We start from the raw sequence: 115,343 nt of genomic DNA, 5'->3' as shown, positions 1-115,343 counted from the left end.
CCCCTCCGTGCCGGTGCGCACCCTCTCCGGCGGCAACCAGCAGAAGGCCGTCCTGGCCCGCTGGCTGCTGCGGGGCTGCCGCGTCCTGCTGCTGGACGAACCCACCCGCGGAGTCGACGTGGGCGCCCGCGCCGAGCTCTACGCGGTGGTCCGCCGGCTCGCCGACGAGGGGCTCGCCGTCCTGCTGGTCTCCAGTGAAGTACCCGAGGTGCTGGGCCTGGCCGACCGCGTCCTGGTGCTCCGCGAGGGCCGCGTCGTCCACACCGCCCCCGCCCGTGAACTCGACGAACACCGCGTACTCGACCTCGTGATGGAAGGAAGCCCGGCGTCATGACGCAGCCCGTCTCCCCGCCGCGGGGCAGCACCGACAAGGTGCCGCCGGTCGGTCAACTCCCCGCCTGGCGCGGCCTCATGGCCCGCGCCGATGTCCGCACCCTGTCCCTTCTCGGCGTGCTCGCCGCGCTGGTCGTCATCGGCGGCATCACCAAGCCGGACGAGTTCCTCGACACCCGCAACCTCCAACTCGTCCTCACCCAGGCCTCGGTGATCGGCGTCGTCACCGTCGGCATGACCTTCGTCATCACCTCCGGCGGCATCGACCTGTCGGTCGGCGCGATCGTCGCCCTCGCCTCGGTGTGGGCGACCACCGTCGCCACCCAGGAGTACGGTTTCGGCGGCATCCTCTTCACCTCGGTGCTCGTCGGCCTCGGCTGCGGCCTGGTCAACGGACTGCTCATCGCGTACGGCGGGATGGTCCCGTTCATCGCCACCCTCGCCATGCTGGCCTCGGCGCGCGGCCTGGCGTTGCAGATCACCGACGGCAAGACGCAGATCGTCACCGTCGACGGCATCCTCGACCTCGGCGAACGCGACGCGTACATACTCGGCATCCCGCCGCTCGTCCTGGTCTTCGCCGTGGTCACGATCATCGGCTGGCTGATCCTGAACCGCACCACCTTCGGCCGCCGCACCGTCGCCGTCGGCGGCAACGCGGAGGCGGCCCGGCTGGCCGGCATCGACGTCCGCCGCCAGCGGCTCTACCTCTACCTGCTGTCCGGACTGTGCTGCGGTATCGCCGCCTTCCTGCTGATCATCCTGTCCGGCTCCGGTCAGAACACCAACGGCAACCTCTACGAACTCGACGCCATCGCCGCCGCGATCATCGGCGGCACCCTGCTCAGCGGCGGCCGCGGCACCATCGTCGGCTCCGTGCTCGGCGTCCTGATCTTCACCACGATCACCAACATCTTCGCCCTGAACAACCTGCAGAGCGACGTCCAGCAGATCGCCAAGGGCGCGATCATCGTCGCCGCCGTGCTGGTCCAGCGCCGTACCGCGAGCACGACCTGAGGAAAGGGTTCACCGCCATGTCACAGCTCCCCACACGCAGAGGACTGCTCTTCGGGACCGCCGCCGTCTCGGCCGGTGCCCTCCTCGCCGGTTGCACGAGTAACGAGCCCAAGGAGAAGGGTGAGGCTGCCGACAGCAACCAGCCGGCCGCCGACGACCAGCCGGGCAAGCAGGTCACCATCGGCTTCGCCGGTCCGCAGGCCGACCACGGCTGGCTCAACGCCATCAACGACAACGCCAAGAGCCGTGCCGAGAAGTACGAGGACGTGACCCTGGAGATCACCGAGGGCTCCAACGACACGGCCGCGCAGATCGGTCAGATCGAAACGCTGATCAACAAGAAGGTCGACGTCCTGGTCGTGCTGCCCGCCGACGGCAAGGCGCTCACCCAGGTCGGGCTCAAGGCGATGCGCGCGGGCATCCCGGTCGTCAACCTCGACCGGATCTTCAACACCCCGCAGGCGTACCGCTGCTGGATCGGCGGCGACAACTACGGTATGGGCCTCAACGCCGGCCACTACATCGGCGAGAAGCTCAAGGACAAGTCCAACGCCCGGGTCATCGAACTGGCAGGGCTGGACAACCTGGAACTGACCCAGCAGCGCACCAAGGGCTTCGACGACGCGCTGAAGAACTACCCCAACATCCGGAAGGTGGCCCGCCAGGCCGCCGAGTTCACCGTGGAGTCCGGCCAGGCCAAGATGGCCCAGCTCCTCCAGGCGCAGTCGAAGTTCGACGCCCTGTGGAACCACGACGACGACCAGGGCGTGGGCGCGCTGCGCGCCATCGAGCAGGCCGGCCGTGACGACTTCCTGATGGTGGGCGGCGCGGGCGCGCTCTCCGCCTTCCAGGCCATCGAGCAGGACAACGGCGTCCTGAAGGCGACCGTCCTCTACCCGCCCACCATGGCCGCCTCCGCGATCGACCTGGCCCGCGCCCTCGGCCAGGGCAAGGGCGTCGGCGGCCTCGCCGAGTACGAGATCCCGGCGTCGATCACCCTCTACTCGGCCGTGGTCGACAAGACCAACGTCGACCAGTACATGTCCACCGGCTTCCAGTGAGGCGCCCTGCTCGACGGCCCGACCGGACATCGAGGGCATGTCTTCCGGCCCAGCCCCCGCGACCCCGGGCCGGCCCGGAAGACAGGCCCTGAGGTCGGGCCCCCACCCCCCACCGCGCCACGACGACGAGGAGGACATCCGTATGGCACAGCCGCAAACGTCCGAAGGGGCCGAGTCCGAGAAGCCTCCGCTGCGCATCGGCATGGTCGGCTACGCCTTCATGGGCGCCGCCCACTCCCAGGGCTGGCGCACCGTGGGCCGCGTCTTCGACCTGCCCCGGCGCCCGGTGCTGGCCGCGATCTGCGGGCGGGACGCGACCGCCGTGCGGGCGGCGGCCGACCGGCACGGCTGGGCGGCGGCCGAGACCGAGTGGCGTGCCCTGATCGCCCGCGACGACGTCGACCTGGTCGACATCTGCACCCCCGGCGACAGCCATGCCGAGATCGCCCTGGCCGCGCTCGCCGCCGGCAAGCACGTCCTGTGCGAGAAGCCCCTCGCGAACACCGTCGAGGAGGCCGAGACGATGGCGGCCGCCGCCGAAACCGCGTACGAGCGCGGCCAGTTGGCGATGGTCGGCTTCAACTACCGCCGCCTGCCCGCCACCGCGCTGGCCCGCCGGATGGTCGCCGAGGGCCGGATCGGCACCCTGCGGCACGTCCGTGTGACGTACCTCCAGGACTGGCTGGTCGACCCGCAGGCCCCGCTGACCTGGCGGCTGCGCAAGGAACTGGCCGGCTCCGGCTCGCTCGGCGACCTCGGGGCGCACATCGTCGACCTGGCGCAGTACCTGGCGGGCGAGCAGCTGGCCGGGGTCTCCGCGCTCACCGAGACGTTCGTGCGGGAGCGCCCACTGCCGGGCGGCTCCGCGCGAGGCCTGTCCGCGGTCACGGCCGCCGGCACCGGACAGGTGACCGTCGACGACGCCGCCGTGTTCACCGCCCGCTTCGCCTCCGGTGCGCTCGCCTCCTTCGAGGCCACCCGGTACGCCACCGGCCGCAAGAACGCCCTGCGCATCGAACTCAACGGCGAACGAGGCTCGTTGGCCTTCGACCTGGAGCGGCTCAACGAGCTCTGGTACCACGACGGCACCGAACCCGACGTACACGCCGGCTTCCGCCGCATCCTCGTCACCGAGCCCGACCACCCCTACCTGGAGGCCTGGTGGCCGCCGGGCCACGGCCTCGGCTACGAGCACAGCTTCGTCCACCAGGCCCGCGACCTGGTCCACGCCGTCGCCGAGGGCCGCCGGCCCGAACCCTCCTTCGCCGACGGGCTCCAGGTGCAGCGCGTCCTCGCGGCGGTGGAGGAGAGCGCCCAGAAGAACTCCGTCTACACACCGATAGCGGTCTGATATCGAGGAGCCCCTGACATGCCCCGCACCTTCACGCTCTTCACCGGCCAGTGGGCCGACCTGCCGCTCGAGGAGGTCTGCCGCCTCGCCCGTGACTTCGGCTACGACGGACTGGAACTCGCCTGCTGGGGCGACCACTTCGAGGTCGACAAGGCGCTGGCCGACCCCGCGTACCTCGATTCCCGGCATGCACTGCTGGACAAGTACGGCCTGAAATGCTGGGCCATCTCCAACCACCTGGTCGGCCAGGCCGTCTGCGACGCCATCATCGACGAACGCCACCAGGCCATCCTGCCCGCCCGCATCTGGGGCGACGGCGACGCCGAGGGCGTACGGCAGCGGGCCGCCGCCGAGATCGCCGACACCGCGCGCGCCGCGGCCGCGTTCGGCGTCGACACCGTCATCGGCTTCACCGGCTCCGCCATCTGGCACCTGGTCGCGATGTTCCCGCCCGCCCCCGAGTCGATGATCGAACGCGGCTACGAGGACTTCGCCGAGCGCTGGAACCCGATCCTGGACGTCTTCGACGCCGAGGGCGTGCGGTTCGCCCACGAGGTGCACCCCAGCGAGATCGCGTACGACTACTGGACGACGCAGCGGGCGCTGGAGGCGGTAGACCACCGTCCCGCCTTCGGGCTGAACTTCGACCCCTCGCACTTCGTCTGGCAGGACCTCGACCCGGTCGGCTTCCTGTGGGACTTCCGCGACCGGATCTACCACGTCGACTGCAAGGAGGCCCGCAAGCGCCTCGACGGGCGCAACGGCAGGCTCGGCTCCCACCTGCCGTGGGGCGACCCGCGCCGCGGCTGGGACTTCGTCTCCGCCGGACACGGGGACGTCCCCTGGGAGGACGTCTTCCGGATGCTGCGCTCCATCGACTACCAGGGCCCCATCTCGGTCGAGTGGGAGGACGCCGGCATGGACCGGCTCCAGGGCGCCCCCGAGGCGCTGACCCGCCTCAAGGCGTTCGACTTCGAACCGCCGAGCGCGTCCTTCGACGCGGCGTTCAACAGCTGAACCACACACACGACGGCAGGTCGGGGACGGAGGCCGGAACAACCGCCGGCCCCCCCCTCCGACCTGCTCGGATCCCGCTTTGTCCTGCGATGGGAGAAAGTTCGACCAACCCTGACGCAAGGGGTTTTCGCCCCGGACGGACACGGTTACCGTCCCTGAAGTGTTCAGGACACACACACCTCCGGGGTGACGGCGCACCCCGGCGCCCGCACCGCACGTCTTCGCACCCATCCCGTACGGCCCACCCCGTTCCCGGAGGGACTTCGTGCACAGAACCAGACTCAGAAGCACCCGCACCCCGAGGCGTCCCAGGCTTCGCACCAGCCTCGCCCTGCTCACCGGCCTGCTCCTGGCCGTGGGCGCCCCGGCGACCGTCGCCGGCGCCCACCCCGGCCACCCGGAACACGACGAACCGGCCGCCGCCGAGGGGCAGTTCCAGCAGGTACCGCTGGCCAAGGGCGAACCCGAGATGGGCGAGCCCATGTCGCTCGCCGTACTGCCGGACCGCAGCGTCCTGCACACCTCGCGCGACGGCACGCTGCGCCTCACCGACCAGGGCGGCGTCACCAAGGTCGCCGGCAAGATCCCCGTCTACACCCATGACGAGGAGGGCCTGCAGGGCGTCGGCGTCGACCCGGACTTCAAGAACAACCGGGCGATCTACCTCTACTACGCCCCGCCGCTCGACACCCCCACCGGGGACGCCCCGGAGACCGGCACCGCCGAGGACTTCAAGAAGTTCGACGGCGTCAACCGCCTCTCCCGCTTCGTCCTGAACCCCAACGGCACGCTGGACATGGCCAGCGAGAAGAAGGTCCTGGACGTCGCGGCGTCCCGCGGCCTGTGCTGCCACGTCGGCGGCGACATCGACTTCGACGCGCAGGGCAACCTCTACCTGTCGACCGGTGACGACACCAACCCCTTCGCCTCCGACGGCTACACGCCGATCGACGACCGCGAGGGCCGCAACCCCGCCTTCGACGCCCGCCGCAGCTCCGGCAACACCAACGACCTGCGCGGCAAGATCCTCCGTATCAAGGTCGCCGAGGACGGCTCGTACACCGTCCCTGAGGGCAACCTCTTCGCCCCGGGCACGGAGAAGACCCGTCCCGAGATCTACGCGATGGGCTTCCGCAACCCGTTCCGGATGAGCGTCGACAAGCCCACCGGCACCGTGTACGTGGGCGACTACGGGCCCGACGCCGGCGCAGCCGACCCGAAGCGGGGGCCGGCCGGACAGGTCGAGTTCGCCAAGGTCACCAAGGCCGCCAACTTCGGCTGGCCGTTCTGCACGGGCAACAACGACGCATACCTCGACTACGACTTCGCCACCAAGGAGTCCGGCGAGAAGTTCGACTGCAACGCGCCGAAGAACACCTCGCCGTACAACACCGGCCTCACCGACCTGCCGCCTGCCCAGGCCGCCTGGATTCCGTACGACGGCGGTTCCGTGCCCGAGTTCGGCTCCGGCTCCGAGTCCCCGATGGCCGGCCCGGTCTACCGCTACGACGCCGGCCTCGACTCCAAGGTGAAGTTCCCTGAGGCGTACGACGGCGACTTCTTCGCGGGTGAGTTCGGCCGCCGCTGGATCAAGCGGATCGAGCAGAACGAGGACGGCTCCGTCGCGAAGATCAACGACTTCCCGTGGACCGGCACCCAGATCATGGACATGGAGTTCGGCCCCGACGGCGCGCTCTACGTCCTCGACTACGGTGTCTCGTGGTTCCAGGGCGACGAGCACTCCGCGCTGTACCGGATCGAGAACGCCGAGGACGGCTTCTCTCCGATCGCCGAGGTGAGCGCGGACAAGACATCCGGCGCGGCCGGCCTGAAGGTCGCCTTCACCGGCTCCGCCAAGGACGCCGACTCGCCCGACCTCACCTACAGCTGGGACTTCGGCGACGGCACCAAGGGCGAGGGCCTCAACCCCACCCACAGGTACAAGAAGGCCGGCACCTACACCGCGACCTTCACCGCGAAGGACCCCGAGGGCAACACCGGCAACGCCAGCGCCCGGATCGTGGTCGGCAACACCGAGCCCAAGGTGAGGATCGACGTCCCGGGCAACGGCACCCTGGCCGAATTCGGCAAGCCCGTGCCGTTCAAGGTGACCGTCACCGACCCCGAGGAGACGATCGACTGCTCCAAGGTCAAGGTCGTCTACAGCCTCGGCCACGACTCCCACGCCCACGAGCTGACCAGCGAGATGGGCTGCGAGGGCACCCTGAAGCCGCCCGCCGGTGACGGCGGTCACGACCCCAACGCCAACATCTACGGCGTCGTCGGCGCCAGCTACACCGACGGCGGGGCGAACGGCCAGGAGGCCCTGACCGGCACCGCCCGCACCGTGCTCCAGCCGCTGCACCGACAGGGCGAGCACTTCACCAAGCAGCAGGGCATATCGGTCATCGACAAGACCGGCGCCAACGGAGGCAAGACCGTCGGCGACATCCACGACGGCGACTGGATCTCCTTCAGCCCCTACCGGTTCGACGGGCAGAAGAAGATGACCGTGCGGGCCTCCTCCGGCGGCGCGGGCGGCTTCATCGAGCTGCGCACCGGCTCGCCCGACGGGCCGCTGCACGGCTCGGCCTACATCCCGCCGACCGGCGGCTGGGAGACGTTCCAGAACGTCGACGTGCCGCTGCGGTCGCTGCCGGGGCGCACCACGGAGATCTACCTGGTCTTCAAGGGTGGCGAGGGCGCGCTGTACGACGTGGACGACTTCGAGTTCTCCACCGAGCCGTTCAAGGGCGGCAAGAAGGTCCTGGTCTTCTCCAAGACCGCCGGCTTCCGGCACGACTCCATCCCGGCCGGCATCGCAGCCCTGAAGGAGCTCGGCGCTCCGGCCGGCATCACGGTCGACGCGACCGAGGAGGCCGGACAGTTCACCACGGCCAACCTCGCCAAGTACGACGCGGTGGCCTTCCTGTCCACCACCGGTGACGTCCTCAACGCCGACCAGCAGACGGCGTTCGAGAACTACGTCAAGAACGGCGGCGGCTACATGGGCATCCACGCCGCCGCCGACACCGAGTACGACTGGGAGTTCTACGGCGGCCTCGTCGGCGCCTACTTCGCGTCGCACCCGGCCATCCAGAAGGCCACCGTCCGCGTCGAGGACCACGACCACCCCTCCACCGCGCACCTGGGCGACGCCTGGGAGCGCACCGACGAGTGGTACAACTACCGCACCAACCCGCGTGAGCAGGCCAAGGTCCTCGCCACCCTGGACGAGACGACCTACCAGGGCGGCACCATGAAGGGCGACCACCCGATCGCCTGGTGCCAGAGCTACGGCGGCGGCCGCTCCTTCTACACCGGCGGCGGCCACACCAAGGAGTCCTACGCCGAGGAGGCCTTCCGCGCCCATCTGCTCGGCGGCCTGCAGTACGCCACCGGCCAGGTCAAGGCCGACTGCAAGCCGAGCAAGGACTACCGGAAGATCTTCAACGGCCAGACCCTGGACGGCTGGAAGCAGGCCGGCCCCGGCACGTTCGACGTCAAGGACGGCACGCTGGAGTCCAACGGCGGCATGGGTCTGCTCTGGTACCAGGCCAAGGAGCTGAAGTCGTACTCCCTCAAGCTCGACTGGAAGATGCAGGGCGACGACAACTCCGGGATCTTCGTGGGCTTCCCGGCCTCCGACGACCCCTGGTCCGCGGTGAACAAGGGCTACGAGATCCAGATCGACGCCACGGACGCGCCGGACCGCACCACGGGCTCCGTCTACTCGTTCAAGTCGGCGAACATCAAGGCCCGTGACCAGGTCCTGCGGCCGCCCGGCCAGTGGAACTCCTACGAGATCAAGGTCCAGGGGGAACGCCTCCAGGTGTTCCTCAACGGAGTCAAGATCAACGACTTCGCCAACAAGGACCCTCAGCGGAGCCTGACCGACGGTTACATCGGCCTGCAGAACCACGGCGCCGACGACCAGGTCGCCTTCCGCAACATCCAGTTGAAGGAACTGCCCGTCACGGGCGACTGAACGGCGGCGGGCGGGGGACGCCGGACCCCCGCCCGCCGTCTCCGTCCCTCCCACCGGGGTTCGCGCACGATCAGGAGGCTGCCCATGTCCGCGTCCCTCTCCCGACCGCGTGTGGGGGTGTGGCTGATCGGAGCCCGAGGCTCCGTCGCCACCACCGTCGTCACGGGGTGCGCCGCCGTCAGCGCGGGACTGCACCCGCCCACCGGCATGGTGACCGAGACCCCAGCGTTCACCGACAGCGGCCTGCCCGCGCTGTCCGACCTCGTCTTCGGCGGCCATGACACCGTCGACTGCCCGCTGCCCAAACGTGCCGAGACCCTGACCGCCGGCGGCGTCCTCCCACCGGGCGTCGCCACCGCCGTCGCCGCCGAACTCGCCGCTGTCGACCGGGAGATCAGGCCCGGCGGCCCCACGCCGGGGGATGCCAGGAGCGAGGCCGAACTGATCACGGCCTTCGCCGACGACATACGCGACTTCGTGCACCGCCATGAACTGGAGCGGGCCGTGGTGGTGAACGTCGCCTCCACCGAACCTGCCTCCCAGGGGCCCGACGCCCCGCTGCCGGCCAGCACCCTGTACGCGCTGGCGGCCCTGCGCGCGGGCTGCCCCTACGTCAACTTCACCCCGTCCGAGGGCATGCATCACCCCGTCGCCGCCCGTGCGGCCGAGCGGAGCGGCCTGCCGTACGCCGGCCGGGACGGCAAGACCGGACAGACGCTGCTGCGGGCCGTGCTGGGCCCGATGTTCGCGCAGCGGGCGCTGAACGTACGGGCCTGGTCCGGCACCAACCTGCTCGGCGGCGGCGACGGCGCGGCCCTCGCCGACCCCGCCGCCGCAGCGGCGAAGAACGCCGGCAAGGAACGCGTCCTCGCCGACACCCTCGGCACCGTTCCCGAGGGTGAGGTCCACATCGACGACGTCCCCGCGCTCGGCGACTGGAAGACCGCCTGGGACCACATCGCCTTCGACGGTTTCCTCGGCACCCGCATGATCCTCCAGACCATCTGGCAGGGCTGCGATTCCGCCCTCGCGGCCCCCCTCGTCCTGGACCTGGCCCGCCTGACCGCCCGCGCCCACGAGACCGGCCTCTCCGGCCCACTGACCGACCTGGGCTTCTTCTTCAAGGACCGGTGGGGCCGGGCCCGCCGCATTGGGGGAGCAGCACACGGCGCTGGTTGCATTCGGAGAGCGGCTGCGGGGGCCGGGGCGGGGGAGCACATCGGTGACGCGGCGTCGGGAGAGCGGTCGTGAGCCGCCGGCGTGTGGGGGCAGAGGACGTCGACGGGAGAGAGGCGGCTCGGCGAGCGACGCGTCGACGCGCCTGGGCAGAACTGCTCCGCCTTCCCGCCCTGTTCACCGTCCCCGGCGACGCGCTCACCGGTGCGGCCGCGACCGGCGTGCGCCCCAACTCCCGCACTCTGCTCGCCATCGGCTCCTCCGTCTGTCTCTACGAGGCGGGAATGGCTCTCAACGACTGGGCGGACCGTGAGGAGGACGCCGCCGAACGCCCGCACCGTCCCCTTCCCTCCGGTCGCATCCGCCCGGCCTCCGCCCTCACGGCGGCCTGCGCCCTCACCGCCGCCGGACTGGCCCTCGCGGCCCGCGCCGGCCGGCCCGCCCTCACCGTCGCCACGCCCCTCGCGGCCACCGTCTGGGCCTACGACCTCGCCCTGAAGCACACTCCGGCCGGCCCGGTCGCCATGGCCGCCGCCCGCGGTCTCGACCTCCTCCTCGGAGCCGCAGCCACGACCGGGCGTACCCGCGAGGCGCTCTCGTCCGCCGCACTCCTCGGCACCCACACCCTCGCGGTCACCACCGTGTCCCGCCGGGAGACGCAGGGCGGCTCGACCCTGCCACCCCTGGCGGCGCTCGCCACGACGGCCCTCCTCACTCGCCTGGTGACACGCTCCTCCCCACTCCCGACAGGCCAACCGGACGCGACCGGCCGCGCTGCCGCCGCCGTGCGGCCCTCGGGCGACGGCGCCCTGCGTACCGCCCTCGCCGTCGCCTACGCCGCGACCGCCGCCCGCCCCTACACCCACGCCGCCCTCAACCCCTCACCCCCGCTCACCCAACGAGCCGTCGGCGGCGGCGTCCGCGCCACCATCCCTCTCCAGGCCGCCCTCTCCGCCCGCGCCGGAGCCGGTCTCACCGCCGTCGTCATTGCCGCACTGGCCCCGATCGGCCGGAAGTACGCGAGGAAGGTGAGCGTCACATGAGTCTCAATCCTTTCCCGTCGGCACCGGACCGCAGGAAACCCATCCCCTCGCATCACCCCCTCCGCTTCGGCTACGGCACCAACGGCCTGGCCGACCTCCGTCTCGACGACGCCCTCACCCTGCTGGCCGACCTGGGCTACGACGGCGTCGGGCTGACCCTCGACCACATGCACCTCGACCCGCTCGCCCCCGACGTGGCCTCCCGCACCCGCCGAGTCGCGCAGCGCCTCGGCACGCTCGGGCTGACCGCCACCGTGGAAACGGGCGCCCGCTATGTGCTCGACCCGCGCCGCAAACACGGCCCCTCCTTGCTGGACCCCGACCCCGACGACCGGGCCCGCCGGGTCGACCTGCTGCTCCGCGCCGTCCGGGTCGCCGCCGACCTCGACGCCCACGCCGTGCACTGCTTCAGCGGGACCGTCCCGGTCGGCACGGACGAGGACACGGCGTGGAAACGCCTCGCCGAGAGCCTCGCCCCCGTACTGGACGCCGCAACCGCCGCCGGTATCCCGCTCGCCGTCGAGCCCGAACCGGGCCACCTCCTCGCCACCCTCGCCGACTTCCACCACCTCCGTCGGCTGCTGGGCGAGCCTGCCGCTCTCGGTCTCACCCTCGACATCGGCCACTGCCAGTGCCTCGAACCCCTTTCTCCGGCCGACTGCGTCCGCACGGCGGCCCCCTGGCTGCGGCACGTCCAGATCGAGGACATGCGCCGCGGTATCCATGAACACCTTCCTTTCGGGGACGGGGACATCGACTTCCCGCCCGTCCTCGAAGCCCTCGCCGCAACCGGCTATCAGGGCCTGACGGTCGTCGAACTGCCCCGCCACTCCCACGCGGGCCCCCACTTCGCCGAACGCTCCCTCCCGTTCCTCCGCAACGCAGCGCCGACCCGGCCCGGCACGGCTGCCCCGCAGGCCATGTCGTCCTCCACCGCACACCCCGACGCCACACCGCCGAACACCACGCCACCAACGGGCCAGTCCCCCCCCACTGCGCCCGTCGCACCACCTGGCGAGCCCTTCGCCACCCCAGAAGGAGCACCCCATGACACGCCACCACGCCACCCCGGCCACCCGGCGGCGAGAACCAAGGACACCACCCCGCCCGCACCCTCCCGAAACCCTCCACACCCAGCTCAGCACCCACCTCTCCGCATCCGCTCGTGCCTGGCTCGAGCGAGCCCTCACCGAGGCCGCCGCACACCCCGGCACGCACGGCCCGATCTCCGTCTGGGAACTACGCCTTGCCGAGGCGGGCCGTCGCTGCGGCGACGAGCACGCCGACGCCGCCCGCGTCCTGATCCTGCACGCCGCCCGAGCCGACCCGGCCGCACTCACCCGCGTCTACCGTCAGGGAACCGCCGCGGAACGCCGCGCCGTCCTGCACGCACTGCCCCACCTCGTGCCCGGCCCGGACGCTCTCCCGCTGATCGAGGACGCCCTGCGGACCAATGACACCCGCCTCCTCGCCGCCGCCGTCGGCCCCTACGCGGCCCGGCACCTCGCCCCGCACAACTGGCGTCACGCCGTGCTGAAGTGCCTCTTCACCGGCGTGCCCATCGACGAGCTGGCCGACCTGGAACGCCGCGCAGGCGCCGACGCCGAACTCGCCCGCATGCTCGGCGACTACGCCGCCGAACGCACCGCAGCGGGCCGTCCCGTACCGGAGGACCTGCACCGCGTCCTGGCCCTGACCGAGTCCGCGCCGCCGGCGCACGGCTCGGACACCCCCCACGGCAAGGAGTCCTGATGCGCATCTTCGACCCCCACATCCACATGACGTCCAGGACCACCGACGACTACCAGGCCATGCACGCCGCGGGTGTCCGCGCGCTCGTCGAGCCCTCCTTCTGGCTCGGCCAGCCCCGCACCTCGCCCGCCACCTTCCTCGACTACTTCGACTCCCTCCTGGGCTGGGAACCCTTCCGCGCCGCCCAGTACGGCATCGCCCACCACTGCACTCTCGCCCTGAACCCCAAGGAGGCGAACGACCCGCGCTGTGTCCCCGTCCTCGACGAACTGCCCCGGTATCTCGTCAAGGACCAGGTCGTGGCCGTCGGCGAGATCGGCTACGACTCGATGACCCCCGCCGAGGACACCGCGCTCGCCGCCCAGCTCCAGCTCGCCGCCGACCACGAGCTGCCCGCGCTCGTGCACACCCCGCATCGCGACAAGCTCGCCGGGCTGCGCCGCACCCTCGACGTCGTCCGGGAGTCGGCGCTCTCCCCGGACCGGGTCCTGCTCGACCACCTCAACGAGACCACCGTCAAGGAGGCCAGGGACAGCGGCTGCTGGCTGGGCTTCTCCGTCTATCCGGACACCAAGATGGACGAGGAGCGGATGGTCGCCATCCTCCGTGCCTACGGCCCCGAGCAGGTCCTGGTGAACTCGGCCGCCGACTGGGGCCGCAGCGACCCCCTGAAGACCCGCAAGGTCGGCGATCTGATGCTGGCCGAGGGCTTCACGGAGGACGACGTCGACCAGGTGCTGTGGCGCAACCCCGTCGCCTTCTACGGGCTCAGCGGCCGTCTGCATCTGGACGTGGCCGCGACCGATGTCACCCATGAGGGCAACTCCATCCTGCGCGGAGGGGAGTGAGCGATGCGCTTCCGCCACCCCGACGGCTCCACGGTCCACCTCGCCTACTGCACCAACGTCCACCCCGCGGAAACCCTCGAGGGGGTCCTCGCCCAGCTGCGCGACCACTGCGAACCCGTCCGCCGCCGCCTCGGCCGCGACCGCCTCGGCATCGGCCTGTGGCTCGCCAGGGACGCCGCCCACGCCCTGGTCACCGACCCGTCCGCGCTGCGCGCCCTGCGCACCGACCTGGACCGGCGCGGCCTGGAAGTCGTCACCCTCAACGGCTTCCCCTACGAGGGGTTCGGCGCGGAGGAGGTCAAGTACCGCGTCTACAAGCCGGACTGGACCGACCCCGAGCGCCTCGACCACACCACGGCCCTGGCCCGGCTGCTCGCCGGCCTGCTCCCCGACGACGTCACCGAGGGCAGCATCTCCACCCTCCCGCTCGCCTGGCGCACCCGGCGGGCCGAGTCGGCCCACTCCGCCCTGCGTACTCTCGGTGAACGCCTCGACGCACTGCAGGAACTGACCGGACGGTCCATCCGCGTCGGTCTGGAACCGGAACCCGGATGTCTCATAGAGACCACCGGCGACGCCATAGCCCCGCTGACCGCCATCGCCCACGAACGTATCGGCGTGTGCGTGGACACGTGCCACCTCGCCACCTCCTTCGAAGACCCCGGCACCGCCCTGGACGCCCTCACCCGAGCCGGCGTCCCCATCGTCAAAACCCAGCTCTCTGCCGCCCTGCACGCCCAACACCCCCATCTCCCCGAAGTGCGCGAGGCCCTCGCCGCGTTCGACGAGCCCCGCTTCCTGCACCAGACCCGTACCGCCACCGCCGCGGGCCTGCGAGGCACGGACGATCTCGGCGAGGCCCTGAAGGGCGAGGTCCTTCCCGACGGCGCCCCCTGGCGCGCCCACTTCCACGTCCCGCTGCACGCCCCGCCCGCCGCACCGCTCACCTCCACACTCGACGTCCTGAAGACGGCGCTGGCCGGGCTCGTCGGCGGTCCGCGCCCGCTCACCCGCCATCTCGAGGTCGAGACCTACACCTGGCAGGCCCTCCCGCCGGAGCAGCGGCCCCGGGCCCGGGCCCAGCTGGCCGACGGCATCGCCGCCGAACTCACCCTGGCTCGCGACCTGTTGACGGACCTCGGACTGAAGGAGCTCCCCTGAGCATGAGCCCTGACCCCACCCCGCTCCTGGTCCTCGACGTGGTCGGCCTCACCCCCCGTCTCCTCGATCACATGCCCCGCCTCAAGGCCCTCGGCCGGTCCGGCTCCCGCGCCTCGCTCGGCACCGTTCTGCCCGCCGTCACCTGCGCCGCCCAGTCCACGTTCCTGACCGGCACGATGCCCTCGGAGCACGGCATCGTCGGCAACGGCTGGTACTTCCGCGAACTCGGCGACGTCCTGCTGTGGCGCCAGCACAACGGCCTGGTCGCCGGCGACAAGATCTGGGACGCCGCACGCCGCGCACACCCCGGCTACACGGTCGCCAATATCTGCTGGTGGTACGCCATGGGCGCAGACACCGACATCACCGTCACCCCCCGTCCGATCTACTATGCCGACGGCCGCAAGGAACCCGACTGCTACACCCGGCCCGCGGCCCTCCACGACGAACTCACCGAGAAATTCGGCACCTTCCCTCTCTTCCACTTCTGGGGGCCCGGCGCGGACCTGGTCTCCAGTCGCTGGATCATCGACGCGACCCGCCACATCCTGCGCACCCGGCACCCCGACCTGACGCTCTGCTACCTCCCCCACCTCGACTACGACCTGCAGCGCTTCGGCCCTGACGACCCGCGGTCCCTGAAGGCCGCCGCCGACCTGGACAGAGCCGTCGCCCCGCTTTTGGACGACGCCCGCACCGAGGGCCGTACCGTCGTCGTCCTGTCCGAGTACGGCATCACCCGCGCGAACAGGCCCGTCGCCATCAACCGCGCCCTGCGCCGCGCGGGCCTGCTGGAGGTGCACACACAGGACGGCATGGAGTACCTGGACCCGATGGCGTCCCGTGCCTTCGCCGTCGCCGACCACCAGATCGCCCACGTCTACGTACGCCGCCCCGAGGACCTGGACGCGGCCCGCGCCGCGCTGGACGGACTGCCCGGCATCGAGCAACTCCTCGACGACGAGGGCAAGAAGGCCCACCAGCTCGACCATCCCCGCTCCGGCGAGCTCGTCGCCGTCGCGGAGCCGGACGCCTGGTTCACGTACTACTACTGGCTCGACGACGCCCGCGCGCCCGACTTCGCGCGACTCGTCGAGATCCACCGCAAACCCGGTTACGACCCGGTCGAACTCTTCATGGATCCCCTCGACCCCTACGTCAAGATCAAGGCGGCCACCGCACTGGCCCGCAAGAAGCTCGGCATGCGCTACCGCATGGCGGTCGTGCCGCTGGATCCCTCACCTATTCGCGGCAGCCACGGCCGCCTTCCCACGAGCGACGACGACGGTCCGCTCCTCATCTGCTCCACCCCCCGCGCTGTCGGCGACCGCGTCGCGGCCACCGACGTGAAGTCACTACTGCTCCAACTGGCCGGTCTGTGCTGACTGGTCACAAGTGAAGCACTCACCACTGACAACGCCCTCCGACATCGAGGAGTTCCAGGCATGAGCCGCATCTCCCAGCCCGATCCCGAACTCACCCACCGCCTCACCAGACGAGGCATGCTCGGTGTGGCGGCAGGCGCCACCGCCGCCGCCCTGCTGGGCGCCGCAGCGTCCCCTGCAGCGGCCGCCACCGAGTCCGCGAGCGGCACCCGGGGCCGCGGTCGCCCCGTTCTGCCCCCCGGCCGCCTCGGCATTCAGCTCTACAGCCTCCGTGACAAGGTCTCCACCCTGGGCTTCGCCGCCGTCTTCGCCGAGCTGGAGCGGTACGGCTACGACGAGGTCGAGTTCGCCGGATACACGCAGGGCTCCGCGGGCCCGATCACGCTCGCGCAGCTCAAGCGGCTGGCCAGGAACCACGGCCTGAACCCGATCGGCAGCCACGTCGGCTACTACTCCAACGACCCGAACGCGTACACCTTCGCCCAGAACCTCACCAAGGTCCTCGACGACGCAGAGGCACTCGGCCTGAAGCACATCGGCACGGCCTCCGGCCCCTTCCGCTACGGCTCCACCGTCGACGCATGGAAGCGGGCCGCCGAGGACTTCAACACCTACGGTGCGGCGGCGCGTGAAGTTCTACCAGCACAACCACTCCGAGGAGTTCTCCTTCGCCTCGGACCAGCCGAACGTCCGCCTCTACGACGTGCTGCTCGCCGAGACCGACCCCGACCTCGTCTACCTGGAGATGGACATCTTCTGGGCGTACTCCGGCCAGTTCCGCTTCTCGAAGCGGCCCGACGGCACCCCCGCGCCCTTCGAACCCCTCGACTACGTGCTGAAGCAGCCCGACCGCTACCCGCTCTTCCACGTCAAGGACGGCGTGAACGACCCCTCGACCCAGTACGGCTACCGCATGACCGACGTGGGCGACGGAGACATCGACTACCAGCGGTTCATCTCCGCCGTCACCCGGCTGCGCGGACAGCGCTTCGCCCACCACTGGCAGGCCGAGCACGACAACCCGACCGAGTCGTTCACGTTCGCCCGGCGGTCCAGCGAGCACCTGCACTCGCTGCGGGAGAAGTGCTGACGGGCGGTACGGACACAAGGAGGCCCTCCCCGCTCGCGGGGAGGGCCTTCAGGTCATGGTGGGGGACGGTGTGCGGCGTCGGGGTGTGACGGTGGGTCGTGCCCGGCGGCGGAGGCCGCCATGTCAGGCCATTTCCTCGCCGAGCGGGTGCGGGTTGGGCGTGATGCCTTTGGCCCGAGGCCGTCCCGGCGGGTGCAGGAACAGCGCCATGAAGCCCGCGAACAGGGAGATCGAGCCGGCCAGGACGAACGCGCCGGCGTAGTCCCAGGCGGCCACCACCACGGCGCCCATGCCGGAGCCGAGCAGGCCGGAGACCAGCTTCGACGAGTACACCAGGCCGTAGTTGGAGGCATTGTTGTTCTCGCCGAAGTAGTCGGCGGTCATCGCCGCGAACATCGGGAAGATGGCGCCGCCGCCGAAACCGGAGATGGACGAGAACAGCAGGAACAGCGGCAGGTTGCCGATGTTGCCGGAGAGCAGGATGCCGTACTGCGACAGTCCGAGGACGATGCAGACGAAGATCAGGCACTGCTTGCGGCCGTAACGGTCGGAGAGCCAGCCGATGACCCCGCGGCCCGTGCCGTTCACGATCGCCTTGAGGGACATGGCGGTCGCCACGATGCCGCCCGCGAAGCCGGCCTCGTCGCCGAAGGGCACCTGGAAGGCGATGCCGAAGATGTTCACGCCTGAGGTGCACAGGAGGCAGAACCACATGAGGGCCACACGGCCGGTCCGCCACGCCTCCATGGGGGTGTACTGGTGCACGGCCGGGGGGTTCTTCTCCAGAGCGCGCCGGGCACGCGCGTCGTCGGGCTTCTTCAGCGGGTCGACGTCGGCCGGCCACCAGTTCTTCGGCGGGTCGCGGAAGAAGTAGCCGGACGTGGCCACGACCGCGGCGAGGAAGATGCCCACGGAGACCAGCACCCAGCGGAAGTTGGTGAGGTCCATGTAGCCGGTGAAGATAAAGACGAACGGCACCGAGCCGTAGGCGAAACCGCCGTTGACGAAGCCCGTCTTGCCGCCCTTGCGCTCCGGATACCACTTGGCGACCATGTTCACGCACGTCGCGTAGACCATGCCGGCGCCCATGCCGCTGAACATGCCGAAGCCGATGTACGCGACGATCACATGCGGCGCGAACGCGAGCGAGAGATAGCCGAGCAGCGTGCCGACGGCACCCAGCATCATCGCCCAGCGGGCCGGAAGTTTGCCGCTCTCGCGCAGCTTCCCCGCCGGGAAGGCCACTGCGGCCTGGAAGAAGACCCAGACGCCCAGCATCCAGAAGATGTGCCCGCTGCTCCAGCTGTGCGCCGTGTGCAGAGTGTCCTCGGCGGACGCGAAGGCGTACTCGGCCGAGCTGATGCCCATCATGCCGACCCACGGCAGGATGACCATCCACTTGCGTTTGCGGCCCATGATGTCGATGTCGGTCTCACCGATGCGGTAGACGCGCCCGTTGGTGTCGGCCACCTCTCGGTAGGCAACCGATGTCGGAAAATCGGTCGTTGTCATGTCGTGTTGCACCCCTTGCGTCGAAAGTTCTGGCCAGCGCCCCCTGTCCAATGCCTTTCGTGCGCGCGCGGGTCCCGGGGCCGGCCGACGCGCACCGTCGGCCGGCTCCCTGTTCGCTCACCTCATGAGCCGCCCCCCAACAAGCCGGCAGCCCGGGCCCAGCGGTACTTCGCGCCGAGTACGGCCACCGGCTTCTCGGTCGTGTACGGGTACGCCACGACACCCCGCTCGTAGAGGTACTGGCAGGCCTCCTCGACCTCGACGTCGCCGGCGAGCGACGCCACCACCGGCTTCTCGATCCCGCGCTCCCGGAAATCGGCCACCACGCGCGCGGTGAGCTCGGCGAAGACCATCGGAGGGGTGACGATGGTGTGCCAGTAGCCGAGGACGAGCGCATGGATGCGCGGGTCCTCCAGACCCAGCCGGATCGTCGCCTCGTACGTCGACGGAGGCTCGCCGCCGGTGATGTCCACCGGGTTGCCCGCGGCCCCGAAGGGCGGGATGAACTTCCGGAACGACGCGTCCAGGTCCGGCGGGATCTCCATCAACGTCAGGCCGTTGTCGGTCACCGCGTCCGACAGCAGTACACCGCTGCCGCCCGCCCCGGTGATGATCACGACGTTGTCACCCTGAGGAGTAGGAAGCACCGGCAACGCGCGCGCGTACTCCAGCATGTCGTTCAGCCCGGGCGCCCGGATCACACCGGCCTGCCGCAGAATGTCGTCGTACACGGCGTCGTCGCCCGCGAGGGCCCCCGTGTGCGAGCCGGCGGCCCTCGCGCCCGCTGCCGTACGGCCCGCCTTCAGCACCACGACCGGCTTCTTGGGCACGGTCTCCCGCGCGGCCTCCACGAACGCCCGGCCGTCCTTGAGGTCCTCCAGGTGCATGGCGATGCACTCGGTGTGCGGGTCCTCGCCGAACCAGGTCAGCAGGTCGTCCTCGTCCAGGTCGGACTTGTTGCCCAGCCCGACGATCGCCGACACGCCGGTCTTCGTGGTCCGGGCGAAGCCCAGGATCGCCATCCCTATGCCGCCGGACTGCGAGGTGAGCGCCACCCCGCCCTTGACGTCGTACGGCGTGCAGAACGTGGCGCACAGGTCCTGCCAGGTCGAGTAGTAGCCGTAGATGTTCGGGCCGAGCAGCCGGACGCCGTGCCGCTCCGCTATCTCGACGATCTCGGCCTGGAGTTCGTGCTCGCCGGTCTCCGCGAACCCGGACGGGATCAGCACGGCGTTGGGGATCTTCTTGCGCCCCACCTCCTCCAGCGCCGCGGCCACGAACTTGGCGGGAATGGCGAACACGGCCACATCCACCTCACCGGGAACGTCCGTGACACTCTTGTACGCCTTGCGGCCCAGAATGTCATCGGCCTTGGGGTTCACCGGGTGGATCTCCCCGGAGAAGCCGCCGTCGACGAGGTTGCGCATCACCGAGTTGCCGATCTTGCCCTGCTCGTTGGAGGCGCCGATCACGGCGACCGAGCGCGGCTGCATCAACCGGCGCATGGAGGTGAGGATCTCGTCGCGCGAGTAGCGGCGGCGCTGCTTCAGGGGCGCCTCGGAGAGGATCACGCGGATGTCCGCGGCGATCGCTCCCTCCGGGGTGGCGATCACCGGGTTGAGGTCCACCTCGGTGATCTCCGGGAAGTCCGTGACGAGTTGGGAGACCCGGCGGATCTGCTCGGCGATCGCCCACCGGTCCACGCCCGCCGCGCCGCGCACCCCGCGCAGGATCTCCGCCGACCGGATCGAGTCCAGCATGGAGAGCGCCTCGTCGGCGTCCACGGGCGCGAGCCGGAACGTGATGTCCTTGAGGACCTCGACCAGCACTCCGCCGAGCCCGAAGGCCACGACCTTCCCGAACGTCGGGTCCGTCACCGCGCCGACGATGACTTCCTGTCCCTGTGGCAGCAACTCCTGCACCTGCACGCCCGCTATGCGGGCGTCCGCGTTGTACGCGCGCGCGTTGTCGATGATTGTGTGGAACGCGGCCCGTACGTCACCGGCCCCCTCGACGCCGACGATCACACCGCCGGCGTCGGTCTTGTGCAGGATGTCCGGCGAGACGATCTTCATCACCACCGGCCCGCCGAACCGCGCCGCGTACGCCACGGCCTCGTCGACGTCGGTCGCCAGCTCCTCGCCCGGTACGGCGATCCCGTAGGCGTCGGCGATCACCTTGCCCTCGGGTGCGGTCAGTGCCGTGCGCCCCTCGGCGCGCACGGCGTCGAGGAGCGCGCGCACCCTGAGCACCCGGTCTTCGGCCATCACGTCAGATCACTCCGTTCGACTTGAGCAGGCGCAGCTCCTCGTCGCCGAGGCCGAGCTCGCCGACGTAGACCTCTTCGTTGTGCTCGCCGAGCAAGGGTGAACTGGTCACGTCCACCGGGGAGTCGGAGAGCTTGAGCGGGCTGCCGACGGTCACGAACTCGCCGCGTTCCGGGTGCGGCACGCGAACGACCATCTCGTTCGCGACCAGCGAGGTGTCCTCGATGATCTCCTTGGTGGACAGGATCGGCCCGCACGGGATGTTGTGCGCGTTGAGCTTCTCCAGCACCTCCCACTTGGGCAGGGTCGAAGACCACTCCTCGATGAGCTGGAACATCTTGTTGAGCTTGGGCAGCCGGGCCTCCGGCGTCGACCACTCCGGATCGTCGGCCAGTTCGGGCCGGCCGATCAACTCGCTGATGGGCTGCCAGCCGACAGGCTGCACGATGACGTACACGTAGTCGTTCGGGCCGCCCGGCGCGCACTTGACCGCCCAGCCGGGCTGGCCGCCGCCGGACGCGTTCCCGGACCTGGGAACCTCGTCGCCGAAGTCCTCGTTGGGATATTCAGCGAGCGGGCCGTGTGCCAGGCGCTGCTGGTCGCGCAGCTTCACCCGGCAGAGGTTGAGCACAGCGTGCTGCATGGCCACGTTCACCCGCTGCCCGCGCCCGGTGCGCTCCCGCTGGTACAGCGCCGCGAGGATGCCCGCCACGGCGTGCACGCCCGTGCCCGAGTCCCCGATCTGGGCCCCCGTCGCCAGCGGCGGCCCGTCCTCGAAACCGGTGGTCGACATCGACCCGCCCATGGCCTGCGCGACGACCTCGTACGCCTTGAAGTTGGTGTACGGGCCTTCGCCGAACCCCTTGATGGAGGCATAGACGATCCGTGGATTGATCTCCTGGATGCGGTCCCAGGTGAAGCCCATACGGTCGACCGCGCCCGGTCCGAAGTTCTCGACCATGACGTCGGAGCGCCGGATCAGCTCGGTGAGGATCTCCTTGCCGCGCTCGGTCTTGGTGTTGAGGGTGATGCTCCGCTTGTTGCAGTTGAGCATCGTGAAGTAGAGGGAGTCGACGTCCGGGAGGTCGCGCAGCTGTTTGCGCGTGATGTCCCCGGTCGGCGCCTCCAGCTTCACGACGTCCGCACCGAGCCAGGCGAGCAGCTGGGTCGCGGAGGGCCCGGACTGGACGTGGGTCATGTCCAGGACGCGGATGCCTTCGAGAGCCTTGGTGGTCACCGGATCACCTCACTTGTACATGGTCTGGTTCATGGTTCCGGGGGCGTACGCGTCCGGGTCGACCCAGACGTTGATCAGCGACGGCTTCCCGGACTCCCGGGCGCGCCGCAGCGCGGGGCCGATGTCGGCGGGGTCGCGGACCTCCTCGCCGTAACCGCCCAGCATCTGCGCGAACTTGTCGTAGTGGACGTCGCCGAGGGTGTTGCCGACCCGCTCGCGCTCCTTGCCGTACTTGGCGGCCTGGCCGTAGCGGATCTGGTTCATCGAGGAGTTGTTGCCGACGATGCCGACGAAGGGGAGGTCGTAGCGGACGAGGGTTTCGAAGTCCCAGCCGGTCAGGGAGAAGGCGCCGTCGCCGAAGAGGGCGACGACCTCCTTGTCGGGCCGCGCCTGCTTGGCCGCGAGCACGAACGGGACGCCGACGCCGAGCGTGCCCAGCGGACCCGGGTCCATCCAGTGCCCGGGCGACTTGGGCTGCACGACCTGCCCGGAGAAGGTGACGATGTCGCCGCCGTCGCCGATGTAGATCGAGTCCTCGGTGAGGAAGTCGTTGATCTCGCTGACCAGGCGGTACGGATGGATCGGCGAGGCGTCCGAGCGCAGCTGCGGCAGCCGCTTCTCCAGCGCGGTCTGCTCGGCGGCGCGCAGCTCGTCGAGCCACTCCTTGCGCTTCGACGCGCCCCCGTTGACGCGCCCGGAGGCGGCCTCGGTCACCGACTTGAGCACCAGCCCGGCGTCTCCGACGATCCCGAGGTCGATGTCGCGGTTCTTGCCGACGGTGCGGTAGTCGAGGTCGATCTGTACGACGGTCGCGTCCGGTGAGAGCCGCTTGCCGTAGCCCATACGGAAGTCGAAGGGCGTGCCGACGATGACGATGACGTCGGCATTGGAGAAGGCGTAGCGGCGGGAGAGCTGGAAGTGGTGCGGGTCGCCGGGCGGGAGGGTGCCGCGTCCGGCGCCGTTCATGTACGCCGGGACGTTGAGCGTGCGCACCAGCTCGATGGCCGCCTCGGTGCCGCGGGTCGTCCACACCTGGCTGCCCAGCAGGATCGCGGGCTTCTCGGCGTGCACGAGGAGGTCGGCGAGCTTCTCGATCGCCTCGGGATCGCCGGCCGAGCGGGTGGAGGCGCGGTAGGCGCCGGGCTTCGGTACGCGTGCCTTGGGCACCGGCACCTTCGCATCGAGGACGTCGCGCGGGATCTCCAGGAAGGAGGGGCCGGGCGCGCCGTGGTAGCACTCGCGGAACGCCATCGACACCATGTCCGCCGCGCGCGCCGTGTCCGGAACGGCCGCCGCGAACTTGGTGATCGGCGTCATCATGTCGACGTGCGGCAGGTCCTGCAGGGAGCCCATCTTGTGCTGGGTGAGGGCGCCTTGACCGCCGATCAGCAGCATCGGGGACTCGGCGCGGAAGGCGTTGGCGACTCCGGTGACGGCGTCGGTCGTCCCCGGGCCGGCGGTGACGACCGCGCAGCCGGGCTTGCCGGTGATGCGGGCGTAACCGTCGGCGGCGTGTGCGGCGACCTGCTCGTGGCGGACGTCGACGACTTCGATGCCCTCGTCGACGCAGCCGTCGTAGATGTCGATGATGTGGCCGCCGCACAGGGTGTAGATGCGCTCCACCCCCTCGGCTTTGAGGGCCTTGGCGACGAGGTGACCGCCGGAGATCACGTCCTGGGTGTCGTCGGGCATGGCGAAGTCCTGTCCCTTCATAGGGGGTTGGCACGCTCTCGCAGTACATTGCATACAGTCGACGAATACTGTATGAAGCTTGTTATCCCGCATCCGGTGGGTGGTGTCCAGGGGGCGTGCGGCACTTTCCAGACAGGAGCCGAGATGGACCTGTACGAGCACCAGGCAAGGGAACTCTTCGAGGAACACGGCATCTTGGTGCCGCGGGCCGAAGTCACCGACTCGCCCAAGGAGGCACGCGAGATCGCCCGCCGACTCGGCGGCCGGGTCGTCGTCAAGGCCCAGGTCAAGACGGGTGGCCGGGGCAAGGCAGGCGGAGTGAAGCTCGCCGCCGACCCGGCCGCCGCGGAACTGACGGCACGACAGATCCTCGGAATGGACATCAAGGGCCACACGGTCGGCAAGGTCATGCTGGCCCAACCCGTCGACATCGAGACCGAGTTCTACGTCTCCTACGTCCTCGACCGGGCAGCGGGCGGCTTCCTCGCCATCGCCTCCGCGGAGGGCGGCATGGACATCGAGGAGGTCGCCGCCACCCGGCCCGATGCCGTGGTGCGCGTACACATCGACCCTGCCGAGGGCGTCACTTCGGCGAAGGCAGGTGAGATCGCCGATGCGGCCGGACTGCCGCCACAGACCGTCGACGTGCTCGTACGGTTGTGGGAGGTGCTGATCCGCGAGGACGCCCTCCTCGTCGAGGTCAACCCGCTCGTGCGCACCCGGCAGGGCCAGATCCTGGCTCTCGACGGCAAGGTCACCCTGGACGACAACGCCCGCTTCCGGCAGGCCCGGTGGGGCGCCGAGGGGGCGGAGCACGACGATCCGCTGGAGGCGGTGGCCGCCGCGAAGGGCCTCAACTACGTCAAGCTCGACGGCGAGGTCGGCATCATCGGCAACGGCGCCGGACTGGTCATGTCGACCCTCGACGTGGTCGCCGGCTGCGGCGCCCGCCCCGCCAACTTCCTCGACATCGGCGGCGGAGCCTCCGCCCAGATCATGGCCGACGGTCTGACCGTCATCCTCTCCGACCCGGCCGTGAAGTCGGTGTTCGTCAACGTCTTCGGCGGCATCACCGCCTGCGACGCGGTCGCCGACGGCATCGTGCAGGCCCTGGACACGGTCCGGTTGACCAAGCCGCTGGTCGTCCGCCTGGACGGCAACAACGCTGCACGCGGCCGTGTGATCCTCGACGAACGGGCGCATCCGCTGGTCCAGCAGGCCACCACCATGGACGGCGCCGCACACAAGGCGGCCCAACTCGCCAACGCAGCCTGAGGAGACGGGACATGGCGATCCATCTCACCAAAGAGAGCAAGGTTCTCGTCCAGGGCATGACCGGCGGCGAGGGCATGAAGCACACCCGGCGCATGCTCGCGTCCGGCACGAACGTCGTCGGCGGCGTCAACCCGCGCAAGGCCGGCCGCACCGTCGACTTCGACGACCGTGCCGTGCCCGTTTTCGGCTCGGTCCGCGCGGGCATGGACGCGACCGGAGCCGACGTCACGGTCGTCTTCGTACCGCCCGCCTTCGCCAAGGCGGCCGTCGTCGAGGCCGCGGACGCGGGGATCGGCCTCGCGGTCGTCATCACCGAGGGCATCCCGGTGCACGACTCGGTCGCCTTCACGGCGTACGCGCGGTCGAAGGGCACGCGCATCATCGGCCCCAACTGTCCCGGCCTGATCAGCCCCGGTCAGTCCAACGCGGGCATCATTCCGGCCGACATCACCAAGCCCGGCCGCATCGGCCTGGTGTCGAAGTCCGGGACGCTGACGTACCAACTCATGTACGAACTCCGTGACATCGGCTTCTCGACCTGCGTGGGCATCGGGGGCGACCCGGTCGTCGGCACCACGCACATCGACTGCCTGGCCGCCTTCCAGGACGACCCGGAAACCGACCTGATCGTGCTGATCGGGGAGATCGGCGGCGACGCGGAGGAACGCGCCGCCGCATACATCCGCGACCACGTCACCAAGCCGGTCGTCGGCTACATCGCCGGCTTCACCGCCCCCGAGGGCAAGACCATGGGGCACGCGGGCGCCATCGTGTCCGGGTCCTCCGGGACGGCGCAGGCGAAGAAGGAGGCGCTGGAGGCGGCCGGGGTGCGGGTGGGGAGTACGCCGACGGAGACGGCCAAGCTGGTGCTTGCCGCGCTGGCGGCCACCGAGTGATGTCACTCATAGTTGTCGAGAGGTGACTGTCGCGCATCACGGCGCCTCACTAGCTTCCTCCGTACGACGTCCCCGCACGGCAGTGCGAGCCGTGCCCGGGACCAGCCATGCAACCCGCCCCGACTGTGCACCGAGAGCGGAGCTCACCAATGGCACCCACCCTCACCCTCAAGTCGGACACCTCCTGGGCCGACGCCTGGCAGCGCTGCCTCGCCGTCGCCCCCGAGGCCTTCCGCGACGACCGCGTCCTCAACCTCTGGAACGCCGCCTGGCAGGCCGACGGCCGGGCCCTGCCCGCCACCACACCCGTCGACGGCACCCCCATCGCGGGCCCGCCGCGACTCGACGGCACCACCGCTCACCAGGCCGTACGTGCCTCACTCGACCAGCACCGCGCCTGGCGGCACATCCCCCTCGACGAACGCCGGGCCCGCGTCGCGGCCACCCTGGACGCCCTCACCGAGCACCGCGAACTGCTTGCGCTGTTGTTGGTCTGGGAGATCGGCAAACCCTGGCGGCTCGCCCAGGCGGACGTCGACCGAGCCATCGACGGGGTGCGCTGGTACGTCGACGGTATCGAGCCGATGGTCGCCGGGCGGGCCCCGTTGGACGGCCCGGTGTCGAACATCGCGAGCTGGAACTACCCGATGAGCGTGCTCGTTCACGCATTGCTGGTACAGGCGCTGGCAGGCAATGCGGTCATCGCCAAGGCCCCGACCGACGGCGGTGTCGCCTGTCTGACCCTGGCCTGCGCGCTCGCCGCCCGCGAGGGACTTCCCGTCACCCTCGTCAGCGGCAGCGGAGGCGAGTTGTCCCAGGCGCTGGTGCGGGCGCCCGAGATCGGCTGTGTCTCCTTCGTCGGCGGCCGGGACACCGGCGCCGCGGTGGCCACGGCCGTCGCCGACCTCGGCAAGCGGCACATCCTCGAACAGGAAGGACTCAACACCTGGGGCATCTGGAACTTCACGGACTGGGACACGCTCACGGCGGTCGTTCCCAAGCTCTTCGACTACGGCAAACAGCGCTGTACGGCCTACCCGCGCTTCGTCGTCCAGCGTGCGCTGTTCGACGAGTTCCTGGCGGCGTACCTCCCGGCGGTCCGCACGCTCAGGGTCGGCCATCCGCTCGCGGTCGAGCAGCGCGACGACCCTTACCCGGCGTTGGACTTCGGGCCGGTGATCAACGCGGCCAAGGCCAAGGAGCTGCACGACCAGGTGGCTGAGGCCATCGACCGCGGCGCCGTCCCGCTGCATCGTGGCCGGCAGAGCGATGCGCGCTTCCTGCCCGGCCAGGACACCTCGGCGTACGTCCAGCCGGTCACGCTCCTGAACCCGCCGCCGTCCTCCCCGCTGCACCACGCGGAACCCTTCGGCCCGGTCGACACCATCGTCCTGGTCGACACGGAGGCGGAGCTGCTGGCCGCGATGAACGCGTCCAACGGCGCGCTGGTCGCCACGCTGTCCACGGACGACCGGGCGACCTTTGACCGGCTCGCCCCGCAGATCCGTGCCTTCAAGGTGGGGCACGGAAAGCCCCGCTCCCGTGGCGACCGCGAGGAGCTGTTCGGCGGCTTCGGCGCGTCCTGGCGCGGCGCGTTCGTCGGCGGTGAGCTGCTCGTGCGTGCGGTGACGCAGGGACCGGCGGGAGAGCGGCTGCCCGGCAACTTCCCGGACTACCACCTCATGCCGTGATCACCCGTCGCGCCTGCCGGACGTACACCGAAGAGTGACACCCCGACCACTCGCCGTGACCCGGCCGGTCGGGGTGACGCACCCGCCTCAGGGGACGGAAACGCAGGTGAAGGGCACTCCGAAACCTTGGTATTGTTGTCCGTGTCGCCCCGGGGAACACCCCCGGCAAGGCGGCGGACACCTGGTCCGGGTGGCGGAATGGCAGACGCGCTAGCTTGAGGTGCTAGTGCCCTTTATCGGGCGTGGGGGTTCAAGTCCCCCCTCGGACACTTCGCTTGACGATGCGCTTTCGAGGGCCTCGACCTGACGGTCGCGGCCCTCGTAGCATTTTCGTAGCTGATTGTGACGCCCAGAGCTTCGTAGAGTGAGGCTTTTATGCTGGGATCGGTGCTCTGGAGACGCTGCGTGACCTCTCTGAGGTCCTTCGCGATCTCGAGGATCTCCTTCTCCGTGAGCGGCTTCTCCTTCTTCGACGCGGCGGTCGGCTGCGCCTCGGCTTCTTTGAGCCTTGCCAGGGTGGTCCGTTTGTCGTGCTGGGTGTCGTTGATCCATTGGGTGACGACAGCGGCATCGGCTCCGGTGGCGAGGGTGGCCCGGTAGCGGGCGAGACGCGGATGGGAGCGGTTCACTTCGAACTGCAGGCATGGCTCGGACATTCAGCCCGACCAGCACCCAGCACTACGCGAGCATCACACTAAACACGCCGACCAGGGCATACACCGAAGCCGGATACTTCTTCCGCGACCTGCGGACCATCGAAGGCCTCGTCGACCGGGACGCCGTCGCCTCCGGCGCAGCCACGGGCGGCGAGCCCTGGCAGCACTACGACCTCAGCCACGGCTGCTGCACCTACAGCCTCTTTGAACGGTCTCAGCACCGCACGGCCTGCGCACGCTGCGACTTCTACACCCCGAAGGACTCCACCCAGGCCCAACTCCTCAAAGTCGCAGCCAGCTTGCAACGGATGCTCATCTCCATCCCGCTGACCGACGACGACGCGCCGCCGTCGACGCACTCCTCAGTCGGTCTCCGAGGTCCCCACTCGCCGGCCTCAGCCCTTGCGACCTGAACCGGCCGACCACCTCCGCACTGCTCCCGTGATCGGGAGCACGGACCCTCCGCGGGGGGCCCGTGACTACAGCGACGCCGCCACCTGCAGGGCCACCGTCTTCGCCTGGCTGGCCCGCTACAACACCTGCCGCAGACACTCCGCCGACGTGTGCCGCTCGAAAATACGATTCGGTCCTGCGAACTGCGGTGATGCGGCGTGGTCAGGCAGCGTGACGGTACTCGTTCAGCAGGCCGCCGAGGACGGGTTGTCGTCGGATCCCGTGCGCCCGGAGGTCCGTGACGGTGGCCAGGGCGGGCGGTTCGTTGCTGTCCGGGGGTAGCTGCTGCCGGGATTGGTGGGGACGATGCCCGTTGTAGTGGCGGATGTACTCGGTCAGCACTGCCACGGCATGGGCTTCGTTGTAGATCAGCATGCGGTCGAGGATCTCGCGGCGGAGAGTGCCCACGACTCTCTCGCAGATTGCGTTCGCTCGCGGCGCCCGCGGTGGGCTGAGCAGAATCTCCACATCGTCGGCCTCGAAGACGGCGTCGAAGGAGCTGGTGTACTTGCTGTCCCGATCCCGAAGGAGGAAGCGCAGGGAGTCCATGCGGCGGTCCAGCGCCATGGCGAGATTCCTCGCCTGTTGGACGGTCCACTGCGCGGTGGGATGGGCGGTGACGCCGGCGAGGTGGAGGCGTCGCGTGCCGTGCTCGATGAAGACCAGGGCGTAGAGGCGCTTGAGCGCCACGGTGTCGAGGTGCAGGAAGTCGGCGGCGAGGATACCGTGGGCCTGAGTGGTGAGGAACGGGCGCCAGGTTGCGCCGGAGCGCCGCGGCGCGGGGTCGATTCCGGCCGCGTGTAGGGCCTTCCAGACCGTGGATGGAGCGATCGGGTAGCCAAGGCGGGCGAGTTCGCCCTGTATCCGGCGGTGGCCCCAAGTGTGGTTCTCCTTCACCAGGCGCAAGATGAGTTGTTTGACGGTGGGCGCGGTGGAGGGCCTGCCGGGGCAGCGGTGCTGAGGATACGTCCACTTCCGGGCGACGAGTTGCCGATGCCAGGCCAGCAGCGTGGTGGGTGTGACTGCGAAGACCTGGCGCCAGCGCTCGCGCGGGACCAGCCGGGAGAGCATGGCGAACCAGATCCGGTCAGCGGGCTCATAGCGAACCCGAGCGATCTGACGACGCAGCACCGCGTTCTCGTGCCGCAGCGCCAGGACCTCCGCATCCTTGGCCACGCGACTGCGCAGCACGGCAGCGGGCAGCGTGATCAGGTTCCGGACCAACGCGGTGAAGATGGACAGCGGCATCGAATGATCATCCCAGACGTCGCGCGAGCCCCAGCTTTGGCTGAGGAACCTGCAGTTCAGACCCAGAATCCTGTTTCCGAGCGGCACAGGGTGCAGACCTGCCGACGTGAGCTCCTGGACCGCGCGCTGATATGGAACCACCGCCACCTGCTCCATGCGCTACGCGAGTTCGAGGGCTTCTACAACTCGCATCGGCCGCACCAGGGCATCGCCAACGCCCGGCCCCTGCAACCACTGCCCGAGCCGATCACCGACCCGGCCCGGATCCTCCATCTCGACGTCCGAGGACGCGACCGACTCGGCGGCATCCTCCACGAATACCAACACGCCGCTTGACCAGGACGGATGAGGTTTCCGGCAAGGACAGGGCTCCGCGCGCCGACCGGTACGTGCCCGGCAGACCGCACCGCCCCCAGCCCCTCCCGGTCGCCGGTCGCGGCTCGGCACTGATCGCCCAACCAAGCCGCACCGGGGGCCTGACGACCACAGTGACGAGCCGACCCGTACCGCACGCAGGCTGGCAGAACACTCAGCGCCAGCCGAGCTCCGGTGCCACGTGGGTGAGGATGTTCTCCAGCACATGGGCGTTGTAGTCGACCCCGAGCTGGTTCGGGATGGTCAGCAGCAGGGTGTCCGCGGCCTGGATGGCCTCGTCTTCCTGGAGCCGCTTCACCAGCACGTCCGGCTCGGCGGCGTACGAGCGTCCGAAGATCGCCCTGGTCGTGTCGTCGATCATGCCGAGCTGGTCCCGCGAGTTGCGGTCGCGGCCGAAGTAGGCCCGGTCCAGGTTGTTGGTCAGGGCAAAGATGCTGCGGCTGACCGACACCCGCGGCTCTCGTGCGTGGCCGGCCTCCTTGTACGCCTGGCGGTACGCCTCGATCTGCTTGCGCTGCTGGACGTGCAACGGTTCGCCCGTCTCGTCGTCCTTCAGTGTGGAACTCTGCAGGTTCATCCCCAGCTTTGCGGCCCAGACGGCGGTCGCGTTCGAGCCGGAGCCCCACCAGATCCGCTCGCACAGTCCCTCGGAGTGCGGCTCGATGCGCAGCAGCCCCGGCGGGTTGGGGAACATCGGCCGCGGGTTCGGCTGCGCGAAGCCCCTGCCCTCGAGCACCTTGAGGAAGGCCTCGGTGTGCCGGCGGGCCATGTCCGTGCCGGTCTCGCCCTCGGCGGGGGTGTAACCGAAGTAACGCCAGCCGTCGATCACCTGTTCCGGTGATCCACGGCTGATGCCGAGTTGCAGCCGGCCGCCGGAGATGAGGTCGGCAGCACCGGCGTCCTCGGCCATGTACAGCGGGTTCTCATAGCGCATGTCGATCACGCCGGTGCCGATCTCGATCTTTGAGGTCCGTGCACCGATGGCCGAGAGTAGGGGGAACGGGCTGGCCGCCTGCCGCGCGAAGTGGTGTACGCGGAAGTACGCACCGTCCACGCCGAGCTCCTCGGCTGCGACCGCCAGGTCGATGGACTGGTGCAGGAAGTCGGCGGCGGACCGGGTCTTGGAGTGCGCACTTGGCGACCAGTGGCCGAACGAGAGGAAACCTATCTTCTTCACGCACGCTCAAAGCGTCCGGCGACCACTTTTGATTCCCGGCGTCGGCACGCTGTGACCAGGCCGACCGTGCGGGTGCCCGATATATTGTCCGGCCTGGTCAAGCGGCATGTCGGTATTCGTGCAGGGTCCCGCCGAGTCGGTCTCGTCGGCGGACATCCAGGTGTCAAGGTGCGTCCGCGGCGCTTCGGTACGCAGGTTGCAGCATGGCGTCGCTTGAGCAGGTCGCGGTGCCAGCGCAGGATCCTGTCGGGGCGTGCCAGGAGGAGGTGCCGGAGCTTGTCCACCGGGAGGTGGTGGAGCAGGCCGGCGAGGACGGCGCGGTCGGCGTCGGTGAACGTGGGCTTGCCGACCTGACGCTGCAGGACCAGCAGTTGGTCGCGCAGCGCCAGGATCTCGATGTCCTTGTCGCGGTTGCTCATCGGTAGAAGGCGCAGGAGTGCCAGGGTGTTGGTCGCGGCGAGATAGGCCAAGCGCAGCAGCACGACGGCGCCTTTCTGGCCGACGCCAGGCGGTGGATCATCGCTTGCTCGCCCTCGTCACGGCCCGGCCGTGCCCGCAACACCATTCCCCAGCACCCCCCCGAGCACCCGCATCCACCCCGCTATCAACAGCTATACCCACCGAAAGCGGAATTGAGCACTAGGCCCGTACTTCGCGGGTCGTTGATTCGTTCAGGGTGGCGCAGTGACCGGCGCCGGCCGGCCGCGCGGCGCGCAGCGGCGGCGTTTGTCGGGCAACAGCTCGGTGATGCCTTGACCGTCGCAGTGCTCGAGCAGGGGGACGGTGACGCGGCGGCTGGTCTCCAGGGCGCGGCTCGCCGTTCCCACGGTGAACGGCTGGTCGAGTTCGCTCAGCCGGTCGGCCGCCAGCCGCGGGGCGTCCGGCAGCAGCACCACGTGCTCCGCGAGCCGCAGTACGGCCCCGTGGCGGACCGCCGCGGTGAGCTCGCGGCGGCCGAGGCCGAGTTCCGCCAGCCGCTGGGCTTGGGGGGCGGCGAACGGCCGGCCCGCGAGCTCGGCGGTGAGGCGGCCCACCGCCTCCGCAACGGCGTCGGGCAGGGAATCGGGCCCGACGGTCACGCGCCCGAGGTTCAGCCGCAGGGGTGGTGTGACCAGTGCCTTCACCAGGGACGCGGAGGGCAGTCCGAGGCGGTGCCGAGCGATTTCCACCGGTACACCCTCCTCGGCTGGCCGCTCGGTGTGGTAAGCGGCGACCAGTTCGGCCAGTCGGGCGCGCAGGGAGGTCCAGTGGGCGGGCTCGGCGAGCCAGTCGCCCGCGACCGGCGCGGTGCGGACGGCCACCCCCATCGCGGTCAACTCCTCGCGCGTGACCAGCAGTCGGCGCCGCAGCTCGTCCGCCTCGATCGGAGTGCCGCGAGCATTGCCCAGTTCGGCCGCGCGCCGTGCCGCGGCGCCACGGCGACGCAGTTCCGGTGGCCGGGGGTCGAGCACCGTCAGTCCTGCTAGCACCCGCTGCAGACCCGGATCGCGCAGCACCGCGCGGTCACCGATGCGCAGCGGCAGCGGCGCCGACAGGGTCAGCCGGACAATGTCCCCACCGAGCGGGCGTACGCGTACCGGCACGGCCGCCGAGCCGATATGGGCGACGGCGGTGCGGGGCAGCTCCCCGGCCGGTGTTCCGCCGTGTACGCGCACGTCGCAGCGTAGACAGGGAACGAAGCTGCCGGGGGTGAGCAGTGCGTCGCCGCGGCCTGTCGACTGCTTGTCGAGACCGCGGAGGTTGACGGCGAGCCGGGCCGTCGCCCGCACCAGGCCGGTCTCCTCGCCGAGAGCCTGCAGCGCCCTGACGCGCACGGAACGGGCGGAGCGGGCGGTCACCAGGACGTCGCCCTGGCGGATCCGGCCCGCACCGAGCGTGCCGGTGACGACCAGCCCGCTGCCGCGCACGGTGAAGGCGCGGTCGATCCACAGCCGCACCGGGGCGTCGGCGTCCCCGTCCGGCAGCCGCTCGGCCAGACGGCCGAGGGCCGCGCGCAACTCGGCGAGGCCCGCGCCGGTGCGGGCGCTGACGGCCACGGCCTCGACGCCGCCGAGCGTGCTGGACCTGATCCGGTCCAGTGCCTGCGCCATGGCCGGGCCCGGGTCTGCCAGATCGCAGCGGGTGACCGCGAGCAGCCCGTGCCGTACGCCCAGAGCGTCCACGGCGGCGAGGTGCTCGGCGGACTGGGGCTTCCAGCCCTCGTCCGAAGCGACGACGAACAGGACGGCGGGCACGGGCCCCACACCGGCCAGCATGGTGGGGACGAACCTTTCGTGTCCCGGGACGTCGACGAACGCGAGCCGCTCACCCGACGGCAGATCCGTCCACGCGAAGCCCAGGTCGATGGTCAGACCACGGCGCCGCTCCTCCGCCAGCCGGTCCGGGTGGGTGCCGGTCAGCGCGTGGACCAGCGTGCTCTTGCCGTGGTCGACATGCCCGGCCGTCGCGACGACCCGCATGCTCACCGGCCCGCCGCACGCAGCACCGCGGCGAGGACGTCGCCGTCGCACGCCTCCGGCACGCACCGCAGATCCAGCAGCAGCCGGCCGCGCACAACCCTGCCCAGCACGGCCGGTTCACCCGTGCGCAGCGGTGCCGCAAGGTCGTCGGGCAGGCTCACCGCACAGGACGGCAGAGCGGTCCCGGGGGCGCCGCCGCCTCCGACCACCGCCTCACAGGGCACGAGGCGCGCGTCCAGGCCCCGGCGCGCAAGGTCCTCGGCCAGGCGCAGCGTGCGGGTGCGCAGCTGCGGCAGCGGCAGGTGCAGGACGGCGTGCACGGGCGGCTCGGGACCCCGCAGTGTCGCCTCCAGCGCGGCCAGGGTGAACTTGTCCACGCGCAGCGCGCGGGCCAGCGGATGGCGGCGCATGCGCTCCACCACGCTCGCCCGGCCGAGGACCAGCCCTGCCTGAGGACCGCCGAGCAGCTTGTCCCCGCTGGCGGTGACCAGCGTGGCCCCGGCGCGCAGCATGGTGGACGCGTCCGGCTCGTCCGGCAGCAGCGGGTCCGGCCGGAGGAGGCCGGAGCCGATGTCGACCACCACGGGCAGGCCCAGCGCCGCCAGTTCGCCGACGTCCACACCTTGGGTGAAGCCGCTCACCGTGAAATTCGACGGGTGGATCTTGAGGATGAAGCCGGTGTCCGGGCCGGCGGCGTCCGCGTAATCGTCGAGACGGGTCCGGTTGGTGGTGCCGACCTCGCGTATCCGGGCGCCGCAGGAGGCCAGCAGCTCGGGTATCCGGAAGCCGTCGCCGATCTCCACGAACTCGCCCCGGCTGAGCAGGACCTCGCACCCCGCGGCCAGTGTGGCCACGGCCAGGGCGAGGGCGGCGGCCCCGTTGTTGACCACGTGCACGGCCTCGGCGGCCGGTACGGCCTCCCGCAGGGCCGCCATGGTGCTGCGGCCGCGCGGCGCCCGTCTGCCGGTGGCCAGGTCCAGCTCGACGTCCGTGTACCCGCCGGCCGCCGTCATCGCCTCTAGCGCGGACGGCGACAGCGGAGCCCGTCCCAGATTGGTGTGTAGCACCACACCCGTTGCGTTGTGCACGGGGCGCAGCCCGGCCGCGTGTGCGGGGAGCGCGGCGAGCGCGGCACCGACGGCGTCGTCCGGCCCGATCCGCCCTTCGCGTACGGCCTGCTGGGCGGTGGCGACCGCGGCCTTGACGACGGTCCTGCCCAGCCGTGCGGACGCCTCGCTCAGCCGGGGATCGCCGAGCAGCAGCGTGGTGCTCGGCACCCACCGCCGGGGATCCGCAGGCGGCTCCCGCCGCTCGTCCGCCACCCGCGCCACCCCGATCGAAGTCAGCGGAGGCGGACGGGAATCGAACCCGCCTGGCCCGGATCCCGGACCACACCGATTTTGAAGATCGGGAGGGGCACCAGCCCGCCCAACGCCTCCGGGGCAAGATTGTGATCCCCGCACACTGCTGCGGCAAGAGGTGAAATGATCGCCGTATGACGCCAGTTGGCCCCGCAGTCGCACACGTCGCGCCTCTTCGGCTGACCCAGTACGCACACGGTGGCGGCTGCGCCTGCAAGATCCCTCCGGGGGAGCTGGAGGCGATGGTCGCAGGGCTGATGCCGGGGCCGAGCGCAGGCCGTGTCGACGGCGACCGGCTGCTCGTCGGACTCGACGACGGCGACGACGCTGCGGTCGTGCGGACCGGTGACGGCACCACCCTGGTGTCGACCGCCGACTTCTTCACACCGGTCGTCGACGACGCCCGCGACTGGGGCCGGATCGCCGCCGCCAACGCCCTGTCCGACGTGTACGCGATGGGCAGCCGGCCCGTCGTCGCGCTCAATCTGCTGGGCTGGCCGCGGGACGTCCTGCCCGCCGAACTGGCCCGGGAGGTGCTGGCGGGTGCGCTCGAAGTCGCCGGCAGGGCCGGCTGCTTCGTTGGTGGCGGGCACAGCATCGACAGCCCGGAGCCGCTCTACGGAATGGCCGTGACCGGCCTGGTGGATCCGGACCGGATGCTGCGCAACGACGCAGGCCGGCCGGGTGTGCCGCTCACCCTGACCAAGCCGCTGGGCGTCGGGATTCTCAACAACCGCCACAAGCGGACGGGCGAGGTCTTCCCGCACGCGGTCGAGAGTATGGCCGCGCTCAACGACCGCGCCAGTGCCGCGGCCCTGGAGGCCGGCGCCGTGTGCGCCACCGATGTGACCGGATTCGGGCTGCTCGGCCATCTGCACAAACTGGCCCGCGCCAGCGCCGTCACCGCTGTGGTGGACGCCGCTGCCATCCCCGTGCTCGACGGTGCCCGCGAGTCCCTGCGGGCCGGATACGTCAGCGGCGGCACGCGGCGCAATCTCGACTGGGTGCGCCCGCACCTGGACGCGGGACGGGCGAGCGACGACGAGCTGCTTGTGCTCGCCGACGCGCAGACCTCCGGCGGGCTGCTCGTCGCCGGGGAGGTGCCCGGACATCCGGTCATCGGGGAACTGGTCCGTGCCGTCGCCGGTACGACGCTGGTGATCCGCTGAGCACTGCGGTCGACGGCCGCGGACCCGCGGGCGATGCCCGGGGTCCGCGGCCGGCGCGTTACCGGTAGCGGATGTGCAGGTGGTTGTCGTGGTTCGGGTAGCTCGTGGTCAGGCCTTCCGAGATCAGCTGCGGATCGTTGAAGAAGATCAGCTCGACATGGCCGGGGGCCTTCGCCCGGATCTGCTGCACGAGCTGCCGGGTGGCCGCGCGGTCGTACGTCGACGACTGCCAGGTGATGCGCCCGGCGGTGCACTGCGCCGAGTCGGTGCGGATCGGCCACACGTCGATGTCCATCCCGACTTCGTGGCTGGCGTGGCCGGGGATGTCGCCGCCGTGCTCGAAGCCCGCGTCACCGACCGGCAGCCGGCCGTTCCCGGTGCCGGCGAAGCCGGCTGCGGCCGCCTCCAGCTGTCCGACGGCGCCTGCCGTCGCCCAGTGGGCGTTGGCGTTGCCGTCGGGGCTCTGCGCGCACATCGTGCCGGTGCCGAAGTTGATGTTCTCGTAGTGCCAGAGCAGGTTCTTCCACGTGGTCGGCCCGACGACGCCGTCCACACCGATCCCGGCGTGCGACTGGAAGGTGCGGACGGCCGTGTTGGTGGCGGGCCCGAAGTCCCCGTCGACCGTGAGGCCGGCGCCCCGCTTGGCGTTGAGCAGCGACTGGACGGCCTTCACAGCCGGCCCGTTGTCGCCCTGCCGTACGGTGACGGCGAGCGCGCCCCAGGTGGCGGACCCGACGATGCCGTCCGCGGTGAGGCCCTTGGACTGCTGGAAGCCCACCACCGCGCTGTGCGTGCCCGAGCCGAAGACGCCGTCCACGGCCACGGTGCGGCCGTGCGCGGCGAGCAGGTGCTGCAGTGCGACGACGTCGGTGCCGCGGCTGCCGTTGCTGCTCAGCGGGAAGGCGGCCTGGGGGAAGGCCTGGGCGGGAACGCCCAGTCCGAGGAGCAGACCGGCCACTGCGGCGAACAGTGTGATGATGCGTGCGAGTTGTCTCATGGTTCCTTCCTCACTTCTCTGCTCACTTTCCTGCCTGGAGGGCGCCCCAGGTGGCGGGGCCGACGACGCCGTCGACGCTCAGTCCGCGCGAGGACTGGTAGTCGCGTACGCCCTGTTCGGTGCCCGGGCCGAAGTCGCCGTCGATGGCGATCGTCCGGCCGAGCGTGGCGGTCAGGGCGCGTTGCAGTCGCGTGACGGCCTCTCCCGTCGAGCCGTTCTGGATAGTGGGGGTGGATCCGCGGGACAGCAGGGCGGTCCAGGTCTTCGGGCCGATCACGCCGTCGGCCGTGAGTCCTCTGCTGGTCTGGAAGTTCCTGGTGGCGGTGGTTGTGGCGGGGCCGAACATCCCGTCCGGAGCTCCGGGGTCGTAGCCGGCGGCCTTCAGCAGGCACTGGGCCGCCTTGACCCGGTCGCCGGTCGAGCCGCTCTGGACGGTGGTGTACGCGGTGAAGTCGAGGTTCACCCCGGTGCAGGTGGGTGTGGGCGGGGTGCCGGTGCCCACGTCCAGGTAGTCGCGGTCGATGTTGATCGAGTAGCCGCCGTAGGACTCGGTGACCTCGCCCACGTACTGGTGGATCCGCTGGTGGTTGGACCAGTATGTAGCCGGCACGTAGGTACCGGTGTTGGTGTCGGCGGCGCCGTTCCACCACGCGTAGAAGAGGTGGTCGACGCGCGTGTAGGCGCTGTTGTTGTACTCGCTGGCGGCGTCCTTGATGCCGGAGGCGGCGCTGGAGTAGAAGCCCGAGAGATAGCCGCTGCTGTGCAGCCGTTCGGTCCAGCCGGACAGGTACGAGAGCACGGCCGCCTTGCAGGAGGTCGTGGAGGTGTACGCCTCGATGTCGCTGTAGATGGCGCTGCCCGCCGGGATGCCGAGGTTCGACGCGGCGGTGATGGCGGCGGCCGCGGCGGTGACGCCCTGGGACTTGGCGGTGGCCGGGTCGGCGGACATCTTCAGCGAGTAGCTGGTGCAGGGCGCTTGGCGGCCGACGTCGATGGGGAACAGACGCCATCCGTTGTTGGTCTGGTTGGTCACCCAGGTCGCGGTCAGGTTCGGCTGGGCGCAGCCGCGGAAGGAGCCGCTGATGTAGACGCCGACCGCGCTGTACGGCGAGCTCGCCTGCCAGGCGTTCATGGCGGCCTGCGACGGTGCGGTGCAGGCATCGAAGCCCTTGCCGAGGTAGCTGCCCGGCTGCGGGCCGGCCGCGGCCAGCGGCGCTGCGGCGGACTGCTGTACTGCGTGGGGCAGTTCGGTGCGCTGGGCGCCCGCGGTGAGCTTCGCCGAGCCGAGTACGCCGCGCACCAGGTTCTCGGTCGCCGGGGTGTGGACGGCGGTGACGAGGACACCGGCGTCCTCGACCGCGACCCGGATGGTGTCGTTGCTGGACGCGGCGGCGGGGGCGGTGGCCTTGCCGCGCTGCGTCCGCGCGGTCGCGGCCGTCACCTGACCTGCTGAGCGTGCGGTGATGGGCTCGACGACGATGCCCGCCGTACGTCCGACGACCCGGGCGGGGCAGTCGTTCTGGTCGGCGGGCTCGCCTATGTAGACGGCGGGTCTGTCGAAACGGAGACAGGCGCGCGGGTTCTCGGTCAGATCGACGACCTGCCAGTCCGCGGGCACTTCGATGCGGTAGCCGTGGTAGGTGACGGTCTGCCCGGTCTTCTCGGGCGGGGGAGCCGCCAGGGCGGGGCCGGGGACGGCGGACGCGCCGATACCGGCGAGCACCGCCAGCACGGCCGTCGCGGCGCGGGTGCGCCAGGGCATGCGGGACGACGACATCAGGGCACTCCTACTCGGGTGCGGAAGTGAGTGGGGAGAGCTGCGCGGCGGGTGTGCTCCGCGCCGGGACGAGTGGTGCCCGTGGCCGGCGCCTGGCCGACCGCGTGCCTTTCGGGCAGTGCGGGGTACGCCCCCGGGCCGGGAGCCGACCCGGGGGAGATGGAGGGCGGTGCGCTGAGGGCTCGTTGCTCAGACGCGTAACTGGGCTTGGTCGGACCGGCTGCTCAGAGGCGCAACCGGGCTTGGTCGGACCGGCTGATCAGACGCGCAACCGGGCGTGGTCGGACTGGCTGATCAGACGCCGCAGTTGGGCGCGGACCAGGAGCGGCTGGTGCGTCCGTCCACGTGGGTGTGGTCGTTGTGGTCGGGGTAGCCGGGACCGAAGATGCCGCCGAAGCCGTGGTAGCGGGCCCGCTGCGCCAGCGTGCAGAGCGAGGGGTTGCCGACCAGGTCGGCGGCGTCACCGTACAGATGCCGGCTGTTCGAGGCTCCGCCCGCCGCGCTGTTGCAGGCGTACGAGCGGAATCCGCTGCTCACGACGATCGGGGTGTCGCCCAGGGCGTGCCGCATGGCCTCGAGCTTCCACATCGTGCGCAGGGCGTTGGCCTTGGCCGTCGCGGCGCTGACCGCACCGCCCTCCCAGGTGGAGTTGCACTTGTTCAGCTCGGAGTAGGTGAAGTGGATGGGCGTGCAGTCCGGGTCCTGCAGCGCGTAGATCTTGCTGAACGTCTGGGAGCCCGCGACGCCGTCAGCCGCCAGCCCGTAAGCCTGCTGGAACTTGGTGACCGCGGCCTTGGTCCGCGGGCCGAAGTTGCCGTCGACGGCGAGGATCTCGCCGAAGTCGACGTGCCCGGCCACCCGGATCTGCAGCTGGGTCACGTCGGCGCCCGACATGCCCTCGGACAGGGTGCGGCCCCAGGTGTAGCACTCGTCGGCCTGGGCCGGGCCGGCCGTGGCGAGCATGCCACCCAAGGTGGTAGCCATGAGCATGACAATCGAAAGAACAAGTCGGACGGTACGTCTTAACATCGCGTGCCTCCATACCGATTCCTGGGTTCCCCCGCGAGGGGGCTGAGCAGAGTTTGACCGCGCAAGCGTGGCGTGTCCACTGCGTCACCGTACGCCACAGGACCAGACCTCTGGCACAACCGGACCGCAGGCAACGGTCGTTGTACTTTCCGTTGCGAATAGGTGTCCCGCCCCGCTGCCCGTGCCTGCTCGGGGGAGCTCCAGGACGCCCGGTCAGGCCTGCGGCAGCGGCGCGCCGCAGGCGCATGCGCACCGCTCCACAACGGCCCCATCCGCCACGACAGCGGAGCAGGCTCGTCCGGCCTCGGCGCCGTGGCACGACATCGGGCCACGGCGCTACCCGAGCACCGCGCAGGCGACAGCGGCGATCAGTACGGAGCACACCATGGTCATGCCGCTCAGCCGCCGCGCGAGCAGGTTGTCCCAGCCCTCCCCGTTACCGGAGAGCCTGCGTAGGGCCGGGGTGAGCGCCCGACCCGCGCCGAAGCCGAGTCCTGCGGCCAGAGCGGGCGCGTAGGAGCCCCCGGACAGCAGCACCGCGACCGCCAGGGCGTACGGCGCGCTCGCCGAGACATAGGTGCGCACGCCCGTACCGAGCTCGAAGCCGAACTGCAGGGCGCCCCGCGTCAGATGGCGGCGCAGCACGTCCTGCGGTATCTGCCGCGCGTTCTGCGGCAGACGCAGCGTCAGCCTGCCCGCGTCGCGCAGCGCGGCGAGCAGCGCCACGGCCACGATCAGCCCCTGCCGTCCGCCAGCCGGGAGCGGTGTGAAGAGACCGGAGAACAGCCACAGCACCCCGGCCGTCAGCACTCCGCCGGCCAGCAGACCGATGGTGAACACGCCCAGGACCAGCGCCTGTCTGTACGTTGCCCGCCAACCTGGCGAGGCCAGCGCGAACGCGCTGTTGCGCGTTCAAACGGAGCCCGAGAGCGAATAACCGGCCAGGCCGCCGGTGATCGCCCAGGTCAGCATGGGGCCGTAGAGGGCGGTGGCGATCGCCGCCGTCCCCAGGACCGCCACGGGCAGGGTGGGATCGGTGAGCAGCGTCCGCACGCCACCACCACTGCCACGGGCGCGGCTAGGCGGTCGGGACACGGGGCGGCCGGACTCCGTGCGGTGGCCGAACTCCCCGGGACGCATCTACACCGTCCCGGTCAGCGTGCGCCAGGTGTTCTGGCCAACCACGCCGTCGGCGGTCAGCCCGTGCAGGGACTGGAACGAGACGACGGCCTGACGTGTGAGCGGACCGAAGTTGCCGTCGACCGTCAGCGCGTAGCCGTGCTTGTTGAGCTGCCGTTGGGCGCCGCGCACGGCGTCGTTCACGTCTCCCTGGCGCACGGTGACCACCAGGACCGGCCAGGTGGCCGGGCCGACGCTTCCCGTGGGGCTCAGTCCGTTCGCCGACTGGAACTCCTCGACGTTCGCCTCGGTGTCGGGCCCGAAGATGCCGTCGACGGCCGTCGGATGGCCGTGGTGGGTGAGCAGGTGCTGAACGGTGTGGACGTCGGGCCCGGTGGCGCCGCGGCCGATGGTCGGCCAGTTCACGGAGCCGGGGCAGCCGCAGTCGGTGGTCCAGCGGCAGATGGACTTCACCCAGCCGGAGCCGGTGTTGCGGTACCCGTCGTGGCAGCGCCGCTCGATACCGCAGCCACAGGTGCCGCAGGCCGCGCTGTAGCGCCACAGCCAGCCGTCGTAGGTACCGGCGTAGCACTGGTTGGGCCGCAGGGTCCAGGTGACACCGTCCGACCGGTGGAAGCCGGTGTTCGTCCCTGACGTCACGCACGCGTCGGCGTAGACGGTGCTGGGCCCGCAGCCCGGCGAGCAGTTGTGGTCCGCCGCGTAACTCGGGCACGCACCGGTCCAGATGTCGTAGCCGTCGGCGTACGCCTGCCGGGCGGCGGAGAACACCCCGAGCGCGGCGAAGCCCGCGGCGGTCGCCGCCTGCAGCACCGTGCGCCTGCGCGGCGCGAACGACGGCAGGGCCCCGCGCCTGGTCCGCGAGCCGCGGCCGCCGCTCCCGGACCGGCGAAGTGTGGGCACGTCGTTCAGCGACGTCATGACAGGCTCCTCGGCGTTGCAGGATGGATGTCGTCGAGCAACCGCAGCAGCGCGGTGGGCGAGCCGAGCGGCTCCGAACGGGCTATCCGGCCCTCCGCGTCGATGGCCACCGCGTAGGGGGTGGCGGGGATGTCGTACGCCGTGAACAGGTCCGCTTGGTCACCGCGGACCGGGACGGTGCCATCGCCGGTCCGGGGTGCGGGGCCTGTGTAGAGCGCGAGCACCTGCGGGGCGAGGGGGTCGCCCAGGCCTTGGTCCTGGCCCAGGCCCTGGCGGGTCGTCCAGGCTCCGGCTTCGGCCAGCACCTGGACGCAGGTGCCGCAATCGGCGTCGAGGAACAGCAGCAGCGCGGGGCGGCCCGGCGTCAGGAGGCCGTCGAGCCGGGCCGTGTCGTCCGGCCTGGCCGTGTCGAGCCCGGGTGCCGGCGCGCCGGGAGCGATGCCTGCCCGCCCGGGGCGGTGCGGCTGGGCGCGCGACAACTGGTGCACCTGCCTGACCAGTCCCGAGACGACCAGCGCGAGCAGCGCGATCGCCGCCCACGAGGCGATCAGGGCGCTGGTGGTGAAGTCCATCGCGACGACACTCCTTCTGCGGTCCGGTGCACGGTGGCGTTGGTCGGCGGATAATCGTGGGCGGCGGCCGGCGCGGTCATCACCGTGGCCGGCTCGTGCATGGCGGCGGGCAGGGACCACAGCAGCGCGGTGCAGGAAGGTGCGGCGAGCATCAGCGTGACCAGCTCCGCCGTGGACAGCCGTACCGGTCCTGCCCCGGCGATGACCGCGCCGGCCGCCGCGAGTCCGGCCAGGGCCGCGGCCCGCCGGGTCACCCAGCGGCTGAGGGGCAGATCCCGGCGCGAACAGCCGCACGGACCCCCACGACCGTGGGCGAGGACGTGCCGGGTGTAGAGCGCATAGAGCCCGAGGAGAGCGGCCCCCGCGGCGAGTACGCCTTGGAGCAGCCTCTGGTGACCCGTCGTCAGCGCGACCGCGCCGACCACCCCCAGGGCGCCCTCGGTGACCGGCAGGACGGCGGCCGCGAACCGGCGCGACCGCCGTCCCAGCACGCCGTGCACCCGCAATGCCTCGCCCAGGGCGGCGGGACGGGCCGCGTGGGAGCCCGTACCCACGAGCAGGCTCAGTACGACGATCGCGGCGGTGAGCCCGCCGTAGAAGCCGATCATCGCCGGGTCACCCGGTGAGCCGCAGCTTGAGCCGCCCGACGGCCTCGGGCACCCGCTCGACGGACGTCGACGCCAGTGGCACCACCGTCGCCCAGATCTCGGTGGAGGAGAGCACGAAGAACGGGCTGCCGTCGGAGAGCGTGTCGCGGAACAGCTCGCCGGACGCCACCGCCACCCCCTTCCAGGGCGGAAGCTGAGCGGAGTGTTCCTTCGTCCGCCGCGACAGCTCGAGCAGGCCGAGGTCGGGCACTTCTTTGATCACCGTCGCGGGCTGCGTGAAGGCGCTCCCGGCCGACCGCCTGGGCTGGAGAGTGAGCCCGTACTCGCTCTCGGCGATGCCCACCGACCGCAGCAGCCCGAGCACTTCGGTCACGCTCAGGCCGTACAAGCGGGTCACGAGTGCGTGGCGCTCGCCGCGCCATACGACGAGCAGCGGCCGCTCCACGAGCCCCGAGCGCGGCTCGCGCTCGATCGACTCGTAGACACGCAGCGTGCCCTTCTGGAACGTGAGCTCGGAATCGGGCGCCCCGAGGCTCAGGGAAGAGGCGACATCGTCGCCTAACGTGGCCGGCCCGGCGGTGAACTCGACCAGCCGCCCACCGACGACCACCTCGACGGCCGAGGTGCACGGCGCCCGCAGATCGAGGTCGCCCTCCAGGCGGTACGTCCCGCCGTCGAGGGCGCGATGAGTGACGAACGATGCGACCATGTGCATCCTCCTGGGGGCGCGGGGCGGTGCGGCACCGCGGCCCAGAGGAAGCTAGACAAGGGGCATGGACCTGTCAATCCATAGGACCCTGTGCCTGGCCGCAGTTGGGCTGACGCGCATTGCACAGTCGGCGAATCACACCGGCAAGAACCCAGCCAGGCTCGTGACCCCGCGTGGGACCATGCGGTGCATGGGGCCCACATCACGGCTGACGCAGACGATGCTGACAGAGCGCGGGTTCTGCGGATTCGTTCGCTTCGCCGAGTTGCCGAACAGCGAAGTCCCCATGGTGCCCGGTATCTACGTGCTGCTACGCAATCTGGCCAGGTGAGCGTCGGTTTGTCGATCTACCTCTGCACGGCGAGTTGGTGGCGCAGTGCCAGGATCTCGGCATCCTTGTCACGGTCGCTCATCGACAGGAGCCGTATGAGGGCGAACATACTTGTCAGGGCCGGGTGGGGCAGTCGCAGCAGCATCGGATGATCCTGGCGAAGGTCGGAGCCGACCGGCAATTACCCAGTGAGACCTCCAACGCCACGCTTGATTGGCGGGGTCGCGCGGCAGAGCCTCTGCGCGGCCTGACCAGCGTGGACGAGGTTTCTGACACCTACAGCGTCCGGACACCGAGCTGACGGCGCAACACCGCGTTCTCGTGGCGCAACGTGAGCAGCTCGACGTCCTACGACGGCATTCGACATGCCGTCAGCGCACGCGAGAATGATCCGGGCCCGCTCAGCCGCACGCCGGTCGGGGCCGGCGGCCCGGCGCACCAACTCGGCACGCTCGTCCTCAGACAACGTGATCGACACTGCAGAAGGCCCCGGATGCGACACCCGAAAAGAGTAGCAACTTACCCGTGTGATTTGCGGCGCAGGACACTAGTAGATTGTCGCTGCTAAGTATGGCTCTGATTGGTGGAGTTGACGGTCGGGCAGTCTCCCCTCGCCGCTTCACTTCGGCCGGGCGGGGGTGCCATGTCGTCACAGAAGAAGTATCCGGTTGCCTTGAGTGCTGAGGATCGTCAGGCGTTGGTGCGGGTGACCACGACGGGGGTCCGCAGCGCGTCGATGATCAGGCGGGCTCGGGTGCTGCTCGCGTTGGACAGGTCGGTCGGCGAGGTCGATCCGCGGGCGGTGATCGCGGCACGGGTCGGGGTCTCGTGCGAGTCGGTCCGCCTGATCTCGAAGCGGTACGCGGAGACCGGCGGCGATGTGTGGGCCACGGTCGGCCGGAAGGAACGCGCATGCCCGCCGGTGCCCTCCCCGGTGACCGGCGAGGTCGAAGCCCGGCTGATCGCGCTGGCCTGCTCGACGCCGCCCAAGGGACATGCCCGGTGGTCGCTGCGCCTGCTGGAGAAGCACGTCGCGCTGATCGAGGACATCCCGAACCTGGACCACTCCACGATCGGCCGGGTGTTAAAAAAACGGAACTTCGTCCTCACCTGAAGAAGTGCTGGACCATCCCGCCCTCCGCGAATGCGGCCTTCGCCGCGGCGATGGAAGACGTCCTGGCGGTTTACCGCCGCCCCTGCGACCCGGCGCGCCCGGTGGTGTGCATGGACGAGAAGCCGTACCAGCTGCTCGGCCACGTCCGCGATCCGCTTCCCCCGCGGCCCGGCCGTGACCGCCGCGAGGACAACGAGTACGTCCGCTCGGGGACCTGCTCGATCTTCTGCTGGGTTGAACCGCTGCGCGGATGGCGACGCGTGGATGCCCAGCCCCGCCGGACCAAGGTCGACTGGGCGCGCCAGGTCGAACACCTGCTGACCGTGGACTATCCCGACGCCGCCACGGTCGTGCTGGTGATGGACAACCTCAACACCCACACCATCGCCTCGCTCTATGAGGCGTTCGACCCGGGGAAAGCCTTCGCGCTGGCACAGCGCCTGGAGATCCACCACACCCCCAAACACGGATCCTGGCTCAACATCGCCGAGATCGAGCTCTCCGCGCTCACCCGCCAGTGCCTGGACCGCCGCATCGACGACCTCGCCGTGCTCAACGCCGAACTCGCCGCCTGGCAGCAGCAGACCAACAGCGACCAGCGCCAAGTCGACTGGCACTTCACCACCGACGACGCCCGCGTGAAACTGCGCCACCTCTACCCAACCGCACAGCAAAACTAAGTTGCGACAATCTACTAGCTGCAACGGCGACACGCTCAGCGTCTGAGACCGCCTGTGCATCGGCGTCGGGCAGGGCCTCGTCCTCGTCCTCGAGCGCTGATCCCCAGGAACCGCCGCTCCGGAGTTCACGAAACCGAGGACAGCACGAGGCTCCGGAGCGGCGCCGACCCGGCGGGCCCATGATGCTCGCCACCGGCAACGGCATCGCGCTGGATGTCGGCGTCGCCCAGCTGTCCACGCTGTTGTCCGTGCACAGTGGCGTCGGCTTGGACCCGATGGTCGGCGGCGAAGCATGATCCTCGGATGCCGGTCTGCGCCTGGCCCCACGTCAAGCCGCTGCCAAGGTCACCAGCAGTGCGACACGGCTCACCGGCACGTCACCTCACGCGCCACCCGGCTCCGGTGCGGCCACAGTGTGACCGCTCGCCCGCCCGGGTGTCCGGGGACAACCCAGGAGGGTGAGTCCCTACCGATCCATCATGTCGCCGCCGGATGGTCGTGGGTGACTCGTCAGCGCCACACGGAATGGCCGAGCCACACCAAGGCCTTATTGCGGCGGCGTCGGGGTGTCCGGGCCTTGGAACATCGCCTGGAGATCCAGTTCCAACTTGATCCGCGGCCCCACTACGGCGATGCCACGAGCCAGCATCGAGCGCCAGTTGAGAGTGAAGTCCTCCCGGTGCAACTCGGCAGTGGCCAGAGCAGCGCAACGCAACTCCTGCTCGTAGCCTCCGTTGACCATGCCCAGGTAGGTGGTGTCCAGCTGTACGGAACGGCTGACGCCATGCATGGTCAACACACCCTGCACTGTCCACTTGGCGCCGTGCCGGTGCACGAAGGCCTCGCTGGCGAAGTGCATGTACGGGTAACTGCTCACGTCGAGGAAGTCAGCCGAACGCAGGTGGTTGTCCCTGGTTCTGTTGCCGGTGGAGATACTGGCCGCGTCGATGGAGACCTCGACGTAGGAGTCCTCCATGTCCTCACCGATCTTGATGTCACCGTCGAAACGGGTGAAGCGGCCGTGCACATGCGCCATGCCCACGTGCTGCGCGACAAAGCGGATGGCGGTGTGCGGCGGGTCGAACACCCAACTCCCGGGCACTGGAAGCTGCTTGACCGGGGAGGGGTTCAGACGGATCTGACCCAAGTCGCAGCGCGACCCGGCGGCCACCGCGAAGGTCACACGGACCGGCTCCAGGGCGTCGGCCGTCACCAGGACCGCATATTCACCGGACGGCAGCATGGTGACAAACCGTCCGAATGGATCGGTGGTGGAGGTTACCGTCACGGAGCGGGTGGCGCCGTCGGTCACTGTGATCGTCGCGCCGTGCAGCGGCATGCCTATCGGGTCCAGGACCTCACAACTAAGAACTCCTGCGCCACGGGGGAGCGTTGGGAGCAGGGCCGCAGCGCCGGCCTTCTTGTGCTTTCGACCGAACGGGAAAGTCATGACGTCGTCCTCTTGAGGCGGAGCGTGTTGCCGCATCGTTTCATGTTCAACCAACGCGGAGGGATGGTTGGTGGACGAAGTCGCTGGATCTCTGCACTTCCTCCGCGACTCCGATGCCGACCCGAGACATTGGGTCCGGTGAGTGGCTGCTGTTGGGGGTGGCGGCCTGTCGCGTTGTCACTCCTGCGGAGGTCGTGGGTGCCGTCGGAGGTGGGGCTGCTGGAACGGTGCGAGCTCATCGCTTGTCGTCGCGTGGACGAGTTGCGGAGGAGGCCGATCGTCGACGAGGTGCCGGCCTCGGTGGACGGGGCCGGGCAGAGTCATGCCGACCGGGCAGCATCGCCCGCTGCGGGGTGGGCGGAGAGTGCCGGCGAGCAGGTTCTGGCCGACCGGGCCCGGCTGGACTCCGGGGGCTCGCTTCAGGCGCGGCCGGACGATGTGGCGGTCCGGCGCGCACATCGTTGAATGTTGTACTATGCGACCGACGGTGATGTTGAGCGTTAAATCATCGTCCGCATCCGCATAGGCGCAACCCCACAAGGCGCAAACCTCATGGGCATATTCAGCCGCACTCGCAACAACGACACCAACGCAACGGAGACTGCAACCATGGCCGCACCCGTCAAGCTCGCCATTGTCTACTACTCCTCCACCGGCTTCAGCGCCGAGATCGCCAAGGAGATCAACGACGCCGCCGAGAAGGCCGGCGCCGAGGTCCGCCTGCTGAAGGCTGCCGAGCTCGCTCCGGAGGCCGCCATCGCCTCCAACGAGGCCTGGGCCGCTCACGCGGCCGCGAGCGCCGGCATCCCCGAGGCGACCCCGGACGACATCGAGTGGGCGGACGCCGTGATCTTCGGTACGCCGACCCGCTTCGGCAACATCTCCTCGCAACTGAAGCAGTTCATCGACACCCTCGGCGGCCTCTGGTTCCAGGGCAAGCTGGCCAACAAGGTGTACAGCGGCTTCGTGACCACTGCCACCACTCACGGCGGTCAGGAGTCCACTCTGCTCGCCCTGTACAACTCCATCCACCACTTCGGTGGCCTGATCGTCAGCCCCGGCTACACCGACCCGGTCAAGTTCGTCGACGGCAACCCCTACGGCACGTCCCACGTCGACGCCCAGGGCAACAACCCCATCGGTGACCAGACCCGCAACGCCGCCCGCCACCAGGCCGAGCGCGTTGTTCAGGTTGCCGCCGCCCTCAAGGCCGGCCTCGCCTCCTGACTCCGCCCGTAAGGGACCCCAGGGCATTGGTGCGTCCGCGGGACATCCGCGGGCGCGTCGTCCTGCATCCGGCGGACCGCTGAGCCGTAGCGTCTCTGACTGGCTTAGTGATCCCAGTGTTGCTCAGGGATGTGAGCCAATTGCCTTCGTGCCCTGGTATCGGTCGCCAAGGCGATCGGCCCGCGTGGCACGTCCCTCCGGACGCTGGTCGGCCCAGCCTGCACAGCTATGGGACCGAGGAGGGTGCCCGACGTCGCCTGGGCGCCGGGCGTGCATGTGACAGTCTGCCGCAGGATCGCTACGGATCGCTAATTCAACTGGTGAGCCTTGAGCTGCCAAAACCGGCATACGGTCATGGCGGTCAGCGCCACGCACGATCGCACCTTTGTGATGCCTCCCGGCGTACGCTACCTGCAAGGCCCTGCCGCAATCCCCCGTGCGGCAGGGCCGTCCACGCGGTGGGCGGGGTTTCAGTCGTTGCCCTTCTTCTCCGGTTCCTCCTGTTCTTCCTTCTTCTGCTCTTGTTCTGCCTGCTCGCGCTCCTCCTCTCCCTGCCGGTCGTCCAGCGTGGGCGCATCGGTGAAGGCGGAGGGCGTGGGTGACGGCACCTCGGACCCAGGAGCGGGTACGGAGGAGGGCGGGGTGGTGCCGGGGGCCGGTGTGGTGGGGTGGTTGTCGCCGGAGGTCAGGGAGGTGCCGACGGCGACAGCCGTGGCGAACAGGGCGAGGCCGGCCAGGGCGAGGATCGCCCGGGGCGACATCCTGCGGCGGGTGCTTGCCTCGCGTGGTCCGAGGAGTCGCCGGGCCGCTCGGTCGGCGTGGGTGTCGCGGGAGCACGGCGCCGGGTTCGTCTCCTGGCAGGGGGCCGATCGGCTCCCGCCGGCCCTGCGTGCCGGCCAACCAGGCAGCGGCCTGCTCAGCGGTGGGGCGCTGTGCCGGGTCTTGGCCAGCAGGCGCAGCACGTAGTCGGCGAGCGGGTGCGGGATCTCCGGACGCAACTGGTGGGCGGGATCGGGGCGGCACCGATGTGCTGCTTGACCACGGCCACAGCGGCCGTGCCGGGGAAGGGTGGTCGTCCGGTGAGCAGTTCGTACAGCACGCAGCCAAGGGAGTAGACGTCGGAGGCGGGCTGGGCGGGGTGGCCCAGGCCTCGCTCGGGCGCCAGGTAGGCGGCGGAGCCGACGATCTTGCCGGTGGCGGTCAGGGTGCTGGCGGCGTCATCGGCGAAGCGGCGATGCCGAAGTCGGTGATCTTTACAGTGCCGTCGGTGGTGCGCATCACGTTGCCGGGCTTGATGTCGCGGTGGATCACCTGGTGACGGTGGGCGGCGGCCAGGCCCGCGGCCATCTGCGCTGCGATGCCGGCGGCCTCGTCCGGAGGCAGGACGCTTTGCCGTGCACGTTCCTGGGCCAGGGGCCGGCCGTCGACGAGTTCCATGACCAGGTAGAGCCGGTCGTCGTGGGAACCGAAGTCGTAGACGCCGACCAGGTTGGGGTGGTTGAGGCGGGCCGCGGTCTGGGCTTCCAGGCGGAAGCGTTCGGCGTCGGTGGCCGCCACCTGGTCGGTCTGGCCGGGCTGCAGGAGTTTCACGGCGACCGGCTGGTTCAGGACCTGGTCGGTGGCGTGCCAGATCTCGCCGATCGCGCCGCGCCCCACCGGGTGGTTGAGCTGGTACCGATCCGCTATGAGCACGATCACCATCCTTGCCCCCGAGGACAACTCATCGTCCTGGCGCCTGAATTGTTGCGATATGAATGCACTTGCGCCGGGGTGTGCTCAGCGTACAGACGCTCCGCCGTCCGGCACCGACCGGTCCGGCACAGGGGCTGGGTTCGGTGCCGGACCGATCGGGGCCGAGCGGCGGGCGAACTGCGCGCCCGGGCAGGCAGACCTCGGGGGGATGAGGGCCTGCCCGCCCCTTGCGCGAGTGCCCGCTGATGAGGGAGGAGGCGGGCCTCGCGGGACCGCGGTCATCGGTCCACACCCACTACAGCGCGCCCGTCAGCCGGGGTGTCACATCCGGACATCGCGGGTGTCGCCGTCCCAAGACCAACCCGTGGACAGTCCGTGCACGGCAGTACGCGGCGTGTGTAGGCTGCGGGCGGCCCCACTGTCCTCCCCCCAGCCGGTCTGCCTGGTCCGGTTGCCCGCCCCGGCGGGGTGCTCGCACGGGAGGAGGGGCGTGAGCATGACGCCGCCGGAGAAGCCCACAGTCGAGAAGCTGGTGGAGCACATCGCCCAGGTGGGCCGCGCCTTGTGGGCGGCCACCCACCTCGGTAACCCGGCCCCGGTGGTGGCCCAGCTTCGCGACCGCATGGACCATCCCCAGCCCGGTGACCTGGTTATGGAGTTCGCGCCGTTCACCTTCGGCGACTTCGACCCGGACACCGTCGGCCGGCTCCTGACGATCGAGCGCCGGCCGGGCTGGCCCACCCGGTGCGTGGTCGAGCCGCTGCTGCGGACGGGCGAGCAGCGCGAGGGGATGGACCTGTCGCTGATCGCCCTGCCCGACCAGCAACGTCCGCGACGCCCGCCGCGCCGGCAACCCGGTGCGCACCAAGCTGCCGCTCAAGGACCATGATTTGCCGGCGCAGGGCGAGAATCTCCGCCTCCTTGTCGCGGTCGCTCACCGGTAGCAGCCGCAGCGCGGCGAACGCGTTGGTGATGTCCGGGTAGGCGAGACGAACCACGAGTGCTCATCCTGCCGCAGCACCGAACAAGCCCCTGAGCTGCATGGATCACATTCTCGGCAGGCGCAATGCCGGTCGGGGCCGATTGGCGATGAAGTCAGCGCTCTTCTTCCGACGACTGGTGCGGTCGGCCGATGCGCAACTCTGGTGCGACTGGCGGGACCGGCCCGATGAGCAACTCTGGTGGAGCCACGGCTGTGCTGAGGTGACGGTCGTCATGGCCCCTCAAGCCGGGCCGCCAGTTCCTCGGGGAGGGCCTCCCGATTGGCCCGGGTCACTTGGACGAGTGTGATGTCAGGGCGCTGCTTGAGGGCGTCGGTGAACGGGTCGCTGTGCGCGTGGACTGTGGCGACGACGTCGATGTCGGACTCGAACAGGCACCGGACCGCGTCCTGGAACGCGGTGCACGCCAGCTCCATACGCCCGAGCTCGTCGATCAGCACGAGATCTCCAGGAGCGGCTCGCGCTGCCGCTGACCTGAGTGGCGGCAGTGCGAGCCGCTCCATGACGCCCAGGTCGACGCCGTACCGGCCCACCCGCGGTGGACCCGGGAAGTCGACATGGGCGAGCACGGCTCGCTGACCGCCCTCCAGCGTTTCCAGCGCGAAACCGCTCCGGGTACCGCCGTGCCGGATCTCCTCCGTGGTGAAGCCGACAGCCCTACGGGTGCGCAGAAGGGCGGCCAATCGGCGAACAAGGGTCGTTTTGCCCGAGCCGGGGCGTCCCTCGAGCAGGATTCTCGTCGGCATCTCGTGCTCCGTATCAGGTCCGTCTTACGGGTTCCCGGTGCGCTGGTCGGCGTACTCGGCCAAACGGGGTGTTTGGCCCGCCTGGGCCGGTGCCGGCCATGCTGTTCCGGTAGGACCGCGCGTATGACCGGAATTGAGCTCGGGAGCGTGGCGTTCGACGACCAAGCGGCGATCCCTCGGCGCCACAGCGGGGAGGGCGATGACGTCTCGCCACCGCTGACCTGGTCGGCGGTGCCGGACGGTACGCCGAAGTTGGTCCTGCTCTGCGAGGACCCTGACGCCGATCTCGACGCCTGGCTCCCTCACCTTCGCGCCGGCGGTGAGGCCGGGCCGGCAGTCATGATCGTGGCCGAGGGCGGCCGTATGGGTGAACCGTCGCTCACCCCAGCCGTCTGGAGAAACCATGGGAGACAGGGCCCATCGAGCGGTTCCGTCTTACGTTGCGATCCGTTCGGAGTGGCAACCTGTCGGTAGTCGACTGAAACTGAACCCGCGGTCCGTGATCAGGAAAGAATGCACCCTCGTGGTTTCCGATCGCACGGTCGAGCTTTTCCCGGAGCGCGAGGACACCGGACTGGTCATTCGTGGCAACACGTTGTCGAAGCGTCTTCAAGGAGGTCGCACGGTGGAGGAGTCTTCCGGCGTCGATATAGCCGGGCCGGAGAAAGCCGGTATCGAGCCGCGTACCGACGGCTCCGGCCCGGTGAACACGGAAACCGAGACGAGTACGGACACCGAGAGGGAACTCGCTCAAGTCCTGGCCGCCGTCACATGCGTTGACCATGTTCCGGTCGACAGGCACTTCTTCGACGACTTGGGTGCCAACTCCTTGATCATGGCCCAATTCTGTGCAAAGCTCAGGCAGAGACCGGAGCTGCCGTCAGCGTCCATGAAGGACATATACCGGCACCCCACGATCCGAAGTCTGGCGGCAGCTCTCGCGGCAACGACTCCCGCCTCCGCCGACTGCTCCCTCCCGAAGTCGCCCTCCCACGTGACGTCACCGTCGCCGGTGACGTCGACGAGCCAGCTGAAATACGTTCTCTGCGGAATCTTCCAGCTGTTGATGTTCTTGGGGTATTCCTTTGCCGCGGGAACGGTGGCCGCCCGGGGCTACGAGTGGATCGCCGCGGGATCAAGCGCGGCCGATATCTATCTGCGGTCCCTTGTCTTCGGGGGCGTCGGCTTCGTAGGGCTGTGCATGTTCCCGGTCGTCGCCAAATGGATTCTCATCGGCCGCTGGAAACCGTGCGATTTCCCGGTCTGGAGTCTGACCTACCTGCGTTTCTGGCTCGTCAAGGTACTGCTCCACGCCAATCCGGTGCTCTTGTTCGTGGGCAATCCCCTGTACCCACTGTATCTCCGGGCACTCGGCGCGCGTATCGGCAAGGGAGTCACGATCCTCTCCCACTCCCTCCCGGTCTGCACCGACTTGCTCACGATCGGAGCCGGCACGGTGATCCGCAAGGACTCGTTCCTCCTCTGCTACCGGGCACACGCCGGGCGCATCCAGACCGGCCCGGTCACGCTCGGCCGCGACGTGTTCATCGGCGAGAAGACCGTCCTGGACATCGACACGCGGATGGGCGACGGAACACAGCTCGGCCACTCGTCCGCCCTGTACCGCGGCCAGGCGGTCCCGGACGGCGAGCACTGGCACGGGTCCCCGGCGCAGCCCACGGAGATCGACTACGTGAGGGTGGCGCCGACGCGATGCGGCACCCTCCGCCGGGCCTGGTTCGGCCTGATCACCCTGCTTCAGCTGCTCTTCCTGTACATACCGCTGTCCCTCGGCGGAACGTACATGCTGTTCACAGAAGTTCCCGCCATCAGCAAGCAATTTGGGCCGGACACGGCCGGACTCGCGTCGGGGCAACTGATCAGTGACGCGCTGGTGTTGTCGCTCGTACTGTTCTTCGGATTCGTCGTCGCAGGCCTCGTCATGCTGTGCACCGTTCCGCGTCTGCTGAACCTGGTCATCAAGCCCGACAAGGTGTATCCGCTTTACGGATTCCACTACTCGGTACACCGGGCCATTGCGCGCATGACGAACATCAAGTTCTTCGCGTGGCTGTTCGGTGACAGTTCCTACATCGTGTACTACCTGAAGGGTCTCGGCTACGATTTGTCGCGGGTCGAGCAGACCGGGTCGAACTTCGGCACCGAAGTGCAACACGAGAGCCCCTATTTGGTGTCGGTCGGCAGGAGAACGATGGTAGCCGACGGGCTGTCCATCATGAACGCGGAATACTCCAGCACGTCCTTCCGGGTATCTCGGGCGTCGATCGGATCGCACAACTTCCTCGGCAACAACATCGTTTACCCTGTGGGTGCCAGGACGGGTGACAACTGCCTGCTGGCGACGAAGGTCATGGTTCCCCTTGATGGTGAAGTCCGCAAAGGTGTAGGGCTCCTGGGTTCGCCCTGCTTCGAGATTCCGCGGTCGGTCGAGCGCGATTTACGGTTCGACGACCTCAGGACCGGGGAGAGGCTGCGCCGCCAGCTCGCCGCGAAGAACCGCTACAACCTCCGCTCGATGGCCTTCATGCTGTTCGTGCGGTGGCTGCACACCTTTGCGCTCACGATGCTCGCGCTCGCCTCCATCGACCTGTACGGCGTGCTTGGGCACGTGGTGATCGCCACATATCTGGCGTATACGCTCGGCTTCTCCACCCTTTACTACATCCTGCTGGAACGCTGCATCGCGTCATTCCGTGCCCTGCGCCCCCGGTTGTGCTCCATCTACGACCCGTACTTCTGGTGGCACGAGCGCCTGTGGAAGGTTCCGGACGAGCACCTCAACATCTACAACGGGACCCCCTTCAAAAGCCTGATCTGGCGGATGCTGGGCGTGCGCATCGGCAGCAGGGTGTTCGACGACGGCTGCTATCTGACGGAGCGGACGCTCACCACCATCGGGGACGAATGCACGCTCAACGCCGGGAGCAAAATCCAGTGCCACTCCCAGGAGGACGGCACCTTCAAGTCCGACGGCAGCACGCTCGGTGCCGGCTGCACCCTCGGCGTCTCCGCCCATGTGCATTACGGCGTGACGATGGGTGACGGCGCCGTGCTGGCACCCGATTCCTTTCTCATGAAAGGCGAGGAGGTCCCCCCGAACGCACGGTGGGGCGGAAACCCCGCCGCCGACATGCCGGATGCCCCCGATCACCCTCTTGGTATCGGCGCGGCAACGGCAACGCCAAGGTCCTCGGCCGACGGCGTTGCAACGACGCTGAGCTGAGGAAGGCCATTCGATGGGAACGTGCCTGAATACGGACCGGGAGTTCTGGAGCCGTGTACTGACCGCTGGTGGTTTCACCGCGGTGCCACGGTGGGTCCGGGAGCCGGTGACGGGAGTGGCCGAGTACGAGGCGGCAGTGCCGGACCACGTGACGGACGCGATACGCGGGCTGCTGCGGGAGCTCGAAGTGCCGCTCAGCGCGGTGTTGTTGGCCGCGCATGCCAAGGTGCTGGCTGCGTTGTCCGGTGAGCAGGAGGTCGTGACGGGGTACGTCGCCGGGGCTCGAAGCGGCCCGCTGCCGTGCCGGCTGACCGTCGCCCCCGGGTCCTGGAGCGCCCTGGTGTCGAGCGCCTGGCGCGTCGAGACGGAGCTGCTCGCGCACCGGCAGTTCCCCGTGGACGAACTGCGTCGGGAACTGGGCGTGGTCGGGCCGTCGTACGAGGTCGTGTGCGATCCGGCGGGGACCGACGGCGGGCTGATCGGCGACACCGCGCTGGGGGTGGGCTGGTACGACCGTGGCGGCCGGTTGGTGATGCGGCTGCGCTATCGCAAGCAGGTACTGGACGCCGAGTGCGCAGCCCGCATCGGCGGCTATCACCTGGCCGCACTGCGGTTGATGGCGGCCGGCATCGACGCCGAACACACGCGGCAGAGCCTGCTGTCGGCCGACGAGGTGGGCGAGCAGTTCGAAGGGCTGGCCGGGCCCCGCCGGCTGCTGCCGGACGCGCGGGCGCACGAGCTGTTCGAGCAGCGCGTACAGGCCCACCCGGACCGGGTGGCGGCGGTGCACGGCGACCGTTCATGGACGTACGGGGAACTCAACGCGCGCGCGAACCGGTTGGCGCGGGCGTTGCTGGAGCGGGGGCTGGGCCGGGAAGACGTGGTCGCGGTCGTCACCGAACGCAACCTCGACTGGCTGGCCGCGACGTTGGCGGTATTCAAGGCGGGCGGCGTGTACCTGCCGATCGAGCCGCACTTCCCAGTCGGCCGTATCGCGGCAATGCTGTCGCGCGCAGGCTGCCAGCTGGTGCTGACGGAATCCGGCAGCACCCACACCCTCGACCAGGCCCTGGCCACCCTGCCGGAAGCCGGGGAGCTGCTGATCGAGGAGGCGTACGCACAGCAGCACGCCGACACTGACGTCGGGGTCGAGGTCGCCGCCGATCAGCTGGCCTACATCTACTTCACCTCCGGTTCCACCGGCGAGCCGAAGGGAGCGATGTGCGAGCACGCGGGCATGCTCAACCATCTCTTCGCCAAGATCGATGACTTGGGGATCACCGAAAGGCGCGTGGTGGCCCAGACGGCCCCGCAGTGCTTCGACATCTCGCTGTGGCAGCTGGTGTCCGCGCTGCTGGTGGGCGGGCAGACCCTGCTCGTCGGGCAGGAGTCGGCCGTCGACGTGGAGCAGTTCCTCGACACGATCGTCCGCGGCCGGGCCGGTGTCGTCCAGGTTGTGCCCTCCTATCTGGAGGTCGTGGTCTCGTATCTGGAGAAGCATCCCCGCGAACTGCCGGACCTGCGCTGCGTGTCGGTCACCGGTGAGGCGCTCAAGCGGGAGCTGGTCCAGCGCTGGTTCGCGATCCAGCCGGGCATCAAGCTCGTCAACGCCTACGGACTGACCGAGACTTCGGACGACACCAACCACGAGGTCATGGACACGGTGCCCGAACGCGTACTGCTGGGGCGCGCGATCAACAACGTGCGCGTGTACGTCGTCGACGAGCATCTGTCACTGGTGCCGCTCGGTGCCCCGGGGCTGATCGCGTTCTCCGGTGTCTGCGTGGGGCGCGGATACATCAACGATCCCGAACGGACCCGTGAGGCCTATCGCGAGGACCCGTACCGGCCGGGTGAACGGCTCTATCTGGGCGGCGACTGGGGGCGCTGGCACCCGGGCGGCAGGCTGGAGTTCCTCGGCCGCCGGGACAACCAGGTCAAGATCCGCGGATTCCGCATCGAAATCGGCGAGATCGAGAACACCTTGCTGCGGGTGGACGGGTTGCGGGACGCCGCGGTCGTCATCGCCGAGCGGGTCGGCCACAGCAAGCACCTGATCGCCTTCTACACGGGCGAGCGCCAGGAGACGGACGTCCTGCGCGAGGCGCTGGGTGCCGTACTGCCCGCCTACATGATCCCCTCAGCCTTCCACTGGCAGCCCAGCCTGCCGCTGACCGCCAACGGCAAGATCGACAGGATGGCCCTGACCACACTGGCCGAACAGACGGCGGCACCCACGGAGAACGACACCGGTAAGGACCACGACCGCGCCCCGATCACCCCGACCGAGCGGAAGCTGGCGGCCACCTGGGCCGAGCTGCTGGGCGTCCCCGAACAGCAGGTCGGCCGGAAGGACCACTTCTTCGACTCCGGTGGCACCTCCCTCACGGCGGTGAAGCTCACCATCGCCCTGGACCGCGCCGTTTCCCTGAAGGACATCACCAGGCACCCGGTCCTGGCCGACCTGGCCGCGCTCCTCGACGGCACCTCCCGGCAACGCCCGGAGCTGCTTCAGCCGCTGTCGGGGAAGACGGGCGGCGCGCCGGACTGCGCACTGGTGTGCTTCCCCTCCGCAGGCGGCAACGCGGTCAACTACCGGCCGATGGCGGGCGCCTTGGCGGGCAGTGGGCCCGCGGTGTACGCCGTCGATCTGCCCGGTCACGACCTGGCCGCCCGGGGCGAGCCGTTCGCCACCATCGAGCAGGTGGCGCAGCAGGTCGCCGCCGAGATCACCGAACAGGGCCTGACCAGGGTCATGATCTGGGGCCATTCGTCAGGCGCCGCGCCGGCCGTGGCGACGGCCAGGAAGCTGCAGGAGCTCGGCGTGGATGTCCCGCGGGTGTTCCTCGCCGCACAGCTGCTCGGCACCGCCGCCGACCGGCGCGCCGAACTCGCCGAGCTGACACGCCGCAGCAACGCCGAGATCGCCGCCCGACTCACCGGCGACAGCGGCTACACGGAACTCGCTGAGCTGAACGCCGAGCACGCCGAGCACGTCGGTGCCGCCTACCGGCACGACTGCGGGTCCGCCCACCGCTATTTCGCCGACGCCCTGGAGACCCCGTCGCCGGTGAAGCTGTCCGCGCCGGTAACCGTGGTCGTCGCCGCCGATGACCCGAACACGGCCGGATTCGCCGACCGCCACCGCGACTGGCAGCTCCTGGCCGACCACGTGGACCTGCACGAACTCGCCGACGGCGGCCACTACTTCCTGCGCACCCGTCCGGTCGAAGCCGCACGGGCCGTCCTTGGCGCCACCGAACCACTGGCCTCCTCGTGAGCCTCGAACGAGCGGCCTTCTCCTCAGCCTCCCAGAGCCTTCAGCGGGGCAACCGAAAGGAAACCGAGATGTCGTCCACACCCCTGGCGTCCCTGCCCGACATGGAGCTGCGGCCGGACCGGCCTCCGGTCCTGCATGCCAAGCCTCCCGGCGATGCGACGAGTTGGGCAGTTCAGTACCGCGACGCGCTGCGCGCACACGTCGCCGAGCACGGCGTGCTGCTCGTCCGCGGCCTGGACCTGCGGGATGCGGATCAGGTCGGTGCCGTCTTCGCGGGCCTGTCCGACAGTCTCATGACGGAGAGGGAGGCATTCGCCCCCCGTCAGAGCTACGGCCCCAGGGTGTACTCCTCGGCCACCTGGCCGGCCAGCCAGCCGATGTGCATGCACCACGAACTCAGCTACACGCTGGAGGTGCCCGGCCTGATGCTGTTCGCGTGCCTGACCGCGCCCAGCCAGGGCGGCGCGACGGCGGTGGCCGATGCGGAACAGGTGCTCCAGGCCCTGCCCACCGAGCTCAGCGACCAGTTCGAGCGCGAGGGCTGGCTGCTGACCCGCAGCTACAACGACGAGATCGGGGCCTCCCTGACGGAGTCGTTCGGCACCGACGACCACGCCGCCATCGAGCGCTACTGCCGCGCCCAAGCCATCGACTTCACCTGGCAGCCCGACGGTTCCTTGCACACCCGCCAGCGCCGAAGTGCCGTCGTACGGCACCCGCTCACCGGCCGGCGCTGCTGGTTCAACCAGATCGCGTTCCTCAACGAGTGGACGCTCGCCCCCGAGGTGCGCGAATACCTGGTGGACGTCTACGGCGAGGACGGACTGCCGTTCAACACCCGCTTCGGCGACGGTACTCCCATCAGTGAGGACATCGTCCACCTGCTCAACACCACCTACGAGGAGCACACCCGGCGCGAGCCCTGGCAGCCCGGCGACCTGATGCTCGTCGACAACATTCGTACCGCCCACAGCAGAGAGGCCTACGTCGGACAGCGCCAGGTGCTGGTCGCCATGGCCGAGCCCCGGCGCCTGTCCGACTGCGGCACCCAGCCGGAGGCGAGCCGGCGATGACCCACCTGATGTCACCCGCCACCGGGCGGGCCGCCTCCCACGCACCCTCGGCGCCGACCTTCGCGGTGATCTCCGGCGCGCAGGTACAGCAAGCACTCAGCGGACGCGAGAAGGAGATCGTGGGGCTGGTCGAGGCCGCCTACCGGCTGCATGGCGCCGGGGACTCGGTCAACCCCCCGTCGTACTTCCTGCGCTTCCCCGACCGCCCGACCTCGCGCATCATCGCGCTGCCGGCCTCCATCGGCGGGTCGGTCCACGTGGACGGTCTGAAATGGATCTCCAGCTTCCCGGCCAACGTGCAGGCGGGCCTGCCCCGGGCCTCCGCGGTCCTCATCCTCAACGACCATGACACGGGCTACCCCTTCGCCTGCCTGGAGAGCTCCATCATCAGCGCGACCAGGACCGCGGCATCCGCCGTGCTGGCGGCCGACTGGCTCAGCCGCACCCGGTCCCGCCCCACCCGTGTCGGATTCTTCGGTACGGGTCTGATCGCCCGCTACATCCACACCTTCTTGGCCGGCACCGGCTGGACGTTCGACACGATCGGCGTGTACGACGTCTCCGCCGACAGCACCGCCGGCTTCTCCGGCTACCTGCGCCAGGCCGGCACCACCGCACAGGTCGTGGTCCACGACACCGCCGAGGAACTGATCCGTTCCAGCGACCTGGTCGTGTTCGCCACCGTCGCCGCCGAGCCCCACGTCACCGACCCGGCCTGGTTCACCCACCACCCGCTGGTCCTGCACGTGTCCCTGCGCGACCTCGCTCCGGAGATCCTGCTCGACTCGGCCAACATCGTCGACGACGTCGACCACTGTCTGAAGGCCGACACCTCACCCCACCTGGCCGAGCAGCTCACCGGCAACCGCGACTTCCTCGACGGCACCCTCGACGACGTCATGACCGGACGGCTGACCGTGCCGGCCGACCGGACCGTGATCTTCTCGCCGTTCGGACTTGGCGTGCTCGACCTCGCCGTGGGCACGTACGTGTACGACGAAGCAGCCCGGGCAGGGGAGCTCCGCCTCATCGACGACTTCTTCCACGACCTGCGCCGGTACGGCTGAAGCCACATCCCTAAGCCCTGGCAACAGGAGGCCCACCGTGCCCGTCATTTCCACTCCCCACGCCTTCAACGAAAGCCGGCTCTACGTTGACCTGCAGCCGATTCTCGGACACCGTCTCTACCTGAAATGCGAGGGCTTCAACTTCGCCGGCTCCATCAAGCTGAAGGCCGCGACCGAGATGGTGGAGAGCGCCGAGCGCGACGGAAACCTGACGCCGGCCTCGATCCTCGTAGAGTCCTCGTCCGGCAACCTGGGCGTGGCGCTCAGCGTGATCGCCGCGAGCAAGGGATACCGATTCCTGTGCGTGACGGACTCCCGCTGCAACCTGTCGACCAGACTCCTGATGGAGGCGCTGGGCAGCGAGGTGCACATCATCGCCGACCGCGACGCCAACGGAGGATTCCTCGGCAAGCGCATCGACTACGTCCGTAGTCTGTGCGCGGCCGACGGACGGTACGTGTGGCTGAGCCAGTACACCAACGCGGGCAACTGGCGGGCCCACTACCGCACGACGGCACCGGAGATCGCCGGCGAATTCCCGCGCCTCGACGTGCTGTTCATCGGAGCAGGCACCACCGGGACCCTGATGGGCTGCGCACGCTACTTCCGGCAGTGGCACCGGCCGGTGCGGATTGTCGCCGTGGACGTCGTGGGCTCGGTCGCCTTCGGTGGCCCGCCCGGTCGCCGGATGATCCCCGGCCTGGGCATGAGCATGCGCCCGCCGCTGCTCGACGAGTCGTACGTGGATGAGGTGATCCGCGTCGAGGAGGCGGACACCATCCGCACCTGCCACCGGCTGGCCCGGCGCGGATTCCTGTTCGGCGGCTCCACGGGAACCGTGGTCAGCGGTGCAATGGACTGGCTGGACCGGCACGACGCACGCGGCCTCACGGCCGTGGCCATCGCCCCGGACCTCGGCGAGCGCTACCTCGACACCATCTACCAGATCAACTGGCTGCAGGACCTGTACGGCGACGACATCCTCGACTCCGAAGAGGCGAGGGCCGCTTCCCAGAGAAGCGAGATCGTATCGCGGGTGACGGACCGCCAGCGGAACCCGTAGACGAGACCCGCGATACCGGCAATGCCGCCGGTCACGACAGGCCTTCCCGCGCGCTTCGGTCGAATGCCGTGGTGAGATAGAGGATGACCAGGAGGGGCGTCGAGTGGCTCTCCGCGGCGGCCGATGATCCGGCGGAGTGCCGGGCCACCTGGGCGGACGACCCCCGCGCGCCGTACATGCGGCTGGCCGGCCGCCTCTTCGAGGTGGTGACGGTCGACCCTCGCATCGGCATCGAGACGTTCGATCAGCTGCTGCGCCGTGGACTGCCGTTCGGGCCAACGGTGCTCGACCACAAGGCCCGACTACGACCCTCGGCGCCCCATAAGAGTGGCCTGCAGCTGCTTACTGCGTCTGGCACATGATGGTCAGCCGTGCTGCTGCGCCTGGCCTACCTCGCCGTCACGAACACGTTCTCCCTGAACCTGCTCTTCAATTCCTGGAGCGAGTGTTCTCGGGTTCGTGGCCGCCGGCACAGGCGACCGCGGCCGCGACCGTGGTCATCTGACTGATGCCGGTCCCGGCCAGCATGCGCGACAGTCGACACGGCGACACCGCCTCCACCGTCCACGCAGCCGACTGACCTCCAGTGACGCCCCGACAATCCCAGGAAGGGGACCAATGACCGGACACGACGCCGCTGTCGAGAAGGAGATCCTCGGACGCATCACAGAGATGATCAGCGAGGAGTGAGACCTTCGCGATCGGCTCACCGCTCACCTCGTCGACCAGACGACCGAACACGCGCGTCTGGCGCGTCTGGAGATCGAACTCGACCAGTGCTGGGATCTCCTCAGGCAGCGTCGGGCGAGGATCGCGGCCGGTCACGACCCCGACGAGGCGCACGTGCGTCCCGCGTCACAGGTGGAGCGCTATCTGTCCTGAAGGGGCTGCCGACACGTCGGTTTCGGCGAGGCGTACGGAGGGCGACACCTTTGAGGTTGTCGCCCTCCGCGCGTGACAGCCCCTCCCATCCGACCTCCCGCAGGGTCGCCAGATCGTCCGGAGCGGGCGCCCAGTCGGGACGACGAGGGGCAGCCCTCAGCCGTCCGACCAGTTCAGCAGGAGATCCGTCGATCACGGACCGGGTGGGGAACGTGCTGCGCTGCTTCCGAGCATCGCGTGGGCGGGCCCGGCCAGAGTCCGGCTGAGGAACTGGCTCGGTTGCGGGCCGAGAACGCCCGCCTGCTCAAAGTGGAGAAGGAGTGGCAGCTGGAGCGCGGAATCCTGCGCCGGGCAGCCGCCTGTTTCTCCAGGGAGGTGAAGTGACGACCCGTCGCTGGGAGCTGTGGCCCGGGGGCCTGACGAGACCTTGAGACTGTTCGCTCAAGGATTCCAAGTGATGGTCAGCAGGCGACTTTGCAGGGGAGGATGGTCGCCATGACGGATGAAGGCTCCCCTATCGACCGCACCAAGCCCAGTATCGCCCGCGTCTACGACTACCTGCTCGGCGGCAAGGACAACTACGCCGTGGACCGGGAGGTCGGCGACGTATTCAAACGTGACCTTCCTGGTTCGGTAGCAATCGCCTTCGCCAACCGCGCAGCCCTGACCCGGGCGGTCCGGGAGATCGTGACGACCACCGACGTACGGCAGTTCATCGACCTGGGCAGTGGTCTTCCGACCGCCGACAACGTCCACCAGGTCGCGCAACGGCACGCTCCGGAGTCTCGGGTCGTGTACGTCGACATCGACCCCCAAGTGCTGGTCCACGGCCGTGCACTGCTGGAGGAAAACGACCAGACTCGGGTCGTCCCGGCCGATGTACGCAACCCCGAAGACGTCCGTACCCACCCGGACACCCTGGAACTGATCGACTTCGATCGCCCCGTCGCCGTCATGTTCAGCGCCATCCTTCACCACGTCAACGACGAGGAAGACCCGGCTGGGATCGTCCGCTACTGGCGTGACCGCGTGCCCTCCGGGAGCTACTTCTTCGTCAGCCACTTCCGTTCCGGCAACAACCCGCAGACAGCGGAGGCCGAGGGAGTCCTCCAGCAGACTTTCGGCCGCGGCCGGTGGCGCACCGACGAGGAGATCGAATCCCTGCTGGATGGCCTGGAGATCCTCGACCCCGGGATCGTCCCCGCGTCCCTGTGGCGTCCTGACGTGGTTGACAGTCCGCGGCACAGCAGCGGCGAACGGGAGCTCACCGTCTGGGAGCGTCTCATCGCCGCCGGGTTGGCCCGGAAGTCCAGTTAGCCGATTCTTGGCGTACGCCGACAGCGGTCTCAGAGGTAGAGCTTGGCTTGCGCCACCACGACCGTATCGTCAGTGGTCGATTCCCCCCTCGGACATCAGCTGAGACCCCTGTTCACCAGGGGTCTCTTGTTTGTCCGGGCTGTGGCGTGACCAACAGCCCGAGCGGACATCGTCGTGTCACGGCAGCATTCACTCCCTGCCCCTGCCCGGTGCCGACGGGCTCGTGCATCACCCCGATGGCCTACGGTGTGGCCCGTGAAGAGGGAGAGAAAGCATGCCCTGGGTCTCCGGCTGGGCGGGGCAGCGGCGGCAGCCGTTTTATCCGGAGCGATCGGCGGTTGGGCCTATGCGAGGGCGGGCGGTTCCGCCGGGGACGTGACACGGGATCTGGCCGTCGGCTGGACGTATGCGGGCGCGGGCCTGATCGCCTGGTGGCGCAGGCCCGCGAACCGCACGGGTGCGCTGCTGGTCGCCGAGGGCGTCACCTGGTTCCTGGGCAATCTCCAGGGCACCGACGTGCCCGCCCTGTTCGCGCTGGGCGCCTGGTGGGAGGCGCTCAACATGGCCGTCCTGGCGCATCTGTTGCTCTCGTTCCCCGACGGGCGTCTCACCACGGCGCTGACGCGACGCATGGTCTTCTTCGCGTACGGGCTCGTCGTCGTGGGCGGGCTGCTGAGGGCGATGATGTTCGACCCGGCCGTCTCCTCGGACGCCACCTATCTGGACTGTCACGGCTGCGGGCCGAATCTGCTGCTGGTGCCCGGCACCACAGGACTCTTCGACTACGTCGACGGTGCCTACCGGGCGCTGGGCTGGGTTCTGACCGTGGCCGCGGTGGTGATGCTCGTCAGGCGCTGGCGGCATGCCTCGGTGGCGCGGCGGCGGGCGCTGCTACCGGCCTGGATCGCCGTCGTCATAGCCACCGCCTTCCTGCTCTCGCACGTGGTGCTGCGCGTGGTCCCCGCGATCGGCGACTCTGCGGAGAGCGGTGTCTACCTGGTCTCCGACCTCGCACAGGCCGCCGTGCCACTGGCCTTCCTCGCCGGTCTGCTGCGGATGCAGCTGCAGCGCGCCGAGGTGAGCGGCCTGGTCATAGAGGTCGGCGCCGACCCGGATCCGGTGCGGCTGCGCGAGGCGCTCGCCCGGGTGCTCGGCGACCCCGGGCTGAGACTGGGCCTGTGGAACGAGGAGCGCGGCGCATATCTCGACGGCGATGGCCGGCCCGTGCGGCCGGAGGGCGCGGGACGCACCCGCGTGGACTCCTCGCGCGGCGCCGCGCTGGCACTGCTGCGGCACGACCCGGCGCTCGCCGAGGACCCGCAGCTGCTGGAGGCCGTGTCCGCGGCACTGCGGCTGGCGCTGGAGAACGTCTGGCTGCGCAACCAGGCCAAGGAAGTGACCTCGCGCATCGTCCGGGCCGCCGACACCGAACGCAAGCGGCTGGAGCGAGACCTCCACGACGGTGCCCAGGCCCGGATCGTCTTCGCGCTGATGGCGCTGCGCCGCCTGGACAGGGGGGTCGCGGACCATCCGGACGAGTCGCTGCGCCGTTCGGTCGCCGAGGTCGAGAGCAGTCTGAAGCTGGCGCTCGAGGAGCTGCGGGGCATCGCGCACGGCATCCATCCGGCCGTCCTCACCCGTGAGGGCCTCGGTCCGGCGCTGAAGGCGCTGGCGGAGCAGGCCCAACTGACCGTCGTCGTGGCCGCCGAACCCCGACGGTACGATCCGGTCGTCGAGTCCACCGCCTACTTCACCGTCTGCGAGGCGTTGTCCAACGCCGCCAAGCACGCACGGGCGAAGGCCGTGAGTGTCTCCGCCCGGCACCACGACGGCAAGTTGGTCATCGAGACGGTCGACGACGGTGTCGGCGGCGCCGACACGGGGCACGGCAGTGGTCTGCTCGGCCTCGCGGACCGGCTCGCCGCCGTCGACGGCGTACTGCACATTCACAGCCCCGCGGGCGGCGGGACGAAGATCAGGGCGGAGCTGCCGTGCGTGTGATCGTGGCCGAGGATTCGGCGATTCTGCGGGAGGGGATCGTACGTCTTCTCACCGACGAGGGCTTCGAGGTGCCCGCGCACTGCGGGGACACCGGCCCCCTGCTCGACCTGGTCGCCCAGCACCGGCCGGACGTGGTCCTGCTGGACATCCGGATGCCCCCGACACACACCGACGAGGGCATCCGAGCGGCGGCCGCCATCCGTGAGCGCCACCCCGGCACCGGAGTGCTGCTGCTGTCCCAGTACGTCGAGACCGTCGGCACCGTCCAGGCGCTCCTGCAGAACCAGCACGGATTCGGCTATCTCCTCAAGGAACGTGTCGCCGACGCCGACGAACTCGCCGACGCGCTGAAGCGGGTCGCTGACGGCGGGACCGTCGTGGAGCCGGAGGTCGTCGCCCGGCTGATGGACGCCCCCCGGCCGGCGGACCCGCTCGACGAACTCACCGCGAGGGAGCGCGAGGTGCTGGCCCTGATGGCCGAGGGACGGTCCAATGAGGCCATCGCGCAGCGACTGGTCATCGGCGGCAAGACGGTGGAGACCCACGTACGGAACATCTTCACCAAGCTGCAGCTCGAAGCCGACCTCATGGACCATCGCCGGGTGATGGCCGTGCTGACGTATCTGCGAGCCTGACCCCTCGCCAGGCTCGGGCCGGCGCTCCGCTCCGGGGACGGCAGTTCCCCCGTACTCCCCCGTGTTTCCCTGCCGTCTCCCGGAGCGGTGCCGGTGAGAACAACCGTAAACGGGCCCGGATCCCGGGACATCAGGGTCAGCCCTGAGATCCGGAACCGGGGCCACCAGGTCTGGATCGGCGGCCGGCTGGTCGGCACTCTCCGGTACGGCGGTGCGGGGTGGGCGCGATCGGCGGACCGAGCCGAGCCAGGCCGGTCCGGTCCTGCGCGTCGGCCCCTGAGTGTGACCGCCCCCGCCCGCGGGCTTACGCTATGCCGGGCTGATTGCCCGTATCAGCAGAAGCGGCCGGGGCCGACCCCAGCCGCGGCCGCAGACGGAACCCAGGTGAAGCCGCGGGCTCCGGCGTCCGCGCACTGTCCTCGTCCGCCCCTGGTAGCCGCCGCTACCGCGCGGAAGTCCGGCAGCGGCATACAGCTGCCCGGAACGGGCCACTGATGCCGTCGCCGGACGTCGGGCGACCTCAGCCACCAGCCGCTGCTCACCGCCCGCAGGGCAGGGTCGACGGGCGCGCAGGGCAGCCGCAACTCCGGGCGATCCACTGATCCAGGGCCCGGCACAGGGTCGGCGTTGAAGGCGCCGCAACCGTGTGACGGCCGCTGTCAGGGTATGTGCCTGCTGGAGCGTTCGAATCGAACACGGTTCTGTGAGGGCCGGGGTACGAGATCCCCTCCGGCTACTCGGCAGGTGGTGTCCGGGAAGGCTGGGACGTCCATCGGACCGGCAACTGAACCGGGCCGCGGATGAGCATGCCGTGGCGCCACGACAGGGCGGCCGGATGGGCGTCGAGGGCGAGGTCGGGGCAGCGCTCCAGCAGGGCACGGATCGCGATTCGAGCCTCCATGCGTGCGAGCGGCGCGCCGAGGCAGTAGTGGATGCCGTGGCCGAAGGCCACATGACCGCCCGCGGGTCGCCGGATGTCGAAGCGGCCGGGGTCGGGGAAGCGTGCCGGGTCGTGGTTTGCGTCCGCCAGGGCCACGAGGACCAGCTCACCGCCGCCGGGTATGACCGTACTGCCGATCTCGACCGGCTCGGTGGTGAACCTGAACGTCGGCGTCTCCACCGGCCCGTCGTAGCGCAGCATCTCCTCCACCGCGTTGTTCATGAGTGTCATGTCCTCGCGCAGTGCGGCGATTTGATCGGGATGGGTCAGCAGGGCCAGCACGCCGTTGGAGATCAGATTGACCGTGGTCTCATGCCCGGCGACCAGCAGCAGCCAGGCGGTACCGCGCAGTTCGTCCGCGGACAGCCGGTCGCCGTCCTCGTCGGTGGTGCGGATCAGGGCGCTCATCAGGTCCTGGCCCGGGGCCCGGCGCTTGCGCTCCAGCAACTCGGCGAGATACGTGGCCACCTCACGCGTGGCTGCCAGCCGCGCCCTGGGGTCGGGGTCGGTGAGGATCGTTCCGGTCCAGGCGCGGAACGCGGCCCGGTCCAGCATCGGCACGCCGAGCAGCTCGCAGATCACCGAGATCGGCAGCGGGAACGAGAGTGCCTCGACCAGATCGGCCCGCCCTTCTGGAAGCGCCACCATCGCGTCGAGCAACTCGTCGGTGATCTGCTGCACGCGCGGCGCGAGCTGCTCGATCCGGCGCGGAGTGAACTCGCGCACGACCAGTTTGCGCAGCCGCTCATGGTCCGGCGGGTCTGAGTTGAGCATGTGCGGTCCCGCGGATGGACTGGAGATCGGAAAGGAGGGCGAGGCGTTCTTCCACTGTTTGGATAATCGCGGATCCACGAGCGCGGACCGCCCGGCCTCGTACCCGACGACAAGCCAGGCCTCCGCACCCTCCGGAATCCGCACCTTGTGCACGGGTCCGCGCTCGCGCAGCGCCGCGTAAACCGGATACGGATCGCGGACGAAGTCCTCGCCCATCGCCACCAGATCGATCACCTCGGCTGCCGCCATCTCCTGCCCCCGTCTCCCGGCTGGCCGCGACGCTAGCAGTGGGCGGCGCTTCGGCGAAGGACGAATCCAGTCGAACCGGGCGGCGTGAAACTGGCATGGCCGTGCTGGAATCACGGTGCCGGCGGTCGGGCAGTCACCTTCTGGAACAAGGCGCCTCGGTTTTCACGTGCTACAGCTGCGGGAGTACCTCACCGGCGATGAGTTCCAGGTGGTCGAGGTCGGTGAAGTCGATCAGTCTCAGATGGATACGGCTTGCGCCGATCGTGGAGAACTCGCCGAGTCGCTCCACCAGCTGGGCCGGGGATCCGACCACCGGATCCTCCGGCGGCAGCGCGCTCTTGACGTGCAGCGGGGCGGCCCGCCGTTGCGCCTCCGCGCCGGTACGGCCGATGGCGACCACGACACCGGCCGAGAGCACCAGCGGTGCCTGACCGGCGACGGCCCGGCCGGTCCGGTCGCATGCCTCGACAACCCGTTGGTACGCCCGGGCAGTCTCTGCCACCGACTTGAAGGGCATGTTGAACTCGTCGGCATACCGAGCGGCCAGCTCCGGGGTGCGCTTGGGGCCGCGGCCCCCGACGATGATCGGCGGCGCCGGCACCTGCACGGGCTTCGGCAGGGCGGGCGCGTCGACCAGTTGGTAGTGGTCGCCGCGGTAGCTGAAGCTCTCGCCGACCGGTGTCCGCCACAGGCCGGTGATCACCGCCAGCTGTTCCTCCAGCCGGTCGAAGCGCTCCGGGGCGGCCGGGAACGGGATGCCGTAGGAGGTGTGTTCCCGTTCGTACCATCCGGCGCCGAGGCCCAGCTCGACCCGCCCCCCGCTCATCCGGTCGACCTGCGCCACCGTCACGGCCAGTGGGCCCGGCAGCCGGAAGGTGGCCGGGGTGACCAGGGTGCCCAGCCGGATCCGGGAGGTCTCCCGGGCGAGCGCGCCCAGCGTGAGCCACGCGTCGGTGGGGCCGGGCAGCCCGGGACCGGCGCCCATGGCCTGGTAGTGATCGGCCCGGAAGAAGCCCTCGAACCCGCCGGCTTCGACGAGTCGGGCGAAGCGCAGCTGATCCTCGTAGTCGGCGCCGCGGTGCGGCTCGGTGAAGACGCAGATCCGCAGGGTCATCGTCCCTCCGTTTCGGCCGACGTGAACACGTCCCGTTCCATCAGCAGCTCGTGCAGATCGGCGCTGTACCGGGCCACTTCGCCGAGGTGCGCAGTTCGGCCCAGCTTCCGCGGCCGGGGAATGGCGATGTCGACGATCTTGTGGATCCGGCCCGGGCGCGGGCTGAGCACCACCACCCGGTCGGCGAGCAGCACGGCCTCGTCCGTCGAGTGGGTGACAAAGACGACTGTGGCCGAGTTCTCGATGTGGATGCGCTGCAGCTCCACTGCGAGGTCCGCGCGGGTCAGCGCGTCGAGTGCGGAGAACGGCTCGTCCATGAGCAGCACCCGGGGTTCACCCATCAGCGACCGGCACAGTGCGACGCGTTGCTGCATACCGCCGGAGAGCTCGTGCGGCCGGTGCTTCTCGAAGCCGCTCAGTCCGGCCGTCTCCAGCAGCCGGTACGCCCGGTCGCGGTGCTCGGCCTTGTTCCAGCCGAAGACCTCCACGGGCAGCATGACGTTGTCGAGGACGGACCGCCAGGGCAGCAGGGCCGGCCGCTGGAACAGCATGGCGACATCCCGCCGGGCTCCGGTGACTCGCTCGCCGTCGATGGTGATCTCGCCCTCGGTGACCGGCAGCAGCCCGGCGATCAGCCGGAGCAGTGTGGACTTGCCGCACCCGGACCGGCCCACCACCGCCACGAACTCACCCTCGGCAATGTGAAGGCCGATGTCCTGGAGCGCCACCGTCGAACCGGACCGGCTGGTGAAGCTCCGGGACACACCGGTGAGTCTGATCATCCGGCGGTCTCCCCATCCACTGGCGATCGCCATGCCGGCCGGTTCGTAACGCCCGGTCAGGTTACCCGGAGCAGGCCGCTCAGCGGTACCTGTCGTCCTGTCGGTGATTCCCCACACCTGGCTCACAACTACCCGGCTCTCGTACGCTGTTGCCCGCACCGAGTGTCATGCCCTCGGCGGTTCCGTCACGCCGTTCTGTCTCGACGCCCCTCCGCCGGCGCGGCCGGCGGTCGGAAAGGACAACACTGTGCGCATGAACAGGTTCGCCCGTACGGTCGCCGCGGTGGCGCTGGCCACAGCGCTGGCGCTGGTGTCGGGGTGTGGCGGCTCGGATTCCGACGCAGGTGCCGGTGCGGACGACAAGGCACTGGAGAAGGTGACCTACCTGACGTCGTTCGGCAACTTCGGCCGGGACGCGTACGCCTGGGTCGCGAAGGACAAGGGTTTCTTCGAAGAGGCCGGCTTCGACGTGGAGATCAAGCCGGGCCAGGGTACCGGCGGCGTGATTCCGGCCGTCGCGAGTGGCCAGGCGCAGTTCGGCCCGATCGACCTGACGGGAGGTCTGCTGCACATGGGCAGCGGCCAGGCGAAGGACTTCGTCGCGGTGGCCGCCATCCAGCAGCGCACCATGGCCGCCATCGCCACCACCTAGGGCAGCGGCATCGCCACACCGAAGGACATCGAGGGCAAACGGCTCGCCGACACGCCCGGCTCCGTCGTGCGCAACCTCTTCCCGACGTACGCCCGGCTGGCCGGAGTGGACGCCGGCAAGGTGACCTGGGTCAACGGCGAGGCACAGACCCTGATGGGCACGCTCGCCGGCGGCTCGGTGGACGGCATCGGCCAGTTCGTGGTGGGCAAGCCGACCATCGAGGCGGTGACCAAGAAGAAGGCGGTCCTGCTGCCGTACAGCGACGTGATGCCCGATCTCTACGGGAACGTGCTGATCACGTCGAAGAAGATCGCCGAGCAGGAGCCGGAGATGGTGAAGCGGTTCACCACCGCCCTGCTCAAGGGCTTGGAGTACAGCCTCGCCAACTCCAAGGAGGCCGCCGAGATCCTGAAGCGGAACGTGGACGCCACGAATCCGGCCGCCGCGGCCGCCGAGTTGGAGTTGATGGCCGCATACGTCACGCCAGGCGGTTCCGGCACGGCGATCGGGACGCTGGACTCCGGGCGGGTCGCGAAGAGCATCGCGATCCTGCAGGACGCGGGCGCGCTGTCGCAAGGAATGACCCCTGATCAGATCATCGACTTCGACCTGGTACCGAAAGCCTGATCACGCCGCGCTGGGAGAAGGATGGGATGACCGGACTCCCGAAGCCGCAGCAGGCCCCGGAGCCGGTGCCCATGCCGCGAGTCGGACCACAGCGCAGGACGGGCATCGGCGTAGTGCTGCTGCCCTTGGCCGGGCTGCTGGTCGCCCTCGGCGTGTGGTGGCTTCTCACGTCGGTGCTGGCGGTGATCCACCCGGCAGTGCTCCCTCCGCCCGGTGCCGTGCTCTCGGCGTTCACCGCGGCCCCGGCCCAGTTCCTGGAACACACCGGCGACACCACGGTGGAGACGGTTGTCGGGTTCGTTCTCTCCAGCGCCTGCGGAGTTCTGATCGGACTGTCACTGGCGGGCTCGCGGGTACTGGAGCGAATGTTCACGCCGCTGCTGGTCGCCGTCAACGCGGTTCCGAAGATCGCGCTCGGGCCGCTGTTGGTGGGGGCGCTCGGCTGGGGGCAGAAGCCGGTCCTGACCATGGTCTTCCTGCTCTGCTTCTTCCCCATCGTGCTGTCCACCGCGACCGGCCTCACGTCGACCCCGGCGGACCTGGCCGAGTTGGCGCGCTCGCTGGACGCCTCGCGCTGGCAGGCGTTCCGGAAGGTACGGCTGCCCGCCGCGCTGCCGCAGATCTTCGTCGGGCTGAAGGTGGCCATGCCGCTCGCCGCGATCGGCGCGGTCATCGGCGAGTTCCAGGCCGGTGAGACCGGGCTGGGCTATCTGATCGTGCAGGCCGGCGGGGTCGGCGACACCGCCACCGCCTGGGCCGCGATCATCCTGATCGGGTTGATGAGCATCCTGCTCTACTTCGCTCTGGTGCTGTTGGAGCGGTTCGCGCTGCCCTGGGTCAGGGAGACGACCTCGCACGGCTGACCTGGGGGACTCTGTCGCCCGACTCCGGCCCGCGGCAAGCGTCGCATCCCCCGCGGCGCGGCACGGGACGTCGGCACACCTACGCCGTGCTGCCCGAGGCGAGGCGCACTGCCGCGCCGATCGGGACCGGCCACCGGGCGAGCTCCGGCCCGCCCGCCCAGGACGACTCGTGCGGGCGGAGCCTTCGCTCGGCCCGCACGAGTCGTGTGTCGTGTCCGCGTGCCCTCGCCGTGCCTTTCAGTGGCGCGGGAAGTACGCCTTCGGCAGCCGTATCCCGCGGTCGGCCATGATCTGCCGGACACGGTCCGGATGGTTCGTGATGATGCCGTCGACCCCCATGTCCATGAGCGCCTCCACCGTGGCCGGGTCGTCGCAGGTCCACGGGACGACCTTCAGGCCCCGCGCGTGGGCCTCGGTGATCATCGTGCGGTCGGGGTAGAAGCGGAAGCCGGGGTCGCCGATCTTGCCGTTCTGCGGGAAGCCGTAGTTGGGGGAGAGCGCCTTGACGCCGGGGACGGCCGCGGCCGCCCTGACGAAGTCGCCGTCGTAGTCGTCGGCGTCGATCCCGCCGAGCCAGGGGGAGGCGCCGGGCTTGCCGACCTGGAGGAAGTCGTAGTTGGTCAGCGCCACCAGCGGCCACCGCGGCGCGAGCCTGTGCATCTCCTTCAGCGCACCCCAGTCGAAGGACTGGATGGTGACCTGGCGCTCGAGGCCCGAGGCGCGGATCTCCTCGAACACGCGGCGCACGAACAGCTCCCGCGGCGCGGTCTGCTCGGGCGCTCCCGCTTCGACCTTCGTCTCGATGTTGAGGGTGACCTGCCTGGCCTGGTAGCTCTTGACGAGGTCCAGGACGTCCCGGAGCTCGACCATGCGGGCGCCCTTGATCTGCTCCTGCTCGGGGTAGCCGGGCAGCTGCTGGTAGCCGCAGTCCATGGTGCGGATCTGCGCCAGCGTCAGGTCCTTGATGTACTTGCCGACGTACGGGTACATCGGGTCGCCCGGCACGACCGGTGCCGTGTCCCGGCACTTCTGGGCGCTGACCTGCCGGTCGTGGGTGACGACGACCTTCCGGTCCTTGGTGACCTGGGTGTCCAGTTCCAGGGTGGTGACACCCAGCCGCAGCGCCTTGCCGAACCCTTCCAGGGTGCTCTCGGTCGTCATGCCGAGGCCGCCGCGGTGGGCCTGCAGGTCGAAGTGCGACTTCTGAGGCAGTACGCCGGCGCCATCCGTCGTCGTTGCATGAGCGGCCGTGGGGAGGGCGAGCACCGGCACGAGAGCCAGGCCGGCGAGGAAATGTCTTGCGGACATCGAAACCTCACTCGTTGGGGTTGGGGCGATCCCAGGACGCTAGTTCGACGCCGGGCGCGGCTGAAGACCTCGGCATGATGCAGCTGTGAACGCTCGACGAACCCGAGGGTGACCGGGCGGTCGCCCGAAAATGGCAGGCCGATCGCCGGGGCAGCGCGGCATCATGACGGTCCGCCGCCGCCAGTACCACCAGGGCGCGCGATGAACACCGGGGGGACCTGTGACCGTGACGAACATCCTGCTGTCCGGCGTCGTCGGCTCGACCGCCTACGGACTGGCCCACAAGGGCTCCGACGTGGACCGGCTCGGCCTGTTCGCCGCCCCCACCGAGACCCTGCACGGCCTGCACGGCCCGAAGGAGTCCCACGTCACCACGGCCCCCGACCGCACCCTGCACGAGGCAGCCAAGTGGTGCCGGCTCGCGCTCGGCGGCAATCCGACCGTCATGGAACTCGTCTGGCTGCCGGAGGAGTTGTACGAGGTGCGGACGGAGCTCGGCGACGAGCTCATCGGCATCCGGGCGTCCTTCCTGAGCGCCCGGCGGGTCCGCGATGCCTATCTCGGTTACGCCACACAGCAGTTCAGGAAGCTCCAGAGCCGCGGCGACGGTTCGTTCTCCGCGGACACCCGCAAGCGCACCGCGAAGCACGCCCGCCACCTCAAGCGACTGTGCCGACAGGGCTACGAGCTCTACACCACTGGGCAGTTGACCATCCGGGTCGAGGACCCCGAGAGCTACCACCGTTTCGGTGAGCAGGTCGCCGCCGACCCCGCGGCCGCGCTGCCGCTGCTGCGCCGATTCGAGGCGGCCTTCGACGAGTCCCGCAGCGTACTGCCCGAACAGCCCGACGAATCGGCCGCGGAGGCGTGGCTGCGGCGGGTCCGGGCGCGCTTCTACACACCGGATGCGGTCCCGGCGTAGACCTCGAAAAGGTTCCGGAGGTAGACCTCGAAAAAATCCGGTGCCCCGAGCCCACCCGGTTCCCTACACTCGCCACGTTCCGAACAGCGAGTCGAGTGAGGGGAGCCGGGCCGTGCGTGACCGCATCGCCGTCGTCGTTCCCCGCTCCCGCTACGAGGTGATCCTCGTGTCTCCGGCCGCCCGGTGCCCGCTGCGCGGCCGGTACCGGACACCCGTGACGAACGACTGAGCCACGCGCAACACCAACGCCTGGCGCCTGCCTGCCCGTTCGTCCGGGAATCGCGCTGCCCTTTCACCGAACCATCCCGAAAGGCCATGGGCCGTGCGTACCGCACTGAATCGTCGACCGACCACCGTCCGCAACCTCGGCATCCTCGCCCACGTCGACGCCGGCAAGACCACCGTCACGGAACGGATCCTCTACGCCACCGGCACCACCCACCGGCGCGGCGAGGTCCACGACGGCACGACCGTCACCGACTTCGACCCGCAGGAGCGCGACCGCGGCATCACCATCTTCGCCGCCGCCGTCAGCTGCGACTGGGACGGGCACCGGATCAACCTGATCGACACGCCCGGGCACGTCGACTTCGCCGACGAGGTGGAGCGATCGCTGCGGGTGCTCGACGGGGCGGTCGCGGTGTTCGACGCCGTCGCCGGGGTCGAGCCGCAGAGCGAGTCCGTGTGGCGGCAGGCGGACCGGCACGGCGTGCCGAGGATCGCCTTCGTCAACAAGCTGGACCGCGCCGGGGCCGACCTCGACACGGCCGTCGCCTCGATCCGCGAGCGGCTCCATGCGGCGCCGCTGGTCGTGCAGGTGCCCATCGGCGCGGAAGACGGCTTCACCGGCGTGGTGGACCTGGTACGGATGCGGGCGCTGGTGTGGACCGACGGCGCCGAGGCGGTCGTGGAGGAGCCGGTTCCGCAGGAGCTGCGGGACGAGGCGGTGCGGCGGCGTCGGCTGCTGGAGGAAGCTGTTGCCGAGCTGCACCCCGCCGCGCTGGAGGAGTTCTGCGACCAGGAGACGCTCACGGCAGCGACTCTTGCCTCCGCCCTGCGCGACCTGACCCGGACCGGCGACGGCGTGGTCGTGCTGTGCGGTTCGGCGTACCGCAACCGCGGCATCGAGCCGCTGCTCGACGCGGTCGTGGCGTACTTGCCGTCCCCGCTGGACGTACCGCCGGTGCGCGGCACGCTCGACGGGGTGGAACAGGAGCGGGCTGCCGACCCGGACGCACCGCTCGCGGCACTGGCGTTCAAGGTGAGCGCCACAGCGACGGGACGGCTGACCTACCTGCGGCTGTACTCGGGGACGATCGAGAAGGGAGAGACCGTGTGGGACGCGGGCGCGCGGCGCAGTGAGCGGATCGGCCGGATCCTGCGTGTGCAGGCCGACCGGCACGCCCAGGTGGAGCGGGCGGTCGCCGGGGACATCGTCGCCGTGGTCGGGCTGAAGTCCGCCCGCGCCGGCTCGACCCTGTGCGCCCCTGGCGCGCCGCTCGTCCTGGAACCGCCGAGTGTCGCCGACCCGGTCGTCACCGTGGCGGTCGAGGCCGCACGCTCCACCGACACCGACCGGCTGGCCACGGCGCTGGCGCGGCTGGCCGAGGAGGATCCGTCGCTGGTCGTGCGGACCGACCCCGAGACCGGGCAGACGGTCCTCTCGGGCATGGGCGAACTGCACCTGGAGGTCGCCGTGGAGAAGCTCCGGCGTGCCCACGGGCTGGACGTGCAGGTCGGACGGCCGAAGGTGACCTACCGGGAGACAGTCGTGCGCGGTACGTCCGGGCACGTGCACCGGCATGTCAAACAGGACGGCGGAGCGGGCCAGTTCGCGCAGGTCGTCCTGGACGTCGAACCCCTGGAGACCGGCTTCGAGTTCCGTTCGACGGTCGTCGGCGGCCGGGTGCCGCAGGAGTACGTCCGGGCGGTCGAGGCCGGCTGCCGGGACGCCCTGGCCGAGGGGCCGCTCGACGGACACCCGGTGACCGGGCTGCGCGTCACCCTCACCGACGGGGCGACCCATGTGAAGGACTCGTCCGAGACGGCGTTCCGTACGGCAGGTCGGTTCGCGCTGCAGGGCGCCCTGCGGGCGAGCACGATGGCCCTGCTGGAACCGGTCGTCGAGGTCACGGTCACGGTGCCCGAGGACGCCGTGGGCAGCGTCCTCGGTGACCTCGCCGCCCGGCGCGGCCGGGTCTCCGGCTCGGCCACCCGGTCGGGCTCGGCGGTCGTCACCGCGACCGTGCCGCTGGCCGAACTCTTCGGGTACGCGACGCGGTTGCGCAGCCGCACCCAGGGGCGGGGCACGTTCACGGCCCGGCCGACGGGGTACGCGCCGGCACCGGTGACGGTGTCGGCCCGTTAGCGCCGACGGCGGCCCCTCCCGTAAGCGGGCGGGGCCGCCACTCAGGCGGCCCTTTGCCTCACCTGTCGATGATCTCGGAGAGCCAGGCCGTGTCCTCCGCGCCCGGCGCACCGGGGCCTGGGTCGGGCAGCCAGCGGACCTCGCCCGTGCCGAGAGCGACCGTTGCCCGCGGCCGCATCGGCCCGTCGCCCCTGCGCGAGAGCAGGACGAGCTCCCAGACCGTCGCCGTCATGGCGTCGAGCCGGGCGGCACAGTCGGCGGCGACCCGCTGCGCATCCCGGGTCCGGCCCAGGGACAGATGCGGTGTGAAGCCCTTGGCGCGCCCACGACAGCGTGGGAACCGCTGCTGCAGAGCGCGGTACAGACCCGCCCACGGGGTCTCGCCGGTCGCCGCCGGGTCGAGCCACACGGTGAAGTACGCCCGGTGCCGGAAGGTGCGCACCCCGTCCAGCCTGGCCGTGAAGACCGGCGTCTCGGCCGCCGCCGCGGCCAGCAGCGGGGCCGCCCGCTCGAAGTCGGACTCCGGCACGAAGCCGAAGAGCAGATTGACGTGCGGCGGCCAGCGGTGGATCTGCGGATCGTGATCCCGACGGATGTCCTGGATCGGCGGCCACAGCTCCGCAGGCGGGATCCAGGCCACCGCAGTGCGGGGCGTCGGGGATACGTCGAGGACGTCAGTGGGCTCGCTCCCGCCGGAGCTCGGGTCGGTTTCCACACCGTAATGGTGCGATACGTCCCAGCCCTCGGAGGTGGGCGCATCACCCCGCACCCGGCCGGCGTCCGACGTGCCGATGCAGTCCACACCCGTGGCCCGGTCCCAGACCACCTCACCGTCCGCCTCGATGAACACCACCCGGTGCCACGGGATGTCGCCCCCGGGCACGAAGGAGGGCAGCGGGATGCGCTCGGGGGCGTCCCCGCGCCGGCTGATCCCCAGCACGAAACGGGCCGGGTCGAACCGCGGATCCCAGAGGACCCGGTGATAGATCTCGTCGCTGGTCCGCATCACGCCTCCTCTCCCTCCAGGGTGCGCCAGGCATCCCCCCCACGATCGTGTCATCCGCTCCCAGGAGTCGGCTCGTGATCCGGCTCTGGGGGGCGCTACTGCTCGTCGCCGTCCGCCTCGGCGGCGTACTTGATCACCCGGGCTGCTTCCGGAGGCGTAGGTGGTGGTGCAGTCGGGGGCACGGCCCACCGGCGTTACACGCCCGCCTCCACCAGGAACGGGCTGCGCTTGCCGGACCAGGAGACGTAGAGGCTGTCGCGCGCCCTGGTGCAGGCCACGAACAGCAGGCAGCGTTCGGCCATCATGTCCGTCTCGTGCTGTTTGGGGTCCACGTCGGGCGGCGTCACCGCTTTGGGGAACGGCAGTGCCTCCTCGGTGACGCCGATGACAGCGACGCAACGAAACTCGAGCCCCTTGAACGAGTGCATGGTCCCGACCCGCACGGTCGTCGCTTCGCCCTCGGCGTCCGCGGCACGCAGCGGTGTGGCGGGGACGCCGACGGCCTTCAGACGCGCCACCGTCTTCGCGCACGTCTTGTTGAACCGAGTGCTGACCCCGATCTCCCCGGCGCCGACGCCTGCGTCCATCCACGCCCGTACCTGGGTGACGAGCGCGTCCAGTTCGGCCTCCTCGGTCGCCGCGGCGTGCACGGCGGGGCCGTCGCCGTGGAGGGCGGAGCGGTATCCGAGCAGGGTGTCGTTGCGGTTCTCGTCCTCCAGCTGGGCGATGGGGCGGCCGACGAGCAGCGCCGTGGACCAGCGCAGGATCTCCTGGGTGCTGCGGTAGTTCTTGCGGAGCTTCACCGACCGCCCGGTCACTTTGATGCCGAGCGACTTCAGGGACACCTTCGAGTCGTAGATGCGCTGATGCGGGTCGCCCGCGATGAACAGGTCGTCGGGGCGGGCGGGAACGGCCGCGCGCAGCAGACGCCACTGCGCCGGGTGCAGGTCCTGTGCCTCGTCCACCACGACATGCCGGTACTGCGGCCCCTTTTCCTCCAGCAGCCGCGCAGCCTCCGCGCACGTCTGCAGCCAGGTGCGGGCCCCGTCCTCGGCCAGGCCGGCCGTGAACCGCTCCACCGTTTCCCACACCAGGGGCCGCTCGGCCTGGGGCAGCCGGTTCCCGCGGCCACGCCGGTCCGCCGCCTCGTACTCGGCCAGGGTCCTGATGTCCTGGGCGAGGATGACGTGCCGGTACTCCTGCGCCAGGAACTGCGCGCTGCCGGTGAAGCCCGTCGCCTTGGCGGCCTTTGCCCAGCGGCTCTCTTCCTCGTTGTTCATCAGCGGCCGCAGGGCCACCGCGCCCGGCGCCTCGGTGACGACCCGGTTCGCGAAGCCGTCCACCGTCGAGATGTCCACCCGCTCGCGCAGCTCCGGGTCCTCCACCAGGGACTCCAGTCCCGAACGGAGCGCGTTGACGAGGGCGTTGGTGTACGTCGTGAGGAGGATGCGGTCGCCGTCGCGCAGGTATCCGAGCAGGTGCTTGACCCGGTGCAGCGCGACGACGGTCTTGCCGGTGCCTGGCCCGCCCGTGATCTGGGCAGGACCCGAGTAGGACGCGCGGTAGGCCACCTTCCGCTGAGACGGATGCAGGAAGACCCGCCAGGCCGCGAACGGCTTCTCAAGGATGTCCCGCAACTCCTCCGAGGCCGTGACCAGCGCGATGCGCGCCCGGCTGTGCTGGATCGCCGTGTCGTAGTCCTGCGTGTCCACCGGCTGCGCCGCCGCCTGCAGGGCGGGGGCGACGATGTCCTGCCACACCTCCTCGACCGTGCAGCCCTCCGCGAGGTACTGCAGTACCTCGCGCTGATCCTGCGGCAGCAGCGGCGCGAAGACCTCCAACTGCTCCTTGTCGACGAGCGACCGGGCCTGTCGCAGCGTCTCGGCGTCGATGCCGAGCGCGGTCAGGTCTCCGTCGGAGAACTTCGCGAACAACCGCTCCTTCGGCGAGGCCTGAGCCACCCGCTCGTACGCCGGCGTGATCTCGTCCAGGGTCGCCGCGTCCCGGATCTCGACGGCCCGGGTCACCTCGTTGATGCTGGACTTCTGCTTCTTCGCCCACGCGATGGCCTTGTCGTGCTGCATGACCCGCAACAGGACGAAGGTGTCCCCGGAGGGCGGGGCGAGAACCACACCGCGCCAGAACTGGTCGATGCGGATGGTCCGGATCTGCTTGTCCTTCGCGTTCGTCAGGCTCTCCAGTTTCAGCCCCGGGTCCTTGAAGAGCTGATCGAGAGTGAGCCGGTTGAACTTCTCCCAGGTGTCGAGAACGCCCTTCCTGACCGGCGGCTGGAGCTTGGGGAGTTCGGCGAAGAAGCCGATGTCGAAGGCGAGCTGCGGCATGCGTGGATCCTAGTGTCCGGTCGGGCGTCGGTGCGGACGAACAAGCAGGTCAGGGCGAGGAATGGGGGACGTCACCGTCGAGATCCAGCCGGATCACGGCCAGGGTCTCGGCCACCTCGGCGGTAAGTTCGTCGTCAGGGCCGAACACCAGACACAGATCCGCGTGCAGCGGGTCCAGGACGTCGAAGGCGTCCGCCGCCCGCCCCTGCGCGAGCAGCAGCATGCCGATGTCGCGGCGCAGTTCCACGGCGTTCTCGCTCACGTCGCCGTCGACGGAGCGGACGACATCGAGGACGCCGTGCAGCCCCGCCAGCGCCTCGGTCACCTGCCCCAGTTCCCCGCGGCAGCGGGCCGCCTGCGCCCGGCTGTCCAGCGCCTCCTCGCTACTCGGGCCGCTCACGCGCGCGTAGGCGTCGGCGAGCGCCTCGAACTCCGGCAGCGCGGCCCGGTGGTCACCCGCCAGCTGACGGCTGACCGCCCGGCGCATCCGCAGCCCGAGGACCGCCTTGCTCTCCGAGCCGAGAGCACGCGCGGCCGGCTCGATCATCTCGCCCACCACCTCGGCGGCCTGCGCGTACCGCTCCTCCTCCATCAGGGCGCGGTAGTGCGCGTGCACGTCGAGGATCTGCTCCCGCAGTGCCTCCCGCTCGGCCGCGGGGACGGCAGGTGGTGCGTCCGGCCCGGCGGGGGACGCCGCGGGCCGCGCGCTCGCGGAACCGGCGCGCGAGCGGGGCGCGTACGGGCGGCGGAAGATCCCGGTCGGGTCCGGCACCCCGGCGGGCCCCGCCTCCTCCGGTACGGACTCCTCGCCGGTCACCGGCAGGAACGGCCGCAACCGCTCGTACACCTCCTGCACGTCCGCCGGACGCGCCTCGGGCGCCTTGCGGAGCAGGTGCAGGACGAGTTCCTCCAGCGCCGCCGGTACGTCGGCACGCAGCTGCCGCAGCGGCGTCGGTGCCGCGTTGACGTGCTGCATCATCAGCTGCCACTCGCTGTCCCCGCCGAACAGCGGCCGTCCGCAGAGCAGTTCGTGCAGCACGCAGCCCAGCGCGTACAGGTCGGTGCGCGGCGTGACCCGTCCGCCGCGCACCTGTTCCGGCGCCATGTACTGGTGCGTCCCGATCGGACTGCCCGTCACGGTCAGCTTGGTGACGTCCGTCCGCAGGATCGCCGCGATGCCGAAGTCCAGCACCTTCACCGTGCCGTCGCGGGCGACGAGGACGTTGCTCGGCTTCAGGTCACGGTGGACGACGGGCACGTCGTGCGCGTACGACAGCACCGTCGCGACCTGCGCGGCCACGGCCACCGCCCAGCTGAGGGGCAGGGGGTGGTCCGGGTGCACGTACGCGGTCAGCGGCACGCCGTCGACCAGCTCCATCACCAGGAACAACTGCTCGTACGACTCGTCCAGATCGGCGTCGTACACCTGCGGCACGCCCGGGTGCTGGATCCGCGCGGTGATCCGCGCCTCGCGTTTGAACCGCTTCTCAAGTTCTTGCGCCAGGTGCGGTGACGTGACGGCCTGCGGGCGGATGAGCTTCACGGCGACCGGCCGGTCCAGTACGGCGTCGTAACCGCGCCACACGTCCCCCATGCCGCCGTGGCTGAACTGCTCCAGCAGCTCGTAGCGTCCCGCGATCCGCCGTGGTTCCGGCACCTGGCCCCCGCCCCGTCGAGTGTCCGAAAGGTCTTCGATGTGGTTGGGATCAGTGTCGTGGGTGGGGTTTGGTGAGTCCAGCCGGAGCGCGTGCGAGCTACGTGATCAGGACAGGCCGGGGATGGTGCACTCCGCCCAGACGGTCTTGCCGGGCCCGCCCGTGGCGCGGGGTGAACAGCCCCAGCGGTCGGCCAGCGCCTCGACGAGGAGCAGTCCGCGTCCGCTGTCGCCCTCCTGTGTTGTGGCGGTGGGGAGGTGGGGGATGCGTTCACCGCGGGTGTCGCTGACTTCGATCCGTACGGTGCGGGTGGCCGGGTCGGCGGTGAGGAGGACGTGGAAGTCCCGGCCGGCGACGTGTCCGTGCCGTACGGCGTTGGCGCACAGCTCGGCCGCGACGAGCGTGACGACGTCGTGCGCGTCGCTGCCGTACGGGATGCCCCAGGTGTCGAGCCGGTGCCCGCACAGGCGCCGGGCCAGGCGGGCGCCACGGGGGGTCGAGCTGAAACGCATCGTGAACTGGTGCACCGTGAGGGGGGATTGTGTTGCGGTCATGCACTCACGGTGGCGTTCTGTGGCATAGCGTGACCAGTGGTGACGCGCTGACGCCGATCTTTCGTACGGGGCGGGCGCGGGTGCTGTACGGGTCGGTACGCGGGGGAGAGGCGGTAGGACGATGACCGAGGTGAGGGACGAGGAGCCGGCGCGGGGGCAGGAGCAGCGGCGACCGGAGGACGAGCCGGGGACGGGCGTGGTGACCGTGTTCGGACGGCAGTTGAAGCTGCTGCGGACGCGGGCGGGGCTGGACCGGGCCGAGTTCGGCAAGCTGGTCGGTTACTCGGCGGACACGGTGGCGTCGATCGAGCAGGGGAGGCGGATTCCGCAGCCTCGGTTCATCGACAAGGCGGATGAGGTGTTGGGGGCTGGGGGTTTGCTGACGGCCATGAAGGAGGAGATTGCTCGGGCTCAGTATCCGTCGTTCTTCAGGGATGCGGCGCGGCTGGAGGCTGATGCCCACGAGCTCTTCCTCTACGCCGTGCAAGCCGTACCGGGGCTCCTTCAGACCGAGGAGTACATGCGCGCACTGTTGGCCATGCGGCGACCGCTGCTGGACGAGGACACGATTGAACAGCGAGTTGCGGCACGGTTGTTGCGCCAAGAGATCTTTACTCGATGGCCCGCACCGCTCGTGAGTTTCGTCATCGAGGAGGCCCTGCTCCGCAAACCGTTCGGTGGTAAGTCCGTGCTGCGCGGGGTTCTGGAAAACATCCTCCTGATCGGACACAAGCGCAACGTCGAGATCCAGGTCATGCCGAACGACCGTGAGGACAACGCTGGCGTAGACGGGCCTTTCACGTTGATCACCCCGAGGAAGGGCGACCAGATCGCCTACTTGGAAGTGCAGGGACGCAGCATCCTCGTCACTGACCGGGATGAGGTGCGGTCCATCTCAGCGCGTTATGGGATCATCCGAAGCCAGGCTCTCACTCCGCGAGAGTCCCTGGGATTCGTAGAGAAGGTGCTGGGAGAGCTATGAACACGGGCGAGTCGTGGCGCAAGAGCAGCTACAGCGGCGCGGAGGGCGGCGAGTGCATCGAGGTCGCCGAGACCGGTGAAGCCGTATGGGTACGCGACTCCAAGCGACCCACGGAAGCCAAGCTGTCCTTCGGGACGGAAGCCTGGGCCGGCTTCGTGCGGATGGCCGCAGGGCGCTGAACTCACGGAAGACTGCCGGGGCCCGGTGCGCGCGTCGCACCGGGCTCCGAGTGTGTCAGAGCTCGTCCAGCCCCTCCTCCCGGCGGATCATCCGCCAGGCGGCCCGGCGGGCGCTACGGTCGAGGTTGGACTTGAAGTCCCGGTCGGTGCCGAAGTACCGCTTGCCGAGGGTGTCGATGGTGGAGACATGGTCCATCATGTTCTCCTCGAACTTCTTGTCGAAGACGATGCCGAAGTTCTCCTCGTCGTTGACGAGTGCGGCGGCTCGCACCTTCGGGTCCTTCTTCGTGGCGTTGAAGGCCGGGAGGACATCCTCCTCGGTGAACTCCGTGCCGAACTTGGCGTTGAACTTCTCGATCAGCTCGGACAGCAGTGACTTCTCGGCGTCCTTGGCGCCGCCCGCTCCGTCGCCGAATCCCTTGAGCTCGGCCGCGCCCTCGGGGCTGAGCGACACGTCGTGCTCGCCGGTCTTCTCGACGCGCAGGTGGCTCAGATCCACCTCACCTATGTCGACTCCGCCGTCGGCGAGGCGAGGGAGGCGGTTGAGCAGGTAGCGTCCGTAGAGGTACAGGCGCTCCAACTCGGCGTCCTGGTAGGGGACGATCTGCGCGAGGAAGCCGTACTTGCGGACATAGTCGTTGAGGTTGGCGCGGAAGTCCTCGGCGGTCTCGACGTCGTCCTCCTCCTCGCTCTCCAGGAGGGCGGAGAAGCGGGTGACGGCGGGGGACAGGAGCCGGTACAGCTCGGCATGGAGCTTCTCCCACTTGGACTGGGAGCCCCCTGCCTTCTTCTCCGCCTCGATGTACGCGGCGACGAACTCGTCCATGTCCTGCTCGGAGATGACCGGCACGGACATGACGCGACTCTGGGCCGTGTAGAGGAGGTTGGGGTCGGAGGGCAGAGTGTGCGCCTCCTCGAAGTACGGGCGGAAGGCGTCCTGGATGTCCTCGGCCTCGTTGACGAAGTCCAGGACGGCGAGGTCGGCCTGGGACTTGCGCTCGGCGGTGCGGTTGAGGCGGGAGAGGGTTTGCACGGCGGCGATGCCGGTCAGTGTCTTGTTGACGTACATGGTCGTGAGGAGCGGCTGGTCGAAGCCGGTCTGGTACTTCTCGGCGACGACCAGGATCCGGTATTCCTGCTGGCCCTTGCCGCCGGCCTTCGCGGCCTTGTCGTCGGCGCGGGTGTAGGCGAAGGCCTTCGGAAGCGCGCCTTCGGAGAGGCCGCCGTTCTCCTTGACCTCGGTGGTCTCCTCGCCGTCGATGGTGAGAGAGCCGGAGATCGCGACCAGCACACCCAGGTCCGGGTACTTGGTGTCGTAGTCCCGGTCCTTGATGTAACTGCGGATGGCGCGGGCCATCTCCACGGCGGAGAGGCGGGAGGCCGTGACCACCATCGCCTTGGCGCGCCCGCCGAGCCGGCCGCGGGTGTGGGTGACGAAGTGCTCGACGATGACCTGCGCGTGCTGGGACACCGTGTGCTCGTGCATGAGCGCGAACCGGGCGAGCAGGCTGTTCGCCTTGGAGGGGTCGACCTCCTTCTCGTCGCGGTTGAGGTTCGCGAGCTTCCAGTAGGTGTTGTACGTGACGTAGTTGCGCAGGGGATCGAGGATGAAGCCCTCCTCGATGGCCTGGCGCATGGAGTAGGTGTGGAAGGGGCGGTAGACGGTCTTGCCGTTCTCCACGCCTTCCGTGCCGAAGAGTTCGAGCGTCTTGGACTTCGGCGTGGCGGTGAAGGCGAAGTAGGAGAGGTTGGCGGCGCGGGAGCGTTCCACCGCCTTCGCCTTCAGCTTGTCGTCCACGGTGACCGTGGTCGCGCCTTCGTCGTCCGAGTCGGCGTCCAGGCCGAGGTCCCGCAGGGCGGACTTCACGGCCGTGGCGGCGTCACCGGACTGGGAGGAGTGCGCCTCGTCCACGATGATCGCGAAGCGGGTGCCCTTGATCTCGGTCGGGTTGCGCTTGATGTAGTCCAGCAGCGCCGGGAACGAGTGCAGGGTGACCGTGACGATCTTGCCGGTGTCCCGGGAGAGGGCGCGGGCGAGCTGCTCGCTCTTGGCCCCGTGCTTCTCGTCGACCTTCACGACCAGGCCGTCCGTCTGCGAGAAGCTGCCGACGGTGGCTGCGAGCTGGGCGTCCAGGGCGCGGCGGTCGGTGATGACGATGACCTTGTCGAAGACGGGCTCGCCCGGCTTGATGCGGCCGTCGGCGAGGGCGTCGGGCCTGAGAACGTGCGGATCGCGGCGGGCGTGCAGGTCGCTGAGGCGGTGGGCCAGCCAGCCGATGGTGTTCGACTTGCCGGAGCCGGCGGAGGCCATGACCAGGTAGTTCTGGCCGGCGCCGTGGACAGACGCGTGCGCGGTGAGCTTGCGGACCACGTCCCACTGGTGGAAGCGGGGGAAGATCGTCGATTTGGTGGTGCCGCCGCCGGGCGTCTTGTGCTTCTGCTGGTGCACGAAACGCTGGAGGAGGTCGAGCCAGTTGTCGCGCTGCCAGACCTGTTCCCAGAGGTAGGACGTGGCGTACGTGCCGTGGGTGGTGGGCGCCGGGTTCCCGGCTCCGCCGGGCTGGCCGGGGCCGCTCGAGCCCGTGTTGAACGGCAGGAACTGGGTGCTCTTGCCGCGCAGTTGCGTGGTGACGAAGACCAGGTCCGGGTCGACGGCGAAGTTCGCGATGACCCGTCGGGTGAAGATCAGCTCGGTCGGGTCCCGGTCGGTCCGGTACTGCTCCTTGGCCTGCTCGACACCCTGTCCGGTGAGCGGGTTCTTCAACTCGGCTGTGGCGATTGGGATGCCGTTGAGGAACAGGGTGAGGTCGAGGCGGTGCCCCCAGTCCGCCTGCTTGGTGGCGTAGGGGAGTTCGCGGACGACGGTGAGGCGGTTGGCCCGGTAGCCGTCGAGGACGGAGTCGGCGGAGATGAGGTTGGGCTTGAAGTAGGCGACGCGGAGGCGGACTCCGCGGTCCTTGACGCCGTTGCGGAGGACGTGGAGGAGGCCGTCGTCGGCTATGGCTCGGTCGAGGCGTTGGGCGAAGCCGCGCTGGGCCTCGTTGGGGTTGCCGCCGTAGACGGTGAGGAGTTCGTTCCACTCGTCGGGCTGGGTCGCGCCGATGAAGGTGAACAGCTCGTTGGTGTCCAGGCCGAGGTCGGCCCGGTAGTCCTCGGGGTTCGCCTCGCGCCAGCCGCGTTCGCAGAGGGCGGCAACGATGGCGGAACCGAAGGACGACTCGTCGTGCACGGGACTCATGCGGAGACTCCTTCGGTCACGTTGCGACCGCTGGCGGTGGTTACGTCGAACTGGCCGGTCACCGCGGAGGTGATGAGGGACCGGCGGCGTTCACGCAGCAGAGCGTCACGTCGCTGCAGCAGTTTGATCTGAGCTGAGATCTGCGCTTCCTGCGCACTCAGCCGACGAACAATTTCCCGCTGAGCGGCCCTGTCGGGAGCGGGAATCCGCAATTCGCGCATCAGTTCCTGGCTGAGATTGGGCTGACCGGCGCCGACTGCCTGCGCGACGATCCCCTCTTTGTGCGCCCGGAACCAGTAGTAGGCATACTCGGTAGAGATGTCGCCGCTGGGGATCAGGGCACAGCACGCCTGGTTGAGGCATGCGTCCATCGTGAGGATGCCGACTCTCCCTTTGGTCGCCCCTTGGCCGTACAGGGCGACGACGAGGGATCCGGCGGGGATCAGCTTCAACGCCGGAAACTCCTGGAGCGCCTCGTCGGTCACACTCTTCTCAACGTGTTCGATAACGCTGTCCCTGACGTCGGAACTGTTCACCCACGGGTGCGGACCGGTGTAGTAGTGCTCATGAGTTGACGTCGGCGTGGTTCCGCTTGCCGTACGGAACTCGCGACTGACCTTGAAGAGCTTCCACGACTCAGCCATTTCAGGCATCCAAGGAACGCCCGTTTTGACCGTCCGGTGCCGTCCTGCGGATGTTTCTCTCCGCATCAGCTCCTGCAGCCGGTGGGCGAGGAGGTTCGTCTGGCGCAGACTGAGATCACGTAGCGCGTCGATCCGGCTGGTGGCTGCGTCGAGGAAGTCGGCGATGCGCCGTTGCTGAGTGACGTCCGGGGCTGCGACGCGAATGTTTGCGTAGCGCTCGGCGTTGAAGTTCTGAATCGTTGACGATACGGACTCGGCTTGAATGGTGTGCTGGAACGGAGCGCTGCGGGCAACGTAGGCGAGGAACCGGGGGTCCGCATTCGAGCGAGGTCGAAATCTGACCAAGTAGCCTGCGAACGTCATTCCTGCGTCAGCCGGGCGAACCAGATAGGACTGTCCGGGCGGTGTTCCACTGCGGGACAGAAGCAGGTCCCCGGCGGTGAGGGTGAATCGCGCCTCGGGAACGGTTTCGACAAAGACCCCAGATTCGTCAGGTGTCAGTACGCCACTACTGATGTCCGTGGTACGCAGGAGACGCACTCCCGACTGCACGTATGTTTCTGCCGAGACGTTGAGGCCATATTGGCCCGCGTCGATGCAGAGGTCCTTGAGTCGAAGGTTGCGCCAGCTACTCATTCCGTAACCTCCCCCAAAAGCCCCTGAATCTCCGCCTCAAGGGCCTTCAACTCCGCGTCGATCTCCGCCAACGGCTGCGGCGGCTCGTACACGTAGAAGTGCCGCGTGAACGGAATCTCGTACCCGATCTTCGTCTTGCTGTGGTCGATCCATGCGTCCGGCACATGCGGGTGGACCTCCCGCGCCAGGTACTCCTCGACGTCCTCACCCAGCGGCACGTTCTCGTAGTCCCGCAGCTCCGCATCCGGCTCGGGCTGTCCCTTGACGAACTGGACCTCGCCCTCCGGGTCCCGCACCCCGAGCACATCCCGCAGCGCCTTGTTGAACGGCGCCCCCGTGAGCCACGTCCCGCCGGCCTGGACCACAGCGTCCTTCAGGGCCAGCCAGGCCTCCTGCTTGGTGGCCCAGCTCGTGCCCATCAGGGACTTGAACGCGTCAGCCAAGGCCGGAGCCTGCGGAAGCTTCTGGATCACCTTGGACGCCTCCAGTTCAGCCGGCGTCGCCTCCGTGACCTCGAACCGCAGCTTCAGCGGGCGCTCCACCGTGATCCGCTGGTACCCGAAGTCCTCGTTCCAGAAGACCTTCACCTTGCTGTGCAGCGGGTACTCCGCGTCGCCCGCAACCGCCAGGGCCTCACCGTACAACTTGACCACTGTGGCGATGTGGTCCGCGCCCAGCTCCTTGCGCTTGTCGCCCAGCGACTTCCGCATCTTCTGCCACTGGTCGCGCGCGTCCAGCAGCACGACCTTGCCCTTGTGGTCCGGGCTCTTCCTGTTCGTCAGGATCCAGAAGTACGTCGAGATGCCGGTGTTGTAGAAGAGCTGGTCCGGCAGGGCGACGATGCCCTCGAGCCAGTCGTTCTCGAGGATCCAGCGGCGGATCTCCGACTCACCCGACCCCGCCGCGCCCGTGAACAGCGGCGAGCCGTTGAAGACGATCGCGAGCCGCGAGCCGCCCCCGCCGTTCACATCCACCGGCTTCATCTTCGAGATCATGTGCTGGAGGAACAGCAGCGAGCCGTCGTTGATGCGCGGCAGCCCCGCTCCGAAGCGGCCGGCCTCGCCCAGCGACTTGTGCTCGTGCTCGACGTCCTCCTTGACCTTCTTCCACTCCACGCCGAACGGCGGGTTGGCCAGCATGTAGTCGAAGGACTTACGGGCGTGCCCGTCGTCGGAGAAGGAGTTGCCGAAGGCGATGTTCTCCGGGTTCTGGCCCTTGATCATGAGGTCGGACCGGCAGATCGCCCACGACTCGGGGTTGAGCTCCTGCCCGTACACCTCCACCGTGGCGTCCGGGTTGAGCTCGGTGATGAGGTCGTCCATCGCGGAGAGCATGCCGCCCGTGCCGCAGGCCGGGTCGAGGACCGTGCGCACCGTACCGGGGAGCTGGAGTCCGTCGCCGTCCGGGGCGACGAGCAGCCGCACCATCAGCTGGATGACCTCACGCGGCGTGAAGTGCTCACCAGCCGTCTCGTTCGACTGTTCCGCGAAGCGGCGGATCAGTTCCTCGAAGATGTAGCCCATGTTGTGGTTGGGCACGACCTCGGGGCGCAGGTCCAGGTCGGTGAACTTGCCGATGACCTTGTAGAGCAGCCCGGCGCCGTCCAGCCGCTTGATCTGCTGCGCGAACTCGAAGCGGTCCAGCACGCCCCGCGCGTTGTCCGAGAACGCCCCCACGTACACCAGGAGGTTCTGCGCCGCGTTCTGCGGGTCCGCCGCGATCTTCTTCAGGGTCAGGCGGGACTTGTTGTAGAAGGAGTGGCCCGAGGCCCGGCGCAGGAAGCGGTCCGGGTCGATCCCGCTCTCCTTGTGCTGGTCAGCCAGCTCCGCGACCTTCTCGCGCGTCGGCTCCAGCACGCACTCCAGGCGCCGCAGCACGGTGAACGGCAGGATGACCTTGCCGTAGTCGGACTGCTTGTAGTCCCCCCGCAGGAGGTCGGCGACGGACCACGCGTGGTTCGCCAACTCCGTGTGCTTACTGCTGTTCAACTGGATCCCCGGATTCCTTCCGAAATGTCCCAACCCCACCGCCCGAGCCGGTTGACCGACGGCCGGTCCGACAAGTGTGGTCTATGTGTGAAGGCCTGCGTGCCTAACGGGGCGAATCGCCACCTCGGCCGCGTACCCCCGCCGTCTCCCGCGAGGGCAGCAACTGGCCGCCCGTGAGCCCGCCTGACAGCAGCCGCGCCGTTTCCTCCGCCAGCCGCGTCGCCCGCTGCGCCTCCACCCGAAGTTCGTGCACGCGCCGAAACGCCTCCCCGTACCGCCTCTGCTCCTCCAGCGGCAACAGCGGGACCCGCAGCCTGCCGGGGCTGATGTGCAGCACCGAGCTACCGGTGGACGCGCCCGCGATGTTGTCCTCGGCGCCCAGGAAGCCGGCCAGGAACCAGGCGTCCAGGCGCGCCGGGTCCGGGCGGAACAGGTGCACGTGGAGGCCGAGCAGCGCACCGGCCTCCTCCTCGCCCGCGACCCGCGCCATGGCGCCCCCGTCGCTCGCGACCGCCCGAACCAGCACGTCCCCGACCGCGATGACCGCCGCCGCCTCACTGCGCAGCTCCGCCGCGTCGCCGGTCGGACCGGTGCCCCTGGCGATGTCCGAGCCGGTGAGCACCGGCCGGGGTTCCGCCGCCGCGCCGTCGCCCTGCTCGGCCCGCCTCGGGGCCTCGGGGACCGTCCGCAGCAGCGTCAGCGCCCCGCCCCTCGCCAGGTCCGACGCCGTCGCCGTACGCCACTCCCGTGCGGAGGTGCCCGCGGGGCTCCACTCGGCGTTCTGGCCCGCCTGGTCAAGGGACTTGGCCGCCGTCACCAGCTTCCGCCGCGTCGCCTCGACCTCTGCCGACAGCTCATCCGGGTCGACATCCGCCCGCGAGGCCCGAACCTGCCGTGCGGGGGTCAGGTCGACGACCTCGTCCAACAGGTCCACGACCGTCACCGCACGTGCGACCCCGGCCTCGCCCTCGAACGCGTCCGGGTCCGCCGCGAACGCGGTCCACGCCGCGACCGCCCGCTCACTGATCGCCGTCCAGTCCAGCGCCGCCGAACGCCCGCCCCCTCGCGTACGGGTCCTTGCCGTACCGGAAGCGGTACCGGAACCCGAGCCAACTGCCGCGTCCGCCGTGTCGACGAACAGCACCGACTTGCGTTCCGGGCCGCCCGGCTCCGGGCGCTGCAGCACCCAGAGGTGCAGGCCGATGTGGAGCGGGGTCGCCGCGCCCGGCGGCAGCGCCAGGACCGCGCGCAGTGCGCCGGCGCGGACGAGTTCCGCCCGTACGCGACGGCCCGAGGCCCGCGTCGCCGTCGCCGGCGGCAGGAGCATCACCGCGTGGCCGCCCGGTTCGAGGTGCGCGAGCGCGTGCTGCACCCAGGCCAGCTCGGACTCGGCGCGGGCCGGGAAGCCGTACGCCCAACGCGGATCGTAGGCCAGCTCGTCGTGGCCCCAGTCCCGGTCGCCGTAGGGCGGGTTGCACAGAACGGCGTCGGCGACGAGGTCCGCGAAGGCGTCCGTGCGCAGGCTGTCGCCGGTGCGCACCGTGACCGTCGTGGCCTCGGGTGCCGTCAGCGTCAGGCTCACCGCACTGCGCCGGGCCTGCACCGGCACGGTGTCCTGGCCGTACAGCGCGCTCGTGCCGCGCCGGGCAGCTGCCGCCAACAGGCTGCCGCTGCCGCACGCGGGGTCGAGGACGCGCGCCGGGGCGCCGGGGACCAGGCGGGCCATGAGGTCGGCGAGAGGTTCCGGTGTCCGGTACGTCCCGGACGCGGCGCTGTCCTCCAGCTCCCGTTCCGCGAGTACGCCCAGCGCGACCTCGCCGCCCTGGTCGCGCACACAGAGGAGCAGCGCCCGCAGGACGGTGGCCTCGTCGGGCGTGAAGCGCGCGGTGTCCGTTGCCGGTACGACGTCGGCCACGTCCGCCACCGCATCGTCGGCGTGCTCTGCCAGCTCCGCGTCCGGCAGATTCGCGAGTGCGGTCAGCTCGTCCGGGGTGCGGCGGGCCGCCGCGAGAACGAGGGGGAGCAGGTCGGAGGCACCGGGCTTACCGCTCTGTGCGTGCAGGCGCAGCACCGTGCGCAGCTCCTCCGCCGGGCTGGCCGCCGCTGCCTGCCCACGGGCCGCGAGCCAGGCGCGGACCTCCTCCAGGTCGTACAACGGGCTGCTCTCCGTGCCTCCCGAGGGCGCGGGGAAGTCGTCGTGCCGGCGGCGCCAGTTGCTGACGGTGGCGCGGGTGACCCCCGCGATGCGGGAGATCTCGGCGGCGGTCACCTGGGCGGATGGCTGGGGCATCGCGGAGTCCTGGGCCTCTCGGTAGCGAACGGTTAACAACCTATAGCACCCGTCAAATCTGTCAATGTGTTTGACGGTGCTTTCACGGACATGCTTACCTGGTGATGCTTCCGCAGTGAGCGTCGGTCTGCGGAGGGTGTTCATCCGTCATGCCCGCACCGGCTGCGCCGTGCGCCGGGACCGCGGACGCACCGACGTGATCACCACATGTCCCGAACCGAACGGAGCTCGACCATGACCACTCCGACCCCGAACCCCGGCGCGCAGGGCGGCTCTCAGGGCCCGCAGCCCCAGCAGGCTCCGTGGGGCACCCCGCCGCCTCCACTCGGCAGCCCCAAGTCCCCGAGACGCCGCAAGGGCTGGGTCATCTACGGCGTCGTCCCTCTCGTCTCCCTCTTCGTCGGAGTTGGTATCGGCTCCAGCGGTGGGGGCGGCGACACGGCCCACGCGAAGGCTGAGCCCGGACCGGCGGTGACCGTCACCGAGACTGCGAGGGCGGAGGCCGAACCCGGCCCCACGGTCACCGAGACGGTCACCGCCACTCCCAAGGAGACCAAGCAGTCCGGCCCTGCCGCCAGCTTCTCGGGCGAAGGCGAGTACCTCGTCGGCGAGGACATCAAGCCCGGCACGTACAAGACCGCCGGCCCGGAGGACGAGTGGGGCTGCTACTGGGAGCGCGCCAAGGATGCCAGCGGCGAGTTCGACTCCATCATCGCCAACAACAACCTCAACGGGCCGGGGCGGGTGACGCTCAACAACGGGGAGTACTTCAAGACGAACCGGTGCCAGGAGTGGACGAGGGTCGGCTGAGGCAGGGGCATGGGTCCGCCCCAACTGCTGTACGCCCTTTGGCAGGCAGGTTACCTGCGGATTTGTGGTTCAGGTGAGGGCTAGGTGAAGTCCCTGTGTGCGGTTACTCTGTCGGCGTGTACGACATGACCGACCCCGTTGCCGCCCGCCGTGCGGCGATAGCCGCCGAGAAGGAGCGTCTGGCGAGAGCACGGGAGCGCCGGCTGAGCCGTGAACCGGCCGGCGCGAACGGCTTCGCGCAACGGAAGTGGCGTTGGCTGGGCGTCAACGGTGGTGAGGCCGTCGAGGCCGTGCTGGCGCTGCTGAAGGACGTTGCTGAGGCGCCCACGCTGACGGACGGCCAGCGCGACACACTGAGCCGTGCTGTCGCGGGGACACCGGACCGCGAGACCTTGCTTCCGGCGGTCCGGGCCGGCCTCGCGACCCTGGAGCCGGACGGCGTCCTCGGCCATCTGCGTTCCTTGTGGGCCACGGGGGTGCGCTGGCTCAACGAGCCCGGATCGGAACGGTGCCGGATCCTGTGCTCGACCGCCCCGGGGATCGAACTCGTCAACGTGAAATCCCGAGCGGTCTCGGGAGGGCCGGCGTTCTCCCTGTTTGCCACGGCGGCGACGCGCGGCGCGATCCCCGTACCGAACACACATCTGCCGCAGGTTCTGCCGTGGGCGCCGCTGTCCGTCATCGACGACCTCGTGGACCACGGCGGTCTGCTGGCGGAGGACCGGCCCTGGGAAGCGCGCGAGGAGGCTGACGCGCTCTACCTGCGTGCGCGTCTGGCCCCGGCATCCGTCAACCCACGGGACGCCGCGCGACTCGGCTGGGACGGCTTCCTGCGCCGCCGCGCGTTCCTGGACGGCGACGAGATCGTGCGGAAGGAACCAGAGGACGTCTGGGACCTGTTGTACGACGTCGTGGCGGAGGCCCACCTCCCGTCCCTCGGCGCCCTGGACGCCGTCCTGCCGCGCGCCCAGCAGATCGAACTGCGCAACCTGAAGTCGGGGGCCCTGAACGGGCAGTGGGCCATGGAGACGGTCCGCGACAAGGGATTGTGGAAACCGATGGCCGCCCTGTGGCAGCCGACCGAACCCGTCGATCCGACGCGCAGCGACTTCCACGCTCTGGTCGCGCTCAGGCGCGCCTACGACCTGGCCAAGTCCGGAGACATGGAGGCGGCGGGCCGTCAGGCGGACTCCTTCCTGCGGGACCGCGCCGTCCGGTCGCTGCCTGCCGGGTTGGTGTGTGAGGCGTACACCATCGCGGCCTACGTGGCCGTGGTCACGTCGGCCACCGCCGCCGGGAGCGAGAAGCTCGCCCTGGCGGAAGAACACGCCCGTAAGGCAACAGGGACCGGCAGTGCCGTGGCCGAACGTAATCTCGCCCTCGTCCGCACGTGGAGATCCACGCCGAAGAACCAGCGGGGGCCGATGACGAACCCGTTCCTGGAACTGGGCCTGGACCATGCAGCCGAACGCTGGGAGCGCCACTGCCGGGAACTCTTCCGGCAGTACGAGCACGAGGGTGACCAGGCGAGTCAGGCGCGCGTCAACCAGGCGGAGGACCGTATCCACGACGCCTTTCGCCATGACGCCGGTCTCGACGTGTTCTTCCAGCTACCGCTCGACAGGTCCCGGTACGAGATGCCGGACGCCGTGCCCGGGCAATTGGTGCCCCCTTTGGAGCCGATGGCCCGCCGCACCTCGCTCACCAGCGGCACGGAACTGGAGGCCATTCGTGCCCGGGCAGCCGTCGAGCTGCTCGACGACTTCCGGAGTACCGCACCCCACCTCGACCGTCACGGCCCCACCCCCTGACGGATTTTCCTGACAGATGACGCACGATGGTGAGCGAGGCGCAACCAGTCCATGGCCCCGAACAGGAAGACCGCGGCACGCCGTGGTGAGAAGAAGGTTCCCAAGAACGAGCGTGCCCATCGCCCATGCCCGCACTGCGGGCAGATACAGCCGGGCAAGACTCGTGCGGACGCGCCGCACAAGCCCGGCGGACTGAAGCACCGCAGAGCGAAGCGGCAGGAGCCGGTCGAGCAGCCCGCCACCGCGAAGCAGCAGGCCGTCTCCCAGGCGCCGGAGCCCATCGACGCCAAGACGATCATCCAGGGCGTGGTCGAACGGATCCCCGCAGCTCTGGAGACCACGACGGCCGGCGAAGCCGTCCCGGCCGCCGGCCTCAACGTGGCCGTCCGTAAGGCCGTTCTGGACGAGTTCCGGACCCGGGCCCAGTTCGCAGGGCGGCTCGCGGAGATCGACGCACTGCTCTGGGCGCAGACGGACCACGGTGGCGAGCTCGTCAGCAGCACGCTGCAGGACCATTTGCGACAGTTGCGCATTCTCAGGGTGACCGAGCCGGAGGAAGGGGACCGGTTCGTCGTCACCGAGGGCGAAGGCGACAGCTTCGAGGTACTGCGTCCGGCATACGTGGATGAACTGACCGGCAAGGTCGTTCTGGCCGGACACCTGCGGAGGGTTTCCGCGCGCAACAGTGCAGTGGGGGAGGAAGAGTGACAACGGGTATCGACTTCGGCACCACCAACTCGGTGGCTGCACAGTGGAACGGCGCATACGTCGAGATCCTGGAACTCGGCGGACAGGGACTCGACGCCGACTGGGAGCGACCCGGCTTCGAGAAGCTCTACCCGTCGGTCGTGGGCACCAGTTCCCTCCGGGCGGGCGCCCTCTTCGGCTGGGAGGCCAAGCTCCGCTCCGAGAAGGCCGTCGAAGCGTGCAAGCGCATGCTGCGGGAGGAGCCCCTCGTCACGATCGGAGGGCGGCGATTCGCCGCGACCACCGCGGCCGCCGGGGTCTTCCGCTCCATGGCCGCAGCCGCGGAGGAGGAGGCGGCGACCGAGATCGGGGAAGCCGTCATCACCGTCCCGGCCAACGCCACCGGCGCGGCCCGCTTCCGTACCCGTGAAGCGGCACGGGCGGCGGGCATCACGGTCAAGACCCTGCTCAACGAGCCCACGGCCGCGGCCATCGCCTACGCGCACGCTGTGGAGGAGGAGGGCGAGTTCCTCGTCTTCGACTGGGGCGGCGGAACCATGGACGCCACGCTGCTGCTGCACGACGACGGCTTTTTCGACGAGAAGGCCAGCCGTGGCGTCAACCAGCTCGGCGGTCTGGAGATCGACGAACGTCTGCGCCGCATGGTCCTCGACCGGGCGCCCGCACGCAGGCAGTGGTCCGAGTCCGAGCAGCGGCAGTTCCGCCTCGACCTCGAACGCAACAAGATCCTGTTGTCTTCCCAGGAGTCCGTACGCATCACGACCCCGGACGGAATTGCCGTGGAGATCGGCCAGGACGAGTTCTCCGCCGGGATCCAGGACCTGATCAGCCGGGCACTCGACCCGGTCGAGCAATGCCTCGAACAAGCCCGCATAGACCCGAGCGAGCTCACAGCGGTACTGATGATCGGAGGCAGCAGCCAGATCCCCGCGGTGCGCGAGGCCGTGGCCGAAGCACTGGATTGCGAACTGGTCGGCCCCGAGCTGTGCAATCCGATGACCGCCGTCGCCGAAGGTGCCGCCATCAGCGCGGCGGCCATGGACGGCGAGCTGAAGAGCATCATCCGAGTCGTCAACACCCACGCGTTGGGGACGGTCACGAAGGACCGTCACGGCAAGCGCGCCTTCAGCTCGCTCATCGACCGTAACCAGAGACTGCCCCAGCAGCGGAGCAAGTCCTATCAACCGTCCCAGGACGGAGTGCGCCGACTGACCGTGGAAGTGTGGGAAGGAGACCCCGACCGGCCCGTCGACCACCCTGACAACGTCAAACTGACCGAGCTCGTCCTGGCTTACCCGCAACGGTCCCAGGCAGAGGACGGCGTGTTCGACCTGGAGTACACCTACAGCAAGGAAGGGCTGCTGACAGTGAAGGCAACCCTTCAGAAGACCGGCGAGGTCGTCCTCGACGGCGAAGTCAGGGTCTTCGGCGACAGCACGGTGCCTCCGGAGATCGAGAAAGAGCTCAAGGCACTGTTTGCCCTGCCGTCGTCGGAGCGCACAACGCCCCGGCCCACTCACCCTCAGCCGGTCCCTGCCACGGCGCAGTCCGGCGGACGACCCGACTACGCGTCCCGGCCGAACGTCGCGCCACCGTCCCCGGCCTCCCTGGCCAAGAAGCCCGCTCCAGTGACCAAGCAGCCGTCCGCCGCCCTGGTCGTCGACGGGTCGAACCTGGCATGGAACGGCCGCCCTCCGCGCTCAGCGGGAGGACGACCCAGCTTCCTCGCCCTTCAGGCGGCGATCAAGGCGCTGCGGTTCAAGAACCCGGACAAGGACATCCACGTCGTTGTCGACGCCACGCTCCGCCACGACGTCGCCCCGGAGGAACGACCGCTGGTGGAGGAGGCCATTGCCAGCGGCACGGTGGTCCAGCCGCCCGCCGGCACCGAGGGCCGTGGAGACGCCCTGGTGATCAGCATCGCGGACGAGATCAACGGAGTGATCGTCTCCAACGACAACTTCGCCCCCTTCCAGAAGTCCAACCCCTGGCTCCTGGATGTCGGCCGGGTGTTGGGGGCCACTCAGTCCCAGAGCCTCTGGGTTTTCAACCCCCGCAGACCCAACCTCGCCGTGCCAGGGCGTCGCCGCTGACGGCGATCCTGGCCCGACAGCGCTTCACACGATGCGGTGCAAAGAACTGCCCCGGTCGAACGCCGTCGGCGGCATCCCGCCGTCGACGGCACGGGCCGGCCACCCCGCTGGGGCCTGTCCGGCGGATCATGCCGGAATCGCGGGGCCTGGCACGCCCACCTGCGCCGATCAGTCACCGCCCGTTGGAGCCGGCCTGATCCGCCGGACAGGCCCTATTGCCTGTGTGAGGTTGTGATCACTCTTCGGGTTCCGTTCCCGTGCGGGGGCTGGAGCGGAAGGGATCGGGTCCGAACCCGTCCGGGACACCCCTCGGACAAAACTCGGACAAGCCGCTGAGCAGGCAGAACTCCGGACGGGATGTCCGGGACAGGCAAGGGCGGTTGTCGGGATGCGGTTGGTGTCAGCAAGCTCTGATCTGCCCGGCCATCGAGTGCCGCATCGCCCGAATTCTTCGCTGCCGAATCCGTTGGCACGGCGCAGCACCCACGTTGCCGGGACCTCCGAACCGCAATCGACAGGAGACAGCTCATGCGTGTTCGCAATGCCCTGGTGTTTCTGGGGCTTGGTGCCGCGCTCGCGGTCGGCGCGCCGGCCGTCACCGCGCAGGCCGCGCCTTCCGGCTGCTCGTCGTGGCAGACCAGCCCGACGTTCGCGTACGGCGTGTGCAACCGCGTACCGCAAGGTGACGCGTGGCGGCTCGGCATCCGCTGCTCGGACGGCGACTACGACTGGTCCGCCTGGAAGTACACCACGCAGCGCACGAGTCTGCGCTGCAACAACAGCGGTGCTGTCATCACCCACCACTGGATCGACCCGGCCAACTGAGCCGGCGTCGGCAAGCACAAGTCCGTCAGTCCTCGCTTTTGGAGATCGTTTATGCGTTTTCGCAGCTCTCTTGTGTCCGTCGGTCTGGGAACCGCCCTGGCCCTCGGCGTGATGACCGCTCCCGCCCAAGCGACCCCGACCGGCTGCTCCTCGTGGAAGACCGGCCCCAACTTCGCCTACGGCGTGTGCAACGACGTGTCACGGGGCGGCTGGTGGCGCCTCGGCATCCGCTGCTCGGACGGCGACTACCGGTGGTCCGACGAGAAGCGCACGACCCAGCGCACGAGTCTGCGCTGCCTCGCCAGTGGCACCGTCATCACCCACCACTGGATCGACACGTTCTGACCGACGAGGGGAGAAACGGGCATGCGTAACAAGCGTGTACGGGGGTTCCTGATCTCGGCAGTCACCCTGGCCATGGCGTCCCTGACCGGCGTGGGCAGTGCGGCCGCGCACAGCGCGGGTCCTGTCAGCGCGCCGGGCGACAAATGCCGCACAGTGTACGCCAAGAGCAACAAGGGATACGCCGACGTCTGCTGGACTTGGTACGCGGACTCGCAGGGGACCTACTACGGCAGCTACTGGGGCTCGTTCTACGACACCGCCCCCACCGACGGGCAGTGGGTGATTCTCCAGGCCACCTGGAACGGAGCTGGTCGCTGGGTGCCTGTCAAGTCCGCCGCGGCGGGTGAGGATTTCTGGGATGACTACACCGGGCTCAAGGGCCTGACGTTCCGGGCATGCACCAACTATGGATACTGCGGTTCCGCAGCGGTTGCATGACCGGCGCGCGAGACAGCGCAGGTCCATGAGCCTCACAGGGTGTGCCGGAATCTCCGGCACACCCTGCACGGACTGAACGGGCCTCACCCACGCAAGGCGTCGACACCCGGGTGCTCCCGATCGGCATCGCCGGCAACCATCGGCCAACTGTGGTGCACAGTTGGCCGATTGTGGTGTTCGGTCACAACGGCTGCCGGTTGCCCTGCGGCGGGGCGCCCTGAACTGGTGCCGCTGACGATCAAGTACAGGCCCCGGTGCCCTTACGGAGCGTCTCTGTCCCGGCGCACCCGCGTAAATCCGGACCAGGATCGGCTGAGAGACGGCCAGTTACCGCCTGATGCGGCGGCGAATGGCCGGCAGGCCGAGACCGAGCAGCCCTGGTTCTGCAAGGCGGGATGTGCGTCGGCACGCGCTCGACCTGCTGACACCGGACAGCCGACGTCACCGCCCGTAGCGCCGGCTCTCGGTGGGCGGTACCAGTGTGTACTTCCTCGGGCACTTGGGGCACGGGTGGTTCACGGTGTCTTCACTGTTCGCACGCGAATGGCTGTTCAGCCGGGGATTCGCCGCCGCGCCGCATTGTTCAGTGCCGCGATCGGGCTGCTGAACAACGGTGTACGGCGGTGTGATTGATGCCAAGGGGGAGCCCGGGGCGGCGCGGGGCGCTACCGCTCGTGTGCCGCGCCGCCCCGTAAGGCCCGCACATCTGCACCGAGGGAGGAACACCGATGAGCCCCGACGACGCCCGCCGGCCCGGAAGCGTGACCCTCGCGGTGATCCTGGTGATCCTGGGGACGTTCGTGGCGGCCGTGGCGGCGTCGTCCGACCCGGGGGTGCAGAACCTGACGGCCGGGCTCGTCCTGGCCTGCTTCTGGTTCGGGATCCGGGCCGGCCGCGGACGGCGTACCGCCCGGACCACGGTGAGCTGTCTGACGGTGGTGACGCTGGTGTTCGCCACGCCGTTCGCCCTCGCCGACCCGCTCTACGGCGGCGTCACCCTCCTCCTCGCTGCCGCCCTCGCGGTCCCGGGGGTGGCCCTGCTGTACACGCCCAGAGCCGAGGCCTACGTCCGCGCCCGGATGGATCTCCTGCACGCCGGCCGGGCCCTGAGCGACGACTGATACGAGCCGGCGTACACCGAGCACCGAAAAGGGGGGCAGGATCATGGACGAGCCGGCGTACGCCGCGGACGAGCCGCCCGAGGTCCGGGCGGAGCGCGACCCGGTGGCCGTCGCTGTCGGCAACGCATCGTTGCTGGGCGTCGGTTATCTGCTGATGGGGCGCCGTGGGCTGTTCTTCGCCGCCGGCACGGTCACCGTCGCGCTCGTGTGGACGGCCGTCTCGGTCGCGGAGACGTGGTGCGAGGCCGTGCTGCTGCTGTGGTGGCTGCTGGTGGTCGCGCACGGGTGGCTCCTGGCGCGCGGGGGGCTGAAGCGGAGGCGCCTCGGGCAGCAGGAACCGGCACCCCTCGCTCAGCTGCACCCTGCACCGCCTGGGCCGCAGGGCCCGGCACGGCTCGGGCAGTGGCTTCGCGCGCTCGCCGTGACGGTCCCTGTGCTGCTGGTCGTCGGGCTGCTGCGGTTCGACGCGCACGCGATCGAGGACCGAGTCACCGAGGCGCGCGAGAGCGGGGACTGCGTCGGAGTGGTGACCGCGCAGGAGGACGTGTGGTTCGGCCACCGTCTCGTGGGCGCCCCGCAGGCCGCCCGTGGTGATGTGGCCGTCGAGGCCTGCGGGCGGCTGGACGAGGCACGGGCCGAGTTGTCCGCGGGGCTTCTCGACGCCGATGTCGAGGCGCTCGGGGCGGGGTACGCGATGCTGTCCGCGCTTCTGAAGGAGCCGGGCAACGACAAGACGGTCGAGACGGCCCTGGACGACTTCCTCGGCGGCCTGCCCACGGACGACGCGTGCGAGACCGTACGGATCACCGACTGGCTCCGCGCGCGCAAGCCCGGCAACGACGTACTGGACCGGTCGTCGGCCACCGCCGACCGGACCGCGCCGGCCGCCCTCCGCGGCTGCGGCGACGACCTCCTGGGCGAGCAGCAGTGGACGCAGGCCCGGTCGCGATACCGGCAACTCCTCGACGAGCACCCGGACGACACCCGCACGAAGCAGGCCCGCAGCGGGCTGCGCAAGGTCACCCTCGGCATCCAGCTGGACCACGTCCGAGAACTGGTGCACGACACGAAGAGCAACGCGACGGGCGGGTACTGCGCGGCACCGGCGAAGTACAGCGGCGCGCCCGCCTATCGCAAAGGATCGAACCCCGCGCTCTTCGTGGGCGACGACGAGTACACGGAGAAGCTGCCCGACCGCTGGGAGGCACAGATCCCGGAGGATGCCGCACTGATCGTGTGTGTGGGAACGGCGAGCTTCGGAACCGCCGTGGAGACGTGCCCCTACCGGGACTCCGACTCCGGTGGGCCCACCAGAAACGTCACGTTCCACAAGATCCGTGTCCCGGTGAAGGCGTACGAACTGCGCACCGGAAAGCTCGTGGCCGACCGCAGCGTGCAGATCGGCGGTACGAGCTGCCCCTACTTCCTCTCCTACTACGGCGTCGCTCCGTCGGCGGAGTACGTCGAGCCGTCTGCGTCCGACGTACGCAACGCCTTCTCATCGATCGTCAACCGGTGAACGGACAACCCATGCACACTCCCTCCTGGTTCCCGACCCGCCGCGCCCTCACTGCCGTCCTCCCCGCCGTGCTGCTCGCCACCGCGGGCTGCGGCGACAGCACGCCCGGCGGGGACGACGGCACGCGAAAGCCCCGCTCCGGTCCGTCCGCGTCCCCGTCGAGCCCGAGCCCGAGTCCGACCCCCACCCGCGGTCCGGTCAGCCCCGTCGGCGACTGGACGCTGAGCCACAGCGATTCCGGCTCCGTCTTCTACGTCCTGACCGTCGAGAAGAACCGGGACCTCAGCATGCTGGGCCGCCCCCGGGGCGGGGGGAGCGGGAGCGGTACCGACCTCTGCTTCGGAGACCTCACCGCCGGGCCGGACCCCTACAAGGTGAAGATCACATGCGTCAACACGGACGACCTGAAACCGGGGCGCCCGAAGACCGACGTGTTCGAAGGTACGGCCGTCATCTCCGCGGACCCGATCCGTGAGCGGGACACGTTCGTGATCACATGGGGCGACGGATCGACGGACCACCTCACGAAGAGGGGCGACGGCGACTGGTGATCACGCCCTGCAGCTAATGCATATGATGTGCAAGTGCATGACTACTGCATCAGGATCGCGGAACCCGCAGACCTCGACGGCGCCCGAGCCGTCATGCTCGACACCGTCTACCGCGACTTCGGGACCGGATACGTGCCCCGCTGGCACGGCGACATCATCGACCCGGCCGCCGCCTATCTCGTCCCCGCCCGCCACACCCTCCTCGTCGCGGTGGACCAGGGCGACGGCAGCGTGGTCGCCACCGCCGCCCTCGACTCCCGTGGCCCGGCCTGTCCGCCCAACCCACGGGACGTCGCCGAGCGCTTCCCCTCCGGCGAGACCGCGCAGCTGCGCCGGGTGTACGTGCGCCCCGAGCACCGCCGCCGCGGGCTCGCCCGGCGGCTGGTGGACGCACTGGTCGCCTTCGCCGAGGCCGACGGCGGATACCGCTCCGCGTATCTGCACACCGATCCTGCCGTGCCGGGCGCCGAAGCCTTCTGGCGGTCGCTCGCCAAGGTGGTGCACGACGAGCGGGAGGACCCCGGCGGCGGGCAGGGGATCGTGCACTTCGAGATCCCCCTGGGGCGGTGACACGCGTGCGTTCCTCCCGACTGCTCGCCTCCGTGCTGCTCATACCGCTGCTCACCGGATGCTTCGCCTCCGGCGGCGACACCGGCTCCTCCGGTGACGCCAAGGACGGCTCCCGGCTGCGGGTCGCGCTCGCCTTCCCGCCCGCCGAGAACCTCTCCCCGTACGGTGCCGACGCGACCATCCTGAGCCGGCTCGGCGTCACCGAGGGTCTGACCGCCCTGGACGCCAACGGTGCCGCGGCGCCCGCGCTCGCCGCCTCCTGGCAGCGCAAGGACAACCGGACCTGGCTGTTCACCCTGCGCGAGGCCACCTTCCAGGACGGCACCGACGTCACCGCGCAGGCAGTCGCCGCCTCCCTCACCGAGGCCACCGAGGCCGAGCCCGAGCCCGCCGCCCTCTCCGGCATCAGCCTCACCGCGAAGGCCGAGGGCAGAAGTGCCGTACGGATCACCACCGGTGAACCCGATCCCGTACTGCCGCTGCGGCTCGCCAGTCCCAGCCTCGCGGTTCTTTCGGCGAAGGCCTACGAGGAGAAGGACCGGGTCGACCTCGTCGGCACCGCCACCGGCCCCTTCGAGCTCACCAAGGTCACCGGCAGCAGCTCCGCCACCCTCGACCGCCACGACGACTACTGGGGCGGCCGCGCCCAGGCCTCCGGCATCGACGCGAAGTTCATCGCCGACGGCACCGCCCGCACCGCCGCCCTGCGTACCGGCGACATCGACATCGCCGAGGCGGTGCCCGTCGCGCAGGCCGCGAGCCTCGACGAGGACACCCGCCGGGAGACCGCGACCACCCGCACCACGAGCCTGCTGCTCAACAGCAGGTCCGGTGTGTTCAAGGACGCGAAGCTGCGGGCCGCCGCGCGGGCCGCCGTCGACACCTCCGCGCTCGCCGACGGCGTGTACGAGGGGCACGCCGATGCCGGTGTCGGCATCTACGGGCCGGCCGTGACCTGGGCCGAGGGCAAGCGGCAGCAGCCCGTGGGGCGGGCGCGGGCCGCGCAGCCCGACGGCACGTCGATCACGCTTGCCACGTACGACAACCGGCCCGAACTGCCGGAGGTCGCCCAGGTGTTGAAGCAGCAGCTGGAGAAGGCCGGGTTCAAGGTGACGCTGGAGGTGCGCGAGTACTCGCGGATCGAGAGCGACGCGCTGGCCGGCAAGTTCGACGCCTTCGTGCTCGCGCGCAACAGCCTGGTCGACACCGGCGACCCCGTAGCCGTCCTCGCCAGCGACTTCACCTGCGACGGCGGTTACAACCTGGCGCTGCTGTGCGACAAGGACGTCGACCGCGCCGTCACCCGGGCCGAGGCCACCTCCGACACCGCCGAGCGGCAGGACGCCGTCATGGCCGCCGAGGCGCGGATCCTCGGCACCGACGCCGTGGTGCCGCTGGTCCACCAGCGGGTCATCACCGGTGTGGGCGCCGACGTCCGGGGCGCGCTCCTCGACCCGTACGAGCGCACCCTCGTCGGCACCGGGACGCGGCGCTGAACGATGCACCACCACCGACGGGCGGTCACGCTGCTGTGGCGGGCCGCCCTCGCCGCCGCCCTCGTGTGCGCCATCGGCCTGCTGCCATGGCTCGCGCACACCGACCCGGCGCTCACCGTGCTCAAGGCGCGCTCGGTCGACCGTGAGCCCACGCCCGAGGTGCTGGCGGACATCCGCGCGCAACTCGGGCTCGACGCCGGTCCGTTGCATCTGCTCGGGCAGTGGCTGGCAGGGTTGCCGCGAGGGGACGCCGGGCGGTCCTGGCTGTCCGGTACCGAGGTCATGCCGGCCGTGCTCGAGGCGCTCGGCGTGTCCCTGCTGCTGACGGCGGTGGCCCTGGTCGTCGCGGCGGTCACCGCCGGGCTCGTGTGCGCCCGCACCCTGTGGCTCGGTTCGCGCCACCGGCTCGGTGGGCGCCGGGCGGGCGGCAGCGGGTCGGCGGTCCTTGCCGCGCTGCCCGAGTTCCTCACCGCGTCCGTGCTCGCCACCGTCGTAGGAGTGCAGCTCGGGTGGCTGCCCGCGCTCGGCTGGTACGGGCCGCAGTGGACGGTGCTGCCCGGGCTCGCCCTCGGGGTGCCCGCCGGGGCCGTGCTCGGGCAGATGCTCGACGATCTGCTGCCCGGTGCCTTCGCCGAGCCATGGGCGCCGGCCGCGGCGGCGCGCGGGCTGCCGGGGCGGAGCATCGCACGCCAGGCGGTGCGCCGGTGTGTGCCCGCGCTGCTGCCGAACGCCGGGCTGTTCGTCGTCGGCCTCACCGGCGGTGCTGTCGCCGTGGAGCAGATCTTCGACATTCCCGGCCTCGGCCGCACCACCCTCCAGGCCGCCCTCGCCCAGGACCTGCCCGTCCTCCAGGCCGGCACCCTGGCCCTCCTGCTGGTCGCGGCTGCGGCCACCGGGCTGGCCCGGCTCGCCGCGCGACTGCTGATCGGGCCCGCCCTGCGCGACGGTGCCCTGCCACCCTGCATCGGCCCACCCCGCGCGCCGCATCCTGCCCCTCGTCCACGCCGCCGTACTGCTCGGCGTCATCGCCGCAGGACTGCCCCGCGACCCGCTCGCCCTCGACACCACCGAGCGCCTCCGACCGCCCTCCTGGACACACCCGTTCGGCACCGACTCGCTGGGCCGGGACATGCTCGCCCGGATCGGTCACGGCGCCCTGGACACCCTGCTGCTCGCCCTCGCCATCACCGCCGTCGCCCTGTTCACCGGCGTGCTGCTCGGGCTGGTGCCCCGCCTTTCCGGGCCCCTCGTCGACACCGTCAACGCCGTACCGGCCGTCCTGGGCGCGTTGCTCGTCACCGCCGTGGTGGGCGGCGGAACGGCCACGCCCGCGCTCGCGGTGAGCGTCCTCGCCTGGGCGCCGCTCGCCGCGCACACCTCCTCGCTGCTGCTCCAGGAACGCGCCGCCGTGCACATCACCGCCACCCGTGCCCTGGGCGCCGGCCGCTGGTACCTGCTGCGCCACGAACTGCTGCCCGCCGTCCTGCCGCCCGTCACCCGCCACGCTCTGCTGCGGCTGCCCGGCGTCGCACTCTCCCTGGCCTCCCTCGCCTTCCTCGGCCTCGGCGCCCAGCCGCCGTCCCCCGAGTGGGGCCTGCTGCTCGCCGAGAACCAGCCCTACGCCGAGCGCGCCCCCTGGGCCGTCCTCGCCCCCGCCGCCGTCCTCGCCCTCCTCGGCGCGCTCGCGGTGACCGCGGCGGGAGGAGTGCGATGGCGGCCCCGGCGGGCGGACCGCCGTACGGCCGCGGCCGACGCCGAACAGCAGCCGGTCACCAAGGAGTTGGCCGCCGTCGGAACGGAGACCCGATGACCGCCCTGTCCGCCTCCCGCGTTCGGCGGTCAGCGCAACGCACCCGTCTGTCGCCGCTCCTGCGACTGCTGATCCTCACCCAACTCGCCTTCAACATCGGCTTCTACGCCGTCCTGCCCTTCCTGTCCGAACACCTCGGACAGGCGATCGGCATGGCGGGCTGGCTGGTCGGATTCGTGCTCGGGCTCAGGACCTTCAGCCAGCAGGGGCTGTTCGTGGTCGGTGGGGCGCTCGCCGACCGGTACGGCATCCGGCCGGTCGTGCTCGCCGGCTGCGCGCTGCGCATCGCCGGGTTCGCCTGGCTCGGACACGCCGGGCAGACCTGGTCGGTGATCGGCGCGGTCCTGCTGATCGGCTTCGCCGCGGCGCTGTTCTCGCCCGCCGTGGAATCGGAGGTCGCCCGGCAGGCGGTGCTGTGGGAGGAGGAGAGCGGGGGCTCGCGCACCCGGGTGCTGGCACTGTTCACCGTGGCCGGTCAGGCCGGTGCGTTCGTCGGCCCGCTGCTCGGCGCGCTGCTGCTCGCAGTGGACTTCCGCACGGCGTGTCTCGCCGGGGCGGGGGTCTTCGTGCTGGTCCTCGCCGGGCACGCGTGGCTGCTGCCGCAGCGCATCCCCGGGCGGGAGCGCGTCCAGGTGAAGGGCGGGCTTCGGGCGCTGCTGCGCAACCGGCGCTTCCTGGCGCTGTGCTGCGCCTACGGTGCCTATCTCCTGGCGTACAACCAGCTCTATCTCGCCCTGCCCGACGAGGTGGAGCGTGCTACGGGTTCGCAGGCGCCGCTGGCCTGGCTGTTCGCGCTGTCCTCGCTGCTGGTCGTGACCGCCCAACTGCCCGTCACCCGCTGGGTGGGCGACCGGCTCGCCCTGCGCCGCTCCATGGCGGCGGGACTGCTGCTGATCGCCGCCGGGTTCGCCGTCGTCGCGGTGGCGCGGCCCGCCGGGTGGAGCGGTACGGCGGGGCTGGTGCCCGCGGCCGGGTTCGTCGTGCTGCTCACCGTCGGGCAGATGCTCGTCGCGCCCGCGGCACGGGCCTGGGTACCGGACCTTGCGGAGGACGGCCGGCTCGGTCTGTACACGGGGGCGCTGTCCTCGGTCTCGGGGCTGATCGTCCTGGTCGGCAGCGCGGCCACCGGCTCACTGCTCGACGCGGGTCTGCCGTCGGCCGTGCCGTGGCTGGCGCTGGCCGCCGTACCGGCAGCGGCGGTCTGGCTGCTGCCGCGCCGGGCAACCTGAACGACGGCCGTCACCCGGCGACGGGCTCCAGCACCTTCTCGGAGATGTCGAGGGGCGGGGCGGTGTCGGCGGGGGCGGCCGGCTTGATGCGGGCGCTCGCTCCGGTGGGCGTCGCAGCGCCGCCCGCAGCCTTTACGGCCCCGTCCTGCTGCCCCCGTGACGTCCGCCACAGCCACAGCACGTCCCGCCCGAAGGACCACACCAGGAGAGTCAGCGCCACCGCCACCACCCCGGCGTTCGCCAGGAGGGGCAGCAGGTTCGCGGCGGCGACCAGCAGGAGCACCCCTTGCAGTGCGGCCACCGTCTTGCGGGCCGTGCTCGGCGGCAGCGGGGCGTCGAGCCACGGCAGGACACGTGCGGCGGCGACGAAGACGTACCGCATGCCGCCGATCAGCAGCACCCACGGGCCCAGCGACATCGACACGTACACACTCAGCACCAGGATCAGAAACGCGTCGACCTCCATGTCGAACCGCGCCCCCAGCGCCGACGACGTGCCCGTGCGTCGGGCGACCTTGCCGTCCACGCCGTCCAGGATGAGCGCCACCGCCGTCAGGCCGACGAACAGCGTGACCGGTGGTGAGCTCTGGAAGGAGTCGGCGACCAGCGCGGTCACCGCGCCGACCAGGATCGCGCGCCCGAGCGTGACCCGGTTGGCCGGGCCGAAGGACCGCAGCCGTGACCGGTGCAGGGCCCGCGAGAGGACCGCCCAGGTGGCGATCGCGAAGGCGAGGCCGGTCAGCCAGCCCGCCGGTCCCATGCCGATCGCCGTGCCCAGCAGGGCCAGCAACAGGACCTGCAGGCCCGCGCCCACGGCGGTCTCCTGCTGGACCAGCCTCGCGTCGTACGTGTTGTTCAGGGCCACCGAACATCCTCCGGCCGTGTGACAGAGTCGATCAACGCCGCGTACTGTGCGCGGCCTGTGCACACCTCGGTACGTGAACAACTTCCCGATCGTTCAGGAGGACCCGTCGATGACCCGCAGCGCACGTGCGTTCTGGCTTCGTTCGCCAGGTCAGGGCGAGATCCGGGACGTGGACCTTCCGGATCCCGCCGAGGGCGAGGTGCTGGTCCGCAGCCTGTGGTCCGGGGTGAGCCGCGGAACGGAGACGCTGGTCTTCCGCGGCGGGGTGCCGGAGAGCCAGTACGCGGCCATGCGGGCGCCGTTCCAGGAGGGCGACTTCCCCGGCCCGGTCAAGTACGGCTACCTCAACGTCGGCCTCGTGGAGCAGGGGCCGGCACACCTGGCTGGCCGTACCGTCTTCTGCCTCTACCCGCACCAGACGCGGTACGTCGTCCCCGCCGCCGCCGTGACACCCGTACCGGACGACGTCCCCGCCGAACGGGCCGTGCTCGCCGGCACCGTGGAGACCGCCGTCAACGCGCTGTGGGACGCGGCGCCCCTGGTCGGCGACCGGATCGCGGTGGTCGGCGGGGGCATGGTCGGCTGCTCGGTGGCCGCGCTGCTGGCCCGGTTCCCCGGCGTGCGCGTCCAGTTGGTCGACGCCGACCCCGGCCGAGCCAAGGTCGCCGAGGCGCTCGGCGTCGACTTCGCCTCCCCCGAGGACGCGCTCGGCGAGTGCGACCTCGTCGTCCACGCCAGCGCGACGGAGCAAGGACTCGCCCGTTCCCTGGAACTCCTCACCGCCGAAGGCACGGTCGTCGAACTGAGCTGGTACGGCGACCGCCGGGTGAGTCTCCCGCTCGGCGAGGCCTTCCACTCCCGCCGCCTGGTCGTCCGCAGCAGCCAGGTCGGCACCGTCTCCCCGGCCCGCCGCACCAGCCGCACCTACGCCGACCGGCTGGCCCTCGCCCTCGACCTGCTCGCCGACCCGGCCCTCGACGCGCTCGTCACCGGGGAGTGCGCTTTCGGCGAACTCCCGGACGTGCTGCCCCGGCTCGCCTCCGGGGAGATTCCCGCGCTGTGCCACCGGGTGCGGTACGAGGACCCCGCCTAACGGGAGCCTGACCTCAGAAAAGACGTACGAGCCGCTGAACATGGGAAGGACAGCAGCCGTACTACTCGGCATCCATGCCCCGCACCTGGAGGGTCGTCCGTTGTTCAGTGTCACCGTCCGCGATCACATCATGATCGCCCACAGCTTCCGCGGCGAGGTCTTCGGGCCCGCGCAGCGCCTGCACGGAGCGACGTTCCTGGTGGACGCAACGTTCCGGCGCGAGCAGCTGGACGACGACAACATCGTCGTCGACATCGGACTGGCCACACAGGAGCTCGGCGCGGTCGTCGCCGAGCTGAACTACCGCAACCTCGACAACGAACCCGACTTCGCCGGGATCAACACCTCCACCGAGTTCCTGGCGAAGGTCATCGCCGACCGGCTCGCCGAGCGGATCGAGAAGGGTTCGCTGGGCGAGGGCGCCAAGGGACTGGCGGGCATCACGGTCACGCTGCACGAGTCGCATGTCGCCTGGGCGAGTTACGAGCGTGCCCTGTGACCGACACGACCATGGAGAAGTCGCCCCTCGCCTTCGTCCCCGCACAGCCCGCCGCCCCGAAGAACGGCGAGATCATCCCCATGTCCCTGCGTACCGTGCACTTCGTCATGCCGGGCGGCGTGGACGACCCGGCCACTCCGAGCGGCGGCAACGCCTATGACCGGCGGGTCTGTCTGGACCTGGCCGGCTTCGGCTGGCAGGTCCGCAAGGCGGTGGTCGACGGGTCGTGGCCCCGGCCGGGGGCCGAGGCTCGTACGGAACTCGCCCGCAGACTCGGGGAGTTTCCGGACGGTTCGGTCGTACTCCTCGACGGGCTGGTCGCCTGCGGCGTCCCCGAGATCGTCGTCCCCGAGGCCGAACGGCTGCGCATCGCGGTTCTCGTCCACCTCCCCCTCGGCGACGAGACGGGCCTCGCGCCCGCCATGGCGGCCGAGCTGGACGCCAGGGAACGCACGGTCCTCAGGGCCGTCGGGGCGGTGATCGCCACCAGCGACTGGGCGGTCCGCCGACTCGTCGCCCACCACGGCCTCGCTCCCGACCGGGTCCATGTCGCCGCCCCCGGCGCCGACATCGCGCCCCTCGCCTCCGGAACCGACGGTGTCTCACGACTGCTGTGCGTCGCCGCGGTCACCCCGCGCAAGGGACAGCACCGGCTCGTCGAGGCGCTCGCCACGGTGACCGACCTGCCGTGGAGCTGTGTGTGCGTGGGCGGACTCGGCCAGGACCCGGAGTACGTCACGCAGTTGCGCACCCTGATCAGGAAGTACGGCCTGCAGGACCGCATCCACCTCGCGGGCCCCCAGGCCGGCGCCGAACTCGACGCCAGCTACGCCACCGCCGACCTCATGGTCCTCGCCTCCTACGCCGAGACCTACGGCATGGCGGTCACGGAGGCCCTCGCGCGCGGTATCCCGGTGCTGGCCACGGACGTCGGCGGCCTTCCCGAAGCGGTCGGCCGCGCCCCCGACGGCGGCGTCCCCGGCATCCTCGTCCCGCCGGAGGACCCGGCGGCCCTCGCCGCCGAGTTGCGCGGCTGGTTCGGCGAGGCCGACGTACGGCGCCGCCTGAAGTCCGCCGCCCGCAGCCGCCGCGCCGCACTCGACGGCTGGGCGACCACGGCGAAGAACCTGGCCGGCGTACTGGGCCGACTCCCGAACGAACCCCGGAGGGCAGCATGAGGAGCACGCCGACGGCTGCGCAGGGAGCCGCCGCGAGGATCCCGGCCCAGCCGGGACCGCGGGGCGAGGAGAGCGGGGGGAGTGCGCAGGCGGCTCCGGCCGCAGGGGAGGCCGACCCCCAGGACGGGCCCGTTGCTGCGGCTCCCGGCGAGGCCGTCAGTGCCGGTGCTGGTCCCGTCTCGCGCCCCGGTGAGCGGCCCACCGTGCGGTTGCGTGACGCCGATCCCGACGAGCCGCCCCGGTACGCGCCCGAGTGGCTGGAGCTGCGGGAGGGGGCCGACGCGGCCGCGCGGGCGGCCGAACTGCTCGACCCCTTGCGCATCCGGCTCGCCAACCTGTCGGGACGGGCGGACGGGTTCGTCGTGCACGACCTGGGCTGCGGCACCGGCTCGATGGGCCGTTGGCTCGCCCCCCGGCTGGACGGCGCCCAGCACTGGATCCTCCACGACCGCGACCCCTACCTCCTGCACTTCGCCGCCGTCGGCTCCCCGCGTTCCGCCGCCGACGGCAGCCGGGTCACCGTCGAGACACGCCGCGGTGACGTCGCCCGCCTCACCCCGGACGCCCTGGCCGGAGCGTCCCTGGTGACGGCGTCCGCGCTGCTCGACGTCCTCACCCGGGAGGAGGTCGACACCCTCGCCGCCGCCTGCGCCGGGGCCGGCTGCCCGGCACTGCTGACGCTGTCCGTGGTCGGCCGCGTCGACCTCACCCCGGGCGACCCGCTCGACGCGGAGATCACCGAGGCGTTCAACGCCCACCAGCGCCGCAGCGGCCTGCTCGGCCCGGACGCGATCACGGTGGCGTGCGAGGCGTTCGCCGACCACGGGGCGACCGTACGGGTGCAGCCCAGCCCGTGGAAGCTCGGCCCGGACGAGGCCTCGCTCACGGCGCAGTGGCTGCGCGGCTGGGTCGGCGCGGCGGTCGAGCAACGCCCGGAACTGGCGGCGCGCGCCCAGAAGTACCTGGCGGCCCGCCTGGCCGCCTGCGCCGCGGGCGAGTTGCGCGTCGTCGTCCACCACAGCGACCTCCTGGCGCTGGCCCGGCCGACGGGCGGAGCGTCATGAGCGCGCGGACGGCGCACGCGGTCACGCTGCCGATGCCCAGGCCCGGGACGGCGAGGCCGCTCCACGGTGGTCCCGCGGTGACCCCTCGCCCGTCCGATGCCCCGTCGACGCCCCTGCGGCCCGGCCCGGACGTCACCGGCGCCCCGTCCGACCGCCCCCGCCGCGGGCGTGCCCTGCGTGCCCATCTCGGCACGATCGCCGGTGTCGTCATCCTCGCCGTCCTGTTGTGGCGCCTCGGTACCGGTGTCTTCCTGGACGGGCTGCGGCGGATCGATGCGTTCACGCTGGTCGCGGCGGTCGGGATCGGCCTGTTCACCACCGTGTTCAGCGCCTGGCGTTGGCAGTTGGTGGCCCGGGGGCTGCGGATCCGGCTGCCGTTCGGGCCGGCCGTCGCCGACTACTACCGTGCGCTGTTCCTGAACGCCGCCCTGCCCGGCGGCGTCCTCGGCGATGTGCACCGCGCCGTACGGCACGGGCGGAGCGCCGGTGATCTGGGCCGCGGCGTGCGCTCGGTGGTCCTTGAACGGACCGCCGGTCAGGCCGTGCTGGCCGTGGCAGGCGTGGCCGTCCTGCTGACCGTCCCGTCCCCGGTCATGGCCGGGGCCCGGCACGTCGCCGTGCTGCTGGCGTTCGCCGCGCTGGGCGCGCTCGCGATCGTGCTCGCCGTGCGCATGAACCGGACGCCGTCCACCCGCCGCCCTGCGCTGCTCGACGAGGCACGCGAGGCCCTGCTGTCCCGCCGCAACGGCCCGGGCGTCGTCGGTTCGTCCGTCGTCGTCCTCGCCGGCTATGTCGTGATGTTCCTGCTCGCCGCCCGGGTCGCCGGAACGTCCGCCTCCGTGACCGTACTGCTGCCGCTCGCGGTGCTTGCGCTGCTGGCGATGAGCCTGCCGCTCAATGTCGGCGGATGGGGCCCGAGGGAGGGCGTCACCGCCTGGGCGTTCGGCGCCGCCGGGCTGGGCGCGGGCAACGGACTTGCTGTCGCCGTCGTGTACGGCGTGCTGAGCTTCGTGGCGAGTCTGCCGGGCGCCCTCGTCCTGGTTGCCCGCTGGTGTGCGAGCCTGCGCGCCGGTTCCGCGACCGTCGTACCGGACGCGGAACCGGGCCACGCACCCGACGGCGACTACCCGCGCTCGCCCCCCGCCGGGGCCGATGGCGAGGTGAGCACCTTGAAATACGCGCCGAACGACTCGGCCAGACTCGCCAGCAGCTCCTTCCCCTTTTCCGCGGCTCCGAGTGAAGGACGGCCTATGACACCCGAATCGGTATATGCGGACATGCCCAGGGTGAGCAGCTGGCGCCGGTCGTCCGCGACGAAATCGGCGCTCTCATAACCGGGCCGGACCAATTCCGGATGAGTGTGCAGAAGGATGGAGGTCTCGATTTCCCCCGCGTGCATGTCGGTGAGCAGCGAGGTCCGCACCCCGGCCCGCTCCCTTGCCGCCTCCCAGTCCTCCGCGGCCGGGAACAGCGCCATGGTCTCGCCCCGCGCGGAGGACTCCTGAACGACGTTGCCCAGGACGTAGTTTCCGCCGTGCCCGTTGACCAGGACCAGGGCCTCGACGCCCGACCGGCGGAGCGACGCCGCCATGTCCCGTACCACCGCATGAAGGGTCACTGAGGAGATGCTGACGGTCCCCGGCCAGGCGGCGTGCTCGTGCGAGCAGGAGACCGTCACCGGAGGGAGGAGGTGCACCGGGTACACGTCGGCGATCTCCCGGGCGATCGCGCAGGCGACGAGCGTGTCGGTCGCCAGCGGAAGGAACGGACCGTGCTGCTCGAAGCTGCCGACGGGAAGGACGGCGACCTGTCGTGAGACACCGGCTCCGCGCGCGCGTACGTCCTCCGTGGTGTCGGACGGCACCAGAGCGTGTGTCACCGACCGCGTTCCCGAACCACTCATTTTTTCCCGGCCTTTCGTCTCTGCATAGGAACTCGAGAATCATGACAGAAAACCTTGGC

General features: G+C 70.1%; 92 protein-coding genes, 2 tRNA genes and 11 pseudogenes (2 of these 105 cut by a window edge). 65 read left to right on the top strand and 40 right to left on the bottom strand.

Going from position 1 to position 115,343, the window contains the following annotated elements; genetic code table 11:
- The 14 genes and pseudogenes from StrepF001_RS23655 to StrepF001_RS23590 all read left to right on the top strand — a co-directional run.
- Positions 1 to 334, top strand: partial view of a sugar ABC transporter ATP-binding protein gene (locus StrepF001_RS23655; RefSeq protein ID WP_129800228.1) — the end only. 1,184 nt of this gene lie to the left of the window's left edge; only the last 334 of its 1,518 coding nucleotides appear in the window; its start codon lies beyond the left edge, outside the window; it ends in the stop codon at positions 332 to 334.
- Entirely contained in the window at positions 331 to 1,350 is a 1,020-nt protein-coding gene (locus StrepF001_RS23650; protein ID WP_129800227.1) for an ABC transporter permease, read from the top strand. Before StrepF001_RS23655 ends, StrepF001_RS23650 begins: the two co-directional genes overlap by 4 nt.
- A 17-nt stretch (positions 1,351 to 1,367) precedes the next feature.
- Positions 1,368 to 2,411, top strand: coding sequence for a substrate-binding domain-containing protein (locus tag StrepF001_RS23645; protein WP_129800226.1), 1,044 nt, complete (start codon positions 1,368 to 1,370; stop codon positions 2,409 to 2,411).
- Positions 2,412 to 2,553: 142 nt separating this feature from the next.
- Complete coding sequence (locus tag StrepF001_RS23640) at positions 2,554 to 3,762, top strand: Gfo/Idh/MocA family oxidoreductase (RefSeq protein ID WP_129800225.1); 1,209 nt, start codon at positions 2,554 to 2,556, stop codon at positions 3,760 to 3,762.
- Positions 3,763 to 3,780: 18 nt separating this feature from the next.
- A complete protein-coding gene (locus StrepF001_RS23635; RefSeq protein ID WP_129800224.1) occupies positions 3,781 to 4,779 on the top strand; it encodes a sugar phosphate isomerase/epimerase family protein in 999 nt (332 codons plus the stop codon).
- Between the two features lie 265 nt (positions 4,780 to 5,044).
- The gene (locus tag StrepF001_RS23630; protein WP_129800223.1) at positions 5,045 to 8,767 is read left to right on the top strand and encodes a ThuA domain-containing protein; all 3,723 of its coding nucleotides are present in this window, start codon (positions 5,045 to 5,047) and stop codon (positions 8,765 to 8,767) included.
- 84 nt (positions 8,768 to 8,851) lie between these two features.
- A pseudogene (locus tag StrepF001_RS23625) lies at positions 8,852 to 9,965 on the top strand (inositol-3-phosphate synthase); the annotation flags it as partial.
- A 64-nt stretch (positions 9,966 to 10,029) separates the two neighbouring features.
- The gene (locus StrepF001_RS23620) at positions 10,030 to 10,986 is read left to right on the top strand and encodes an SCO3242 family prenyltransferase (RefSeq protein WP_240797650.1); all 957 of its coding nucleotides are present in this window, start codon (positions 10,030 to 10,032) and stop codon (positions 10,984 to 10,986) included.
- Positions 10,983 to 11,873: pseudogene (locus StrepF001_RS23615) on the top strand (sugar phosphate isomerase/epimerase family protein); the annotation flags it as partial. The gene StrepF001_RS23620 and the pseudogene StrepF001_RS23615, both read left to right, overlap by 4 nt.
- A gap of 160 nt (positions 11,874 to 12,033) precedes the next feature.
- Complete coding sequence (locus StrepF001_RS23610; RefSeq protein WP_165396345.1) at positions 12,034 to 12,738, top strand: EboA domain-containing protein; 705 nt, start codon at positions 12,034 to 12,036, stop codon at positions 12,736 to 12,738.
- Entirely contained in the window at positions 12,738 to 13,586 is an 849-nt protein-coding gene (locus tag StrepF001_RS23605; protein ID WP_129800221.1) for a TatD family hydrolase, read from the top strand. The genes StrepF001_RS23610 and StrepF001_RS23605 overlap by 1 nt, the downstream gene beginning before the upstream one ends.
- A 3-nt stretch (positions 13,587 to 13,589) precedes the next feature.
- Positions 13,590 to 14,747, top strand: coding sequence for a metabolite traffic protein EboE (gene eboE / locus StrepF001_RS23600; RefSeq protein WP_129800220.1), 1,158 nt, complete (start codon positions 13,590 to 13,592; stop codon positions 14,745 to 14,747).
- A gap of 2 nt (positions 14,748 to 14,749) precedes the next feature.
- Entirely contained in the window at positions 14,750 to 16,132 is a 1,383-nt protein-coding gene (locus tag StrepF001_RS23595) for a nucleotide pyrophosphatase/phosphodiesterase family protein (RefSeq protein ID WP_129800219.1), read from the top strand.
- 60 nt (positions 16,133 to 16,192) lie between these two features.
- Positions 16,193 to 17,222: pseudogene (locus StrepF001_RS23590) on the top strand (sugar phosphate isomerase/epimerase).
- Positions 17,223 to 17,345: 123 nt separating this feature from the next.
- On the opposite strand, the gene StrepF001_RS23585 reads toward StrepF001_RS23590, so the two are convergent.
- The 4 genes from StrepF001_RS23585 to StrepF001_RS23570 all read right to left on the bottom strand — a co-directional run bounded on the left by StrepF001_RS23585 (position 17,346) and on the right by StrepF001_RS23570 (position 23,930).
- Complete coding sequence (locus tag StrepF001_RS23585; RefSeq protein ID WP_129800218.1) at positions 17,346 to 18,734, bottom strand: OFA family MFS transporter; 1,389 nt, start codon at positions 18,732 to 18,734, stop codon at positions 17,346 to 17,348.
- 122 nt (positions 18,735 to 18,856) lie between these two features.
- Positions 18,857 to 21,001, bottom strand: a complete 2,145-nt coding sequence (locus tag StrepF001_RS23580; RefSeq protein WP_129800389.1) for an acetate--CoA ligase family protein — start codon at positions 20,999 to 21,001, stop codon at positions 18,857 to 18,859.
- Between the two features lie 4 nt (positions 21,002 to 21,005).
- On the bottom strand, positions 21,006 to 22,238 hold the full coding sequence (gene frc / locus StrepF001_RS23575) for a formyl-CoA transferase (protein WP_129800217.1): 1,233 nt from the start codon (positions 22,236 to 22,238) through the stop codon (positions 21,006 to 21,008).
- 9 nt (positions 22,239 to 22,247) lie between these two features.
- Positions 22,248 to 23,930, bottom strand: a complete 1,683-nt coding sequence (locus tag StrepF001_RS23570) for a thiamine pyrophosphate-binding protein (RefSeq protein ID WP_129800216.1) — start codon at positions 23,928 to 23,930, stop codon at positions 22,248 to 22,250.
- Between the two features lie 144 nt (positions 23,931 to 24,074).
- Between StrepF001_RS23570 and sucC the strand changes: the two genes are divergently transcribed.
- The 4 genes from sucC (at position 24,075) to StrepF001_RS23550 (ending at position 28,061) form a co-directional block, all read left to right on the top strand.
- The gene (gene sucC, locus StrepF001_RS23565) at positions 24,075 to 25,205 is read left to right on the top strand and encodes an ADP-forming succinate--CoA ligase subunit beta (RefSeq protein ID WP_129800215.1); all 1,131 of its coding nucleotides are present in this window, start codon (positions 24,075 to 24,077) and stop codon (positions 25,203 to 25,205) included.
- Between the two features lie 11 nt (positions 25,206 to 25,216).
- Positions 25,217 to 26,101 (top strand): succinate--CoA ligase subunit alpha, encoded by an 885-nt coding sequence (gene sucD / locus StrepF001_RS23560; protein WP_129800214.1) that lies wholly within the window; start codon positions 25,217 to 25,219, stop codon positions 26,099 to 26,101.
- A 149-nt stretch (positions 26,102 to 26,250) separates the two neighbouring features.
- Positions 26,251 to 27,792, top strand: a complete 1,542-nt coding sequence (locus StrepF001_RS23555; protein ID WP_129800213.1) for an aldehyde dehydrogenase family protein — start codon at positions 26,251 to 26,253, stop codon at positions 27,790 to 27,792.
- Positions 27,793 to 27,976: 184 nt separating this feature from the next.
- A tRNA-Leu gene (locus StrepF001_RS23550) sits at positions 27,977 to 28,061 on the top strand.
- Here StrepF001_RS23550 and StrepF001_RS23545 read toward each other — a convergent pair.
- On the bottom strand, positions 28,026 to 28,421 hold the full coding sequence (locus StrepF001_RS23545; RefSeq protein ID WP_129800212.1) for a hypothetical protein: 396 nt from the start codon (positions 28,419 to 28,421) through the stop codon (positions 28,026 to 28,028). The genes StrepF001_RS23550 and StrepF001_RS23545 overlap by 36 nt on opposite strands.
- Positions 28,422 to 28,435: 14 nt before the next feature.
- On the opposite strand from StrepF001_RS23545, the gene StrepF001_RS23540 reads away from it, so the two are divergent.
- Positions 28,436 to 28,861, top strand: coding sequence for a hypothetical protein (locus StrepF001_RS23540; protein WP_206306927.1), 426 nt, complete (start codon positions 28,436 to 28,438; stop codon positions 28,859 to 28,861).
- Between the two features lie 202 nt (positions 28,862 to 29,063).
- Here StrepF001_RS23540 and StrepF001_RS23535 read toward each other — a convergent pair whose 3' ends face one another.
- Entirely contained in the window at positions 29,064 to 30,149 is a 1,086-nt protein-coding gene (locus StrepF001_RS23535; protein ID WP_129800211.1) for an integrase core domain-containing protein, read from the bottom strand.
- A 90-nt stretch (positions 30,150 to 30,239) separates the two neighbouring features.
- On the opposite strand from StrepF001_RS23535, the gene StrepF001_RS23530 reads away from it, so the two are divergent.
- Positions 30,240 to 30,485 carry an integrase gene (locus StrepF001_RS23530; protein ID WP_129800210.1) on the top strand — a complete coding sequence of 82 codons (246 nt, stop codon included), beginning with the start codon at positions 30,240 to 30,242 and terminating at the stop codon, positions 30,483 to 30,485.
- 193 nt (positions 30,486 to 30,678) lie between these two features.
- Here the strand turns inward: StrepF001_RS23530 and StrepF001_RS23525 are convergent, their stop codons facing one another.
- The 5 genes and pseudogenes from StrepF001_RS23525 to StrepF001_RS45710 form a co-directional block, all read right to left on the bottom strand.
- A complete protein-coding gene (locus StrepF001_RS23525; RefSeq protein ID WP_129800209.1) occupies positions 30,679 to 31,701 on the bottom strand; it encodes an LLM class flavin-dependent oxidoreductase in 1,023 nt (340 codons plus the stop codon).
- Between the two features lie 173 nt (positions 31,702 to 31,874).
- Positions 31,875 to 32,183: pseudogene (locus tag StrepF001_RS23520) on the bottom strand (integrase); the annotation flags it as partial.
- A gap of 189 nt (positions 32,184 to 32,372) precedes the next feature.
- Entirely contained in the window at positions 32,373 to 34,160 is a 1,788-nt protein-coding gene (selB, locus tag StrepF001_RS23510; RefSeq protein ID WP_129800388.1) for a selenocysteine-specific translation elongation factor, read from the bottom strand.
- A 2-nt stretch (positions 34,161 to 34,162) separates the two neighbouring features.
- Entirely contained in the window at positions 34,163 to 35,482 is a 1,320-nt protein-coding gene (gene selA / locus StrepF001_RS23505; RefSeq protein ID WP_129800208.1) for an L-seryl-tRNA(Sec) selenium transferase, read from the bottom strand.
- 23 nt (positions 35,483 to 35,505) lie between these two features.
- Positions 35,506 to 35,599: transfer RNA gene (locus StrepF001_RS45710), tRNA-Sec, on the bottom strand.
- 56 nt (positions 35,600 to 35,655) lie between these two features.
- Here StrepF001_RS45710 and selD point away from each other — a divergent pair.
- Positions 35,656 to 36,690 (top strand): selenide, water dikinase SelD, encoded by a 1,035-nt coding sequence (gene selD / locus StrepF001_RS23500; protein WP_129800207.1) that lies wholly within the window; start codon positions 35,656 to 35,658, stop codon positions 36,688 to 36,690.
- Positions 36,691 to 36,748: 58 nt separating this feature from the next.
- Here selD and StrepF001_RS23495 read toward each other — a convergent pair whose 3' ends face one another.
- The 9 genes from StrepF001_RS23495 to StrepF001_RS23455 form a co-directional block, all read right to left on the bottom strand.
- Positions 36,749 to 37,687, bottom strand: coding sequence for a penicillin-insensitive murein endopeptidase (locus StrepF001_RS23495; RefSeq protein WP_129800206.1), 939 nt, complete (start codon positions 37,685 to 37,687; stop codon positions 36,749 to 36,751).
- Positions 37,688 to 37,709: 22 nt separating this feature from the next.
- Positions 37,710 to 39,464 carry a glycoside hydrolase domain-containing protein gene (locus StrepF001_RS23490; RefSeq protein WP_240797649.1) on the bottom strand — a complete coding sequence of 585 codons (1,755 nt, stop codon included), beginning with the start codon at positions 39,462 to 39,464 and terminating at the stop codon, positions 37,710 to 37,712.
- A 294-nt stretch (positions 39,465 to 39,758) separates the two neighbouring features.
- Positions 39,759 to 40,493, bottom strand: a complete 735-nt coding sequence (locus tag StrepF001_RS23485) for a D-Ala-D-Ala carboxypeptidase family metallohydrolase (protein ID WP_129800205.1) — start codon at positions 40,491 to 40,493, stop codon at positions 39,759 to 39,761.
- 336 nt (positions 40,494 to 40,829) lie between these two features.
- A complete protein-coding gene (locus StrepF001_RS23480) occupies positions 40,830 to 41,333 on the bottom strand; it encodes a hypothetical protein (protein ID WP_240797648.1) in 504 nt (167 codons plus the stop codon).
- A gap of 72 nt (positions 41,334 to 41,405) precedes the next feature.
- Positions 41,406 to 41,588: a hypothetical protein gene (locus tag StrepF001_RS23475; protein ID WP_129800204.1), complete on the bottom strand. Its 183-nt coding sequence runs from the start codon at positions 41,586 to 41,588 to the stop codon at positions 41,406 to 41,408.
- A gap of 45 nt (positions 41,589 to 41,633) precedes the next feature.
- Positions 41,634 to 42,551 (bottom strand): peptidoglycan-binding protein, encoded by a 918-nt coding sequence (locus StrepF001_RS23470; RefSeq protein WP_129800203.1) that lies wholly within the window; start codon positions 42,549 to 42,551, stop codon positions 41,634 to 41,636.
- Positions 42,548 to 43,123 carry a hypothetical protein gene (locus tag StrepF001_RS23465; RefSeq protein ID WP_129800202.1) on the bottom strand — a complete coding sequence of 192 codons (576 nt, stop codon included), beginning with the start codon at positions 43,121 to 43,123 and terminating at the stop codon, positions 42,548 to 42,550. The genes StrepF001_RS23470 and StrepF001_RS23465 overlap by 4 nt, the downstream gene beginning before the upstream one ends.
- Complete coding sequence (locus tag StrepF001_RS23460) at positions 43,099 to 43,731, bottom strand: MauE/DoxX family redox-associated membrane protein (RefSeq protein WP_129800201.1); 633 nt, start codon at positions 43,729 to 43,731, stop codon at positions 43,099 to 43,101. Before StrepF001_RS23460 ends, StrepF001_RS23465 begins: the two co-directional genes overlap by 25 nt.
- 7 nt (positions 43,732 to 43,738) lie before the next feature.
- Positions 43,739 to 44,440, bottom strand: coding sequence for a hypothetical protein (locus tag StrepF001_RS23455; RefSeq protein WP_129800200.1), 702 nt, complete (start codon positions 44,438 to 44,440; stop codon positions 43,739 to 43,741).
- Between the two features lie 190 nt (positions 44,441 to 44,630).
- Here StrepF001_RS23455 and StrepF001_RS45705 point away from each other — a divergent pair, with 190 nt between their 5' ends.
- Positions 44,631 to 44,771 (top strand): hypothetical protein, encoded by a 141-nt coding sequence (locus StrepF001_RS45705; protein WP_165396344.1) that lies wholly within the window; start codon positions 44,631 to 44,633, stop codon positions 44,769 to 44,771.
- Positions 44,772 to 44,787: 16 nt separating this feature from the next.
- On the opposite strand, the gene StrepF001_RS49575 is transcribed toward StrepF001_RS45705, so the two are convergent.
- The gene (locus tag StrepF001_RS49575; protein WP_276322835.1) at positions 44,788 to 44,916 is read right to left on the bottom strand and encodes a hypothetical protein; all 129 of its coding nucleotides are present in this window, start codon (positions 44,914 to 44,916) and stop codon (positions 44,788 to 44,790) included.
- Between the two features lie 528 nt (positions 44,917 to 45,444).
- On the opposite strand from StrepF001_RS49575, the gene StrepF001_RS46500 reads away from it, so the two are divergent.
- Complete coding sequence (locus tag StrepF001_RS46500; RefSeq protein ID WP_206306759.1) at positions 45,445 to 45,885, top strand: helix-turn-helix domain-containing protein; 441 nt, start codon at positions 45,445 to 45,447, stop codon at positions 45,883 to 45,885.
- A complete protein-coding gene (locus StrepF001_RS23445; protein ID WP_206306758.1) occupies positions 45,774 to 46,565 on the top strand; it encodes an IS630 family transposase in 792 nt (263 codons plus the stop codon). The genes StrepF001_RS46500 and StrepF001_RS23445 overlap by 112 nt, the downstream gene beginning before the upstream one ends.
- Before the next feature lie 547 nt (positions 46,566 to 47,112).
- Here StrepF001_RS23445 and StrepF001_RS23440 read toward each other — a convergent pair.
- Positions 47,113 to 48,015: a YceI family protein gene (locus tag StrepF001_RS23440; RefSeq protein WP_129800199.1), complete on the bottom strand. Its 903-nt coding sequence runs from the start codon at positions 48,013 to 48,015 to the stop codon at positions 47,113 to 47,115.
- Positions 48,016 to 48,213: 198 nt separating this feature from the next.
- On the opposite strand from StrepF001_RS23440, the gene StrepF001_RS23435 reads away from it, so the two are divergent.
- On the top strand, positions 48,214 to 48,480 hold the full coding sequence (locus tag StrepF001_RS23435; protein WP_129800198.1) for a hypothetical protein: 267 nt from the start codon (positions 48,214 to 48,216) through the stop codon (positions 48,478 to 48,480).
- Between the two features lie 144 nt (positions 48,481 to 48,624).
- Positions 48,625 to 49,242 carry an NAD(P)H:quinone oxidoreductase gene (gene wrbA, locus StrepF001_RS23430; RefSeq protein ID WP_129800197.1) on the top strand — a complete coding sequence of 206 codons (618 nt, stop codon included), beginning with the start codon at positions 48,625 to 48,627 and terminating at the stop codon, positions 49,240 to 49,242.
- Between the two features lie 470 nt (positions 49,243 to 49,712).
- Here wrbA and StrepF001_RS48215 read toward each other — a convergent pair whose 3' ends face one another.
- Genes StrepF001_RS48215 through StrepF001_RS49565 form a run of 3 tightly spaced genes read right to left on the bottom strand, consistent with a single transcriptional unit; the run spans position 49,713 to position 50,934 of the window.
- The gene (locus StrepF001_RS48215) at positions 49,713 to 50,240 is read right to left on the bottom strand and encodes a hypothetical protein (protein ID WP_240797671.1); all 528 of its coding nucleotides are present in this window, start codon (positions 50,238 to 50,240) and stop codon (positions 49,713 to 49,715) included.
- A complete protein-coding gene (locus StrepF001_RS49570; RefSeq protein WP_276322839.1) occupies positions 50,159 to 50,389 on the bottom strand; it encodes a hypothetical protein in 231 nt (76 codons plus the stop codon). The genes StrepF001_RS48215 and StrepF001_RS49570 overlap by 82 nt, the downstream gene beginning before the upstream one ends.
- A 53-nt stretch (positions 50,390 to 50,442) precedes the next feature.
- Complete coding sequence (locus tag StrepF001_RS49565; RefSeq protein WP_276322834.1) at positions 50,443 to 50,934, bottom strand: serine/threonine-protein kinase; 492 nt, start codon at positions 50,932 to 50,934, stop codon at positions 50,443 to 50,445.
- Positions 50,935 to 51,424: 490 nt separating this feature from the next.
- Here StrepF001_RS49565 and StrepF001_RS45700 point away from each other — a divergent pair, with 490 nt between their 5' ends.
- A complete protein-coding gene (locus tag StrepF001_RS45700; protein WP_165396343.1) occupies positions 51,425 to 51,823 on the top strand; it encodes a hypothetical protein in 399 nt (132 codons plus the stop codon).
- A gap of 324 nt (positions 51,824 to 52,147) precedes the next feature.
- Here the strand turns inward: StrepF001_RS45700 and StrepF001_RS23415 are convergent, their stop codons facing one another.
- Complete coding sequence (locus StrepF001_RS23415; protein WP_129800196.1) at positions 52,148 to 52,681, bottom strand: NTPase; 534 nt, start codon at positions 52,679 to 52,681, stop codon at positions 52,148 to 52,150.
- 123 nt (positions 52,682 to 52,804) lie between these two features.
- Here StrepF001_RS23415 and StrepF001_RS48205 point away from each other — a divergent pair.
- From StrepF001_RS48205 to StrepF001_RS23360, 12 genes and pseudogenes are all read left to right on the top strand, one after another.
- Positions 52,805 to 52,963, top strand: a pseudogene (locus StrepF001_RS48205) (YbhB/YbcL family Raf kinase inhibitor-like protein); the annotation flags it as partial.
- Positions 52,964 to 53,384: 421 nt separating this feature from the next.
- Positions 53,385 to 55,925 carry a Pls/PosA family non-ribosomal peptide synthetase gene (locus StrepF001_RS23405; RefSeq protein ID WP_240797665.1) on the top strand — a complete coding sequence of 847 codons (2,541 nt, stop codon included), beginning with the start codon at positions 53,385 to 53,387 and terminating at the stop codon, positions 55,923 to 55,925.
- Positions 55,926 to 55,938: 13 nt separating this feature from the next.
- On the top strand, positions 55,939 to 59,205 hold the full coding sequence (locus StrepF001_RS23400; protein WP_129800193.1) for a non-ribosomal peptide synthetase: 3,267 nt from the start codon (positions 55,939 to 55,941) through the stop codon (positions 59,203 to 59,205).
- Between the two features lie 68 nt (positions 59,206 to 59,273).
- The gene (locus tag StrepF001_RS23395) at positions 59,274 to 60,278 is read left to right on the top strand and encodes a TauD/TfdA family dioxygenase (RefSeq protein WP_129800192.1); all 1,005 of its coding nucleotides are present in this window, start codon (positions 59,274 to 59,276) and stop codon (positions 60,276 to 60,278) included.
- Entirely contained in the window at positions 60,275 to 61,345 is a 1,071-nt protein-coding gene (gene sbnB, locus StrepF001_RS23390; protein WP_129800191.1) for a 2,3-diaminopropionate biosynthesis protein SbnB, read from the top strand. Before StrepF001_RS23395 ends, sbnB begins: the two co-directional genes overlap by 4 nt.
- Before the next feature lie 37 nt (positions 61,346 to 61,382).
- Positions 61,383 to 62,408, top strand: a complete 1,026-nt coding sequence (gene sbnA / locus StrepF001_RS23385; protein ID WP_129800190.1) for a 2,3-diaminopropionate biosynthesis protein SbnA — start codon at positions 61,383 to 61,385, stop codon at positions 62,406 to 62,408.
- A gap of 83 nt (positions 62,409 to 62,491) precedes the next feature.
- The gene (locus StrepF001_RS23380) at positions 62,492 to 62,770 is read left to right on the top strand and encodes a hypothetical protein (protein WP_129800189.1); all 279 of its coding nucleotides are present in this window, start codon (positions 62,492 to 62,494) and stop codon (positions 62,768 to 62,770) included.
- Positions 62,771 to 63,026: 256 nt separating this feature from the next.
- A pseudogene (locus StrepF001_RS23375) lies at positions 63,027 to 63,290 on the top strand (DUF2630 family protein).
- A gap of 255 nt (positions 63,291 to 63,545) precedes the next feature.
- Positions 63,546 to 63,691: pseudogene (locus StrepF001_RS48200) on the top strand (IS3 family transposase); the annotation flags it as partial.
- 94 nt (positions 63,692 to 63,785) lie between these two features.
- Entirely contained in the window at positions 63,786 to 64,607 is an 822-nt protein-coding gene (locus StrepF001_RS23370; protein ID WP_129800188.1) for an SAM-dependent methyltransferase, read from the top strand.
- A 375-nt stretch (positions 64,608 to 64,982) separates the two neighbouring features.
- Entirely contained in the window at positions 64,983 to 66,608 is a 1,626-nt protein-coding gene (locus StrepF001_RS23365) for a histidine kinase (RefSeq protein WP_240797647.1), read from the top strand.
- Complete coding sequence (locus StrepF001_RS23360; protein WP_129800386.1) at positions 66,605 to 67,243, top strand: response regulator transcription factor; 639 nt, start codon at positions 66,605 to 66,607, stop codon at positions 67,241 to 67,243. The genes StrepF001_RS23365 and StrepF001_RS23360 overlap by 4 nt, the downstream gene beginning before the upstream one ends.
- 733 nt (positions 67,244 to 67,976) lie before the next feature.
- Here StrepF001_RS23360 and StrepF001_RS23355 read toward each other — a convergent pair.
- The 3 genes from StrepF001_RS23355 to StrepF001_RS23345 form a co-directional block, all read right to left on the bottom strand.
- A complete protein-coding gene (locus StrepF001_RS23355) occupies positions 67,977 to 69,206 on the bottom strand; it encodes a cytochrome P450 (RefSeq protein ID WP_129800186.1) in 1,230 nt (409 codons plus the stop codon).
- Between the two features lie 169 nt (positions 69,207 to 69,375).
- On the bottom strand, positions 69,376 to 70,320 hold the full coding sequence (locus tag StrepF001_RS23350) for an LLM class F420-dependent oxidoreductase (RefSeq protein WP_206306925.1): 945 nt from the start codon (positions 70,318 to 70,320) through the stop codon (positions 69,376 to 69,378).
- Positions 70,317 to 71,102 (bottom strand): ABC transporter ATP-binding protein, encoded by a 786-nt coding sequence (locus tag StrepF001_RS23345; RefSeq protein ID WP_129800185.1) that lies wholly within the window; start codon positions 71,100 to 71,102, stop codon positions 70,317 to 70,319. Before StrepF001_RS23345 ends, StrepF001_RS23350 begins: the two co-directional genes overlap by 4 nt.
- A gap of 253 nt (positions 71,103 to 71,355) precedes the next feature.
- Here StrepF001_RS23345 and StrepF001_RS48195 point away from each other — a divergent pair.
- A pseudogene (locus tag StrepF001_RS48195) lies at positions 71,356 to 72,381 on the top strand (ABC transporter substrate-binding protein).
- A gap of 26 nt (positions 72,382 to 72,407) precedes the next feature.
- Positions 72,408 to 73,244, top strand: coding sequence for an ABC transporter permease (locus tag StrepF001_RS23335; protein WP_129800184.1), 837 nt, complete (start codon positions 72,408 to 72,410; stop codon positions 73,242 to 73,244).
- A gap of 237 nt (positions 73,245 to 73,481) precedes the next feature.
- Here the strand turns inward: StrepF001_RS23335 and StrepF001_RS23330 are convergent, their stop codons facing one another.
- Entirely contained in the window at positions 73,482 to 74,552 is a 1,071-nt protein-coding gene (locus StrepF001_RS23330; RefSeq protein WP_129800183.1) for a glycerophosphodiester phosphodiesterase family protein, read from the bottom strand.
- Positions 74,553 to 74,772: 220 nt separating this feature from the next.
- Here StrepF001_RS23330 and StrepF001_RS23325 point away from each other — a divergent pair, with 220 nt between their 5' ends.
- A complete protein-coding gene (locus tag StrepF001_RS23325) occupies positions 74,773 to 75,474 on the top strand; it encodes a nucleotidyltransferase domain-containing protein (protein ID WP_129800182.1) in 702 nt (233 codons plus the stop codon).
- A 322-nt stretch (positions 75,475 to 75,796) separates the two neighbouring features.
- A complete protein-coding gene (gene fusA, locus StrepF001_RS23320; protein ID WP_165396342.1) occupies positions 75,797 to 77,842 on the top strand; it encodes an elongation factor G in 2,046 nt (681 codons plus the stop codon).
- A 130-nt stretch (positions 77,843 to 77,972) separates the two neighbouring features.
- Here the strand turns inward: fusA and StrepF001_RS23315 are convergent.
- The 4 genes and pseudogenes from StrepF001_RS23315 to StrepF001_RS23300 all read right to left on the bottom strand — a co-directional run.
- A pseudogene (locus StrepF001_RS23315) lies at positions 77,973 to 78,848 on the bottom strand (RNA repair domain-containing protein); the annotation flags it as partial.
- A 194-nt stretch (positions 78,849 to 79,042) separates the two neighbouring features.
- Entirely contained in the window at positions 79,043 to 81,190 is a 2,148-nt protein-coding gene (locus StrepF001_RS23310; RefSeq protein WP_129800180.1) for a UvrD-helicase domain-containing protein, read from the bottom strand.
- 49 nt (positions 81,191 to 81,239) lie between these two features.
- Positions 81,240 to 82,847 (bottom strand): serine/threonine-protein kinase, encoded by a 1,608-nt coding sequence (locus StrepF001_RS23305; RefSeq protein ID WP_129800179.1) that lies wholly within the window; start codon positions 82,845 to 82,847, stop codon positions 81,240 to 81,242.
- A 105-nt stretch (positions 82,848 to 82,952) separates the two neighbouring features.
- Positions 82,953 to 83,399: an ATP-binding protein gene (locus StrepF001_RS23300; RefSeq protein WP_165396341.1), complete on the bottom strand. Its 447-nt coding sequence runs from the start codon at positions 83,397 to 83,399 to the stop codon at positions 82,953 to 82,955.
- A gap of 121 nt (positions 83,400 to 83,520) precedes the next feature.
- On the opposite strand from StrepF001_RS23300, the gene StrepF001_RS23295 reads away from it, so the two are divergent.
- Both StrepF001_RS23295 and StrepF001_RS23290 read left to right on the top strand, forming a co-directional pair.
- Positions 83,521 to 84,381 carry a helix-turn-helix transcriptional regulator gene (locus StrepF001_RS23295; protein ID WP_129800178.1) on the top strand — a complete coding sequence of 287 codons (861 nt, stop codon included), beginning with the start codon at positions 83,521 to 83,523 and terminating at the stop codon, positions 84,379 to 84,381.
- A complete protein-coding gene (locus tag StrepF001_RS23290) occupies positions 84,378 to 84,560 on the top strand; it encodes a DUF397 domain-containing protein (protein ID WP_129800177.1) in 183 nt (60 codons plus the stop codon). Before StrepF001_RS23295 ends, StrepF001_RS23290 begins: the two co-directional genes overlap by 4 nt.
- Positions 84,561 to 84,615: 55 nt before the next feature.
- On the opposite strand, the gene StrepF001_RS23285 is transcribed toward StrepF001_RS23290, so the two are convergent.
- The 4 genes from StrepF001_RS23285 to StrepF001_RS23270 form a co-directional block, all read right to left on the bottom strand.
- Positions 84,616 to 87,798 carry a type I restriction endonuclease gene (locus tag StrepF001_RS23285; protein WP_129800176.1) on the bottom strand — a complete coding sequence of 1,061 codons (3,183 nt, stop codon included), beginning with the start codon at positions 87,796 to 87,798 and terminating at the stop codon, positions 84,616 to 84,618.
- Positions 87,795 to 89,078: a restriction endonuclease subunit S gene (locus tag StrepF001_RS23280; RefSeq protein ID WP_129800175.1), complete on the bottom strand. Its 1,284-nt coding sequence runs from the start codon at positions 89,076 to 89,078 to the stop codon at positions 87,795 to 87,797. The genes StrepF001_RS23285 and StrepF001_RS23280 overlap by 4 nt, the downstream gene beginning before the upstream one ends.
- Positions 89,075 to 91,066 (bottom strand): class I SAM-dependent DNA methyltransferase, encoded by a 1,992-nt coding sequence (locus StrepF001_RS23275; RefSeq protein ID WP_129800174.1) that lies wholly within the window; start codon positions 91,064 to 91,066, stop codon positions 89,075 to 89,077. Before StrepF001_RS23275 ends, StrepF001_RS23280 begins: the two co-directional genes overlap by 4 nt.
- A gap of 103 nt (positions 91,067 to 91,169) precedes the next feature.
- Positions 91,170 to 93,356, bottom strand: coding sequence for an N-6 DNA methylase (locus StrepF001_RS23270; RefSeq protein WP_206306923.1), 2,187 nt, complete (start codon positions 93,354 to 93,356; stop codon positions 91,170 to 91,172).
- 234 nt (positions 93,357 to 93,590) lie between these two features.
- Here StrepF001_RS23270 and StrepF001_RS23265 point away from each other — a divergent pair, with 234 nt between their 5' ends.
- From StrepF001_RS23265 to StrepF001_RS23200, 14 genes and pseudogenes are all read left to right on the top strand, one after another.
- The gene (locus tag StrepF001_RS23265) at positions 93,591 to 94,166 is read left to right on the top strand and encodes a hypothetical protein (RefSeq protein WP_240797646.1); all 576 of its coding nucleotides are present in this window, start codon (positions 93,591 to 93,593) and stop codon (positions 94,164 to 94,166) included.
- 125 nt (positions 94,167 to 94,291) lie between these two features.
- Positions 94,292 to 95,977, top strand: coding sequence for a hypothetical protein (locus tag StrepF001_RS23260; protein WP_129800379.1), 1,686 nt, complete (start codon positions 94,292 to 94,294; stop codon positions 95,975 to 95,977).
- 51 nt (positions 95,978 to 96,028) lie between these two features.
- Positions 96,029 to 96,685 (top strand): hypothetical protein, encoded by a 657-nt coding sequence (locus StrepF001_RS48190; protein WP_240797645.1) that lies wholly within the window; start codon positions 96,029 to 96,031, stop codon positions 96,683 to 96,685.
- Positions 96,682 to 98,778: an Hsp70 family protein gene (locus StrepF001_RS23250; RefSeq protein WP_129800173.1), complete on the top strand. Its 2,097-nt coding sequence runs from the start codon at positions 96,682 to 96,684 to the stop codon at positions 98,776 to 98,778. Before StrepF001_RS48190 ends, StrepF001_RS23250 begins: the two co-directional genes overlap by 4 nt.
- A gap of 528 nt (positions 98,779 to 99,306) precedes the next feature.
- A complete protein-coding gene (locus StrepF001_RS23245) occupies positions 99,307 to 99,603 on the top strand; it encodes a hypothetical protein (protein WP_129800172.1) in 297 nt (98 codons plus the stop codon).
- A 51-nt stretch (positions 99,604 to 99,654) separates the two neighbouring features.
- Entirely contained in the window at positions 99,655 to 99,948 is a 294-nt protein-coding gene (locus tag StrepF001_RS23240; protein ID WP_129800171.1) for a hypothetical protein, read from the top strand.
- Positions 99,949 to 99,969: 21 nt separating this feature from the next.
- Positions 99,970 to 100,386, top strand: a complete 417-nt coding sequence (locus StrepF001_RS23235) for a hypothetical protein (RefSeq protein WP_129800170.1) — start codon at positions 99,970 to 99,972, stop codon at positions 100,384 to 100,386.
- A gap of 728 nt (positions 100,387 to 101,114) precedes the next feature.
- Positions 101,115 to 101,507: a hypothetical protein gene (locus tag StrepF001_RS23230; RefSeq protein WP_129800169.1), complete on the top strand. Its 393-nt coding sequence runs from the start codon at positions 101,115 to 101,117 to the stop codon at positions 101,505 to 101,507.
- A gap of 43 nt (positions 101,508 to 101,550) precedes the next feature.
- Positions 101,551 to 103,026 (top strand): hypothetical protein, encoded by a 1,476-nt coding sequence (locus tag StrepF001_RS23225; protein ID WP_129800168.1) that lies wholly within the window; start codon positions 101,551 to 101,553, stop codon positions 103,024 to 103,026.
- Positions 103,027 to 103,037: 11 nt separating this feature from the next.
- Positions 103,038 to 103,577, top strand: a complete 540-nt coding sequence (locus StrepF001_RS23220; protein ID WP_129800167.1) for a hypothetical protein — start codon at positions 103,038 to 103,040, stop codon at positions 103,575 to 103,577.
- Between the two features lie 33 nt (positions 103,578 to 103,610).
- A complete protein-coding gene (locus tag StrepF001_RS23215) occupies positions 103,611 to 104,147 on the top strand; it encodes a GNAT family N-acetyltransferase (RefSeq protein ID WP_129800166.1) in 537 nt (178 codons plus the stop codon).
- Complete coding sequence (locus StrepF001_RS23210; RefSeq protein ID WP_129800165.1) at positions 104,144 to 105,643, top strand: ABC transporter substrate-binding protein; 1,500 nt, start codon at positions 104,144 to 104,146, stop codon at positions 105,641 to 105,643. Before StrepF001_RS23215 ends, StrepF001_RS23210 begins: the two co-directional genes overlap by 4 nt.
- Positions 105,644 to 105,646: 3 nt before the next feature.
- Positions 105,647 to 107,453: pseudogene (locus StrepF001_RS23205) on the top strand (ABC transporter permease subunit).
- The gene (locus tag StrepF001_RS23200) at positions 107,450 to 108,682 is read left to right on the top strand and encodes an MFS transporter (protein WP_129800164.1); all 1,233 of its coding nucleotides are present in this window, start codon (positions 107,450 to 107,452) and stop codon (positions 108,680 to 108,682) included. Before StrepF001_RS23205 ends, StrepF001_RS23200 begins: the two are co-directional and overlap by 4 nt.
- 10 nt (positions 108,683 to 108,692) lie before the next feature.
- On the opposite strand, the gene StrepF001_RS23195 is transcribed toward StrepF001_RS23200, so the two are convergent.
- Positions 108,693 to 109,547, bottom strand: a complete 855-nt coding sequence (locus StrepF001_RS23195) for a CDP-alcohol phosphatidyltransferase family protein (protein WP_129800163.1) — start codon at positions 109,545 to 109,547, stop codon at positions 108,693 to 108,695.
- A gap of 109 nt (positions 109,548 to 109,656) precedes the next feature.
- Here StrepF001_RS23195 and StrepF001_RS23190 point away from each other — a divergent pair, with 109 nt between their 5' ends.
- From StrepF001_RS23190 to StrepF001_RS48185, 5 genes and pseudogenes are all read left to right on the top strand, one after another.
- Positions 109,657 to 110,640, top strand: a complete 984-nt coding sequence (locus tag StrepF001_RS23190; protein ID WP_129800162.1) for a zinc-binding alcohol dehydrogenase — start codon at positions 109,657 to 109,659, stop codon at positions 110,638 to 110,640.
- A gap of 100 nt (positions 110,641 to 110,740) precedes the next feature.
- Positions 110,741 to 111,139, top strand: coding sequence for a 6-carboxytetrahydropterin synthase (locus StrepF001_RS23185; protein ID WP_129800378.1), 399 nt, complete (start codon positions 110,741 to 110,743; stop codon positions 111,137 to 111,139).
- Entirely contained in the window at positions 111,136 to 112,317 is a 1,182-nt protein-coding gene (locus StrepF001_RS23180) for a glycosyltransferase family 4 protein (protein WP_129800161.1), read from the top strand. The genes StrepF001_RS23185 and StrepF001_RS23180 overlap by 4 nt, the downstream gene beginning before the upstream one ends.
- Complete coding sequence (locus StrepF001_RS23175) at positions 112,314 to 113,381, top strand: class I SAM-dependent methyltransferase (protein WP_129800160.1); 1,068 nt, start codon at positions 112,314 to 112,316, stop codon at positions 113,379 to 113,381. The genes StrepF001_RS23180 and StrepF001_RS23175 overlap by 4 nt, the downstream gene beginning before the upstream one ends.
- A pseudogene (locus StrepF001_RS48185) lies at positions 113,378 to 114,397 on the top strand (lysylphosphatidylglycerol synthase transmembrane domain-containing protein); the annotation flags it as partial. The gene StrepF001_RS23175 and the pseudogene StrepF001_RS48185, both read left to right, overlap by 4 nt.
- A 107-nt stretch (positions 114,398 to 114,504) precedes the next feature.
- Here StrepF001_RS48185 and StrepF001_RS23165 read toward each other — a convergent pair.
- Positions 114,505 to 115,284: a creatininase family protein gene (locus StrepF001_RS23165; RefSeq protein ID WP_129800158.1), complete on the bottom strand. Its 780-nt coding sequence runs from the start codon at positions 115,282 to 115,284 to the stop codon at positions 114,505 to 114,507.
- A 41-nt stretch (positions 115,285 to 115,325) separates the two neighbouring features.
- Here StrepF001_RS23165 and ribA point away from each other — a divergent pair, with 41 nt between their 5' ends.
- On the top strand, positions 115,326 to 115,343 hold the 5' end (the start) of the coding sequence (gene ribA, locus StrepF001_RS23160) for a GTP cyclohydrolase II (RefSeq protein ID WP_129800157.1). The gene runs 642 nt beyond the window's last position; the window shows 18 of its 660 coding nt (coding positions 1-18); its start codon is at positions 115,326 to 115,328; its stop codon lies off the right edge, out of view.

This window comes from Streptomyces sp. F001 (genome assembly GCF_004187715.1).
Classification (GTDB): Bacteria; Actinomycetota; Actinomycetes; order Streptomycetales; family Streptomycetaceae; genus Streptomyces; species Streptomyces flavusporus.
Note: the sequence above shows the minus strand (reverse complement) of the source record. Positions and strands in the feature narration are given on the sequence as shown.

What these genes read in the sequence shown, in the direction of transcription:
- StrepF001_RS23200 (WP_129800164.1), top strand. Translation starts at nt 107,450, where the DNA reads ATGACCGCCCTGTCCGCCTCCCGCGTTCGGCGGTCAGCGCAACGCACC.
- sbnB (WP_129800191.1), top strand. Translation starts at nt 60,275, where the DNA reads ATGACCCACCTGATGTCACCCGCCACCGGGCGGGCCGCCTCCCACGCA.
- StrepF001_RS23240 (WP_129800171.1), top strand. Translation starts at nt 99,655, where the DNA reads ATGCGTTTTCGCAGCTCTCTTGTGTCCGTCGGTCTGGGAACCGCCCTG.
- StrepF001_RS23280 (WP_129800175.1), bottom strand. Translation starts at nt 89,078, where the DNA reads ATGAGTAGCTGGCGCAACCTTCGACTCAAGGACCTCTGCATCGACGCG.
- wrbA (WP_129800197.1), top strand. Translation starts at nt 48,625, where the DNA reads ATGGCCGCACCCGTCAAGCTCGCCATTGTCTACTACTCCTCCACCGGC.
- StrepF001_RS45705 (WP_165396344.1), top strand. Translation starts at nt 44,631, where the DNA reads ATGGGGCCCACATCACGGCTGACGCAGACGATGCTGACAGAGCGCGGG.
- selD (WP_129800207.1), top strand. Translation starts at nt 35,656, where the DNA reads ATGACGCCAGTTGGCCCCGCAGTCGCACACGTCGCGCCTCTTCGGCTG.
- StrepF001_RS23460 (WP_129800201.1), bottom strand. Translation starts at nt 43,731, where the DNA reads ATGATCGGCTTCTACGGCGGGCTCACCGCCGCGATCGTCGTACTGAGC.
- StrepF001_RS23540 (WP_206306927.1), top strand. Translation starts at nt 28,436, where the DNA reads ATGGCTCGGACATTCAGCCCGACCAGCACCCAGCACTACGCGAGCATC.
- StrepF001_RS23635 (WP_129800224.1), top strand. Translation starts at nt 3,781, where the DNA reads ATGCCCCGCACCTTCACGCTCTTCACCGGCCAGTGGGCCGACCTGCCG.
- StrepF001_RS23440 (WP_129800199.1), bottom strand. Translation starts at nt 48,015, where the DNA reads ATGACTTTCCCGTTCGGTCGAAAGCACAAGAAGGCCGGCGCTGCGGCC.
- StrepF001_RS23495 (WP_129800206.1), bottom strand. Translation starts at nt 37,687, where the DNA reads ATGAGACAACTCGCACGCATCATCACACTGTTCGCCGCAGTGGCCGGT.
- StrepF001_RS23295 (WP_129800178.1), top strand. Translation starts at nt 83,521, where the DNA reads ATGACCGAGGTGAGGGACGAGGAGCCGGCGCGGGGGCAGGAGCAGCGG.
- StrepF001_RS23400 (WP_129800193.1), top strand. Translation starts at nt 55,939, where the DNA reads ATGGGAACGTGCCTGAATACGGACCGGGAGTTCTGGAGCCGTGTACTG.
- StrepF001_RS49575 (WP_276322835.1), bottom strand. Translation starts at nt 44,916, where the DNA reads ATGCTGCTGCGACTGCCCCACCCGGCCCTGACAAGTATGTTCGCCCTC.
- StrepF001_RS23350 (WP_206306925.1), bottom strand. Translation starts at nt 70,320, where the DNA reads ATGACCCTGCGGATCTGCGTCTTCACCGAGCCGCACCGCGGCGCCGAC.
- StrepF001_RS23465 (WP_129800202.1), bottom strand. Translation starts at nt 43,123, where the DNA reads ATGGACTTCACCACCAGCGCCCTGATCGCCTCGTGGGCGGCGATCGCG.
- StrepF001_RS23470 (WP_129800203.1), bottom strand. Translation starts at nt 42,551, where the DNA reads ATGACGTCGCTGAACGACGTGCCCACACTTCGCCGGTCCGGGAGCGGC.
- StrepF001_RS23585 (WP_129800218.1), bottom strand. Translation starts at nt 18,734, where the DNA reads ATGACAACGACCGATTTTCCGACATCGGTTGCCTACCGAGAGGTGGCC.
- StrepF001_RS23220 (WP_129800167.1), top strand. Translation starts at nt 103,038, where the DNA reads ATGCACACTCCCTCCTGGTTCCCGACCCGCCGCGCCCTCACTGCCGTC.
- StrepF001_RS23165 (WP_129800158.1), bottom strand. Translation starts at nt 115,284, where the DNA reads ATGAGTGGTTCGGGAACGCGGTCGGTGACACACGCTCTGGTGCCGTCC.
- StrepF001_RS23415 (WP_129800196.1), bottom strand. Translation starts at nt 52,681, where the DNA reads ATGCCGACGAGAATCCTGCTCGAGGGACGCCCCGGCTCGGGCAAAACG.
- StrepF001_RS23610 (WP_165396345.1), top strand. Translation starts at nt 12,034, where the DNA reads ATGACACGCCACCACGCCACCCCGGCCACCCGGCGGCGAGAACCAAGG.
- StrepF001_RS23535 (WP_129800211.1), bottom strand. Translation starts at nt 30,149, where the DNA reads ATGCCGCTGTCCATCTTCACCGCGTTGGTCCGGAACCTGATCACGCTG.
- selB (WP_129800388.1), bottom strand. Translation starts at nt 34,160, where the DNA reads ATGCGGGTCGTCGCGACGGCCGGGCATGTCGACCACGGCAAGAGCACG.
- StrepF001_RS23455 (WP_129800200.1), bottom strand. Translation starts at nt 44,440, where the DNA reads ATGGTCGCATCGTTCGTCACTCATCGCGCCCTCGACGGCGGGACGTAC.
- StrepF001_RS23650 (WP_129800227.1), top strand. Translation starts at nt 331, where the DNA reads ATGACGCAGCCCGTCTCCCCGCCGCGGGGCAGCACCGACAAGGTGCCG.
- StrepF001_RS23230 (WP_129800169.1), top strand. Translation starts at nt 101,115, where the DNA reads ATGAGCCCCGACGACGCCCGCCGGCCCGGAAGCGTGACCCTCGCGGTG.
- StrepF001_RS23380 (WP_129800189.1), top strand. Translation starts at nt 62,492, where the DNA reads ATGACCAGGAGGGGCGTCGAGTGGCTCTCCGCGGCGGCCGATGATCCG.
- StrepF001_RS23335 (WP_129800184.1), top strand. Translation starts at nt 72,408, where the DNA reads ATGACCGGACTCCCGAAGCCGCAGCAGGCCCCGGAGCCGGTGCCCATG.
- StrepF001_RS23260 (WP_129800379.1), top strand. Translation starts at nt 94,292, where the DNA reads ATGACCGACCCCGTTGCCGCCCGCCGTGCGGCGATAGCCGCCGAGAAG.
- StrepF001_RS23485 (WP_129800205.1), bottom strand. Translation starts at nt 40,493, where the DNA reads ATGTTAAGACGTACCGTCCGACTTGTTCTTTCGATTGTCATGCTCATG.
- StrepF001_RS23300 (WP_165396341.1), bottom strand. Translation starts at nt 83,399, where the DNA reads ATGACCGCAACACAATCCCCCCTCACGGTGCACCAGTTCACGATGCGT.
- StrepF001_RS23265 (WP_240797646.1), top strand. Translation starts at nt 93,591, where the DNA reads ATGACCACTCCGACCCCGAACCCCGGCGCGCAGGGCGGCTCTCAGGGC.
- StrepF001_RS23570 (WP_129800216.1), bottom strand. Translation starts at nt 23,930, where the DNA reads ATGCCCGACGACACCCAGGACGTGATCTCCGGCGGTCACCTCGTCGCC.
- sucC (WP_129800215.1), top strand. Translation starts at nt 24,075, where the DNA reads ATGGACCTGTACGAGCACCAGGCAAGGGAACTCTTCGAGGAACACGGC.
- StrepF001_RS23355 (WP_129800186.1), bottom strand. Translation starts at nt 69,206, where the DNA reads ATGGCGGCAGCCGAGGTGATCGATCTGGTGGCGATGGGCGAGGACTTC.
- StrepF001_RS23190 (WP_129800162.1), top strand. Translation starts at nt 109,657, where the DNA reads ATGACCCGCAGCGCACGTGCGTTCTGGCTTCGTTCGCCAGGTCAGGGC.
- StrepF001_RS23270 (WP_206306923.1), bottom strand. Translation starts at nt 93,356, where the DNA reads ATGCCCCAGCCATCCGCCCAGGTGACCGCCGCCGAGATCTCCCGCATC.
- StrepF001_RS23345 (WP_129800185.1), bottom strand. Translation starts at nt 71,102, where the DNA reads ATGATCAGACTCACCGGTGTGTCCCGGAGCTTCACCAGCCGGTCCGGT.
- StrepF001_RS23175 (WP_129800160.1), top strand. Translation starts at nt 112,314, where the DNA reads ATGAGGAGCACGCCGACGGCTGCGCAGGGAGCCGCCGCGAGGATCCCG.
- StrepF001_RS23245 (WP_129800172.1), top strand. Translation starts at nt 99,307, where the DNA reads ATGCGTGTTCGCAATGCCCTGGTGTTTCTGGGGCTTGGTGCCGCGCTC.
- StrepF001_RS23285 (WP_129800176.1), bottom strand. Translation starts at nt 87,798, where the DNA reads ATGAGTCCCGTGCACGACGAGTCGTCCTTCGGTTCCGCCATCGTTGCC.
- StrepF001_RS23595 (WP_129800219.1), top strand. Translation starts at nt 14,750, where the DNA reads ATGAGCCCTGACCCCACCCCGCTCCTGGTCCTCGACGTGGTCGGCCTC.
- sucD (WP_129800214.1), top strand. Translation starts at nt 25,217, where the DNA reads ATGGCGATCCATCTCACCAAAGAGAGCAAGGTTCTCGTCCAGGGCATG.
- StrepF001_RS23290 (WP_129800177.1), top strand. Translation starts at nt 84,378, where the DNA reads ATGAACACGGGCGAGTCGTGGCGCAAGAGCAGCTACAGCGGCGCGGAG.
- StrepF001_RS23490 (WP_240797649.1), bottom strand. Translation starts at nt 39,464, where the DNA reads ATGTCGTCGTCCCGCATGCCCTGGCGCACCCGCGCCGCGACGGCCGTG.
- StrepF001_RS23605 (WP_129800221.1), top strand. Translation starts at nt 12,738, where the DNA reads ATGCGCATCTTCGACCCCCACATCCACATGACGTCCAGGACCACCGAC.
- eboE (WP_129800220.1), top strand. Translation starts at nt 13,590, where the DNA reads ATGCGCTTCCGCCACCCCGACGGCTCCACGGTCCACCTCGCCTACTGC.
- StrepF001_RS23580 (WP_129800389.1), bottom strand. Translation starts at nt 21,001, where the DNA reads ATGGCCGAAGACCGGGTGCTCAGGGTGCGCGCGCTCCTCGACGCCGTG.
- StrepF001_RS23310 (WP_129800180.1), bottom strand. Translation starts at nt 81,190, where the DNA reads ATGCCGCAGCTCGCCTTCGACATCGGCTTCTTCGCCGAACTCCCCAAG.
- StrepF001_RS23225 (WP_129800168.1), top strand. Translation starts at nt 101,551, where the DNA reads ATGGACGAGCCGGCGTACGCCGCGGACGAGCCGCCCGAGGTCCGGGCG.
- StrepF001_RS23330 (WP_129800183.1), bottom strand. Translation starts at nt 74,552, where the DNA reads ATGTCCGCAAGACATTTCCTCGCCGGCCTGGCTCTCGTGCCGGTGCTC.
- StrepF001_RS23645 (WP_129800226.1), top strand. Translation starts at nt 1,368, where the DNA reads ATGTCACAGCTCCCCACACGCAGAGGACTGCTCTTCGGGACCGCCGCC.
- StrepF001_RS23555 (WP_129800213.1), top strand. Translation starts at nt 26,251, where the DNA reads ATGGCACCCACCCTCACCCTCAAGTCGGACACCTCCTGGGCCGACGCC.
- StrepF001_RS23395 (WP_129800192.1), top strand. Translation starts at nt 59,274, where the DNA reads ATGTCGTCCACACCCCTGGCGTCCCTGCCCGACATGGAGCTGCGGCCG.
- StrepF001_RS23370 (WP_129800188.1), top strand. Translation starts at nt 63,786, where the DNA reads ATGACGGATGAAGGCTCCCCTATCGACCGCACCAAGCCCAGTATCGCC.
- StrepF001_RS23640 (WP_129800225.1), top strand. Translation starts at nt 2,554, where the DNA reads ATGGCACAGCCGCAAACGTCCGAAGGGGCCGAGTCCGAGAAGCCTCCG.
- StrepF001_RS23235 (WP_129800170.1), top strand. Translation starts at nt 99,970, where the DNA reads ATGCGTAACAAGCGTGTACGGGGGTTCCTGATCTCGGCAGTCACCCTG.
- StrepF001_RS48190 (WP_240797645.1), top strand. Translation starts at nt 96,029, where the DNA reads ATGGCCCCGAACAGGAAGACCGCGGCACGCCGTGGTGAGAAGAAGGTT.